This is a genomic window from Chitinophagaceae bacterium, assembly GCA_016717285.1.
GTDB lineage: Bacteria > Bacteroidota > Bacteroidia > Chitinophagales > UBA10324 > JACCZZ01.
This window is the reverse complement of record JADKFU010000002.1, coordinates 288,356-403,698: the sequence shown is the minus strand read 5'-3', so window position 1 is coordinate 403,698 and position 115,343 is coordinate 288,356. Positions and strand designations below refer to the sequence as shown.

Genomic DNA, 115,343 nt, shown 5'->3' with positions numbered 1-115,343 from the left:
CAATAAAATTAACAACTAAGCGGCTGTCATTCCATCAAACTTTACAGCAGCTACTTTCATCCTGTTGAGTGATTCTTCTTTGCCAAGCAATGAAACGATTTCAAAAACGGCGGGGCCGTTCTTTGTTCCAATCAACATCACTCTCAGCACTGGTAAAATATCTCCTGCTTTAAAATTATGCTGCTTCAAAAAGTCGTGCAAAAAAGTATCTGCCGAATGCATTGAAAAATCATCATGCGCCTGCAATTCACTGGCTAACATTTCAAAATTTTTTCCTGCCTGATTGTTCCATTTACTTTTTACAACAGTCGTGTCAAATTCAACAGGTGCAATAAAAAAACAGCAGCGTTCTGCCAGAGCTCATTGATAAACGTGCACCGCAATTTGATTACTTCGCAAACGCGTTCGATATAATCCTGCGATGCTTCCTCCCGATTTCCATTAATTCCAACTTTACAAAAGCAGATAGTTCATTCCCTGATTTCTGCTTCATGTATTCATGATTGAACCATTTCGCCTTTTCAAAATCAAACTTTGCGCCTGCCTTGTGAATACGTTCGATATTGAAATCCTTTATCAATGCCGACATTGGAAGCACTTCCTTACTTTCTGACGGCGCCCATCCAATGAGTGCCAGCATGTTTGCAAATGCTTCCGGAAAAAAATCCACGTTCGCGAAATCCCAACGATTGTTCGCCGGTTGCCGGATCTTTCCAGTTAAGTGGAAATACCGGAAATCCCAATCTGTCGCCATCCCGCTTGCTGAGCTTTCCATTTCCATCGGGACGAAGGATCAGCGGTAAGTGAGCAAACTTCGGGCGTTCTTCTTCCCATCCGAAAAACCGGTACAGCAAATAATATTCAGTCGCTCGCGCATAGTATTCAGTTCTTCTGCAGTATCAAAGCATAATACGCATTACCGGCAGTTACCAGTTGTAATGCGAAGGGATAATACAATTGCTTACGTTCCGATTGTTTGTAAGGTCCATATGGTCCGCCTGATCCAGGACCTTCGTCGGCAACAATGCCACACCATTCCAACGCTTGCAACATGTATTCTTCGGCTCCATTCACTAAACGGTTCTGATCGGTATCTTCCACTCTTATGATAAATGTGCCGTTGTGTTGCTTCGCGAAGAGGTAATTGTACAAAGCAGTGCGAACGCCACCAATATGCAGGGGGCCTGTTGGACTTGGAGCAAACCTTACTCTGACGGACATTTCATGAAGTTGATTCGGACAAAAATAGTTGAATTATGATAAAATTAGCCTGTATAAAATGGCTCTTCGAAGGACTAATCTTCAGTTCTGCCAAACATTCATCAGTTCATTCTTATGCTCCAACTCAGATCAGAAGTTTCTCCAGAACCCGACCAAAGATTGCAGATGGCTTACCGTGTCAATATTAATTCTAGTCCGTCTGCAACCAATACAATCCACATACCATCTTGAATTAAGTTTTTCTGAAATAAAATAAGATGCTTCACCTTTCGTCAGAACGCATATTAAAGAACCGAATCCAAATTGGGAATGTATTTTATAAAAACCCTGAAATTTTAAAACGCCTTTATCCGCGTCAGGTATGGAGTTTTCCTGAAGTACAAAAAAAGCTTTATCTCACCTTCGATGACGGACCTACTCCTTCTATTACAGAATGGACATTAAAGGAATTGAAAAAATTTAGTGCCAAGGCCACCTTTTTCCTGGTAGGACAAAATGCGGAGCGTTACCCGGAAATTATTTCTACGATTAAGAAAGAGGGTCATGCTATAGGCAACCATACCTACAAACATTTAAATGGCTGGTCTACCAGCACAAATGCTTACATTAAAGACATATTAAAATGTGATGAGATTGTATCGAGCAAACTTTTCCGTCCACCATATGGACGTATTACGAAATCGCAAACCAGCATCATGCTCAACCGCTATAAAGTGGTAATGTGGGATGTGCTGAGCGGTGACTTCGACCGTACCATAACTAAAGAACGCTGCCTTAAAAACGTTTTGGAAAATACACAACCCGGCTCCATCATTGTTTTTCACGATAGTGTGAAAGCTGCCGACCGCATGCAATATGCATTGCCACGTGTTCTGGAATATTATTCAGAAAGGAATTTCTCTTTTGCACCGCTAACCGTAAACTAATTACTTAAGCAGTATTCCAATATCAAAACCTGCAGAAAAAGTCAAAGGAACTTCAGGCACTTCAAAATGACTGTATTTGTAACTTTCGTCAAATGAATCAGGATATCCATAACCAGGTGCTGTAGAATTGTAGTGGAAAAAAAGATGTTCCATATCCAATTCCGCCGTGCAAATCAAGCGAAATAATCTTTGCCAATACCCACTGTTTTCCAAAATTCAGCATGAGTGCAATAGAATTATTTGTTCCTCTTTCAGTAGTGTAAATACCATTAGTGGAATTGTAAGATTCATAATCAAATCCGAATCCGCTGTAAATAAATTCCGGCTTAAAATATCCTCCCTGAAAATCATTATACCTTTTCATTCCGTCCAGTAAATAATCAGGCGTAAAATAGAGTTTCGGACCTGCCTTTATAAAGATACCCTTTCCATTATAGCCGTCATCAATAAAGCTCAGTCCAATAATGCCAATATTGCCTTCCAATGTAATATTGTTGGTAAGAACCTGCTCATATCCAAACGTAAGATTTCCGGTGAGCGGAGAGAAGAAATCCATTTTAATAATCCTGTTTTTCATCACAGGCGCGGGAGCCATTTCATTTTGTGAAAGTGCCATTTGAGTGCTGCACAACAGGGCAAAGAAAAATAAGAGATTTATCGTTTTCATAGTTTTCAATTGATCATTAAAGATAATAAATAATGTGTAACCGTTGCTTTTTGCAGCTAACACAATCTCAACAAATCCACCGTACATGAATACCTTTGCACAATAATAAGTCTGCCGTGAAGCTGATTGATACCCATTGCCATCTTTACCTGCCGGAATTTGATGCGGATCGTGATGCCATGATGCAAAGGGCGATGCAGGCCGGAGTTGATGGCTTTTTCCTGCCAAACGTTGAATCAGGAACCATTGAAAGCATGCTGGATTTAAGAGCAACCTACCGGGAAAAATGCTTTCCAATGATGGGTTTGCATCCTTGTTCGGTGAAAGAAGACTGGAAGGAGGAGCTTAAAATTATTGAAGACTATTTATTCAGAAAACCTGAGCTACAATTCCGGGGTATTGGTGAAACAGGACTGGATTTCTATTGGGATAAAACTTTTATACCCCAACAGAAAGAAAACTTTCAATTGCATATTGATTGGGCTAAGGAATTGGAGCTACCGATTATCATTCACAGCCGCGACGCAACTGATGCTTGCATTGAAATGATCCGGGAAAACAAATCAGAAAAACTCAGTGGCATCTTCCATTGTTTTTCCGGCGATATAAACCAGGCACAACAAATAATTGAATTGGGATTTTATTTAGGCATTGGTGGGGTGGTAACTTTCAAAAACGGCGGCCTTGACAAAGTGCTGGAGCAATTGGATCTGAGTCACCTTGTACTGGAAACAGATGCGCCTTACCTCGCACCCGTTCCACACCGTGGAAAGCGAAATGAAAGCAGTTATCTTCCGTTGATTGCTGAGAAAATCGGCATTATTAAAAACCTTTCCACTGAAGAGGTCGCTTCAATTACCACTTCCAATGCGAAACAGGTATTTGCGTATTGATTTTGATTGGCAAGCAAATTTTATGACCTTTGCGTCCCGCTCAAAAAAAGGAGAGGTGTCCGAGTGGTTGAAGGAGCACGCCTGGAAAGTGTGTGTACTCCTAAAGGGTACCGCGGGTTCGAATCCCGCCCTCTCCGCCATCGCTCGCCGAAGTCCCTGTTTTCCTTGGGACAAAGGCGAGTTTTCTTTTTTATAAACCCTGCAATAGCCATCTACATGACAAAAATCATGTGGATCAATAATTCTCATCAGTATCAGCAACAATTATGGCAACTACTTTCGGCGAAACTTTTTAATCAAAAGTTTCCGCAAGGAACCGTAATGATCAATTCTTCCTGATAATATAATTACCATGACAAAAACTATTATCGAGCCTTTTAGGATCAAAACAGTCGAACCCATTTCACTCACTACCAAATCGCAGCGGCAGCGCTTGCTCAAGAGTGCCTGTTACAATCCGTTTTTGCTGCATTCAAAAGATATAATCATCGACCTGCTTACCGACAGCGGCACTTCAGCTATGAGCATCCATCAATGGGCGGGAATTATGCTGGGCGATGAATCTTATGCCGGTGCAGGCAGTTGGCTGAAGCTGGAAAAAACCATCCACGAACTGACAGGCATGCCACACATTCTTCCTACACATCAGGGAAGGGCGGCAGAACGGATTTTGTACGGTCAGCTTGGCGGCAAAGGAAAAATCTTTATTGCCAATACCCACTTTGATACCACACGCGCCAACATTGAGTTTACCGGAGCAACAGCTATTGATTGTCTTACCTCCGAAGCAATGGATCTCAATTCCGAATTTCATTTTAAAGGTGATATGGATACCGATGAACTGAAAAAGCTGATCAAAAAGCATGGAAGAAAAAATATAGCTGCCATTATTCTCACCGTCACCAACAATACAGGCGGTGGGCAACCCGTATCGATGCGCAATGCAATTGAGGTGAGAAAGATTTGTGACGAACATGGGTTGATGCTTGTACTCGACATGTGCCGTATTGCAGAAAACAGCTATTTCATTCATCATTTTGAAAAAGGATTTTCTTCCAAGAGCTACTATGAAATCGCTCAGCAAATGTGCCGTCTGGCAGATGCCTGTGTAATGAGCGCGAAGAAAGACGGGCTTGCAAACATGGGCGGTTTTCTATCGCTAAAAGATGATGCGGTAGCTATGGCCTGTACGAACCTGCTGATCATTACGGAAGGTTTTACTACTTATGGCGGACTTGCTGGCCGCGATATGGAAGCAATCGCGGTTGGTCTGAAAGAAGTTTTTGAACCTGATTACCTTAAGTATCGGATTGAAAGCACAAAATATTTCGGTAATCATTTGTACGAAAAGGGAATCCCGCTCATGCATCCAATCGGAGGTCATGCTGTATACATTGATGCCAAAGAGTTTTATCATCACATTCCTGTTGAGCAATATCCCGGACAGGCACTTGTTTGTGAATTGTACCTCGCCGGTGGAATTCGTTGCGTTGAAATTGGCAGCGTAATGTTTGGGAAGTATAACGCGAAAGGAAAATTAATTCCGGCAGCACAGGAATTAGTCCGGCTCGCTATTCCAAGAAGGGTGTACACACAAAGTCATATTGATTATGTAATCGAAGTATTTGATGAAGTCTACAAAAACAGGAATCGGGCGAAGGGGCTTCGCATTATCTACGAACCAAAATTTCTCCGCCACTTTACTGCGAAGTTTGAAAGAATGTAAAGACAGTAATGCAACTCACAAAATGAACGTGGAAATCTAAATTTCCCGAAGCCGCAACTTGGATTTATTTTCGCCAGTGAAAATTTTTTTCATGAAAAAAATACTTTTTGCATTTATCATTTTGTGTGCTGCCTTCCGGATTTCATTTGCCCAGGATATTATTAAAGGCGCGACCAATACCGTTTCACTCGTAAAGAAAAGCGCGAAGCTTCCTTCCATAAAAAACAAAGACGGTTCAACCATCGTGCTCTCTTACAAAGAACCGGATGGCTTAAAAGTAATGATGGGCAAGAACGGAAAGAATTTTCCAGTGTGCGATCCTTATCCCAATGCGCTGATGGTGCAGGTGGCTGAAGCGGATATTGATAAAGACGGCAAGTTAGAAATCTTAGTGGGTGCGCGTACATCAACGGAATCAGTAGAAATAAAAATTTATAAAAGCCGGAATTTGAAACACTGTATAAACTCTGGACGTCATTCACCGGTGTGCAGTCCTTTGAATTTCCCGGAGATGGAAGCGTGAAATTGTATGATATGAATGGCAAATTCGGTTTGTTTAAACTGACGGATGACGGGAAGTTGAATGAATTGTAACAGGTATTTGCTAAATCATCAACTTATTGTATTTGAATTTTTATCCTAACAACCACCCGGCAGCTAAAGGAATTATTTGATACTTTCGCCCCCGGAGAGATGCCAGAGTGGTTGAATGGGACGGTCTCGAAAACCGTTTACCGACTTGTCGGTACGAGGGTTCGAATCCCTCTCTCTCCGCCTGATCATTCGCCAAAACGGTAATGTTATCATTCCGTAAGCATGAGCACTTTATCACGATTATGAAAGTCTCTCCCGAAAAAATTCCACAACTCGCTTTATTGCATAATGGCAAGCCGGTAAATTTTTTATGTAAAACCATGCAGAAGGTAGAAGCGGAAGAAAATAATCTGCTTCAATTTCCGCATCGCCATCAGTATTACACCATCATCTGGATCGAAAAAGCAACCGGTACACATCAGATTGATTTCAAGTCGTATGCTGTAAGCAGTCAAACCATTTTTTTCATCGGGCCCGAACAAGTGCATCACCTTCTGTTGAAGGGGAAACCAAAAGGAAGGGTATTTCTTTTCACCAATGATTTTCTCGAAGCCAATGGTATTCCGCAACAGTTTTTATCTGGACTGGAATTGTTTTTTGCCTGCGATGAAATCAAGCCAATCCGTTTAAAAAGCTCGCAAATTCCTGAAATGAAAAGCTACGCAGATCACATCTTCAAAGAATTTGCAAATGATCAATACCTGAAACAGGAATCCATTGCTGCCTGGCTCAAATTATTTTTAATTGCCTGCAAGCGCCTAAAAGCAGAAAATGCTGATCTGAATTCGCCATTGCAAAATCCAAGGTCAAGGACAGTTAAGGAATTCAAGAACCTGTTGGAAAAAAACTATGCACGACAGCATAAAGTAAGTGACTATGCAAAAGCATTGCACCTTTCCGCCAATTATCTTAATGAAGTGATTAAAGAAGAAACCGGTCAGTCCATCAAAGACCTGATTCAAAACCGCATCATTTTAGAAGCTAAGCGGCTGGCCACTTATTCAGATTATTCAATGAAGGAAACGTCCTTTCAATTAGGCTTCGATGATCCTTCTCATTTCAGCAAATTTTTCAGGAATTGCACCGCTACTGATTACACCACTTTCAGAAATGAAATCCGTAAAATGTACCTGTAAGTCGATGTTTTTTACAAGGCCATTAAAATTAACTGGCTGATCTTTGCCTCGTTGGAATTTTCCAGCAGCAAAAAAGATCGAATATGTCAGTAACCATTTTTCACAAAGCCGATAGCCGTGGTCACGCTAATCATGGCTGGCTCGATTCCCACCACAGTTTCAGTTTTGCGGGTTATCACAATCCGGAAAGAGTTCACTTTGGCGCCTTGCGCGTGCTGAACGATGATAGCGTAACCGGCGGCATGGGTTTTGGAAAACATCCACACGACAACATGGAGATTGTTTCCATTCCGCTGAAAGGTGCTTTAGAACACAACGACACAACAGGCAGGAAAGCTATTATTAAAACAGGTGATGTACAAATTATGAGTGCCGGCTCGGGCATCTCACATTCAGAAGTTAATGCATCAAAAACAGATGCCGTGAACTTCTTGCAGATTTGGGTGTTTCCTAAACTTCGTAACATTCCACCGCGGTATGAACAAAAGACATTTGAAACAGCAGATCGGAAAAATAAGTGGCAGTTAGTGGTTTCACCGGAAAAGGAAACCGCGGCATTGTGGATCAACCAGGATGCATGGTTTTCAATGGGAGATTTTAATGAAGAAATTGAAACCACATATACTATTCATCAAAAAGGAAATGGCATTTATGCTTTTATAATTGAAGGCAGCGCAACAATTAATGGCCAGGAGATGAATGAAAGGGATGGTGCCGGCATCACCGGCGTGGAATCAATAATCATTAAAACAACCAACGATTCTAAAATACTTTTGATTGAAGTTCCGATGGACATTTAGATTCATAATAGCAGCGGCACATTCAATCACGCCTGATATTTATTCATCACTAAACCAAAAACAAATTAAAAATGTCAACTGTAAAATGGACGCTGGATACTGCACATTCGCAGATGCAGTTTAAAGTAAGACACATGATGCTCACCACTGTAACGGGTGAGTTTAAAGAATTTGAAGTGAACGCGGAAACAGAAGGAATTGATTTTTCTACCGCAAAAATCAGTGCATCGGCAAATATTGCTTCCGTTACTTCCGGCAGCGAACAGCGCGATACACACCTGAAATCAGATGATTTTTTTAATGCTGAAAAATTCCCCAAGCTCTCTTTTGAAAGCACATCTCTCGTGCATGCAGGTGATGACCATTGGATTCTGCAAGGCGATCTTACGATCCGCGATATTACCAAACCGGTTTCTTTCGATGTGCTCTACATGGGAATGATTGATGATCCATGGGGAAATAAGAAAGTGGGATTTGAAGTGAACGGAAAAGTAAAACGCAAAGAATTCGGATTGATGTGGGATGTGGTTACGGAAGCCGGTGGTGTAGTGGTAAGTGAAGATGTTCGCATCCATTGCAATATGCAGTTTACGAAACCGAAGTAGTAATATTATTTGCTGCATTGTTAGATTGTTGAATTGTTATTGCACCTTACACTGAAATATCAATTCAACAATTTGATAACGTAGCAGTATAACCCTCAACCGATGCATCTCACAACAGCTCACATCAAAAAAGATCATTTTAAAACACATGTACAGGCAGGTGAAAATTCAATTATTGCGGACGAGCCTGCAGATGAAGGTGGAGCAGAAATGGGTTTTTCTCCTGATGAATTGTTACTCGCAGCTTTGGGCTCCTGCACTACCATTACTTTGCGAATGTATGCCGACAGAAAGGGTTGGGCACTCGACGAAGTAAAAGTTCACATGACGTTTGAAAGAGATAAAGTCAAAAACACAACACACATTCTCAGGACTGTTGAGTTAAAAGGTGCGCTTTCTGAAGAACAAAAGAAAAGACTCATGGTGATTGCAGATAAATGTCCAACGCATCAGATTCTTACCCATGAGATTACTATTGAAAGCAAAATTGTTTAGCATTCAAATAGAATATTTACAAAGTTGTCATTCTTCCCGTCCATAAATTTTACCATCGCGCCAGGCTCTGTCCATTGCTTCAATTTCCAATTGTTCTTCAGGTGAAACAGTACCATCATTGAGTTCACTCAAATCAGGCTTGCCTGCATTTACCCAGGCTGTGTACCAAAAACTTCCCACCGCAATAATGGCCGCTCTCATTTTCCGCTCCTCCATATTATTCAGTTTTTGCTGATAGGCTGCAGAATACTCTTTTGAATACGTTCGAACGACGGTCTCGCCCCTTTGTTCAAAAGCATATTTGCGATCTGGGGTAAACTGCTCCGACAATTCCTTTTCCATTGACAGAACAGAATCCACTTCCAAACTGCTTTTCAAAACTACGTTCCAAATATATTCAGATGGATGCGAAATGTATTCCGCTTTCCCCACAAAAAAATCATAGTTTTCACCAAACAACTCAGGAATACGCGATTCCCAGAATCCATGAATACCTGTCTGATTGGTAAGTTGTCCATTGTAATTATGAGTGCAATGCAGCGGCACATGCGCATCCGCAATGTAATGTCCGATATCGGCTGAATAATGAAGGATTCTGTATTTGTCTTTCTCCTTAAAAGCATCTGTCAAACGATAAAGCATTAACGGAACATACCATGGAACAATGCCATGTTTCTTAAGCGAATCCTCGCTGTATTTAGCTACTGCATCGTCCCATCGACGCGGCAAACTGTCGTGAGGATAACTTCCATACCTGTCAAGGTCAATATAATGTCTTGGTGCTTCATCCGGATTGCTGTAACGTCTCTTATCAGGATCAACAGCATGGCTGGTGATGTATTCAATATTCGCTTTGTAAAGTGCAAGCATTTGCGGAGGTAACGTAAACACAGCAATACGGTTGATGCGTTGATGCCCCCAAAATCCCCAGGAATAGACAATAGAAGTGGTGGTTGCCAAAACCAGGAAAACAAGTAGTGATATTGCGGTAGGCTTTCTCAAATAAATCCGGATTGAAAAATTAAAAGTATGACTGTTTAACCTGTTTGTTTATTATTGCCTGAACAGTAAAAGTTATCCTATTCATTTTGAGCACTGATATATTTAAATCAGGCCGGCCGGGTCGTCATTCATGATTTCCTTTGGTTCAGTTTTTTTTATGCTTTCAATTCCGGTAATCCCGCCGGAGACAATAAACTTAAGCGCGTTGGTAGCTTCAAATGATTTCAGCACGGTAATATTTTCTTTCGGAACAAGGTACAGGTTTCCGGAAAAATTATACGAGTGTGGAAAATATACAGCCGACAATCCGCTGATTCCTATTTCCGAAAGATCTTCCTTAGTAATAAATCCCAACTTCTGAATGCCTGCGTCTTTAAATAAAGTTACCATTACAGGTTGGGTGAAGGTTCTGTTGTTTCCTGCAAAGGCATTAAACAAATCCTTTATTGAAGTATAAATCACTTTTGCAAAAGGTGCTTTAGAAAAAATACTTTCAATGAAAGCCATCACCGGATTGAATAAAAAGAAAGAGGAAAACAATCCAACAACGGTTATTGATGATAGTACAATCAAAAAGCTGAGTCCCGGGAACAAACCCGGGATCAATCCATCTAACCACCTGATCAGGTAAACAATCGTATAAACCGTTATAAAAATGGGTGAAACAAAAATTAACCCGCGAAAAAAATAGTTCGTGATCTGGCGAATCCAACGTGGATAAGTGTTTTTCATAAGCGTTTGATTTAAGTTGCGAAGGTAGGTTGTTGCTGTGGATGTTGTTCGATGTTTGCATGTCATAGAATGCCCAATGACTCATGCCCAAGGACTACTGTCTAAAATGACCAATCACAAAAGATTTCTATTTTTACCAACCTCAAAAAAAATTATACCCGATGAATTTCCAATTGACTGAAGAACATCTCATGATTCAGAAAGCAGCACGTGATTTTGCACAACAGGAATTGTTGCCCGGCGTGATAGAGCGCGACGAGAAACAAAAATTTCCGGTGGAACAGGTGAAGAAATTGGCTGAACTTGGATTTATGGGCATGATGGTTTCAACGGATTATGGCGGCAGTGGATTGGATACGATTTCCTATGTAACTGCCATGGAAGAAATTTCTAAAGTAGATGCGTCTGCATCAGTATGCATGTCGGTAAATAATTCATTGGTATGCTGGGGATTGGAAACGTATGCATCCGAAGCACAAAAGCAGAAATACCTCACTCCTCTTGCCCGTGGAATGAAAGATGGTGAACTCTATTTAGGTGCTTTTTGCCTTTCAGAACCGGAAGCGGGAAGTGATGCTACTTCGCAACGCACTACAGCAATTGATAACGGTGATCATTATTTGCTGAATGGCACAAAGAATTGGATTACTAACGGAAACACGGCTTCTGTTTATCTCGTGATTGCACAAACTGATGTTGCAAAGGGAAGTCGCGGCATCAATGTTTTTATTGTTGAAAAAAACTGGTCAGGAGTAACGGTAGGAGGAAAAGAAAACAAGCTCGGTATTCGCGGTAGTGATACACATTCGATTATGTTTCAGGATGTGAAAGTTCCCAAAGAAAACAGGATTGGCGAAGATGGTTTCGGCTTCAAGTTCGCGATGAAAACACTGGCCGGCGGAAGAATAGGAATTGCTTCGCAAGCATTGGGCATTGCTTCCGGCGCTTATGAACTGGCGCTTGCTTACTCTAAGCAGCGTAAAGCATTTGGTAAAGAAATCTCACAACACCAGGCCATTCAGTTTAAGCTGGCCGATATGGCAACTGAAATTGAAGCAGCACGACTCCTGATTATGAAAGCAGCATGGGAAAAAGATCAGCATCTTGATTATACCTTATCAGGAAGTATTGCGAAAGTGTTTGCTTCAGAAGTGGCGATGAAAACAACAGTAGAAGCAGTGCAGATTCACGGTGGATACGGTTATGTAAAAGAATACCATGTGGAGCGATTGATGCGCGATGCCAAGATCACCCAGATTTATGAAGGAACAAGCGAAGTACAGCGGATTGTAATATCACGTTCCATTCTAAAATAACGGAACACTTTTCTTTATTGGCACATCGGCACTTCAAATTATCGCACATCGATTCACATCATAACATCATTTCAATGGCACATCGGCACTTCCCTTACATCATCCCTTCGTCGGCAAAACTATAGTACTTAGCATCGCCGATAATCAAGTGATCAAACACTAAAATTTCCAATACTTTACCCGCTTCCTTCATTTTTTTAGTCAGCTCAATATCGGCCTGACTGGGATGCAGGTTGCCTGAAGGATGATTGTGGCAGAGTATCACCGAAGTAGCGTCGGCTTTAATCGCAACATTGAAAATCTTTCTTGGGTCCGCTACTGTTCCCGTTAAACCTCCTTCGCTGATACGTTCTACACCAATTACCTTATTGGCCCGGTTCAACAGCAAAATCCAAAATTCTTCATACCTGAAATCCGCCATTTTCGGATAGAGGATATCAAACGCATCGCGGCTGGAAGTGATTTTATCTTTTTCCTTAACAGCCGACAATTGTCGACGCCGTCCCAGTTCGAGTGCAGCTACAATCGTAATCGCTTTTGTTTCTCCAATACCGGAAATTCCCAAATTGAGAAAATCGTGCACTGTAAGTTTTCCAAGTGCAGCAAGGTCGTTGTTGGTGCGTTTGAGCAGTTCCATGGAAATATCCACTGCGGTTTTTTCACGCGTTCCCGTTCGAAGCAGAATGGCAATCAGCTCCGATTCGGTGAGCGTATGTTTTCCTTTCAGCAGTAACTTTTCACGCGGACGATCTTCTTCAGCCCAACTCTTGATACCAGAGGGTTCGGGATAAATGCCCGAAGGGTTGTGGTTATTGTTTGACATAGTAAATAGGATATAATAATCGAAAAGGTAGCAAATTATTCAAACTTGTTACTGATTATATGGTTTTCAAGATTCCAGCTTTATTTACTAATATTTTCTCGCAAAGGCACAAGGCTCGCAAAGAAAAAATGGGTTCCTTCCTTTGCGAGCTTTGCGAAGAAGTACATTTCCAGATCATTATCCTTTAGCTTGAATATTCCCGAAACTCAGAGGAGCCATTTACGGTTTTCTTTCTTTTTCGTTCAGAAATAAAACAGCGTGATCCACAGCTGATTTTATTACGATCCGACACCTTTAAAAACAACAGAGGTGCAACTTTTCAGCTGCACCTCTGCATGTTACGAAAACAGTTTTTACTTCAGGCCATTCAACTTCTTCATCAGACCTGATTTCAGGTTGTCGGCTTTCTTTTTATGGATGATGTTGCGTTTTGCGAGTTTATCAATCATTGCAACTGTATCAGGAAGTAGTTTTTTTGCCTCTTCCTTGGTATCCACTGCACGCAGATCTCTTACAGCATTACGGGTAGTTTTACCGAAATAACGGTTGTGTTCCCGTCTTTTCTTTGCCTGGCGATCGGCTTTCTGAGCATTTTTGGTATTGGCCATTGAACTTCTTTTAATTTTTTGAGGACGCAAAGATAACCCAATCCGCTTATTTACAAAATCAATTCCTGCATAATTTCAATTGCCGGACGCGGTTTTATCATTACTTTTGGCGCTCTAAAAATCAATACTTCATGGAGTTTAAAGACATTATGTCCATCAGCGGCCTTCCGGGATTATTCTCATTGGTTTCCACAAAAGGGAACGGCATCGTCGTAAAATCGATGGAAGATGGAAAAACACAATTTGTTTCTTCGCGCATTCACGGCATTTCCTCGCTGGATAACATTTCTGTTTACCTGAATCAGGAGGAAACCATCAGCTTGCGTAATGTATTAGCTGAAATGAACAAGCAGGAAACTAACATTCCATTGGCTGACCCAAAATCAGATCCGGCAACCTTAAAAAGCTATTTCAAGAAAATTGTACCTGATTATGATGAAGAAAAAGTTCATGTGAGTGACATGAAAAAGATGATCAAATGGTATCATTTACTGAAACAGCACGATTCCATTCCAACAACGGAAGTGGTTGAAGACAACGAATCAACTGAAGAATCTGTAGACGAGAAAAAAGAAGTATAACCGTCTTTTAACCTTCAAGCAATGTTTTTTAACAGCAATCCAGTACTGCAAAAAAGCGAAAGCCCTTTTAAATATCAGAGGGCTTTCGCTTTTAATTATTACTTATTAAAATGCAGGTCAGGTATTCACCATAATCGGCATCACGAGCATAAGTAAATCTTCATTTTCCTTCTTATTTACAGGAGTCATGATGCAGGCACGCGAAGGTGTAGAAAATTCAAACTGTACTTCTTCTTCATTCATTGATGCAATCATATCAATCACGAATTTTGCATTGAAGGCAATCTCAAGATCTTCACCATCATATTGACAGGTAAGGGTTTCATTTCCTTCATTCGAAAAATCAAGGTCACGCGTATTAATACTCAATTCGCTGCCGCTCATTTTTAAAGTAGCCTGGTGTGTTGTCTTGCTACTCAATACTACAAGACGGCGCAATGAACTCAGCAAATCACTGGACTGGATGGTGAGCTTATTCGGGTTTTCCGTTGGAATAACCGCTGTATAATCAGGATATCGTGCATCAATTAATCTGCAGATCAACTTCACATAACCGAAATTAAAAAACGCATTGGAACTGTTATAAGAAATTTTCACTTGCGTTTCTTCTGCAGGTAGGGCATTTCCTAACAATTGCAACGCCTTTTTGGGGACAATAAAAGAAGTGGCCTTCCCGGCTTTTGCATCGAGCCTTTTATACCTGACTAAACGATGTGCATCCGTTGCCACAAAAGTGATTCCGTCCGGTGTGAGCTCAAAGTTTACACCTGTCATGGCAGGGCGCATATCATCAGAACCTACCGCGAAAAGTGTTTTGTTGATGGCATTGGCAATAACGGAGGAAGGCAGTTTAATTTCTTTGGTTTCTTCAGGAACAGGAATTCTTGGAAAGTCATCGCCATTTTCACCGGTAAGACGGTATTTTCCCTTATCAGAAGTGATTTCGATCGCTAAATTCTGGTCGTTAATGGAAAAGGTAAGTGGTTGTTCAGGAAGCGTTTTCAGAATGTCCATCAATAATTTGGCAGGAATGGCAATTTTACCTTCTTCATTAGCTTCCACATCCAGCGATGAACTCATTGATGTTTCCAGGTCTGTTGAAAACACCGTCAGCTTTCCGTCTTTAATATCAAAAAGAAAGTCTTCGAGAATCGGGAGCACTGTATTTGAACTCACAACACCTGCAATCAATTGCAATTGTTTCAACAATGAACCTGACGACACTATAAATTTCATACGAGGCTGTTTTTTTTAAAGATGCGCAAGATAATGATTTTTAAAAATAAGGCAATTTAGTAGTTAACATAGAGTGATGGATTTGATTACATGTTTTTTGCACCGCTGTGGCCATGCATGCACAAGTATTTGCAACGGAGGCACGGATTTACACGGAGAAAAGTTGTTGATTGATTTGGGTATCGGTACATGATCGACAACTCTTCGACAACTTCCTTGAATGCTGTGGCCATGCATGCAAAAATATTTGCCACGGATGCACGGATTTACACGGAGAAAAGATGTTGATTGATTTGGGTATCGGTACATGATCGACAACTTGCCCACGACTTCCTTAAATGCTGTGGCCATGCATGCACAAGTATTTGCCACGGAGGCACGGATTTACACGGAGAAAAGTTGTTGATTGATTTGGGTATCGGTACATAATCGACAACTCGTCGACAACTTCCTTGAATTCTGTGGCCATGCATGCACAAGTATTTGCCACGGAGGCACGGATTTACACGGAGAAAAGATGTTGATTGATTTGGGTATCGGTACATAATCGACAACTTGCCCACGACTTCCTTGAATGCTGTGGCCATGCATGCACAAGTATTTGCAACGGAGGCACGGATTTACGCGGAAAAAAGTTGTTGAATGATTTGGGTATCGGTACATGATCGACAACTTGCCCACGACTTCCTTGAATGGTGTGGCCATGCATGCACAAGTATTTGCCACGGAGGCACGGATTTACACGGAGAAAAGATGTTGATTGATTTGTTCGTATTCAATTACTATGCAGTAGATATGCATTAAAACTCTTTTTCTAAATGCACTTATAATTTGTGCGCATGATTTTTTTTCCCATTTTGTACTCCATAAATTCTCCATTATGAATATTAACCAACTCTTCCGGCGGAAATCTGTCGATTATATCTTGAAACAAGTGAAACTGGGAGAGAGCGATGTTGATCATGTTTCATTATCTAAACATCTTGGACTGCGCGACCTTACTGCTTTTGGCATTGCAGCAATTATCGGTGCCGGTGTTTTCAGCACCATTGGCAATGCAAGTTTCAATGGCGGACCCGGCGTTGTATTACTTTTCATCTTCACAGCTTTTGCCTGCGGATTTGCCGCTTTTGCCTATGCGGAATTTGCTTCCCTTGTGCCCGTATCCGGAAGTGCCTACACATACTCTTATGTAGCTTTTGGGGAATTGGTGGCCTGGTTTATCGGCTGGGCTTTGATTATGGAATATGCAGTCGGCAATGTGGTGGTGGCAGTTTCCTGGTCTGATTATTTTACCGGACTACTCGATAAAGTCAACATTCCATTTCTCGGCATTAATGGCATTCATATACCTGAATGGGCGAGCATCGACTATTTTTCAGCACAGAATGGCTTTAATGATGCTGCTGCAAGAATTACTGCAGGAACTGCTTTGAGTGACCTGAGTCATGCAGAGCAAACTGCCTATCTCGCATGGACGAACGCACCGTTATTGGGTAGTTTTCACCTGATTGCAGATATTCCTGCAGTAGTCATTGTCCTGATCATCACAGCACTTATTTACAGAGGCATTAAAGAAACACGCAATGCCAGTAACATTATGGTGGCCATAAAACTTACCATCGTTTTACTCGTGATTGCAATTGGTGTTTTTTACGTAAACACTGAAAACTGGAATCCTTTTTTACCCAATGGAATTGGTGGTGTGCTCTCCGGTGTATCTGCCGTATTCTTTGCTTACATCGGCTTCGATGCCATCTCCACTACTGCTGAAGAATGTGTTAATCCGGAACGTGACCTACCGAAAAGCATCATGTACTCCATCGTCATTTGTACTATACTTTATGTTGCGATTGCATTGGTACTTACCGGCATGGTGAGCTACGATCAATTAGCAGTGGGCGATCCGCTGGCTTTTGTTTTTGAAAAAGTAAATCTCAACTGGATTTCCGGTGTCATAGCCATCAGTGCGGTAGTAGCGATGGCGAGTGTATTGCTCGTTTTTCAAATGGGACAACCCAGAATCTGGATGAGCATGAGCCGCGATGGATTGCTTCCGAAAAAATTCGCAACAGTTCACCGTAAATTCAAGACGCCATCTTTTTCAACCATCGTAACCATGTTTGTGGTGGTAATTCCTATTCTCGTAATTCCAACCAATATTGTTTTAGACCTTACTTCCATGGGAACACTGTTCGCGTTTGTACTGGTTTGCGGTGGTGTATTAAAAATGCAAATTGATCCGAATGCACCTAGAGGAAAATTCAAAACGCCTTATGTAAATGCAAAATACCTGTTACCTTTTTTTCTGGTGCTCGCCATTTTCCTGGTGTTCACACAAGCGCAGGGATGGAAAAATCAAATGCTTGATTTTTCAGGCTGGAATACCATCGCCTCCAATTTTCCAATGTGGTTGTTTGTGATTCTTTGTTTCGCACTCAGCTATTATTCCTTTACCAAAAATCTTTCTCTCATTCCCGTTCTTGGATTGATCTTCTGCTTTTACATGATGGCTCAAATTCATTATACCAGTTGGATCGGTTTTGTGATCTGGCTCGTTGTAGGATTGGTCATTTATTTCTCTTACGGATTTCACAACAGCAAGCTCCATCACCTGAAAAAAGAGGGCTGATTTTTCTTGTCAAGTTGACAAATAGATTTATTTTTGAAGTATGAAGACCTATTCCGTTGGTGATCTGAAAGCTCATTTCTCTGAAGTGCTTGATATGGTACAGGAAGGAGAAGAAATCGCCATTTCTTATGGTAAAAAGAAAGAAGTAATTGCACGTATAGTACCGGAGAAAAAAATCGATAAAACAAAGAAGAGAAAGCTCGGTGCTTTGAAAGGAAAAGCTACTGTTACGTTTATGTCTGACTGGGAAATGACAGATAAAGAATTAATTGGCTTATGAATTTTCTGTTAGATTCGCATACACTTGTTTGGGCTGTAGTTTATCCTGAAAAGTTGTCGGTATCCGCACGGGAATCTATTGAATTGCAAGGCAATGATCTTTTTGTAAGCACAGTAAGTTTCTGGGAATTATCTATTAAATTCAATTTGAAAAAGTTGGAAATGAAAGGCATATCTCCCCTCGATTTGCTATCTGCTGCAAAAGATATTGGGATAAAAATGATTTCACTTCACGAAATGGAGTCAGCTTCCTTCTTTAAGCTTCCAATGCAGTATCACCGTGATCCGTTTGACAGGATGCTTGCATGGCAATGTATTAAAAGGAACTATACTCTTATTTCCAAAGATAAAAGAATGAATTCTTATGAACCTCTTGGGCTCAAGGTTGTCTGGTAGTGAATGATTGATGCTGTTGTGGTCCGCACCTACAACCTTGAATATTGAAGAATTATAAAATGTAAAAATCTATTTCATTTTGAATTTGGATGTTCTTTTCCGAGTGAATCCTGTTCTCCGGCAACCATTTAACCTTGTAGCAATTTAACAATCAGCGATTGGGAACTTGCTACAACACACCCTTAATAAGATTTATTTATTCGCCAACTGCCCACAGGCCGCATCAATATCTTTTCCCCGGCTGCGGCGAATAGTTGCAATCACTCCATGGTTGTTGAGGTAATCACAAAAGTGTTTGGCGCGATCATCGGATGCGCGATTATAAGTCACACCTTCCACCTTGTTGTATTCTATCAGGTTTATTCTTGCCGGAATGCGTTCACAGATCTGCACTAATTGACGTGCATCTTCTACATAATCGTTGAAATGATCGAGCAGGATGTATTCAAAAGAAATACGGTTGCCGGTTTTTTCCGCGAAGTAATGAAGCGCTTCAATCAGTGATTCAAGATCATTCGTTTCATTAATCGGCATGATCTCATTTCGCTTCACATCATTGGCAGCATGCAGTGAAAGCGCCAACCGGAAACGCACTTCATCATCGCCCAGCTTCTTAATCATCTTGGCAATGCCGGCAGTTGAAACAGTAATTCTTCTTGGCGACATCCCCAATCCTTCCGGTGATGAAATTTTTTCTACCGCTTTCATTATCTCCGCATAGTTCAACAACGGTTCTCCCATACCCATAAAAACGATATTCGTTAAACCACGACCGTGCACTGCAATAGCTTCCTTATTGATGAGCACCACCTGGTCAAATATTTCATCAAAATTCAAATTGCGTTTGCGACCCATTCTGCCGGTTGCACAAAACTTACACGTAAGTGAGCAACCCACCTGCGAAGAAACACAGGCAGTGAGCCGGTCTGTAGCAGGTATCAAAACACCTTCAATAAAATGCCCGTCATAAGTTTTGAAACGCATCTTAACTGTTCCATCTTTGCTCACTTGTTTTTCGTCGGACGAAAGGGAGTTGATTACAAAATCTTCTTTCAGCTTATTGCGAAGATCTTTTGAAAGATTCGTCATCTCCTCAAAAGAACCCACTCCCTTCTGCCACAGCCATTCATAAATTTGTTTGGCGCGAAAAGTCTTCTCTCCGGCACTTTCCAGATATGACGTAATATCCTCTAAACTCAGGCTGCGGAAATCATTTTGGGTGGAGGTAATCATTGGGCGAAGATAAGGAAATCACGACTGGTTTCTTTTGAGTGAATTGGTTGCAATAAATTTATGATTTCTATAGATGTGAAAAACGAATGATGCATCAATTATAACCTGCCGTTATTGATTGGGATTGGATTAGTTAAAAAAGTGAGAATCATAAACATCAATTAATTTCCTCCAAACCCTTCAATCCTTAATTTCCTTTTCTAATTTGCATAAAATGTAAAATTGAATGGCTGATCAACAAAAATTCACTGAAGAGCTGGATGCTTCCTATAATTTTCCCGGTACAGCAATTACGTTAGGTGCAGGAATTATTGATGGTGATTGTACAACCAATCACCTGGTGAAGATTCCATTGAAAACCCTTAATCGCCATGGCTTGATTGCAGGAGCAACCGGAACAGGCAAAACAAAATCGTTGCAGTTGCTCGCCGAAGGTCTTTCCGCCAATGGTGTTCCCACTTTACTCATGGACATTAAAGGTGATCTCAGCGGAATTGCCATGGCAGGCACCATGAATCCAAAAATTGACGAGCGTTTAAAAAAGATAGGAACAAACTGGACACCATCAATTTTCCCGGTTGAATTGCTGAGCCTTTCATCGCAAGAAGGTGTGAGATTACGTGCCACTGCTTCAGAGTTCGGACCAGTGCTATTGTCAAAAATATTGGACCTGAATGAAACACAGCAAGGTGTCTTGTCAATGATCTTCAAGTATTGCGATGACAAAAAACTTCCGTTGCTTGATCTGGAGGATCTTAAAAAAGTGATTCAATATATTTCCGATGAAGGCAAGTCAGAAATTGAAAAAGATTATGGCGCCATTTCAACAGTATCTGCAGGAACCATTTTACGCAAAGTGATTGAACTGGAACAACAAGGTGCAGGAAATTTTTTCGGTGAACCTTCCTTTGATCCACACGACTTGTTACGAACCGATAGTAATGGTAAAGCCTTCATAAACGTGATCCGTTTGACGGATATTCAGGATCGACCTAAGTTGTTCTCCACTTTCATGTTGTCGTTGCTTGCTGAAGTATATAGTTCCTTTCCTGAAATTGGCGATGCCGATAAACCCAAGCTGGTATTATTTATTGATGAAGCGCACCTGATATTTAACGATGCTTCCAAACAATTGCTGGATCAATTGGAAACCACTATTAAACTGATTCGTTCAAAAGGTGTAGGCGTAATTTTCTGCACACAAAACCCGCAGGATATTCCGGCAGCCATTCTCAGTCAGTTGGGATTGAAGATTCAACATGCATTGCGTGCCTTTACAGCAGCAGATCGCAAAACAATAAAAACCGCTGCGGAAAATTTTCCCGAATCTAAGTACTACAAAACAGACGAACTCCTCACACAATTAGGCATCGGTGAAGCGCTCGTTACTGCCTTGAATGAGAAAGGAATTCCTACCATGCTCACTGCTACTTTGATGTGTTCACCTGCTTCAAGGATGGACATTTTGAATGATGAAGAAATAAAAAAACTGATTCAGCAATCACAATTGGTGCGCGTCTACAACCAGGTGCTCGATCGTGATAGCGCATTTGAAATACTTAACCGTCGGATGCAGGATGCAAGTGAAGAACGGAATGAAGACAACGGAACAAAAGACGAAAAGAAAAAAACTGTTAAAGCAGAGCCCGGAGCTTTTGATAAATTATTAAAGAGTCCTGTCATCAGATCAGTTGGTGTGGCCGTAGCCGGAATGGTGACCCGGAGCTTACTGGGAGCCCTTGGATTGAAAGGAAAATCGAGGAGCACCAGGAGATAAAAAAATTGAGTAGCGACTTCCATTCTTTACTGCAAAAAGCAAATTAACAATCCGAAACCTTTCCTTTTTATTTTTCGGATTTACTTTCTATATTGGGCTGTCATTTATCTTATATCAACAAATTCTTTATCCGTTTATAAACAACTCATCCATCTTACTTTTCTTTTCATCACTTTTTTATTTAAGGCAACAATAAAAATGCCTTGTACACTTATCCAATAGAAAATCATTAACCTGACCTGATTCTGTTTTTATAAGTCCGTCTATTTTTTATCATCTATTATAAATCCTCTAAACGCTTATGTTAAACAATTTACATTTCGAGCAATTAATCTGTCTCGATATCGAGACTGCACCCGGATATTCAGTTTTTGATCAGCTACCGGAAGCGTTAAAAGAACTTTACCTGAAAAAATCAGAACGATTGAAATCGGAAGGGGAAACTCCCGAGGAACAGTATTTCAATCATGCAGGTATCTATGCAGAATTCGGGAAAGTAATTTGTATTTCACTCGGCATGTTCAGAAAAGAAAAAGAAACCGGGGAATGGCATTTCAGGTTAAAATCCATTTATGGTGATGATGAAAAACAATTACTGCTGGAGTTTGCCGGATTGTTGCAGCATTATCACCAATCGAAGCACTTTCAGTTTTGCGGACATAACATCCGAGAATTTGATGTCCCCTATCTCTGCCGCAGAATGCTGATTCATGGAATTCCACTACCTGCCCTACTGGATATTTCCGGCAAAAAACCATATGAAGTAATAATGGTTGACACCATGCAACTCTGGCGTTTCGGTGACTATAAACATTTTACATCATTAAAATTGCTTGCCACACTCTTCGGCATTCCATCTCCAAAAGATGACATTGAAGGAAAGGACGTTGGCCGGGTTTACTGGGTTGAAAGGGATTTGCAACGCATCGTGAATTACTGTCAGAAAGATGTGGTGACTGTCGCGCAACTGGTGCTTCGTTTTAAAGGACTTCCACTGATGAATACTGAAAATATCCATTTGAGTGAGTAAAAAATATTGAACCATTTTTTTATCCATCGTCTACCTGATCTTTATTTATATGGTGCAGGTTGATAGCTGCATTTTAAGAGGTGTGAAATAATGTGAAGCATCTTTTAATCCCTGGAGAAGATGCAATAGATTTGATTTTATAACTTTAACCTGATCACAGAATCAAAATGCTAAATGAAAAAATTATTCACGGGTTATTGTTTGCTATTACTATTGCTCGTTAATTCATCATTCGCCACTAATTATTATTTTTCAAACAACGGCAACGACAGCAATATTGGCACTTCCACTACTGAACCCTGGCAAACGATCAATCAATTGAATACAGTACAATTGCAACCAGGTGATAGTGTACTTTTTCTCACTGCAAATACTTTCCGCGGTCAAATCACTGTTTATAACGGTGGTGATGAATCCAATCCTGTTTACTTCGGAACCTATGGAGGAATTGTTCCGGCCATCATTACAGGTGCAGAGATAGTAGCAAACTGGAGCCCTTTTTCGGATACTGTTTATACAACTCCTTTTTACAACACGCCTGCTCAACTATTCGCAAACAGTAGCCGTATGGTGATTGCCCGGTATCCTAACAGCGGTTATTTGATTCATCAGATGGGAATTGGTGATACAGGGTTTGTTGATACCACTCTTACTCAGGCAGCACATTATTGGGATAGTGCCGGCATCCGGATGCGGACAACCAACAGGCTTTATGAATACAATCGCGTAAGCCGATTTTCCGGTGACTCCATCTATTTTGTAAACAACTCATTTGTTGCCATCGAAAACGGTTACGGCTATTACCTCGATAATGTTTTCCTTGAACTGGATACTGCCGGAGAATGGTATTACGATACTAACACGCAACTGCTATATTTTTATCCGCCTGCGGGGACTGATCCGAACCAACTAGTGGTGGAAGCATCGATATATGAATATGGAATTCTATTTGAAAATGGTGCGGGCTACTGTACCATTGAAAATCTGCAGTTCGAAAAATGTTCAAAGTCAGGAATTGCTTCACCGGGATCAGTTACGCAACTCATTGTGAGAAACTGCCAGTTCATTTCACAAGGTGAGGATGGCATTGCTCTGATGAATGGTGCATCTGAAAGTGAAGTAACAGGCTCGCTGTTCAAAAATATTGCAGGTGCCGCTTTTACTGCAACTCAACTTTCTGCCACATTGATTGCTCACAATGAAATAAGCAACATCGGACTTTATGCCGGATATGGAATCAATACCCTGCAGCAGGGCATTGGAATTTCGATTGATGAAGGGAATGAGGTTACCGTGTCTGAAAACAACATCGACAGCACTGGTAATTCTTCGGTGAATGTAAATGGACTGAAGATGGTTATTGAAAAAAATAATTGCACGTATTCCTTGCTTCATTTTAATAACCAGGGAAGCATTTACAGCTATGGAAGCAATTCTGATTCTGTAATTATAAGAAGCAACATCGTTCAATATGTTATCGGAAGCAATGAAGCCACTTCGAATGCACCTATAAACGCGAGCGGAATTTTTCTTGATGAGCAAACGAATCATTACCAGGTAGAAAATAACACGGTTGCTTTCGCCAATTCTTATGGTGTATGTTTATTTCACGGTGGTACCGATCATATGATAAATGGAAACGTAATTTTTGGCTGCAATAATGGAGCGCTACGATTTGAAGAAGGTATTATTGGATCGAACAACAACCATATTGTTACAGGAAATACTTTCTACTCATTGAACGAATATGCTGATATCGTTTCCATGATTTCGACAGTGGAAAGCTTTGCGCCTGCATCCTTCGACAGCAATTACTATTTCAATCCGTATAATTATTTTTCTGTAAGAAAACAGTTGCTCACTTCACCGGAACCTCAGGACCATTATTACACACTTTCGCAGTGGAAAAGTATCTATGGTGGCGACAGCGGGTCAAAGGAGACTTTCTTTTTTCGCAACCGGTTCATTGCAACAGATTCTATTGGAGCTAATCTCATAGATAATGGCGCATTTACTAATAATACCGATGGTTGGAACAATGGAACTCCAGACAACCTGTGGTTACTACTCGACAATACAACTCTTCTTGATTATGGATGCATGAAATTAATAACGTTCGACGATCAGCCTTATAATTATGGTGAAGCATATTACGGAGGCGTCACGCTTGAAAGTAATGGATTCTATCAACTACGTTTTAGTTGTTATTCAATGAAAGAAGGAAATATAGGATTGTTTCAGAAGCAATCAGAATTTCCTTATCTCACAATTGCTCTTGCAAGATATTTCCCATTTTCTACCGTGCGCAAAGATTATCAAACCGTTTTCTCATATGATGGGAATGGCGAAATAAGTCGTCTTGTTACGCATCTTTTGTATGAAGACTCAATAATATGGCTGGATAACTTTTCTATTATTAAGACTGATGCACTTTATGAAGACCCACTAAAAAAGTCGAGACTGTTTGTTAATAGCAGCGCAACGACTATAGTGTACGATTTGTCGGATTCTGTTTTTTACGACCTTGATCAAAATACCGTGACTGGCCAATTATTAGTGCCACCCTATTCATCGACGATTCTTATTTTTGACAGTTCATTGATTACAACGAGCCATGAACCTGTTGCACCTTCGCCCAATCATTCCACTTTGTTTATTTATCCTTCACTAACTACCGTGAATGACGGAATTAATATTGCATGCGATAATTTATCAGATCAGAATTGTGTTATCAGCATAACAGATTTGCAAGGGAGACAGGTTTTCACAAAAATATTTCAGAAACCTTTGCAACTAAACCATATTCAATTGCCTGCTACTCTGTTGCCCGGCGCCTATTTCGCAACTATGGTTGCTGGAAAATATAATGCTACGGGAAAATTCATTCTGAAATAATTCGAATTGAAATTTCAAATAACTTCGATTGGAAACAGCTTTTTATTATAAGAAAGCTCTGTTTATTAATCCTGATACGCCAAAATTTAGATATACTTGTTGTAAATTATTACCTTCTTAAAGTCGGTGAAAAAAAGTTTTCAATCAATATCATTTCTGTCCTGCTGGTTGATGGCAGTGGTCTTTGTCTGGACCACCCTAAACCTTGGGAATTTTCGTGGATGGCGCTCACCCATCAGTTACGATGTAACAAATTATTATTGCTACCTACCGGCGATTTTCATAGAGAAAGATCTATCGCTAAAGTTTTATGATGCACATCCTGAATGGTACGTCCAAAAATATTTGCCGAACAAAGCACCGAATGGCAACAATGTGATAAAGATGACCATGGGTGTGGCATTATATTATGCTCCGTTTTTTTTTATAGCTCATACTTATGCTTTACTGTTTGGCACACCAGATGGATTTTCCACTCCTTACAGGTTAATGTTGCTCTTCAGCAGCATTTTTTTTACCACGCTGGGAATGTTCTATCTCCGCAAAATACTGCTGAACTATTTTAAGGAAGGAGTAACAGCGCTTGTATTGCTAAGCATTGGAATTGGCACCAATCTTTTTTATTATACTGTTCACGAACCGATGAGCCATGCTTACCTGTTTTTTACTTTCATCCTCATCATGTATTTCACTATCAAATGGCACAAGTCTCAGGAATGGGCAACTGCTGCTAAACTTGGTTTCTTTATCGGCTTAGCCATTCTTATCCGTCCGACAGATGGAATAATTATATTAATTCCCCTGCTTTATGGAGTAACCACCTGGGACGCCTTCAAAAATAAAATCATCCTTTTGACCAGGCACTGGCATCAACTTATTTTACTGACCTTATTTCTCTTCTTACCCTTGTTTTTCCAAATGCTTTATTGGAAAAATATGACCGGGCAATGGATTTTCTTTTCGTATGTAGGTGAAGGTTTCCTCTGGAAAGAACCGATGATACTCGATGGTTTATTTAGCTATAGAAAAGGATGGTTTATATATACACCAATGATGCTATTCGGATTCTTCGGATTGGTATTCCTGTGGAAATATTGCCGTGTGTTTTTCCTTCCAGTTTTACTGTTTACCATCATAAATATTTATGTAGTGCTAAGTTGGTGGTCGTGGTGGTATGGCGGCAGTTATGGATTGCGCGCCTTCATTGAAAGTTATGCTTTACTTGCTTTGCCGATGGGTGCATTCTATCAACAAATGTTCAAAGTAAAATGGAGCAAATACGCTCTCCTTCTTATCACCTTACTACTTTGCACAATCAGTCAAATTCAAACTTTTGAATACCGGCATGCCATCATTCACTACGATTCCATGTCAAAAGATGCTTATTGGTTTGCATTTCTACGGATCAAACTGAATGAGTCGGAAGAGAAAAAATTGGAATCGCTTCTAGTGGCACCTGATATGGAGCGCTTTGAAAAGGTCAGAACCAAAAACGAAGTAGCTCCACCCGAAAAGTAGCTATGGTGAATGAGGAATCAGAAAGTTATTCATCACAAATGCCCCATCTTTTCCAAATTCATAATATACGTCCGTGTCAAGTGGTCTTATCAGGAAACGACAAGCGGCGATCTTATCTTCACAGGTAAGCGCGATTTCTATCCTGCTACATTCTTTAGCAAGCACAATTTGAATATTCACCCTCGCCCATCCTTCCAAAATATGGGGGTACTTTTCGCTTGCGCATATTGATTGCTGATGATGTTGCCTGCTGTATTATACTGCAGCACATGCAAATCAGGACTTGCATAATTATTCATAAATAGTTTAAGCCATACTGAAGCATCATAAACCGAATCCTTATTTTCTGACTTCAGCATTCCGTCAAAGAGATTTATGCTTCCGGAATCAGCAGACAGAACTTCACTTAAAAATGATTGCTGATCAGCACTGTATTTAATTACCACAGATGAATCAGGTTTCGATGTGTAATAATTTCCCTCCTGCCTGTTCAGCAACTGATCTCTATTTGAAAAGATATTTCTGACAGTCGTCAATTCTGTTTTGAATGCACTCAATGGTAGAAGATACATCGAATAGGGTCCACGCTGATTGATGAAAGAAGCTTTGCTCAGCAGAAATTTTTCATACGGAGTACGTTCTTCATTCGAAGTAACTATTAAAAATGGTTTGTCACTTTTTAAATCCTTCAGTATTTCCTTTTCCATCAGCGAGTCAGCAGTTAACTGAACCAGTTTTGATGCCTGCGAAACCGATGTTCTGCCAAGATAGCTTGCAACAATTGGAAGTCCCGTATTCAGTGACGCCCAGGAAGACACATACATACTGACCGGATGATCAATCCAAAGTTTTTCTGATCCGATGTGATAAAAAGGCAATGGAAAGATGGCCTGGAAATCATTAACTGTATAACCCTTCTCCGAAAGCCAGTTTGTAAAATTGTCGTCAGAAAAATATTCACGCGCATAACTATTTCCCGGATAGGCATCTTTCAGTGTTTTCAGATTCGACCAGCCATCTGCAAACCAAAACACAAATACAACTACTATAACAATCCATCCGGCCGCTTTAAAACTCCATTGAAAGAATGCATTGATGAAATTAAATAAAACGAACGCAGCGAAAACCGAAATCACATAATAAAAACATAGGCAAACCTGTCGAGTGCCCTGAATTGCCTGATAAACGAAAATTGATTTAACAGCTCCATCATGTTCCACCGCCAGGGCAGGCACATCGAGAATAGCAATACAGGAATGGAGGCTATAACAGCGATAATCAGGAAACCGGGAATGCCGGGAATAATCTTTCTGAAAGTTGGCCGGTGAAAAATAAACAACAAGAGCAGCAAAGAGCATAAAGAAATCGCGATATCTACTGTAATTCCTACATAAGCATATCCTTGTGAAGTCTGACTGATGATTTTAGTAAATCCCAGGTTCTTTAAATAACTCCAGGAAGGCGGATTAAAAACACTTTCGGATGTTGCATAGCTTTGAAAAAATCCATACGGAATCTTTATCCGGTCGGTGACAGGATCAGTTAAAAATATAATTCCTTCAATAAAAACAAATGCAATGAGGACGGTTGCCAACGGCCAGATAGACTGATCACTGATTTTTTTGTTCGAAAAAAATTCAAAGTTCACCGATACCATCACATAACATAAAATAAATGCGCCTGCCATCGCGAGGTAATAAAGATGAGTGAGGCCAAAAAAAATAATGACCGCTGAAAGAACCAATGTCCACTTCACCTTTCTTTTGGATTGCTGAAGATGAAAAAGCAGGTAAAGCAACAGTGGCGTAAAAAAAACATACGCCAAACTGTAATGGCCACCCATCCGCTGCAATTGTGGTGAAACAATAGTGATGGCAATTGCAGCAGGAATTGCAAACCACGATTTCACTTTCAATTCATAAAGAAGCAGGTATAAAAAAACAGCAGATAGTATCAATGAAATAAACATAACATAGTTGATGATGCCAACTGTATAAGCTGAAATATTAAAAAGAGTTGATTGTATGATGCTCATAGCAAATGCCAGCGGAAATTGATTGTCAGTGTACATCACATGTTCACCATACGGATAATTCATCCCGGTAAAATGCAGGCCACCATCATACTTTGCATAGTAAGCCACGGCATAATAATTCCTGATGCCATCTCCGCCGGCTGATAAATAATAATCATTGGGATGCAATACCATCGGACCGAAACACCAGGCAATAACCATTATCATCAGCAAAATCAGGAGCACAAGACTGGATGATTTATGCTGAAGTGAAAATTGCATTCGGTTGGTCATTCGGTTAATAATTGATGATTCCTTTTATGGTGAGATTTTCTGCTCTTACAATGCTGCATGAAGTATACCTTGAAGTCAATTCAGCCCTGACAAGGCTTGGCTTTATGCTTCAATATTTATCATTGGAAAAAAAATAATAAACAGTCACCCTCGCACTGCAGCCATATCAATCATGTTCTTTCAGGTATTCTTTATATCCTGAATGCTCCAGTTCCTGCGCCTTGTCTTCTACGCTATTTTTTAGTTTGTTTTTGTAGGCAATCAATTTTTCCGAGAGGATACCACCATCAGTAAGTGCCAGGATCTGCAGCGCAAGTAAACCAGCATTAAATGCCCCGTTAATTGCAACAGTAGCTACTGGAACCCCTTGCGGCATTTGTACAATCGAATACAATGAATCAATTCCACTCATGGCTTTCGATTGCACCGGCACGCCGATAACAGGAAGGTGTGTTAAGGATGCAACCATTCCGGGTAAATGTGCCGCGCCGCCGGCTCCCGCAATAATTACTTTAATTCCCAGGCCGGCAGCAGATTTCGCAAAGCTCATCATTCGTTCCGGTGTGCGGTGCGCGGAAACAATGGTTAGCTGGTAATTTACCTTGAATTCTTCCAGTATGGAAGCTGCTTCTTTCATTACCTGCAAATCACTGTCGGAACCCATGATAATGGCTACCTGCGGTTGTTCATTATTTGTCATATTCAGTTACTTGGTGTGAAGAAAATCTGAAAAATTAAAATCCCACATGCAAACCGGGTCGCTTGATTTATGATTCAGTTGCACCTGATTTTCTTATGCTGCAGTGGCGCTGCACCCACTTCGCTTTTTTCCTTGCTTCTTTTACTGTGCCAGCAAGAATAGTAATGTGTCCTAGTTTTCGCATGGGCCTTGATTCCTTTTTTCCATACAGATGAACGTACACACCCTCCATTTTTAAAATGGCATCATATCCATCCAGATAATACGGTCCTGAAAAATCCATTGGGCCGAGCAGGTTAATCATCACCGCAGGTTTAATAAGGGCAGTGCTTCCCAATGGAAGACCTAAGAGTATCCGCAATAGCTGTTCGTACTGCGAGGTATAACAGGCTTCAATAGTATGATGGCCACTGTTGTGGGGACGCGGTGCCATTTCATTTACATACCAACGGTCAGCGTGATCCAAAAACAATTCGATAGCAAAAAGTCCTACACCGCTCATGGATTCTACTACATGGGTTGCAATCTCAGTCGCTTTCTTTAGCAAATTTTTTTTCAGTGAAGCAGGACAGACCAGCATCGTAACTAAATTGGCAACAGGATCAAATTCCATTTCCACTGGCGGGAAACAAGTAATTGCGCCTTGTTTATCTCTTGCAACGATTATGGAAATCTCTTTTTTACAATCAATAAATGCCTCAAGCACTGCCGGAGTTTTAAAAGGAATATTTCCGAGCTTTAAAACATCATCGGCATTCATTACCTGCACGCCTTTGCCATCATATCCTTCTTTTCGCGATTTCGCCACAAATTTTTTCCAGCGAAAAGATTTAATTACCGCTGCCCATTCTGTTTCATTATTTACCAATTGAAATTTTGCAGTCGGTATATTATGATCAGCGTAAAATTGTTTCTGCAATCCTTTGTCCTGAACAATTTGAAGAATTTGCGGAGATGGAATCAGCGTCTTGCCTTCCTTCTGCAATTGAAACAAAGGTGCTGTATAGATATGTTCGATCTCGTAGGTAAGCACATCTGCTACCTCGCCCAAGCGCCTGATTGGGCCGGCTTCGGCAATGCTTCCAACAATGTGATCGTGGGCAATTACTGATGCGGGACAATCTTTATCTGCATCCACAATGATGCAATCAATATTATAACGCAACGCTTCTTCAATAAACATACGGCCAAGCTGTCCACCGCCAATCACTCCTATCACCGGTTTATTTTTCATAAGGTCAGCAGCGCTTCTGCGCCAATGCAAAGGACGCAAAGGATTCGCAAAGACACAAAGAATACTGTTTAAAATTCCAAACCGGCTTGTTTGAAATGAAAACATCCCGACGTGGCCGGGATGTCTTCTTACTCATTGAAATTCTAATCGTTTCTTATTGATGGTTTACTTCAATGGATACCTACATTAATTACTGCTACCATACTTTACCACGAACAGAATCCGGACGATACATTTTGTCGCCTTCTTTCACACCAAATGCCTGGTAGAATTCGGGCATATTGGACAGTGTACCGATTACGCGATATTTACCAGGTGAATGAGGATCCATCACTAACCTGCGCTTTTGTTCTTCCGGACGAAATGATCCTGCCCAGACTTTTGCAAAGCTGATAAAGAAACGCTGATCAGGTGTAAGCCCTTTTATGATCATGGTATCCTGTGAATTTTTCGGAGCAGCATTCTTAAACGCGTTATAGGAAATAGTCAGTCCGCCCAAATCCGCAATATTTTCTCCTTGAGTTAATGCGCCATTGATGAAGAAGCTATCAATCGGAGAATAAGTGTTGAATTGTTCAGTGATAAGTTTTGTACGGGCATCATATTGTTCTCCATCTGCTTTTGTCCACCAGTCTCTCAGGTTACCTTCCGCATCATAACGTCTTCCCTGGTCATCAAAACCATGTGTAACTTCATGACCAATCACAGCACCGATGCCACCGTAGTTTACAGCATCATCACCATCAGCATAAAAGAAAGGAGGTTGAAGAATAGCAGCAGGAAATACGATTTCATTATTTACCGGGTTATAATAAGCATTCACCGTTTGTGGTGTCATTCCCCATTCAGTGCGGTCAACTGTAGTTCCCAGTTTATTGAGGTTTCTATGGCTTTCAAATTCAATGGCACGGGCTACATTCAGGATAAAAGGGCCCTTGTCAATTTCCACCGTTGAATAGTCGCGCCACTTATCAGGATACCCTACTTTGATTGTAATCTGACTCAATTTCTTTTGTGCATACAGCTTGGTGCTGTCTTGCATCCAATCCAGTTTTGCTATTCGTTCACTGTATGCATCTAAGAGATTGTGTATCATCTCGAGCATTCTTGTTTTAGACTCAGGTGCGAAGTTGGTTTTCACATATTCCTGTCCAACCAATTCCCCGAGGCAATAATTTTCAAGATCCTGTATGCGCTTCCATCTTGGATCGATCTGTTCTATTCCACGAATGGTTTTGCTGTAAAAATTAAAATCTTCCGCTGCATAAGCGGCGCTCAGATTTGATGCTGCTCCATTTATTAAATGGAAAGTAAAGTAGGTCTTCCAATCCTCAATGCTCACTGATTTCAATGCTTCATTTGCTTGCTTCAAATACAATGGCTGACTTACAATCAGCGAGTCAAAGTTTTTCAGCGAGAGAGATTTGAAATAGACATCCCAGTTAATAACCGGATAATTTTTATACAAATCTGCTACTGACATTTTATTGTAAGTCGCATATGGATCACGCTGCTGAACTCTCGTCATCGAAGCTTTTGCCAGACCTGTTTCAATGCCAATAATTGCAGCCGCATTTTTTTCTGCCATGGCCTGGTCAACATTCATCATCGTAAAGTATTTGGCAATATGCTTTACGTATTCATCCCTGATCTGCCTGGACTTCGCATCCGTTAGAAAATAATAATCCCTGTCGGGAAGACCAATACCTGTCTGAGTCATATAGAGTATATATTTCTTACTGTCTTTCTGATCCTGCTCTACATAACATGCCAGCAATGCTGTTGAATTTACAAGGTTCGATTGAGCCGTAAACCTGATTACATCGTCAGTGGTTTTAAACGCTGCGATGGAATCAAACCAGGGTTTAAGTGGGGTAATGCCGGCCTGTTCAATGGCCACGGAGTCCATGCCCGTTGAAAAGAAATCTCCCACTTTCTGGGCACTGCTTCCTTTTGCGGCATTCTTATCTGAAGCCGCAGCTTCCAACACCTTCCTTACTTTGCTTTTTACAGAATCATCCACTACCTCAAAAGCTCTCCATGAACTTTCAGTGGCAGGTATGGGATTGTTTTTCACCCATTTTGCATTGATGTACTCATAAAAATCCTGTACCGGACTGTATGATGAATCAAAAGCCGAAACATCAATCGCCGTGTATTCTTTAGGCATCTCTTTTTTAGCAGGTGTGCACGAAATAACGAACAACATCCCTGCGAGGGGAGCAAGCAGTAATTTCTTCATGTAGTAAAGGGAAATGGTTTAGTTGGCAAAGAGTTTGAAAATTAATTCAAAGGAAATGTTTGCGATTAAAAATATCCTATGTCTTATTTTTGGCGCGCAAAGATAACAGGGTTTACAGGAAATACCTGCCATTAGTCAACATTTCGGCAAAAGAGCGGGATTGTTCGACAAATAATTGTCTTCAAGCGACTTGTTTTAATAAAGAGCCCCAAAGGTCAGTTTTAAAGACTGTGTACGGGGAAACACTGTTCGTATAAGAAAGACACTAAACAATGTTGATTTTGAAAAAAACAAATTCGTATTTTTAAATTCGTGAGCATAAATAAGCAATTTGTAATAACCTGCTTCAAAAAAATTAGCTATGAAATTTACGGTTACCCTCCTCTCCTGCTGCCTCTTTTCGAAGATACTATTTGCGCAATTTAATTACGTTAATCCTTTGCCCGGCTCGTCCTCGCATCATCCTCAGACTACTATCCTGCTGAAAAATGGCAATGCAATGGATCGTGAATCAATAAACAATCAGCAATTTGTGGAAATAACAGGATCAAAAAGTGGCAAACACAATTGGACGGCACTGTTGTCTGATGACGATAAAACCATCATTGTAAAACCTGAAGTGCCATTTTTCTTTGAGGAAACTGTAACGGTAAATGTGCACTCAACACTATTAAAGGAGAATGGAGAGAAAATCAATGGCATCACTTTCAGCTTTGGAATACGTGCAAAAACTTCGGGTGAACAGGAGAAACTGATCAGGCTCGCTAAGCTTCAAAATTTTATTGATGAATATGGTTATGATCCCTCCAAGAAGGATGCTCAAAAGATTACCTATCCTTTAGATTCAATGCCCACATACACAATCAGCATCAATAATAATCCGGCGCCGGGCCGTATTTTTTATTCTAATCATGAAGATCAAACGGGCCCAGATCCGGCAACCAATTCCTTCACTACCATTATTGAGAACAACGGCGACATGGTTTGGGCAAAAGATGTGGGGCAGAATGGCCGGGATTTTAAATTAAATGCAAGCGGATACCTTTCCTATTTCTCAAGAGATAAGGCAATGTGGATGATCCTGGATTCAAATTACAATCTTATAGATTCTGCGCAGTGTAAAAACGGATATGAATTATCAACCAATGATCATGATGTAATGATGTATCCTGATGGTCACATTTTGCTTCAGGCCTATGAAAATACAGTTACCGATATGACGGCATATGGTGGATTGACAAATGCAGTGGTTCAATACCTGGTATTGCAGGAATTGGATCAAAACAAGGAGGTTGTATTTGAATGGCGCAGTGAAGATCATTTTCAGTTTACGGATGCTAATCAATATACACCGCTTACTAATCTGAATGTTGATTATGTACATGGAAATTCAGTGGAGCGTGACTTTGACGGGAATATCCTGATCTCCTGCAGAAACATGGATGAACTGACGAAGATCAACCGTGAAACCGGCGAAATCATTTGGCGGATGGGTGGAGAGAATAATCAATTTACATTCATAAATGATAACAATGTTAAACATTTTGCTTCCCAGCACGATCTGCGCAGAATTGAAAATGGCAATATCACCATTTTCAACAATGGGAATAAAATGACGCCACAAGTTTCCAGCGCAAAAGAATATCAACTGGATGAAATAAATAAAACGGCAACACTCGTCTGGTACTACGAGCATCCGGATGTAAACGGAATTAAAGTTTACGGCACTGCTACCGGTAATGCCCAACGATTGCCCAATGGAAATACAATGATTGACTGGGGCCTGGTTGCCAATGGTGTGCCCAACCAGACAGAGGTGGACTACAATAAAAACATAGTTTGGGAAATGAGCTTCGATTCGATTGGTCAAAAAAGTTACAGGGTACATAAATACGATTGGGACCCATGCAGCAGGATTACCGGATATACCATGACTGCAAATCCAAAACCTTCCAAAACCACGCTTTCATGGGCACCGGCAACGGGCGTTAAAAAATATAAGTTAAGATACCGTCCGCTGGGACCTTCCAACTGGACTACTGTAACGGGTATAACAAAAAATAAGGTTCAATTGACGGGATTATTACCTTCGACTGCTTACGAATGGCAGGTTCAGACAATATGCGCTTCTTCTCCTTTAAAAAAGTCACCCTATTCTGAACTGGATACATTTACAACGCCACCTCAAAAAATAGCTTACGAACAAAACCAGTTGCAGCATCAGGTTAGCATTTTCCCGGTTCCATCCGTTGATGTGTTGAATATTTCTTTTGAGGAGCCGTTGGTTGCAAACATTACCATAGTAAATATGGTCGGCAACGTAATGTTTGAAACTGAATTTGACAGTGAAGAAAAAGATCTGTTTACGGTAAATACTGCGTCATGGCCTGCCGGAATCTACCTTCTTAAAATAGATGATGGAATTCATCATCCTGATGTGAAGAAGTTCATTAAGGAATAATTTTTTCTCAGGTTGTTGAAGTTGCAATACAACGCAGGAATTAACAGGATTCAAGTAGAACTACAGCATATGCGGCAACGCCTTCTTCGCGGCCAATAAATCCCATGCGTTCATTAGTGGTTGCTTTGATTGAAATATCATCTTGCTGAATGGCAAGTGCTTCAGCCAACACTTTTTTCATGTCGGGAATGTGTGGATTTATTTTAGGTTGTTCAAGGCAAAGGGTAACATCGATATTCCCCACTTTATATTTTTTTATTGCAACCTGAATCATCACCTCTTTCAACAATAATTTGCTGTCTATATTTTTATACGAACTGTCCGTATCGGGAAAATGAAATCCAATATCACGTAGTCCGGCTGCACCCAGCAACGCATCACAGATAGCATGAATCAACACATCGGCATCCGAATGACCGTCAGGTCCTTTTGAAAACGGAATCACGACTCCGCCAAGTACCATGGGTCTTCCGGCAACTAAGCGGTGCACATCGAATCCAAATCCAACTCTAACTGACAAGGAAGGAACTATTTAAACTGAGAAAGAGAGAACATGAACCTGATCATGCCTTTATTCGCTATCTGAAGGTGCTTCTTCAGGTGCTTTTTTCATTGCATCAAAATCAAACAATAAAGAGAAACGCAATGTATTATCAAGCGGTGTTTTCTGACTGGAAGTAGGAATCAGGTAAGAAAAATTCAAACCGAACACATTGTATTTGATACCGAATCCGGCCGTAATATATTGACGGGCACCTTTGGTTTTATCTTCATAGAAAAATCCTGCACGAACGGAGAATAACTCACGGTACCAGTATTCCGCTCCTGTTGAAATCATAATTTCTCTCATTTCTTCAGAAAATCCACCTGGTGCATCAGTAAAGGAGGTAAATATTCCTTCTACTGTAGAAAGGCTTCGGTAATCGCCTGCAGAGTCAGGAGTTGGCACAAGTAATTTGTTAAAGTCAAGATTAAAGGAGAGTTTATTATAGTCATCAAACTGGAAGGTGATGCCACTACCAAGCCCAAGATTACAAGGAAGAAAATCTTTATTCTCAGCAGATTCGGTATAAGTGATCTTATTTCCGATGTTGGCAACCGTTAATCCGATGTTGTAGGAACCCTTGGTTTTACTTCCAAATTTTGCAGGATGCGTATAAAATGTAGAAAGATCTGCTTTCACAGCTTTACCGGCTTTAATCGGAACATTATTCACTACATAAGATGCAGCAAGATTTGAATAAACAAAACCAAGATTGAGACCGACACTTAAATGTGTGGCAAGCTTCCTTGAATATCCAAGATCAATGGCAAATTCCTGTGGATTAAAATCTCCTATCACCTGCCCGGTAGTACTTGTAAAAGTGATGCTTCCCAAAGAAAAATAACGAAGTCCGAATGCAAGTGCCGAGTTATCATCCACTTTGTAATAGCCTCCGAGCGATGCCAGGTAGATATCACTTACCAGCGCTCTTAGCCAGGGCGTGTAGGTTACGCCCATAGCAAGTTTATTTTCTGCGAAAGTGATTTTTGCTGTATTCCAGAAAATCGCATTGGCATCTGCAGATAGCCCCAATCCAACATCGCCCATGGCACCCGATCTGGCATCAGGAGCAATTCGCAAAAATGGTACAGCGGTATTTATCACATTTACACGGCCATCTAATGAATCAGCAGCAGTTTGTGCTTTTGCAGTAACACCAATAAATGTTGTTGCCAGTAATATAAAAACCGTTGCTGTTCGTAATTGATAAGTCCTTTTCATCAAAAATTCTACTTGTTTTTTGGTTGATTAAAAAGCGGGCAAAGTTAAGTTTTATTTGAGAATGACCAATTTTTCAAAGGTATCGGCCTTCATTCCATTGTCTGCCTGAACAGTCAGCTTGTATACGTAAACTCCTTTACCTATCACATCTCCATAGTCATCTTTTCCATCCCAGAAAATACCGTTAACCCTGTAGCCTCCTGCGGTTCCTGCATCGCTGCATCCGGTACCGTTGAAAGCAACCATTTCCGGCATCACAGATTGCTGAATAGTTTTCACCAGTTTACCGGAAATAGTATAAACCTGCACCATCACATCGAGCATTTGACCGGGCATATTGTGCTCAAACATGAATTCAGTGCGTGTTGTGAATGGATTCGGATAATTCAGCACATGCGCCAGTGCCAATTCTGCAGAGGTGGAAACAATAAACTCCGTACTGCCTTCCGATGAATTGTTGTAAACGTCCCAGGCTTTTACAACTATGGTATGTAATCCTTCACTCATGCTGCTCAAAGGATATCTTGCTTCACCGGATTGATAGCTATCAAGGTCGGCACTGTAAAAATCATTCATCACAAGCGTATTTTTGAATCGTTGTCCAAGGTGCCTGCAATATCGTGGCCAATTCCGGTGCCTACTGTATTCACCCCATTGGCATCATTTAGCTTTACCAGTACGCTCGGACTTTCATCCGTTATTCCACCACGCACAAATTTTTCATCATTCATATACACTTTCACTTCTGGTCCTTTATCATCAAAACTTGCTGAATCACTCACTCCGCCGATTACCACATCATTTTTATAGCCGTTCGCATCCACAGTGCCATCTTCAGCATAATAACTCAGCTTACCAAAACCATACTGATAGGAAATATCTTTAGGTACCACAAACGAAAAAGAAAAAATGCCGCTTTTCACACTGGCTTTTCCATTGTAAATAATGTTTTTCTGAAGGGTGAAATTACGAACCTGACTGGCCGGATCGTTGGAAAGTGTCTGATACGTAATGGGCTTATCGTAGACAGTCGGGTAGAGTGTTCCATTGAATGCTGACATCACGTTACCGTTCAAGTCATTTACTTTTCCTTCAATAGTAACCAGTTGAAGAGCTTTGATGGTGTCGTTCACTGTTCCTACAGGATGCGAATTGATAGCAGTTGTAACCACATTAAAGGTTGGATAATTAAGCGTTAACGCAGGATCTCCGAGCAACGTGAATTTCCGGTTATTGGTATCACCGCCAATACTGTTTTTGCCTTTTCTGAAAACTTCTCCCAGTGGTGGTATCACTCCATCAACAGGAAGAAAGACGTTATCCATAAAACCCTGATTCATCAACCGGTTAGCGGAAGAATACACAAGCCGTACTGTTGTAACTAGTGCAATGGCGCCGCCCTTTGTATTGGAGAGCAGCATCTCACCGGCAGATTCTATAGCAGGATCGTCATATTTACTGAACTCACAGGTTGCTGTAACAAAAAGCGTAAGCTTATACAGATTGGTATAACTTTCTATATCGCTGATCTGTAGCACTCGCTCATGTGCCCAGCCACCAACTCCCCCATGCCCGACGTAATTCATGAGTAATGTACCATTGCAAATCCTGTTATTGATGGCAGTATTCGCATCCGGGTAACGTGTTCCGCCGGGAATAGATATCTGTTGGTATGAATCAAAATAAATCTTATCGAAATTATAAACCGGATATTTTGCTGCCACTTCCACTGCTACTTCATCAGCATCTTTGATGTGTGTATTGTTATCCTCATCATCAGCAACAAATGTGACAACGTTGCGCCAGTTTCCAAAGGACTGTGAAGAACCATAAATATTTATTTTGTTCAGGATTGCTGCAGACTGATCTTCGTTATTCACCGGTAAACGTCCGATTGCAATATCCAGTTTAGCATTGGGGTCAAGTACATTGCCACCTTCATTGTCGTCCAGCAATCCATAAAAATCATCACTCACAAAAGAACTGGTGGCGCTCACCGAGTTAGCGCTTTGAAAAGTAGGAATCAACCCCTTATTACCGTCTATGTTTCCTTTATTGTCGTAAGAGCCATCACCAAAAAGGCAGATATATTTGGGCAACAACTGTGGGTCAGTTCCTGCTCTTTTGTAAAACATGCGTGTAAAATCGCGGATGGCAACAATATCCTGCGTTCCGCTGGAATACTCATTGTAAATCTGATCAACTGTGACCACATTTACCGTTAGGCCGGATTTTGACCGGTGAAAATCTGCCAGTTGATTAGCAAACGACAATAAGCTTCCCGGAGTCACAATCAGGTAGCTCGCCTGCGGTAAACCATGTAAATCCTGGTTTGAAATTTTTCCGATAGCAGTTGGAGTAATTCCTTCATTGTCAGAGAAGATAACATATTCATGAAGCGTATCACCCAACGCCGTGAACTGGAGTTGATTACCATTAGCTACCGTAGCCTGCCGGCGACAATTAATCGGATCTGTTACATCTAGAATCAGCAGTGAAGAATTTGTATTGCTCACGGAATATTGAACAATATTACCAGGCAACCACGAAGCAACATTTCTAAAGCTCATTTGAGATCCTGTCCAGGATAAATTTCGTTGCAGGTTCACTTCCATATAATTAAGCCATCCAACGGCGTCCTGTGCATTTCTTGTGTATACGAGGTTCACGTCAAAATTTCCGGACGCGGTCACAAACTCACCTTCCAGCTTTGTCACATTTGCAAATGGACAAGTATAGTCACTACAGACTTTAGAAATACTTTCGGCATCGATGGTTTGACCCAATGCAGACATTGTGAAGGTATTGGAAGCGTAAATGCTTTTGGACGCTACTGTTGCTGTTACCTTAACCGGAGTGGTAGTTACCACGTTGCTGAAACTGAACGAGAATGGTTGCGAAGTTTCAAACTCAAAAGATTCGCCATACCAATCTCTGCCACTTTCGAGAAAATTTTCCAGTTCCACCTCATGAAAAGCGCGATCATCAAAAGTGGTAACCTGCAGAGTAGGTGATTCAACAGCGGAAGCGAGTTCTGTAATTCTCTTCCCTGCTCCTAAATCGGTAGTAATAAAATAGCAAGCTTCATTTGCATAGATATTCAACTGGTGAACAAATTTTTTCGCGGTAGCATCATACACCCAACGATGTGGTCCCCTTGCATAAAACTGAACATAATCAGCAGCATCAAATCGCCCGTCTTCTTCTCCACTCACTTTTATGGCATTCTCTTGCAGATCATCATACCTGAAGGTGGCATTGGGTTCCGGAAGCATGCCTCCGCCATTTCCATAGATCCGGATATTTCTTGGATCTATAGAAGTGGTATTGATTCCCAATGCATCAAGAAAATTCTTATCCAGCTTGAAAACACCATCATTCTTTACGGAAATTTTATACCAGGTACCATTGGCAAGCACAGAATGCGAAGCAAATTCTTCACCTCCGCGAACATTTGAAACCGTATTTGAAGGTGTCATGGTTATGCTGTATCGAAAAGAAATCAATTTTTCCACTACTCCTGTGGATTGATTTTTCCGGAAGGGAACAATTGAAAGTTGAAGAACCGGCTTCTTCATTTCATAACCCACACCTGCTTTAACGACTGGTACATTTTCTACTGATTTAAAGAAATCCACGGGAAACGAACCTCTTTTAAGAATTGCAGGTGCATATACTTCATCAGTCAACTCCACGACAGGTATTCCATCCGACGGAACGGCGACTGATTCAAAATAAAATGGCAGGTACCCATAATTTTGATCATCATAAGAAGCTCCGTTAAAATATAGTACATCATGAAGCTTATAATCTGAAAATTCAAGGCTTTGCAATGTATCAGACCAGTTAAGCGTTTGAACCGGCGAAATAATCTGAGCCCACGAGGTGGAATGAATAATAAGAAACAAAATAAGTACGGAAAAATTTCTCATGATTAGCGGCAAACAATTGGGGATTTCAAAGGTGATTCCTGAAAAATGTCTTTCTTTAACGGCAGGTTATGATTATTATTTCAGGCTAATTTAAAGTTACAATAAAACTTCTGAATTGAATTTTGGTTCTGAAACGCGCAATATTAGGCATTATTTTATTCCGTTGCTTTCTGGCAAATACGCTTGCACAGGATGTGGAATTCAGCCAGTTTTTTAATTCACCACTTTACCTGAACCCCGCCTATGCAGGTGTGGGAGAAGGTCCGCGTTTTTGTATGAATTATAGAAATCAGTGGGCAGCACTTAATGATGCTTATGTTACTTATACGGCATCTTATGATCAGAACATTGATGCATTAAATGGCGGCATTGGTGTTTTGGTCGCAACTGACAGGCAGGCCAACGGATTGTTAACTGCAACAGGCGCTTCCGGCATTTATTCTTACCAGCTTAACCTCAGTAAAAATTTTGGCATTAAAGCAGCAGCACAAATATCATTTGTCCAAAAAAGAATTGATGCCAGTCAATTGATATTTGCCGAAAATATCAATCCGTATAACGGTTCTACGACTGGTGGTATATCCGCTGATATGCCTGATGTTACCTCGAAAGGTATTGCTGATATTGGTGGTGGAATCGTTTTTTATACAAGGAGTTTCTACGCAGGATTATCTGCCAAACATGTTACTTCCCCCAACGAATCTTTCATTTCATCACAAGTAAGTCCATGGCCAGTGCGAATAGGCGCAAATATCGGCATTGAACTGCACTCGAAAAAAGGAGCCAAGACGCCCGTATATTTTTCACCCAACCTTTTATTTGCTCAGCAGGAAACCTTTAAACAGTTAAACATTGGTGCTATTCTCGGTATTGGATTGATATATGGCGGCATTTACTTCAGATCGGCTTTTGGAAACAATGATGCAATGATATTTATGACAGGTTTGCGAAAGGGTATTTTTAAATTTGGATATAGTTATGACGCTACTATTTCCAATCTGGAAAGTACAGGTGGCACTCACGAATTGTCGGTGGTAATGAACTTACACGATTCCAGAAAAGTGCAATTCAAGAGGAATGCAAAGAAATTCAGTGATTGCCCGGAAGTATTTTAGCGAACTAAACAATCAACCATCGGTCAGTTTATAGCTTTAGCATTTTTACTCCTGTTAAAACCCTTACTTATCGTAACATTCCTTTTAGCAGCGAATGCTGATAATTTTGAAATAAATAATTTACATTTGCGTTTACCTCTCTCTTCACGTAATTATAACTTAGCATGCTGAAGCGGTCACTTAACACTACCGGTTCGCTGATAATGATATCAGCAGCCCTTCTTTTTTCACTGAGCTCTTGTAAAAAAGAGAAATCAGCAACCACAGGCTGGAACTACAACGACAGCAAGTGGGGTGGTTTTGAAGTCAGGGATTTTGATGGCCAGGAAACCGGCCCGGGTTTAACACTTGTGGAAGGTGGTTCCTTCGTAATGGGTAACACAGAACAAAACCTCACCTACGATTTCGATAACATTCCTAAAAAGATAACCGTTTCTTCTTTTTATATGGATGAAACTGAAGTGGCGAATGTTCATTACAGGGAATATCTGTACTGGCTCAATCGCACTTTCGGCTCTGACTTTCCTGAAGTGGTAAAGCGTGCATTACCGGATTCCCTGGTATGGCGTGATGAACTTGCTTACAATGAGCCTTACGTTGAGTATTATTTCCGTCATCCTGCTTTTAACAATTACCCTGTGGTGGGAGTAACCTGGGTTCAGGCAAATGACTATTGTGCATGGAGAACCGATCGCGTAAATGAGGCAATCATGATTCGGGAAGGTATTTTGGATAAGAATCCAAGTCAGATAGACGAAGATAACTTTAACACCCGTTCTTACCTCGTTGGACAATATGAGGGGGCCATAAAGAAAAACCTGAAAGATCTTAATCCAAATGGCACCGGAGAAAGAAAAGTAAGAATGGAAGATGGTATCATGCTTCCCGAATACCGTTTACCGACTGAGGCTGAATGGGAATATGCAGCATTAGCATTGATTGGGAACAATCCTTACAAAGACGAAGAACTTTACACGGACCGTCGTATTTATCCCTGGAACCGTGATCAGATGCGCGATCCTACACATGGTGGATGGCAGGGTGATTTCCTTGCGAATTTCAAACGCGGCAATGGTGATATGATGGGTGTAGCCGGTGGTTTAAATGACAATGCAGATATCACTGCCCAGGTAACTTCCTTTCTGCCTAATGATTTCGGTCTGTATAATATGGCCGGCAACGTTAGTGAATGGGTATCTGATGTTTATCGTGCCAATACCTTTTATGATGCTAACGACTTTAACGGCTATCGTGGTAACGTCTTTATGAAAGATAGTTTGGACGAAGAGGGATATCACGTTGATAAAGACTCGCTCGGAAGGGTAATAAAAGTGCCTGTTTCTGATGCCGAAAGCGCCAACAGGTTGAATTATCGCAGAAGTGATGTGATTAATTTCCTGGACGGTGATTCTCTGTCTGAAGTGCAATACAACTATTCCGTTTCTTCACTTATCAACGATAAGGCGCGCGTTTATAAAGGTGGTTCATGGGCTGACAGGGCTTATTATCTTTCACCTGGAACCCGCAGGTATCTTGACGAAAACCTTGCACTCTCTACACTTGGTTTCCGGTGTGCTATGGTCAGATTAGGAAGTCCGACCGGTAACGATTTCCCTTCCGGAAAAGAATTTGAAACTCCTAAAAAGAAGAAGTAACCAACCTTTTTTCAATTTAAGAAAAACCCTTTCGAAAAAACGAGAGGGTTTTTTTATGGAATAAATTTAAAACCAATCATTTGATTTATAACCGTTGTTCAGGGATTACATAAGAACGATGAGGATGATTCATTCCATTACCAATTCTTGTAGAAAGCTGCAAGTTTGAATATAAGCACCCGCCGCCACCTCGTTAATTTCCTCTTCCTGACAAAAGTGATTAAAGTCAGCCCGTTACCTGTTTAAAGTCAGCAATTAAAAACTGGGGTTGTTGCTCCTTTGCACTGTATATTTTAGTAAATACTGATTGAAAACAATAACCCATCCACTTATGAAACGCATATTGATTTTGGGCGCCGGAACTTCCGGCACAATGATGGCCAATCACCTGAAACATGAACTGGATCATGCCGAATGGGAAATTGCCATAATTGATGAGAGTGACACGCATTACTATCAACCCGGTTACCTGTTTCTTCCATTCGATATTTATGAACCAGAAGATATTCAAAAACCGATCAGGAATTTCATACCCCATGGCGTTAATTTCATGCAGGAAAAAATCGCCAAAATTTTACCTGTTGAAAAAAAAGTGCTCACTGAAAATGGTGACACTATTCATTACGACCTGCTTATTATTGCCACAGGAACCAAACCAGCTCCTGAAGAAACAGAAGGCATGACAGGAGCAGAATGGAAGAAAAGCGTTTTTGATTTTTATACGTATGAAGGTGCGTTGGATCTCCGTAACAAACTGCGGGAGTGGGAAGGTGGAAAATTAGTGGTGCACATCACGGAAATGCCCATCAAATGTCCTGTTGCTCCTTTGGAATTCGCTTTTCTCGCTGATTCCTATTTCAAACATAAATCCATGCGTCAAAAAGTAGATATCACTTTTGTAACGCCGATGAGTGGAGCCTTCACCAAACCTAAAGCAACTGAAGCACTGGATCATTTACTGGCAGAAAAAAACATTCATATCATACCCGATTTTGCTATAGAAAAAGTGGACAATGAAAACAAAAAAATAATCGACTATGGTGGTGCCGAGGTGATGTTTGATTTGCTTGTTACTGTTCCTGTGAACAAGGGTGATGAATTAATAGGCAGATCTGAACTAGGCGATGATTTGAATTATGTACCTACCCATAAAGGAACATTACAATCAAAGGCTTATCCTGACATTTTTGTGTTGGGTGATGCAAGCAATCTTCCGGCATCCAAAGCAGGCTCTGTTGCACATTTTGAAGCGGAAATTTTAACAGAGAATATCAAGCGGTTTATCAACGGCGAACCTTTAAGAGAAGATTTTGATGGTCATGCAAACTGCTTCGTGGAAACAGGTAATGGAAAAGCCTTGCTACTCGATTTCAACTATACCCACGAACCGGTGGAAGGTGAATTCCCGATTCCGGGAATAGGTCCATTGAGATTATTGAAAGAAAGCAGGATGAATCACATGGGAAAAATGGCATTCAGGTGGATTTACTGGAACATGTTGCTGAAAGGCACGCATATTCCTTTCATTTCCACCAGCATGTCCGAAGCAGGAAAACATTATGAAAAAGACTAAAATCAACAGATCATGGAAAAAATTATTGCAGGCAAGAAAATCAATGTAAATGAAGAAGGATACCTCACCGACTTCTTTCAATGGGATAAAGAGATAGCTGAAGAAATTGCCAAAGAAGCAAACATCACACTTGCACCCAGGCACTGGCAGGTATTAAGTTACCTGCAACAGGAGTTTAAAAATGAAATTCCGCTGAGCATCCGGAAAATAGGTAAAAGTGGTGTCGTGGATATCAAAGAGTTCTACCAGCTCTTTCCTCAAGGCCCATTAAAAACAGCTACCAGGATAGCAGGCATTCCAAAACCGGTAAGCTGCATCTGATTCACAGAATTCAAAATCTTCAAACAATGAACACAACTAACGGTATTATCAAAAAGATGATGATCATTCTCTCTAAAGCTACGCTCGAGAGTGTATATGCTGCTTTCATACTTGCCAATGGAGCAAGATCAGAAGGCATTGAAGCTGAAATGTTCTTTACGTTTTTTGGACTTGAAGCGGTACATAAGAAAAGACTTGACCACCTCCATATTGCAACGGTTGGTAATCCTGCCATGCATCTTCCAACACTTTTAGGTGGACTACCTGGAATGGAAGCAGTAGCCACCACGATGATGAAACGCGAGATGGAGAAAATTGACATTCCCGGAGTTGGCGAATTCCTCGACATACTGAAGGCATCAGGTGTAAAATTGTGGGCCTGTAAGCTGGCGATGGATATGTTCCACTTTACCAAAGAAGATCTCAGCGAAAATGTTGATGGCGTTTTAACAGTTGGTGGCTTTTACAATCGCTCAAACGGCGAAGGCACGCAAATGCTGTTTATCTGAGTGATCCCTTCTATAATAGAACGGGCAATGATTTAATAAATCATTGCCCGTTCTTATTTTAAAAAAAGTTATTTCTGAATGGTCAATTTCCGGTAGGTTGTTTTTCCATCTATTGCAACCTGCACATAATAAGAACCGGCAGCCCACTCGCTGAAATCAAATGACTTCTTCAATTCATCCGCAGCACTTCCAAAGCTGTTCTCATAAACCGGTTGACCCACCATATTAAATACCCTGATGGTTACCTCCTCTGCGGGATCACTCAAACGAATATCCAACGTAAATACTCCGTTACCCGGATTCGGATACAACATCAATTCATTCTGATCTTGCACGCCGGCAATGCCTGATATAAGCACAACGTGGACATTCTGAGTAACAACACCAGTACAACCATGGTCATCGGTATAAGTGTATGTTATCGTATATGTACCTAAGCCGACAGTCGAAGGACTAAATGTATTTCCCGTAACACCTGGTCCGGAAAATATACCACCTGCAGGAATACCTTCCATTAAAACATCAGGATCACTAATGGAATACTCAGCTTCGAGATTGGCAATTAATACACCGGGGGTGGGATGTACAATTATATTTACCGCTACCACTGTATCACAATCAGCGGTAGGATCATTTACTGTAACTGTAAATGTCATGGAGGCCGGTGGTACAACAACTACCGTTTGCGACATTCCGTTTTGCGGTTCCATTCCCGATATTGCAGGTGACCATTCAAAATTAAAATTTCCGGTAGTAGAACTTTCTGCATTCAGTTCAATCGTCTCCCCTTCACAGATATCATAATCTGATGCTGTAGCCACTACTTGTGGAGAATAAATAGTTGCAACAACCGGCACACGATCACTGGCACAGCCAGGGGCAACATAATGAACGGTCCCATTCCATTTATAAGGATAACTCGGATATCCAAAAGGATAGTAGTTAGATGCTCCCTCCTTAATCTGGATATTTCCATCCGAAGCGACCTCATTTCCAACGCCTGTTCCAATGTCGTAATAGATGTAACTATAATTGGTGGTGGCGATATAAAATGCATAGGTTGCTCCGGGATCCATGTGAATGCTGAAGTTTGAAGGTATGAGGGTAGGCACACCATAACCTGCAGCAGGAACTCCGGTAGCCGTTCCTGCAAGGGTCCATGCCGATCCATTCGTTTCAAAACCAACATAAGATCCTTCCTTATAATAAATTTCAAAGTCTGCTGTACCGTATTGCAGGTGCGCGTCAAACCCTGTTATAAACACTTCGTTGGTTGCTGTGATATCGAACATAGAACCGGTATTGGAATAGAAACCCGTATAAGGAGTTGCCAAAGGAGCAGGCGCGGGTAAACCCTCTTCCACCCAAAAAGTGGTTGTATTATTTATGATAGGAGTGTTGAAAGGAGAACCGCTTCCCAAAAATAAATTTCCGGTTTCAGAATAATACCAGTTGAGACTACCTGAGCCCGTTCCTGTTGCGCCTAACACAACTGACCCCGGACCACAATGCCCGCCTTCAATTCCAACCGGACTTACCGGAGGGAAATTAATAACAACAGGCTCCTCGGGAGAGGTTACAGAATTCTGGCAAGTAACTTTCACGACATAATAAGTTGTAGTGTTGAGTAATGGCGTGGAATATTCATTGGTAGTAGCACCAGGTATATTCGTGTAAGGTCCGCCACTGTTAGTTGACTGCTGCCATTTAAGTGAGGCACCAGGCGAATAATCGTTAAGTGTCAGTTCTGCCTGACCACTTTGACAAAACTCATCCTGTATGGCTGTAATTGTTCCTGCTACAGGAGTGGTAAGCACGTTAACTGTAGCATTTCCGGAGCTGACGCACAACGACGCGACATCAGTAACAGTGACCGTGTAAGTTGTAGTGGACGAAGGACTCGCTTCAGGATTTACGATGGCAGGATTATTCAGCGAAGACGCCGGCGACCAACTATATGTTAATTCAGGAAGGCTGAATTTCCAGGCATCATTGGTAGCTGTCCAGGTTGGATCTGCATTTCTTCCGGGAACGGTTACAGCAATGGTACCATCCGGACTTTCAATTCCTTCCGTATGCGGATTCCAGGTGGTATTGGGGTTACCGGGCATTGAAGTAGTATGCACTTCAATTTTGTTGGAGGTCTCATATAGAATTACCTGTGAAGTAATAGCATCACCGCCAAGATAGTGTTGAATGTTATCGAAGGTCATAACGAGTTTCCTTGAAGGAGCCACACCTGTAGTATAATAGGTAACACTTCCGCCGAGAGACGGATTCAGATCTTCCCATGCAAACGCGATCAGGTTCTTAACAAAATTGTAATTAGGTAAAAACTGACCGGCGCAACAGCCTGCACCTGTAAACGGATCAAAGGTTATAAAGCCGTTGGCTGAAATATAGAATTCAGAATAGCTGGTGCCATAAAACGTGAAGTCAAATCCAATAGGTAAAGCACCACTCACAGATTCATCTGCAAGAGAAACAGTGATACCTGTTGTCGTTGGCAATGGAGCGAAGGTTATGGGAGAAACTACATATTCGTCTGGCGGGGATGATACGAGCAGATCCGCCACGCCTCCTGCGCAAACAGCATCCGGGCTGGCCGTAACTGTAATCGAAGGTGGATTCACCACGCTTACAACAATTGTATCAGCATTTGTACAAGTGGCATTTGAAGCAGTTACAGTATAGCTTGTTGAAACTCCAGGATTTGCAGAAACAGCAGTACCGGAAGTAGTACTTAATCCATCCGCAGGAGACCAGATAAACGAAGTGTAAGGACCTGCTGCAACCAGACCTACAGATAGCCCTGAGCCATTACAAATGGTTGAACTTCCGGGATTAGGAGTAACCGTAATTTCAGGTGAAGGTGTTACGTTGGCCGTTACCGGTATTCTGGGAGATTCGCACAATGTGCTGTAATCTATTTGCCAGTCGTAGAAATAAAAGTAAAATGTACCGCCATAGGAGCTTCCGGTAATGGAAACTACATCAGGAATCTGGTAAGGATAAACAGCACCATAATCATTACTGTAAAGGTTAACACTTCCAAAACTCCATGCCAAATGAAAATTAGTACCGGGATACAATTCAAAATCCAGTGGAATAAAAGTTTTTTGATTTACCTGTGCCGAACTTACGGGATAGGTTGCACTCTGAATCAGGTTATAGTTTTGATCGGTCCATTGGATAATTACATTCCCTGCAGTTGCCGGATAGACATACACTCCGTTCAAGGTGCAATTTTTATACACATCGAAGTAATCAAATGCATATGAGTAATATTGATTGGTAGATCCGATATTATAGTCAGGTGGACCAACAGTACCAGTATTCAATGTGCCGGATGCAGCAGCAGCATAATAAGTAGTAGGAGCTGTAACAAACGATGTGTAAGTGGAAGGACTTGAGCTCGAATATAAAGGAGCGCCTCCGGTTTCATTTGCATACCATAACACATAATCTGAATTACCGGAAGCTTGCAAAGCAGCATTTCCCTGACCGCAAATTGTGCTACCGGTGGATGCAGTGATCTGTTCGCTACCTCCAACTTCTACTTCTGCAGAAGTTGAGCTGGCAGATTGTCCGGAATTGGTACAGGTAACTGTTGTACGATAAAATGTAGATGATGATACGCTTGCGCTATAATACGCATTGGTGGCGCCGGGGATATCTGACCAACCGGCTCCGTCAGGTGATTGCTGCCATTGAAAAGTAATATCTGCAGCAGCACTAAAACCACTCAGCGTTAATTCGGAGGTTCCTCCGGTCCCACATAAAATAGAAGGCTCTGCAACAGAAACTCCGGCAACAGGAGTACTTGTGCAAGTTGGTGGGGCAATAATGTTGATCTGATAATCTTCAACTTCTCCATAACTGAAGTTGCTATTACAATAATCAGCAGCAGTAAGTGTGGAAGCGTAAACGCAACGCACTCTCATTCGCCGGTCGCCATAAAATGCCGGATCAACCGGCAAGGTAATAGCACCGGTAAACAATTGTATTCCGGAAGACGGAGAAGCATAGACAAATTCGCCCGGATCACCGAAAAAAGCATTATTGTTATAATCTATCCAGATACCAAATCCCTGACCGTAAGTTTGGCCGGACTGAATGGTTAAGTCGTACGTTGCTCCTCCCTGAAGAGTTGTAGTGAATGTTCCGGGATCATAATAGATGTAGTTATTAATATTCCCATTGCATCCGGAATAAAGATTTGACAATGTGTTTAAGGTAAAATTATCAATATAGTCACCTGATGAACACAGGTAAGTATAGGTCGGAACGCAAAGGTTTATTTCGCGGCTTCCTGTAGGAGCGGCAAGATATGGAGTTTGTGTGCCACCAGCGCCGTCCATCACAATTTGAGTGCATTGCGCATCGATAAAGTTACCAAGACTTGCAGCGGAAGAAACATCGTAAGCCACCCAGAAATAATTGGTGCCCGCACTTAAAACCTGGTTACCTGTGATAGGTGATGACAAGGAGGTGGCAGATCCAAACAAAGTTCCGGTAGAAAATACGGAGGAATTGCCGGTGTAATAAATTTTTACGTTGGAAACATCGTTGCCAAAATTGGAAGTTCCGGTTGAATTAACTGTAAAAGAAGTGGCGGCAAATGAATTCAACGCGCCGGAGGTAACAATCTGAATCCCGAGAATTTCTGCGTCAGGTGTACCGGGAAGGACGGTGGAGATATTATTTTGCGTTGTTGTGCTTGAAACATAACTCATATTTGTAACCGCCGGAGTAAGTGTGATGGTATAATCTTCTGATTCACCTGCATACACACTGCCGCACGATTGGGATGAATACAACAGATTATAATCATTTGACCTTACACGCATACGACGTTCTCCAACAAAAGCAGGGTCACTCGGCATCGTGATCGTACCTGTCTGACTACCATAAGTAACATAAGGAGAACTAAATACGAATTCTCCGTTATCCTCAAAATCACCGTCATTGTTAAAGTCTATCCAGACACCAAATCCAACGCCCTCATAATATGGACCTCCATCCAGTTGAATATCATATGCTTCACCAAGGGCGAGCGATGTGGTAGCACTTCCGGTTGGCGGATAAAAAATATAGCTTCCGGTATTACCATTACATCCCGTTAAAACATTAGAGAGCGTGTTGAATGTTACACCATCAATATAGCCATAGTAGCAACCATAGGTAGAAGATGGGGAACAGTAGTCGATCACCCTGTATCCTGAAGGCGCTGTTATAAGCGGAGTCTGTATTCCACCTGCACCCGTCATTCCTATTTGCGTGCATTCAGCATCAATAAAATCACCCATTGAACCCGACGCTGAAAGATCATAAGCCACCCAGAAATAATTGGTACCTGTTGACAATGCCTGACTGCCTGTAATAGGGCCACTTAAATTGGCAGATGAACCAAATAACGTTGCTGTTGAAAAAGACGGACTGGTGCCTGAATAATACACTTTCACATTTGTAACATCTCCGGAAAAGTCGGAGCTGCCATTTGAATTTATGGTGAGTGAGTTAACGGCAAACGGTGAGAGACTGCCTGACACAGAAACCTGCACAGCCATAATCTCCACATCGGGTTGACCAAGTGAAACATTGTCGACATTTTCCTGAGTTGTAGTAGCAGAAAGGAATGCCATTGGCCCGGGTGTAGATAATGTAATGGTGTAATCTTCTGATTCTCCGTTATTAAATATTAAGCCGCAGGCCTGACCCGATGTGAATGTTCCGAATGCCTGAGACCGGATTCTCATACGATGATCACCGATGTAAGCGGCATTATTAGGGATGGTAATCAACCCCGTTTGAGGACCTGTTGTATAGAATGGCGATCCAAATGCAAATTCACCGTTGTCGTCAAAATCACCATCGTTATTATAGTCTATCCACACACCAAATCCAATATAGTCATAGTCGTAACCTCCCAGGCTGATAGTGGTAACCGATCCGATTTCAAGACTGGTGGTAAGGTTACCTGAAGGATCATAATTAATATAAGAACCTGGATTTGCATTGCATCCCGTATTCGTATTCGAAAGTGTGTTAAAAATAACATCGTCAATGTAAGCATAGCCGCAACCATAATAAGTTGAAGGGGTGCAATAATTCACCAACCTGTTTCCGGCAGGCGCCGTAACATCCGGCACCTTCGTTCCGCCTGCTCCTGACATCACCAACTGAGTGCACTCTGCATCCACATAATCTCCTATGTTTGCTGTGCTGCTGATATCATAACTCACCCAAAAATAATTGCTACCGGAATTTAACAATTGATTACCGGAAAAAACAGCCGGTAATGTAGTGGAAGTACCAAAAAGACCGGTAGCTGAAAAGTTAGGATTAGAACCTGTATAATAAATTTTTGCATTGGTAACATCTCCTGCGAAATCAGTGGAACCGTTGGCGTTGATGGATAAAGAAGTCAGATTAAATGGTGTAAGACTTCCTTGAGTAATCACCTTCACACCTATTATTTCAGTAGTAAGATCACCGGGTTCAAGGGGATCAATGTTATTCTGAGTGGTGGTTGCTGAAACAAAAACCATTGGCGTTGCACTGATGAGTGTAATCGTATAATCTTCTGCTTCTCCATAATAAAATGTCTCACACGATTCAAACGAAGCAACTGTTCCGTAATCCTTAGCTCTGATCCTTATGCGGTGCTGGCCCAAAGTGGCAGTAGCTGGAATGCTTATGGTACCATTTACAGCGCCGTAATTATACGTGGGCGTCGAAAAAACAAATTCACCGGCATCTGAAAAATCAGCATCGTTATTAAAGTCAATCCAGACACCAAAGCCGACCGGTTCGCTTGGAGGTCCTTCCAATGTCAACGAATAGGTACTTCCAAGTTCAAGGTTGGTGGTGAAACTGCCGCTGGGAGCGTAATAAATATATCCATCCGTGCTGCCGTTGCAATAACTGTCTAAGTTAGACAGGCTGTTCAGCACCACATCATCTATGTATGCAAAATTACATCCGTTGGTATTATTTGGTAAACAATAGTTGATTTGCCTGGTGCCATAAGGATTTGTAACAGTTGGCACCTGGTTGCCAGCACCTGTGACATTAATTTGGGTGCATTGAGCATCCAAGTAATTTCCAATGGTAGCAGTGGGGGCAACATCATAAGTCACCCAAAAGTAGTTTGTACCCAAAGCCAATGTCTGATTACCCGTAACCGGAAGCGCGAGGTTGGTGGATGACCCAAACAGAGTGGTAGTTGCAAAAACAGAACTGTTGCCGGTGTAATAAACTTTCACATTCGTAACATCGGAAGCAAAATTGGTGGTGCCTGTAGAATTGAGCGTGATTGAAGTTGCGCTTAACGGATTAAGACTTCCTGAAGTTACCACCTGAACACCTATCAGTTCTACATCATTGCTGCCAGTAGAAGTAGTGGTCGTATTATTCTGAGTGGTGGTGCTTGATAAAAAACTCATGTTTACAGGAGGTGTGATGTGCGCTGTGTAATCATGTGTTTCACCATAATAATATTGCAGGCAGGGATCAAGCGGAGGATATCCATAAGTGACACTTCTTATCCTCATGCGGTGATCACCCGGAGTTGCGAATGCGGGAATAAGAAAAGTTGCGGTGTAATTTGTGAATGATGTCGGGCAATAGAGGTAGGACACCAGTTTTTCAGATATTTCAAAATTTTGATCATTATCAAGATCAATCCACATCGAAACATATTGACCACCTGTACCTGTAGAAACAGTCAGCGTATAACTTGAACCTTGTTCAAGATCGGTTGAAAGTGCGGTGAAGTCACTGTATCCTGCATTGCCGCTTGTACAGCCAGTTGCAGTTTGATTAAGGGACCCGAAGGCCACATTATCGATATAGTCACCGTAAGTACATCCGTAGGTGTATAAATTGCTTGTGCAATATTGAGCAACCGCAATATTAGTTTCCGCTAGAAGGATAAGGAGCGAAAAAGGCAATAGGAGTTTGTAGAGATGTGCTTTCATTGTACAGTTTAAATTTTCGTTAAAAAATGGACTTGAAGAAGCAAATTAACAGTCAACTAATTACCTATAAGCACCTGAATAAAAAAATAAGTGGTAACAGTTTTCCGGTATCAGTTTCTTTTCAGTAAACCTACACGATTGCTTCCAAATTTGCAAGAAAAATACATGTTAAATCTAAAGTGCTATAAATTGATGTTTGATAGTGTCTGATTCATTTATCAGACTTAACGCAAGATGAATATTTCTATAGTGCTGCAAAATTCAATCCCACTGGTTTGATAAAAAAAGGGCAACAAAAAATTGTTGCCCTTTATAAATCAAATCAAAATATTACTGAATCACCAACTTCTTCCTGGTAACCTGCCCATCTCCAGTCAACTCCATATAATACGTTCCTTTTGGCCACCGCGAAAAGTCAAATGATTGAGTGAAGTTCTTTGAATTCAGATTCATTGATTGATCATACAATACTTGTCCAACAACATTCGTCACTTTACAATTGATGTGATTGATGCTTACGGATGCATACATATCGAGTATAAAAATTCCATCACCAGGGTTTGGATAAATGCTGAACCTTGGAGCAGAAAGCGGTTCATTAATTCCTATCGGGAAAGTGACGGTAACATGTTCTGTATCCACACCAATGCATCCATTCAGATCAGTATATGAATAAGTGATCACATATGGCCCTCCTACTCCTGCAGATGCCGGACTGAAAGTATTTCCGCTAACGCCGGCACCATTAAATATTCCACCTGCAGGTGTACCAACAAGTGTTACAGCAGGTGCAACAACTTCATAAGAATTATTCAAGCCTGACAATTGAACAACAGGTAAGGGATTTACACTTACGCTAACCGATATTGCGGTATCGCACTGGCCACTCGTTTCACTGGCCGTTACAGTAAAAGTTGTATTTGTTGCCGGTGGAACCGTAACTGATGCGGCCTGTCCATTGGATGGTATCATGCCCGGTAATAGCGGCGTCCATTGATAATTGAAGTTTCCATCACCATTATTCTGCGCATTGAGGTTCACCGTTTGCCCGGCACAAATCGTATTTGCACTAACGTTGGCGGCAATATCAGCATGGTAAATGATGGCTTTAACAGGAGTTCGCAGACTTGAACAACCTGTTGAGTCTGCTCCAATAAATTCTTCCACATAATAAGTGGTAGTAGTCGTAATGTATGGAGTGGTAAAAGGTGAACCTGATCCAAGGAAGTTCCCTCCTGTCATCTGATCATACCAATTAAGATCACCTCCTCCCCCGTTTGCAGTTAACACCACTGCTCCTGGTCCGCAATGTTGCACATCTGTTGCTGTAGGTGCAGTTGGAGCAGAGACCAAACTGATAATTACAGTATTTGAATTGCTAAATCCTCCGCTATTGGTGCAGGTTAGCTTTGCACGATAATAAGTAGTTGCAAACAATGGTGATGTCAGATAAATATAACTGTCAGCACCGGAAATAATATTCCACGACGATCCATTAGAAGACTCTTCCCACTGAATCACAATATCAGATGCCAGCGGATAATTTGACAAAGTAAGTGTTGCAACAGTACCTCCTGTACAAAACTCCACAGGTGAAATTGTTGCGGTTCCAGGTTCAGGCGTCCCGGTACATGGCAGTTGAGGATCAATTGTAATAGTATAGTCCTCAATTTCTCCATAGGTAAATTCACTACAATATTCAGCCGCTGTTACGGTGCTGTTATAAAAACATCGCACCCTCATTCGGTGTTGTCCTACATACGAGGGATTATTTGGAATTAAAACAGTGCCGGAGAAGACAGTGATTGCAAAACCCGGTGAGGCATATACGAATTCATCGGTACCGCCAAAAGATCCATCATTATTATAATCAATCCAGACACCAAAACCCTGGGGCCATTGCTGACCCGATTGCACAGTAAGATCATAAGTTCCACCTACCAATACCGTGGTAGTTAACTCTCCGGCAGGAACATAATTAATATAATTATCAACGTTACCATTGCATCCTGTGGCAAGATTAGAAAGTGTATTGAATGTAAAATTGTCAATGAAATCATTTGAGGTACAGAGGTTGACATAAGTGCCGATGCAATAGTTGATTTCCCTGTTACCATCAGGTGCTGTTACAAGCGGAACGTGTGTGCCTCCCGAGCCACTCAAAGTGATGGATAGACACGCTGCATCTAAAAAATTACCCAAGGTAGCTGTTGCAGAAATGTCGTAAGCGAGCCAGAAATAGTTTGCACCTCCGCTTAATAAAACAGAACCTGTGATTGGGGAAGAAAGATTTGCAGCAGACCCAAACAAAGTAGCTGTGGAAAAATCAGGATTACTACCTGAATAATACACGTTGATGCCTGATACATCATTTGCAAAATCTGTAGTTCCATTCGCATTAAAAGTAATTGAAGTAAGTGCATACGGATTGAGACTTCCGATTGTAATAATATTTACGCCTACGATCTCTGCATCAGGTTCTCCCAATTGAACAGGAGACAAATTATTTTGAAAAGCCGTAACTGAACTGAACGACATAGAAGAAGCGGGCACGATTGTAATGATATAATCTTCTGTTTCCCCGTTAGAAAATGTTGTACAGGATTCTGTACTGCCCATCACTGCATAAGCTTCTGAACGAATACGCATTCTACGTTCACCGAGGTAAGCTGTATTAGCGGGAATATTGATGTTACCAGTTTGCGTTCCAGTCACATAATCAGTAGAGCCAAATACAAATTCATCCGCATCGGCAAAATCACCATCGTTATTTAAATCTATCCAAACACCAAAGCCAACAGGGTTGTACAACGATAATGGTCCGTCAAGACTGATTGCATAACTACTGCCAATCTCCAGGGATGTGGTGGTGTTTCCACTTGGTGGATATTTTATGTAGCCATTATCACTGCCATTACAATCGGTAAGAAGGTTGGACAAAGTATTAAGTGTTACGCCATCAATAAAATAACCAAAGCAACCAGAAGTATTTGACGCTGTACAATATCCAACCTGACGGCTTCCGGTTGGAGAAGTTACAGTAGGAATCTGCGTTCCGGCGCTTCCGGTAAACTGTATTTGGCTACAGGTTACATCCACATAATTACCAAGCGTGGCATCAGTGGAAATATCGTAGGTAACCCAGAAATAGTTAATGCCGGTGTTAAGTGTCAGCGCTCCGGAAATCGGCGAAGAAAGATCTGTCGCAGTGCCAAACAAATTTGTTGCAGAAAAAACCGGACTTGAACCGGTAGCATAGACTTTCACATTGTTAACGTCTGCAGAAAAATTGGTAGACCCGGTTGATGCAAGGCTAAAAGAAAAGACATCAATCGGATTGATCGTTCCCTGCACTACCACCTGGATGCCCATTATTTCGGCATCCGTTTCACCTATCAGTACGTCATTCAGATTATTTTGAAAAGTAGTGCTTGACTGATAAACCATATTCGTGGGAACTGAAATAGTGATTGTATAATCTTCAGTTTCACCAAAATAAAATTGAGTACAGTATTCTGAAGCAACCACTGTATTGTAATCCTTTTCACGCACACGCATTCTTCGTTCACCCAGATATGCTGTGTTATCGGGAATCGTAATCTCTGCACTCTGAATTCCTGTTGCATAAAACGGTGAAGTATAGACAAACTCATCTGCATCTTCAAAATCACCATCGTTATTATAATCAATCCAGACACCAAAACCTTCCGGTGCAAACTCAGGTGCTTCAAGCGTCAGCAGGTACGTACTTCCTGTCTCAACTGTTGTTGTAAGGTTTCCTGTTGCAGGGTATTTGATATATCCATCTGATGCACCATTGCAACTGGTATTTAAATTAGACAAGGTGTTCAACGTAACGCCATTAATATAGTAAAAGCCGCAGCCATAAATGCTGGATGCTGTGCAATAACCAACCTGCCGGTTTCCCACAGGTGCAGTTGGAGCAGGCACGTGTGTTCCTCCGGCTCCGGTCAATACTACTTGTGTGCATTCCGCATCCAGGTAATCACCAATGGTGGCTCCGGTAGTGATATCATAAGTAACCCAAAAATGATTAAAGCCTGAAATAAGTGTGATGTTCCCTGTAACCGGATTTGAAAGGTTGTTTGATGAACCGAATAAAGTTGCGGTAGAAAATCCCGGATCAGGACCTGTGTAATACACTTTTACATTTGACACATCATTTCCAAAGTTGGTGCTTCCGTTTGAATTGATGGTTAGTGATGTGATATCAAATGGGCTGATACTACCCGAAGTAACTACCTGAACGCCGATAATTTCCTGGTCAACTACACCGGTAAGAACGTCATTATTATTGTTTTGGCTTGTAGTTGCTGACAGAAATGTCATGGTAGTAGATGGCGTGAGGGTGATGGTATAATCTTCCGTCTCTCCATAATTCTGATTGTCGCAATAGTCACCGGCAAACAGCACCGTATTATAAGAACAACGAATTCGCATGCGATGATCACCGAGATAAGCTGAGTTATTAGGAATGCTGATGTTGCCAAGGAATAACTCTATGCCTGCATCTGGCGATGAATAAACAAACTCATCCGCATCAGCAAAATCAAGATCGTTGTTAAAATCAATCCATACACCGAAACCCTGGTTAAATTCTTGTCCGGCTTGCAATGCAATCGTGTAATTACTTCCCAATTCCAGAGAAGTAGTCAGGTTTCCTGCCGGCGGATAATAAATGTAGTTGTTCAGATTACCATTACAACCTGACATCAGGTTGCTAAGTGTGTTGAGCGTTACATTATCAATATAATCATCAGAACTACACAAATTGACATAGGTTGGAAAGCAATAATTCACTTCCCTGAAACCGGCAGGTGCAATAACAGAAGGAACCTGTGCACCTGTTGAACCAGTCATCAGGATCTGTGTACATTCTGCATCCAGTAAATCACCCGCGACTGCATCAGGGGAAATATCATAAGCCACCCAGAAATAATTTACACCGGAAGAAAGAGTTGCATTCACAATCACCGGTGATGAAAGGTCGGTTGTTATAGCATATAACTGATCAGTATTAAAGACAGGATTTGTTCCTGTATAGTAAATTTTTACAGCAGCCACATCATTGGCAAAATTGGTAGAACCATTTGCGTTAATAGTGAAGGAGGTAAGGTCAATGGGGTTTAATCCGCCGATGGTTACTACCTGAATGCCTGCTATTTCTGCATCTGTCTGACCAAGAGCCAGAGCATCAAAATTTGTTTGCGTAATAATGCTGGACACATAGCTCATGCTGGTGGTTGCCGCTCCAATTGAAATAGTATAATCCTCTGTTTCACCATAACTAAATGTTGTACAGGCTTCCGAGGCAAGAAGAGTAGTGTTGTATTCACAACGAACACGCATACGTCTTTCACCAATATATCCGGGATCGGATGGAATCGTAATACTTCCAATAAACTGGTTAATGCTGGCAGTTGGAGATGCATACAAAAATTCATCTGCATCATCAAAATCAAAATCATTGTTTAAATCAATCCAGACACCAAAACCCTGTGGCCATTGATTGCCCGATTGCAAACTAATACTATAAGTAGCGCCGGATTCAACTGAAGTGGTTAATGTTCCTGATGGCTGATAATTTATGTAATTATCTACATTGCCATTGCATCCTGTGCCATTGTTCGAAAGACTGTTGAAGGTGATGTTATTAATAAAATCATTTGATGCAGAACACAGATTAAGGTATGACGGGGTACAATACTGCGCCACCGAAGGTTTTGCGATGGTGAGCAGGAGGCAATTCATTAAAAAGCCTACGATGGAGTAAAAATTTCTTTTCATGTGTTGAAGTTTTTTAAATGGTTGGTGGCAAAGTCAATTTCCAATACTTCTTTCCGACAATAATTCAATTCATGCTTGACAATAATGACCTCTTTTATTGCAGGAATGTATTTAACAGTAAACTTAGTATATATCTACAGAATTTTGCGCTCAAATTTTGGAATAAACAATGCCGGCCAGCAGTGCAAGCAACACCAGTAAAGGTGCTTTGATTTTAGTAAATTCAAGGAGTAAAAAAGTAAGCACGACCACAGCCATGTTAATCCATAGAAACTGAAGATTGGAATATAGAATTACGGCCGCGGCTAAGACCAGGCCCACCGATGCGGCATTTATACCTATCAGCGATTTCCTTACGAACACAAAGCTCTTTGCATATTGCCAGAAAGGATAAACAATAAATGCAATCAATGTACCCGGTAAAAAGATGGCAACAATACCAATTACACAACCGGCAAATTGCGAGGTGGCTCCCATGCCTTTCAACGCCATACCTCCTGTAAATGCAGCTAACGCGAAGGAAGGCCCGGGCAACGCCTGGTTGATTGCAAGTCCTGAAAGAAAATCTGTTGCAGAAATATAATGATGGTGCTTTACAAATTGCTCAAACATCATGGGCACCAGCACACTTCCACCACCAAATGTGAGTGCGCCAAACCGGAAGAAATTTTCAAACAGCACAAACGGCTTTCCTTTAGTGACAAGGGCAAGTGTACCTGCCAAAATAAATACAGCAAAAAAAATCGCTACACCACGATAAGCATGCTTCCATTTTACCATTTCTAAATCACTTGTCAGAGGTGATTGCTGTTGAAATAAAAACGGATAAACATCTCCTTCTTTCTCTTTATGCGTGATGTTGGTTACTATAGCTGCTCCAAGTAAAACAAGTGGAAAGGTCCATGGCGTGGTGATGGAAAGCGCCGCGGCAATAGCAAGGAGCATGATAGAAAAACCTGTTCTGTTACCAATTACATTCAGGCCCATTTTAAATCCGGAATGAGCAATTACGCCAATAGCCATCGGTTGAATGAACATCAGAAAATCAGTTGGCATATTGCGTGTTTCAAAAGTTGAAAACACCGCAACGAGCAACGACATTAATAGGGAAGCCGGAAGAATCCACACCAATAAAGCCAGGATCGCCATCAGCACATTCCATTTCTTCTGTGTAAGAACAATTATTGTTTGCGTGGAAGCCGGGCCGGGCAACATCTGGCAAAGCGCATTTACTTCGAGCAATTCATCATGCGTAAAATAGCGGCGTTTATCCACTAAAATATTATTCATCACCGCCAAATGACCTTGCGGACCACCAAAAGAAGTGATCGCAACCAGGAATATGTCTTTAAGATAGATCAGGGCCCTGGGCCTCATATGCTGATCATTTGCTTTTTTTCAAACCAATTTCAATCAATCGTTCATCAAGGTATTCGCCGGCGGAAATAGGATCGTACTTGCGCGAATTTTCGAGCGAGATACAGGAACCGAGGCAGTCCAAACGCATTTCAGAACGCGGGTGCAGAAAAAACGGAATGGAATAACGGGAGGTGCCAAATAATTCCCTGGGTGGATTTACAACACGATGCGTGGTTGACTTCAACCGGTCGTTGGTTAGCCGTTGCAGCATATCACCAACATTCACTACAATCTGTCCGGGCATTGCTGTTACAGGCATCCATTCATCCTGGCGTGTAAAAATTTCAAGTCCTTCTGCTGAAGCACCTACCAGCAACGTGATGAGGTTGATGTCTTCATGCTGTTCAGCACGTAAAGCGGATTTCGGATCGCCGGTTATTGGCGGATAATGAATTGCACGCAGGATACTGTTGCCATTGTGAATTTTTTTATCAAAATAAATTTCCGGCAATTCAAGGTAGATGGCAATGGCGCGCATCAGATGTGCACCTGCTATTTCAAAACTTCTGTAAGCATTAATGTTCACTTCATTGAAACCAGGCAATTCTGAAACCCAAACATTGTCAGGATATTCCTTGCGGATCGGATCTTCATCCGTCACCATCTGTCCAAACTGAAAGAATTCTTTGAGGTCAGCAACCTTGCTTCCTTTCGCATGTTCCCTTCCAAAAGATGTATAACCACGCTGACCTGCCAACTCCGGCTTCTCATACTTAAATTTAATTTCATCAGGCATTGAAAAAAATGCTTTCACCTCGCGATACAATTCTTCAATCATCTTATCGCTGATACCATGATTTTTTACAGTAACAAATCCAACTTCGTGATATGCATCGCCAAGTTCCTTTACGAAATTCCTTTTCTTTTCCGGTGTGCCGGAAAGAAAATCTGACAAGTCAACAACAGGTACGTGCTCCATAAAATGATAATTATTTTTTCGGTAAATGTAAAACTAAGAGAAGAAATTGGAAAATGAAGGTAACTATTTGAGAATGGTTAAATTGTTAAATGATTAAATGGTTTAATGGTTTAATGGTTCCGGCGACGCCTGTAATGGTTTTCTGTTAGCAGCATGATTGACTTTCTAAAGTGTTTCAATAGAAGCATTGTGCACTAAAATCATCTCGTGGGTTTATATTTTGAAGCGGTTAATATTTTCTGTGCATCCTGTTCCTCCATCAATTGCTGTAACGTGACCGAAGGATTTTTTTTCATGTAAGCCTCAACAATTCTCCACCCAACCCAGCTTCCAATATTTCCAGGAGATGCCTGAGGCATGCCGGATGTGGAAGGTCCTTCTGTAACATACTTTGAAAATTCAAGCGGATCAGGATTGTACAGCAATTTTTTTTCGATAAAAAATTTCCAGATCTCGGGTTCATTGTCCACACACCATTCTAAATCAATTGCCTGAAAGCCGTTGATAACAGAGTCCGCCGAAAGAGGCAACACTTGTTGTTTGAGAAAAAGAATTTTTCCATTGTAGATCATAGCATCCAACAATTTTTTTCCAGACATGCTGAATTCAAAATTTGCGGTTGCCATCACATGCATACAGTTGGAAACCATGAATTCAGGTTTGAATCGTCGCAGCAAGTAGTTGGGAATGGGTTCAGTTTCATACAAATAAAATGCGGAAGACGGACCTAAGTATTTATCCAGACTGATACAAAGAACTTCATTGCCGACCGTAAAAGCAGGTGGTGCATTAATAAGCGTATTCACTTCCGGAATAAGAGCTTGAGGAAAATAGAATTTATAATACCGAAATGCCTGCTGCAGCTCTTTTTCAAAATCTGAAAGATCATTAAAACGCAGCAATGTGGAATCATACAACGCCTGTGAATAAGATGACTGTACATAATTCCAAATGCTGTCTTTCCATGCTGTACCGGAATCCGCAGCAATGTTCCACCCTCCTATTTCCCTGAAATAAAAAGGAAACAGAATTGGGTATTTTTTCAAGAGTGAATCAATCTGAACATTGTATCCGGAATCAGTAAGGGAAAACAAATCTTTGTCAAAACGATTCAATTTCAATTCAACCTGTATGTTTGAAATGTCAGGCGTATGGGTTGTATTACAGGACGCGATGAAAAACAGCAACGCAAAAAATAAAATGCTACAGGAAAAAAAATCTGATTTTTTTTTCGATGCCTTCAACTTTTCTAATTTGATTACAATGAAATGATCCATCAGACTTGTTTTTAATCCCGCGCCGCTTCGACTCCGCTCAGCGTGCGCTCACGCAGTACGAGAATTTTTAGCGAAGCTGAAGGGTATCTACCTATTGGAATTTGAATGGAAGGCAAATTAAGATTTAATAATAGCCTCAAAGTGTATTTCATTCTCCTTTAAATTGTGGTTTACGCTTTTGCAGAAAAGCGGTAATACCTTCTTTACTATCCGCAGTAGCCGCGGCAATATCCTGGCAATACGCTTCATAATCAAGCATTCCATCCAAATCATTTTGCATTGATTTGTTCAGCATTTTTTTCATCAGTCCGATTGCTTTGGTAGGTGCGTTGGCAAAATAATTTGTTACTTCTTCCAGTGCAGCATCCAGTTGATCCATAGGAACTGCTTTATTGATCAACCCAATGGCAGCGGCTTCCTTAGCTGGAATTTTTCTTCCTGTTGTGGCAAGTTCAAATGCCAATGCCGAACCAACAAGCCGGGGAAGAAAATAAGCCGACCCGGAATCGAGCACCAATCCGATATTGATAAAAATTTCTGAAAGTGAAGCCTCTTCCGAAGCAATGATGAGATCGCAGGCCAGCGCCAGCGAACATCCTGCTCCTGCTGCAACACCATTCAATCTGCAGATGATGGGTTTCGGCATATTCCGCATTTGTTTGATGATGGGATTATAACCTTTGTGCAGTGATTCAGAAATATTGCGATTAGGATTTGCCATTACTTCCTTTAAATCCTGGCCGGAACAAAAAGCTTTGCCGGCACCGGTGATCATCACAACGCGCACTGCTGCATTTTTTTCAGCCTCCTTCAATGCATCGAGTAACTCTTTTCTCAATTGATCATTGAAAGCGTTGTAGACCTCGGGACGATTGAGCGTAATGATTGCTTTGCCATCCTTAATTTCAAAGAGAATAGTTTCGTACATGAGCTTAATTTTTTTAAGACAACAAAAAAATGAGTGTATAATGGATAACTGCAGCAGAAGTCATTGCATGCTTATTTCAGAAAACCTTTTATGCAGCCGTAAATATAATCAAGGTCGCTGTGAGTGATACAATTGCATGCGATGCGGCAAAAGATATTTCCAGGCATTCAATTTCAGACATTAATGTTCAATAAAAAGTCAAAGCGCATATAATGTACTGAATTTGTGAAAGCAATCAGTTGCTTACGGAACACACCTTTTTCTCAAAAGAAAAACGGAATCCGGCCATCCTTGAATTTTTAGCGTAAAAATTGTAAAGAGATTTAATCTATCTCTTCAACCAAAAATAATTTTATGAAAAACTTCTTTAAGCACACCTGTCTTTTGCTATTGATAACAGCCACCGTTTTAAAGGCGCAACCAAAACCGGGAAACTATACTCCCTCCGGAGGATTTCTGGTCGGTGGCACTTATTCCTGGATTCAACTGAAAGATTATCCTGATTATTCGGGATCAAAAGGTCGCCCTTCGTTTACAGGTGGCGCATTTGTAAATTACCCGTTTACCACCAGACTTTTTCTGCAACCTCAATTGATGTATTCTATCATGGGAGGAACGATTACCAATGATCTCAACAGTGATTTTGACCGTCGTCAACTTTTATATTACGCTTCGCTACCAGTCTTATTAAAATATGATATCAATGAAAAATTTGCTGTCTTTGCGGGTCCGCAACTGGATTATTTATTAACTGCAAGACAAAAAATCGGAAATGAAATTGAAGGAGATAATAGTGGTGATCTCAACAACATTGATTATGCCGCAACTGCAGGTGTGGAAATTTTCCCACGAAATGAGATTTCCTTGCAAGCACGATACATGCATGGATTTAACAAACTGGATAAAAATCTTACAGGCTCACAAGGCAATTATAACCAGGGAGTGCAATTAACTATTTCAGTCAGAATTTTTGGCAAAGGTGAAAAGTATATCCCACCTCCTCCACCTCCTCCGGCCGATTCCGACAGCGATGGAGTGATTGATCCCTCCGATAAGTGTCCTTATGTTGCTGGTGTGGTTGCCTATGAAGGTTGTCCGATACCTGATTCTGATAGCGACGGCGTATTGGATCCGGATGATGAATGCCCTTCAGTGGCAGGACTTGAAAAATACAAGGGTTGTCCCATTCCGGATTCGGATGGAGATAGTTTCAACGATGAACAAGACCAGTGCCCAACTGTGCCTGGCGTAGCTGCTTATAACGGTTGCCCGATACCGGATTCCGATACTGATGGCATTCTTGATCCGGATGACGCATGTCCAACAATTGCAGGTGTGGTTGAAAACGGTGGTTGCCCTGCTGTAGAAAAATTCAGCGCGTCGAATATTCAGTTTGTAAGCGGAAGTGCTCAATTGACTTCTAAGGCCATTGGTTCATTGGTTCCGTTAATTGATTATTTGAACAAGTATCCTGATCTTAAAATGGAGATTAACGGACATACCGATGATGCCGGAAAAGATGAAGCAAATCAAAAGCTATCGGAAGATCGCGCTGCAGCAGTAAAAAATCAATTGATAAAGAAAGGAATTGATGCAGCCCGACTCACTTCGCAGGGTTTTGGTGAAACACAACCCGTTGCTGACAATACTACGCCTGCAGGAAGGGCAGCAAACAGAAGGGTGGAACTTAAATTCAGGCAATAACTGTCTGCATAAAAAATTGTATAAAAATGACAGCGCAGCTTAATTTGTGCTGTCATTTTTATTTGAAAGAGAGAATTAATTTTTAAAGAATTTGGGGTTCATAGAACTTCATGGTAACTGTGCGTTTCAGTAATTTCAGCACAATTTATTTAAACTATGCTACAGAATATAGAAGAGGTGAAATAATGCAAACGCATTATTCCTTAACAAACTTTGCCTGCTTTATTCCTTCTACATTTTTCAATTGAATTACATAAATGCCTCTTGAAAATTGCGAAACATCAAGTAGCATGGTTGGTGAATCAAAAGATTTTAACATTACAAGTTGTCCCAACATATTGTAAATCCGAAGCTCACCATCCGGCGTAAAGTTTTGATTTATCTGCAGCATGCCACTTACCGGATTCGGATAAACCTGTAAGAAATCTGCAGGTGCATTATCAACCGATGTTTTACAGGAAGATGAAACCTTCAGCTTCTTTGAAATCTTTGAACAGCCTGCTGCATTTGTCACATTCGCTTTATAGGATCCTGTTGCCGTTGCATGATACAGTGATTGTGTAGCTCCTGAAAGCAGCGCATTGTTACGATACCATTCATATGAGGCACCGTCAATATCATTCAATTTAAGATCGACAAAACCCGCAAGGCAAATATCAGGATTGCCCAATGGCGTTATTACCGCTTCAGGATTCGCAATGCGGTTTATGTGCGTGGTTGCAGATGCTGCATGGCATCCTGTTAAGCTATTCACACTTACCTGAAAATTACCGGCCTGGCTGGTGATATAAATTGCATCTGTTGCACCATTAATATCACTCCCGTTTTTCATCCACTGATAGCTAAGTGTGTTACCGGATTCAGTAGAAAGTGTTACCGGAACTGATTTACATTCACTCACTGTTCCCGAAGGGTCAATTATTGCAACGGGATTATCATCTGGAATTCCATTACAATCATCATCAAAGCCATTACAAATTTCGAGATAAGGGATTGTTGAGGTTTTATACTTCCAAAGCTCCTGGCCATATTGAGATGAAGTAAGACTGAGGAACAACGTTGTATTATCAGCTAATAAGATTTTCGTTTCATCACTTCCACCTTCAAAAAAATCCAGCATTTGGGTATGACAGGCTGAACCATCGGTGCGCCACAATTCAACAGTGGAACCATTGTAAAAATCATAATACAGGTCACCATCAACGTTTGTGAAATCAGCATACTCCACTCCTCCTGACGTCTGACTGATTTTAACTGTACCGGTTTCAGATCCATCGGATTTCCACAATGCAATTCCACTTTCATCATAAGCAGAAAAAAACAGGGTTCCATTTATGCCTGTAAAGTCTTCAGCCATAGAAGGTTCCGCTCCCGGAAAAATATCTTTCACCAGCGATAAATGGGTGCCGTCCGTTTTCCAGAGCTCAAGTCCTTTTCCCGGAGAAAGTGCATCGAAAAAAAGATCGCTTCCTGAAACATAAAGAAATGACGGAAGTGTAATGCCAGGACTTTCATTATCGAGCACTAAAGCTGTTCCTGCAGCAGTGCCATCGGTTACCCATAACCGCGTTACTGTTCCCTGGTACGCGCTGAAATAAATCTTTCCATTATAAGCGGTTATGTATTCAGGAGAAGAGTCACCACCGGGATTGAGGTCCTTCACAATCATGGTTCCTGCAGTTGTGCCATTGCTTTTCCAAAGTTCCCGTCCATGAGAATTTTCATAGGCCCGGAAATAAATATTTCCATTGTTCACGGCAAACCAGTTTAATTCACTGGCTCCGGCTGTAAATGATGATACCTGCCACGTTCCTGCTGCTGTACCATCGCTTCTCCATAGCTGCTGCGTGTTGGATGATAATTCTGCCGGAAAATAAAGTACACCATTCATTTCAGCATATGTTCGCAAGTTCGATGGATTATTATAAAATACAGGATCTGCAATTGATAGCAACACAGTGCCGTCTGTTGTGCCATCAGTAGCCCACAAACCGGTTTGTGCATGATTGTTTTCATCCAGGTAATCAGCGCTGAATAAAGCCTTTCCACCGATGACATCTTTTGCAAATAAAATATAACCATCCTTTGAACCTGTGTTCATGTCCTTAACCAGCATGGTTCCGGAAGGAGTACCATCTGTAACCCAGAGCTCTTTACCGTGAACTTCATCATCAGCTATGAATACATATTTACCATCGCTGATTTTTACCATCTGGTCGGGATAGGAGCTTTTTGTGCTTCCCGGATTTATGTCAGCAATCAATGATGGATTTTGTGAGAAAGCAGCAGTGAAGATCAGTAAGCATGCTGAAAGAGAAAAAAACTTTTTCATATGCACTCATTTAAGAGTTAAAAAAGAATATCAAATTTAATAAAATAATTCATCTGTATATATTAAGCTTGTCAAAAAAAATGCTGCTACAAAAAATGCATCGTCGTTTTTTAAATGACAAAAAAGGTGATCATGACTTTTTCATGTAAATGAACCGCTGATTGTTCGGAGACGTCAGCAGATAATTTCTTAAATAAAAAAAACACGCCGAAATGCTTTTTACATTTCAGCGCGTTTGATGCGACTGGTGCTCAGTTCAGATCAATTGCGAATGTACTTGAAAATGCCTGTTTGTGAGCCATCTACTTTCACTTGCAAAAAATAGATTCCCGCATGTTCTTCCACCAACGAAACCTGCAGTTGGTTCTCTCCTGCATTTTGAAAAGCAGCTACTAAGGTTTTTAATACCTGGCCATTTAAGTTCAACAAATCAATTTGAACAAAGCCCGCGTGCTGCACAGTGTATTGAAGCGTGGAATTTCCATCGGAAGGATTTGGATAAACTGAAAGTTGCGCCGTCATATTTATTTCGCTGGCAAGTTTCAGTGTCTGATCTACTTCATAACAACCCATATCAGGATTGGTATTGGAAGGTATGGGACGTGGATTATTTTCCAGATCAATGCTGGAACCCAAACCTGATGCAATGCCTGCACCTGCACATGGAGATATGGGAAGTAAATGCTTGTCGTCAGAATTGTTAGTAACGAATTCGGGCTTTAAACTAATGTTACCAGTTCCGGGATAGCCACCTTTTACATCAGAGTAAGTAACATCAATGGTGCTTCCGCTTTCCACAAATATTTCCGGGCTGCTCTTGTTGTTCCACAGAATGGAATTCTGAACGGTACAGCCTGTCGTATTCACCGCATAAATACATTTGCCGGTTCTGCCATCTACAATTCCATCATTGTTGGCAATGGTAACGAAATACAGATCAGCACCGGATGCATTAAGATACAATACATTACCCTTGGCATATAATTCAGATGCACCAAAATGGATATTGTCTGTAATGAGTGTATTAACAATTACCACATTGCTGTTATTAACGGCACAAATAGTACCTGCCGGAAAAATATCTGAATTATTGTGGATTTCGTTGTAAGTGATTTTACATTGATCAAAATGAATTCCGCGGTGTGCCTCATCATTCAAAGTACCACCGCCGTCACAATAGATAACGCCTGTAGGTAAATTCTCACCGCTATTTGTTTTATTTCCCGTGATCTCACAATGATTTAAAGTTATATCAGAGAAAATACCACAGAGGGCACTGCCATACATATTGGAGATCAACTTAGAACGATTCGACTTAAAGAGACAGTTTTCAAAAAGTAAAGCACTTGCATTTTCAGCATATACACCTGCTCCGTAACCTGTCAGCACAGGATTATCTGCGCCCAGCACAATATGATTTTTATTGATGTTGCAGTTTACAAACTTAGGACTTGCATTGAAACAATAGATACCTGCTCCTTTTCCAACCGGCAACGATGCACTCAGGTCTAACTGTCCATGTTGAATGGTGAATCCTTTAATTTGTGTTTTATTATCGATGATGGCATCATCAGGCATGTCCATGGTTATTACCCGGCCACTCTTGCTGCCATCAATAGCTGTATTTCCTTTGTTGCCGGTGCTGAGCAATTTTATTTTTTTTACCTGCGGCCAAACAATGTGCTCGAAGTAAGTTCCGGGACTGACCCAAACGGTGTCGCCTGCAGCACAGGCATTCAGCGCTGCCTGTATGGTGCTGAATTGTGACGGTACAGCATGCGTTGTTGCATAACTATTTGTAATTGCAAATGTAAAAATGCAAAACAGGGTTGTGAAATAGTTTTTCATGTTAAAGATGGGTTTAATGAATGAAGTATACTTTCAATTAAATATACTTATTTCAGCGCAAAGCTGAAATGGTCTCTGAGAGAATTACATTTTATGAAGATAAATCCATGAAGAAAACAAGCAATTCCAGAATACTTGAATGGGTTAAATACACCAAATGTTTTTATCTTCACAAGAAATAAAATTCTTATGAAGAGTTTACTACTTGTTCTTTCATGTTTTGCCATCTTCTTGTGTTCCTGCAAAAAGGAATACACCTGCCAGTGTACCGATATTGCAACTGGCGTTGGAACAACCAGCTTCACCATTAAAGAGAGCAACGAAGATGCTGCCGATGCAGAATGCCGGGGAAGATCGACTGCTACTGAAAACTGTTTTTTGAGTTTTTAGAAAGGTGATCCAATAATGGATTCTTCGATTTGCTCAGCACCTAAATCCTTCCGGGAAAAATCAGGATCAACTGTTTTTCTTCAAAGCCAATATTGAAAAATCACTTTCATCTTTCACTATTGTATTTGATAAACGTCCCAGACCGGTGATCTCCATTTCCACGACATCACCTTCCTGCAACCACTGCTCTTCATAAGCAGGATTTTCTAATTTACCCGTGCCATTCAATTCAAGAAAACAACCTGTTCCTACAGTACCACTTCCAATCACATCACCCGGCAGCAGGTCAACTCCATAAGATGCGCGTTCGATAATTTCCGCGAAGGTCCAATCCATATCGCGCATATTACCGCTGGAAACGAGTTTGTTATTGACCCAGCACTTCATGTCAAGATTATAATTGTTACCGGTGTGGCCTTCCTTGCAAGGCACCTTAAAAGATTCCAATTCTTCCGGGGTAACCAGCCACGGCCCAATTACGGTAGAGAAATCTTTTCCTTTGGCAGGTCCGAGATTCAGCTTCATCTCTTCCATCTGTAAAATTCTGGCGCTCATGTCATTCATAATCATGTAACCGCCAATGTAACTATCGGCTTCTTCAGCGCGGATGTTTCTTCCCTTCCTGTTGATCACAATAGCAACTTCCAGTTCAAAATCCAGCTTTTGAAAATGATCCGGCATGCAAACAATTTCACCCGGACCTTGTATCGAGTTGTGATTGGTAAAATAAAAAATGGGGTACTCATCAAATTCAGGAATCATTTCCACTTTTCGGTTTCTGCGCGCTGCGGCTACGTGTTGACGAAAAGCGTAACCATCCCGGCAGGAGGTAGGTTGTGGAACAGGTGCCATCAACTTTGCATCGGCTAATGGCCTGGGTCTGGCACGGATTGACTTTCCTTCTTTCAGCAGGTGATCATATTCTAACGCTACTTCAAATGATTCGTCACCACCATACAAAAACAATTGCATGTTTCCTGGTAAACGCCAGTCCATGTCCTGCAGGTCATAATAATTTTCTTCATGCACCATGGCAAGGTGATCCTGTTCATCCGTAGGATTATAATAGCTGATGAGTTTCATTTTGATCTTTTTGAATTTTAATAAATACGATTGCGGTAAAGATAGTATCTCCTCTGATTAATTGCCGACACTGTTGCTGATGCCGCTTTTAAAATGGCTGAACTTTTTAAAGTGGCTGCCGTACTACTTAATGCTTCAAAAAACTACTGTGTATGAAAAAAACGTTCCGCTCAAGAATCATGGTGTTAGCCTTCGTATTGATCAACTGTTACGTATTTGCATCTTATGCAGGGCCAATCAAAGTAAACTACCATATTCATGTTGACCAGTTCGGATACCGGTGCGATGCAGTTAAGATTGCAGTGATCAGTAATCCACAAACCGGCTACAATTCGAACGATCATTTTCTTCCGGGTACGGGAAACAATAAATATGAGGTACGCAGGTGGAGTGATGATGTAGCTGTTTTCACAGGCACCATCAAACCATGGAGCAGTGGAGCAACGCATCTTCAATCCGGAGACAAGGTTTGGTGGTTTACCTTTTCTTCTGTGAGCACGCCGGGAGATTATTACATCTATGATAAAACCAACAAGGTTGGTTCGTGTAAATTTCACATCGGCGATAACACCTATAATGAAGCGATGAATGCCGCGATGCGGACTTTTTATTATCAGCGTTGCGGCGTTGCGAAATCAACTCCGTTTGCAGGCACCGGATGGACGGACAATGCCTGTCATCTCGGAGCACAGCAGGATCTTGATTGCAGATTAGTGACGAATCCCAATATTTCAACCACGCGAGACCTGCATGGCGGATGGCATGATGCGGGTGATTACAACAAGTATGTAAACTTCACATGGAGCACGATGATTTCCATGCTGCTGGCCTATGAAGAAAATCCAACTGTATGGAGTGATGATTATGCAATTCCGGAATCGGGTAATGCCATTCCTGATTTGTTGGATGAACTGCGGTATGAGCTGCAATGGTTGCTCCGGATGCAGGAAGACAATGGTTCGCTGCTGAGTGTGGTGGGAACACAAAATTTTGCCTCAGCCTCACCACCTTCTGCTGATGCAGCATTCAGAAGATATGGACCGGCCACTACTTCTGCTTCTCTGACAGCTTCCGCCATTTTCGCATTGGCTGCCATTCAGTTCAATGGATTGAACACTCCTGCAATGACTGCATTTGCAGACACATTGGAAACAGCAGCAGTGAATGCATACAACTGGGCCATTGCAAATCCAAACATTACCTTTTATAATTCAGGCACAGTAGCCGCCGGCGAACAGGAAGTAGATGATTATGGAAGACTGGTTCGGAAAATTGCTTCGGCCTGTTTTCTATATAAGCTTACAGGAAACACTGTTTACCGTGATGTGTTCGATAACAATTATAACAGTGTTCATTTGATGCAATGGCAATATGCTTATCCGTTTGAGGGAACGGAGCAGGATGTCCTTTTATATTATACCAAGGTGAATGGAAAAACTTCAGCGATAGCTTCTGCTATAAAAAGCGCTTTCAGCAATTCAGTGAAAACAAATAATCCGGATAATTATCCTGCTTATAAAAACAAGACAGACGCTTATATTGCTTTTATGGCAGATCAAAATTATACGTGGGGCAATAATGAATTCAAATGTGTGCAGGGTTCGATGTTCATGAATATGGTACGTTACAATTTAAATGGCACCAATGCCACCAACTATAAATCCGCAGCAGCAGGATTTATTCATTATCTGCATGGAATTAATCCTGTCAGCATTACCTACCTGAGCAATATGTATGCAGCAGGCGGAGATACCTGCGCGAATGAATTTTATAACAGTTGGTTTACCGATGGCAGTGCGCTTTGGGATCGTGTTGGCGTGTCAACTTATGGGCCTCCGCCCGGATTTATTCCCGGCGGCGCCAATCCATCTTACAGCCTTGATCCGTGCTGTCCGAATGGATGTGGTGGATCGAATAGCTTGTGCAATGCCTCGGCAGTAACCCCGCCTTTAAATCAGCCAATTCAAAAATCATATCGTGACTGGAATGCGAACTGGCCGCAGGATTCCTGGTCAATTACGGAAAATGCGATCTATACACAAGCAGCTTATGTGAAATTACTGTCGTGGTTCTTAGGTGGCACCTGCAATGCATTCAGCGGGAAGGAAGAAGTTTCGTTGCAAAAAATTTCGTTATTGCTGTATCCAAATCCAGCCGGCGATATCATTACTATTGATGCAGATGATTACAATGACGAGTCAGTTAAAATCAGCATCTATTCTATGGATGGAAGAATTGTTCTGGAAGAAAATAATGCACGGTTGCCGTTGCAACTTTCTGTTCATAGTTTGTTGCCGGGAAACTATATACTGATGATGCAATCGGATCAGCAAATGCTGACGGGAAAGTTTTCGAAACAGTAGTTGCTGTTTAATCTATCAGGTCGTCATTTGGAGTTGTTGGATGGCTGGCTCTTGATTTTGCTTTTTCAATCAAACGTTCAATAATCATATCTGTTAAAACTTCTGCCGGCGGTTGATCCGGTTTTGAAGCAAGCGTTGCTTTTGCTTTTTCTTCGTCAACATCTATTCTGTACAGCAGCCAGAGGAGTTTTTCATAATCATGATTCAGGAGGAAATCGAGTTTGTCAACTAACGCTTCGCGAATTTTGATGAATGCATTTTCGTCCATTTCCATTTTTGGAAAATCGAAATAAGTGGTGAGGAGTTGAAGGAGTTGTGATTGCGTGGAGGTTGGAACCGGAGTGTTCATTTTCATCTTTTGATAAGTTCATAAAATTAGTCATTCAAAAAACTACCTAACAATTAACCACTCACTCTCAACAAGACGTCATTCAGCAGGAACCTCCTTACAATTAACCACTGACTCACAATAAAACGTCATTCAGCACGAACCTCTACAATTAACCACTCCTTACAATTAACCACTCACAATAAAACGTCATTCAGCAGGAACCTCCTTACAATTAACCAAGCACTCTCATCAAGACGTCATTCAGCACGAACCTCCTTACAATTAACCACTAACTACAACAAGACATCATTCAGCACGAACCTCCTTACAATTAACCACTGACTCACAATAAAACGTCATTCAGCGTCATTCAGAACCTCCTTACAATTAACCACTGACTCACAATAAAACGTCATTCAGCAGGAACCTCCTTACAATTAACCACGCCCTCTCAACAAGACGTCATTCAGCAGGAACCTCCTTACAATTAACCACTGACTCTCAACAAGGCAAGCCACCAAAGAGGAAGATTTTTCATTTATGCTGTCAATGTTTATCTAGCCAATCAACAGCTTCTTCATTTTGGGATTCATTGTCTTTATCAGCTCAACTTTCTTCTCCCGACTCAAATCCTTAATCTCGTCTTCCCGTTTGATCGCCATTTGCATATTAGGATAACATTCATAGTAAACGAGTTCGTAACAAAAATATCTACCGGCAAATGTTTTCTTGTTACCACGATTCTGCTGATGTTCATATACTCTGCGTTCAAGATCATTAGTAACACCAGTATAAAAGACTGTCCTGTTAGGATTTGATGTGATATATGCACAATAGGGATTGATTGCTCCTGTTTTCATGATAAGTTATATTGAATCTGATATTTATAGTTACGATCTCAAAATACGAATTGAAAAATATAATGTATGATAACTTTGAAGGAGGTTCCTCCTGAATAACTGCAATGATTTTACTCCTATTCTTGCTTGTCAGGAGTTTCCTCCTGAATGACTCTTAATTTTGTGATTTATTGCATTTCACAAACATTACAAACATTACAAACATTACAAACATTATAAACATTATAAACATTATAAACATCAAAAACATCGCAATCACCAAAGGCGAATCAAAATTTCTCCACCACCCCCAAACCAAACAATGCAAAATCGTATTTCACCGGATCAGTCGGATCAAATGTTTTGAGTTTTGCAGTTAGCTCCAACGCAGTTTTCCAATTGGTTTGCTTGCTTGTAATAAGTCCTAATTTTCTGGCGACACGATCAACATGCACATCACACGGACAAATTAATTGCGACGGTTTTATTTTTTTCCAAAGTCCGAAATCAACTCCGCAATTATCCTTTCTCACCATCCAGCGCAGAAACATGTTCATTCGTTTGCAAGCGGAATTCCGGACAGGTGTTGCAATATGTTTCCGGGTTCGCTTGGGTGCATTTTCATCTGCAAAAAAGAAATCGTGAAAACCGGCGAGTGCAGGTCCTATATTTTCTGACTTAGCAGGAAGAAATTTTACGAAAACTTCTTCCAGTGATTGATGGTTTTGATAAAACTGTTTGAAGAAATGAATGAAGTACAATACGTCCGTTGCATTGAAAGTGCGGTGTTTGAAATGTAGAAAAGGCTGGAGATCTTTTTCCTGATGATGTAATACAAATTCATATGGCGCATGATCCATGTATTCCATTAAACGTGCACAGCTGTTTAAAATCGAGGTCCGGTTTCCCCATGCAAGCGTTGCAGCAAAGAATCCGGAGATTTCAATATCCTGCAATTTTGAAAAGCGATGTGGAATGCTGACGGGATCGGATAAAATGAATTCAGGCCTGTTGAAATAGCATGCTTTTTCATCCAGAAATAGCTTTAATTTTAAGAATTCATTCATCTGTAAATTATTGGCATATGTGGCAAAAATACATCCTCACTATCTCAGTTTTATTTAGTATCAACAATGTACAGGGACAACAATTGTATTTGGATCTTTATCAAACGATCGGGGAAGATACCTCCATTCAATGTATGGATGCAACTGATGCATACTCTATTTGGGGAACTGAATTGTGGGTTGGTACAGACAAAGGTTTGTTTAACATCAGCAACTCCGGCAAGGTGCTTTTTGATTCATTTAACTCACCATTGCCTGATAATGATATTACTGCGGTAGATGAAAGCAATGATGTTTGGGTAGGTACGAACCATGGGATTTGCCGAATCGACATGCCAAGTGTTTCCTGGAATTGTTACAATACATCCAATTCATCCCTGACTTCTGATTCTATTACTTCAATATTAGCAATAGGTTACGACTCCGTTTGGATTGGTACAAGAAATGGACTGGTTTTGTACACCAGTCTGAATGATACTTTTGAATCATTTACCGCACTCAACTCACTGTTACCAGGAAATAATATACAATGCCTGGAACGGTATTACTTTAATCCTGACCAAAATTATCAAAAGCCTCTGTATGTGGGGACCGATTCCGGTATGGTAATTATCAATGGTAACAACTGGAAAGTTTACACCACCATTAACTCACCACTTACCAGTAATGATATCAGATCACTGGCAATCGATGATTTTCATTTTCCCGATCTCTCTCTTTGGATCGGTTCCTATGGCGGTGGAATTATTCATTTGGATGATACAGCCTGGACTTCTTATTGTACAAATAATCAATTGATAAAGACAGACAGTCTGGATTTTACTGCATTTATCTGGTTTGGAGAAATAACGGGATCGAAAAGTGATTCGCTTTATCTAAGAGCTGAAGGTTATGAAGATGAATTTCAAACCTTTCAATCCGATATCTCAAATCCCTTAACAGCAGTTTCCATCAATAGAGGAAATGGTTCATGGCTTTGGGTTGCAACAGCAAATGAGATATATCGTGGTGACTTTACCGGAAGTATTAATTCTATTTCTTCAGCAATTCCAAAATGGAAGGCATCAATTGAAGGCAATAAACTAATTCTTTCCGAAATCCCGGTTTCGACTGAAAAATTGATTTTGAAAATTTATGATTTGACTGGGAAATGTTATTTCCAACAGCAATTCGTCAACTATTCGCACTCTTCCAATATGTTTGATATTCCCGAACTTTCCACATCTACATATATTGTTCAGTTGCAGCAATCAAACAAGATCGAAACGGTAAAAGTGATAAAAGCAAAGTAAGGTCTTATAAAAAAACTCAGCGCCTCAGGACTATCATGTTTTGGGATAAAACGTGAGAGTACTGAGGCGCTGAGCCGTAAAAAAATCTCTTATGCGTTTACCGCCAACGGTTTCAGCCGGATGATGTGCATCCAATGAAACATTTTGATGAACGGATACACCGGATCAATTTCATACCACTTAATACCGAAGTTCGCGCGGCCCGGATGACTGTGATGATTGTTGTGATAGCTTTCTCCCAGCATCAGGAAATCTACAGGAAGCAGGTTTTTGCTGGTATCACTCATTTTAAATCTCACAGTTCCAATCGTGTGCGCAAACCAATTGATGACTGCGCCATGAAATGGGCCCATCAAAAAGTGAATCGGCAGCAACAGGAACATCCACCAATGTGTAGCAAACATCATGTAAAAAATAACATAGAAGGCGCCCCAGGCTATGCGGCTGTACCAGCTATCTGCAAACTTTTCAAAAGCAGGCCAGTAAGGAAGGTCTTTTTTAAATTTCTCTTCCACAGGATAAGTATCATGTAAAATTTCCATGTAGATGATCTTCGTACGCCACATCATCGCCCAAATATTCTTATCATATTTAGGTGAATGCGGATCTTTTTCCGTGTCAGCATAAGCATGGTGTAAACGGTGAAGAATTCCGTATGAATAAGGACTCAGGTAAGAAGAGCCTTGGGTAAGCCATGAAAGAAAAATAAACACCTTTTCCATTGGTTTCGACATCGTGAACATCTGGTGTGCAGAATAGCGATGGTGAAAAAAAGTCTGGAAGAAAAGGGAGAAGTACCAGTGACATGCAAAGAAAATGAGAATGACCATTGTTGTTGTTAATTATTTTTTATTGTTAAGTATTTAATGGCCGGTTCCTGTTGAGTGCAGGATATGCCGGAAATTTGAATAAAATCTGGCTGAAGTTTCTGTTGAAAAACAGCGCAAACTTACGATAAAACGGTGACTTAAACAAGAATCAATAATCATTCCTTTGCCACTGGTAGGAAGCTAAAAAGTCCCTGCTCTTTTTTATGTCGTCGCTCAGTATTCTGTCTGCCTGGTTAAAAGAAACTATTTCGCGGTAAGCATTAAAAAAAGACTCTATCCTTTCACTGCTCTTCACCGGATGCCTGAATTCAAGCGCCTGCGCTGCATTCAACAATTCTATTGCCAGAATGTTTTCAAGATTTTTCAGTACCCTGAAACATTTCGTAGCACCATTTGCTCCCATGCTCACGTGATCTTCCTGTCCGTTTGATGACATGATCGAATCCACTGAAGACGGAGAGCAGAGCTGTTTATTTTCGCTCACCAATGCGGCCGCTGTATATTGCGGAATCATCATTCCTGAATTCACTCCGGGAGTTGCAATCAAATACGGTGGTAAATTTCTCTGGCCGCTAACAAGTAAATAAGTTCTTCGTTCACTTATACTTCCTAATTCCGCAAGTGCAATTGCTAAAAAATCTAACGCAAGCGCAAGTGGTTGTCCGTGAAAATTACCACCGCTCACAATCGTATCAGCGTCCGGAAACACATTCGGATTATCAGTCACTGAATTGACTTCAATAGTAAAAACTGATTCGCAATAGCCAATAGCATCTTTTGACGCTCCATGTACTTGTGGAATGCAACGGAAGGAATAAGGATCCTGGATATCTGTTTTTTCTTCTTTTACAATTTCACTGCCGTCCAAAATTTTTAAAACATTTGCAGCCGTTTCTTTTTGTCCGGGATGTGGCCTTACATGATGTATCAATTCATTGAACGGATCAAGCCGGCAATGAAATGCATCCAGCGACATGCAGGCAATCAAATCAGCTTGCCTGCTCAATTTTTTTGATTGCAATAAAATCCATGTTGCATAAGCGCTCATGAATTGTGTTCCGTTCAGCAACGCCAATCCTTCTTTAGATTGAAGTTCGATGGGCTTCCAGTTGAATGCTTTCAGTATTTCCGAAGCAGGTATTTTTTGGTTTTGAAAATTCACCTCTCCCTTTCCTAAAAGTGGCAGACTTAAATGTGCCAAAGGAGCAAGATCGCCTGATGCGCCGAGCGATCCTTTCTGAAAAATGACAGGAAGAATATCATGATTGTAAAAATCAATGAGTCGCCAAACAGTGCTGATATCAACAGCAGAATTACCATACGACAGTGATTGAATCTTCAGCAGCAACATAAGTTTCACAATTTGCTGCGGCACTTCCTCTCCCACTCCGCACGCATGACTCATCACAAGGTTTTCCTGCAATTCTTCAATCTGATGGTTGGAAATACGGATGTTTCTCAATGAACCAAAACCTGTGTTAATACCATAAAACGGGTGATCAGAATTTTTTAATTTTTGATCCAGGTAATTGCGACAGACAATAATTTTTTGCTGCGCGCTTTCTGAAAGCGCCAGTTTATAGTTGCCTGCGATAATCTCATTTATCTTTTCAAGTGAGAGATGATCAGCACTAATTTGATGGGTTGGAGACATCGGGAATTGAGAATTGATAATTGAGAATTAGGAATTACGAATCAGGAATTAGGAATTAAACGGCTTCGCCGCAACAATTTAACAATTTAACAATTTGACAATTTAGCAATTTGACAATTTGACAATTTAAACTGATTTCAATTTCAGAATAACGCCATTGATCGTCAAAGATTCCTGTTCGCCACTAGTCATGTTTTTGAAAGTAAGCAGACCTGTTTGCGTTTCATTCTCACCGATCAGCACTACGAAAGGAATATTTTTATCATCCGCGTACTTCATTTGCTTTTTTATTTTTTCTATCGAAGGATAAATCTCCGCAGCAATTCCTTCGTCCCGCAATTGCTGCACCAATGGCATTGCGTATTTCAAAGATTCGTCATCAAAATGAACGAATAAAACTTTTGTTCCCTGTTGCATGCTTTCAGGGAAAAGGTTCAATTCTTCCATCACATCAAAAATCCTGTCGGCTCCAAAGGAAATGCCGACACCTGAAACACCTTTCAAACCAAACACACCCGTCAGATCATCATAACGTCCGCCGCCGCCGATGCTGCCCATTTTAATATTATTCGGTTTTACTTCGAGAATTGCGCCGGTATAATAATTCAATCCGCGGGCAAGTGTGAAATCAACTTCCACATCTGCTTTGGTAGTGCCCGTTAATTCCAGGTATTCATAAATTTTTTCTAATTCTGTTATTCCTTTTGTGCCTGTTTCCGAATTCTTCAGCAAATCTTTCGCAGCATTTAATTTTGCAGCAGCATTTCCATGGATGCTGAAGAATTTTTCAATCAGTTGAATCTGGCTTTCACTCAATCCTTTGTTGGTGAGTTCTTGCCGTACTCCCTGCAAACCGACTTTGTCGAGTTTATCTATCGCGATGGTGATTTCAATGAATTTATCAGCAGCACCGATAGATTCCGCCATGCCTTCGAGCACTTTGCGATTGTTGAGTTTGATGGTAACATTGATTCCCAATTTATCAAACACTTCATCATACATGCGGATCAGTTCCATTTCATTGATAAGTGAATTACTGCCAACCACATCGGCATCGCACTGGTAAAATTCGCGGTAGCGGCCACGTTGCGGACGATCGGCACGAAAGACCGGTTGAATCTGGTAGCGTTTGAAAGGAAAGGTGATTTCGTTTTGGTGCATTACAACGTAACGTGCAAAGGGAACTGTGAGATCGTAACGAAGGCCTTTTTCAGAAAAATTTGAAATTTGAAATTTGAAATTTGAAATAGTTTCCGCGCCATTTTCCGTTTTTATTTTTTGAAATGGATCACCGGAGTTGATGATTCTAAACAACAACCGGTCTCCTTCCTCTCCGTATTTTCCTTCCAGCGTAGAAAGATTTTCCATCGTCGGTGTTTCAATCGGCTGATAGCCATATTTTTCAAACACACTTCTAATCGTGTTGAAAATATATTGCCTCCGAAAGACTTCTTTCGGTGATAAATCCCGTGTGCCGCCTGGTATGGATGGTTTACTCATTGTAGTACTGAACTTTTAAAATCAATCATTCCACTAATTTCTAAGCTCCGGTTTTTTCTGATTCCGTTGCATGATAAATGACATTACCAATGTGATCAGCAAGCCCGTCATCATCGTAGATCCTATGCCATAGGTAAACTGTCCGAACGGTGAATACATCGCTTTTACGCCAGCAATTCCTTTATCAATTTGCTCCTGTGAAGCTTTTTCTGTTTTGTAATAATCAGTGGCAGTAGTAATCATTTGATTCAGATAATCCGTGTTAACATATTTTACATACACGAAGAGGTACGCTCCCACCATCAATCCAACCACAAAACTCACCACCATGCCTGCAGTGGTCGCGTCCTTAAAAGTGATCAGGCCGCCTTTTTCGCGATCGCGTTTTTGCAGAATAGTTATGTAAATAGCCGCAGCGAGGATGAATAAGCTGAGATAAGGAGCGTAAATTCCCATCACCGTACTTTCCCAATGTAAAAAATAGCCAAGCGACATCCATCCTAATGTGATGAAGCCTGCTATCATTCCGTATTGCAATTCGCGCGTCATGTGGTAAAAATGAAGGGCGAAGGTAGTGAGGAGAAAGTAAAGGTGGGTGAATTCTATATTTAGAATCTAAAGACCTTCGGAATGGGATTTTTAATAACTGCCTTCTCCCCTGCTGTCATTCAGTAGGAACCTCCTTACTATTTGCTAACACTTTTCATTTATCTCAGGAGTTTCTCCTGAATGATTTAAATGTAGGAAACAAACTAATGATTCGTATAAGAACTGCTTTCTCCCCCGCCGTCATTCAGGAGGAACCTCCTTACTATTAACCGACACTTTTCATTTATCTCAGAAGTTACTCCTGAATGATTTAAACGTAGGAAACAAACTAATGATTCGTATGAGAACTGCTTTCTCCCCCGCCGTCATTCAGGAGGAACCTCCTTACTATTAACGGACACTTTTCATTTATCTCAGAAGTTTCTCCTGAATGATTAAAATGTAGGAAACAAACTAATGATTCGTATGAGAACTGCTTTCTCCCCCGCCGTCATTCAGGAGGAACCTCCTTACTATTAACGGACTCTTTCCTTTTATGTAAGAAGGTTCCTCCTGAATGACTTACATTGATGAAACAGTGTTGCGAAACATTTTCTTTTTAAAATAAAAATGACCAAACCCTTAGTAGTTATCAGTCGTAGCGCAGCGGGATTTTCAATTGAAAAATACAGATAAAAAAATGCTTTGCTAAGGGAACTGCTTCTCCCCTGCTGTCATTCAGTAGGAACCTCCTGACTATTAACGGATACATTTCTTTTATGTAAGAAGGTTCCTCCTGAATGACTTACATTGATGAAACAGTATTGCGAAACATTTTCTTTTTAAAATAAAAATGACTAACCCTTAGCAGTTATCACTCGTAGCGTACCGGGATTTTTCAATTGAAATATCCCAAAAAAACAAAAGCGCAGCTTGATGAAGTCTGCGCCTTTGTTGCACTTACTTATTGAAATAAACCAAACTAAATACTGATCTTATTTTCAAATTTGCTGCTTAGTAATTCCATCCTTCTCCATCCACTGCTTCAGTTCATTCATGCCGATGTTGCAACGCAACCGGAGAAACACAAATGAAGATGCTCCATCATCAACCAATACAACCACCTGGCGGATTTTATCTTTTTTATTTTGCCGCAATTGCACGGAAACATTTTCTTCTTCCGTATTCACAGACACCAGCTCTTCAAAATTCTGGTGACTGATTTTTTTCATTTTCTTATCGTATTTGTGCGAAGCATTATAGTCAACATAAGCGCATCCTTCACGAACTACAATGCTGGTGCTCCGCATTTTTTGAAGTGCAGTTTTCAGTTCGGGTTCTTTTTCCCGGGGCACAAACCATGATCCCATCTGCAGGAGGAAACCGGGAATATAGAGCGACAGCTTAGTGGATTCATTATCGCTTGCCGATTCATTGTTTTGTTGGGGATCAGCAGCAAACATCACAAAAGGGAAGCAACACAGGAGAAAGGAAAAGACGATTTTCATTTTGAAGCAATTTGAAAGTGCAGGTTTAGAAAACTTATTTTTTTGAAAGGGAAAAAGCGGCAGGCAGCTCATTGAACCAAACCATGAGAAAAGCCAGCCTGCACGCTTCTTCGGGGAAGGGGATCTTCCGCTTCTATTGAGTCAGCTCATTATTATCATGGATGAATGAGCTGACGTCCGTTTATTTTTTATCCTCGTTATCGATGTCTTTCAGATGATCGAGACCTTTGATGTCCGTATCATTCGCCAGTGAACTCAATTTTTTAATATCCATCTTACCGGCAATGTTCACATAGATGAATTCACCATCATCTTTACCAACAATCAGCAAGTCGCTCACAATACCTTCGCCGGCTGATTTTGCAAGAATCCTGATGTCAGTACCTTCTTCTACCACACTCAGCAATTCTTCGTATCCGGAAAACCCTGTCGCTTTGGCTTCAGTGTACAGTTTATCTGTCAGGTCAGTGGTTTTACCTTCTTCAGGTTCATACACTAAAACATTGATGCCGGTAATGTCTTTCACTACCGAGAGGTCAGCATCTTCCACATCCACGGATGCGATGAGGTCAAACATTTTCGGGGAAATTTTCACGGTAGTAAATCCTGTGTGACCGGCATATTTGTCAAAGAAACCGGGCAATGAATTTTGGGCGAAAAGGGAAAGCGGTAAAACCGCCAATGCAAGAAGAAATACTTTTTTCATGGTTGGAAAATTTTGGAGTTATTGATTTTTGTTGTTTCAGCAGTTTGGCGGTGAGGTGTGTCGAAAAGTTACAGGGCGAACAAAAATAATTTGCATTTTTAGCCACATGGAAATGTCAGCCGCCGGTTTTGCTGTGGCATGCTTTCCGGTTTCACAGGTTTCTTTCTGAGCAATTGACTTTAACAGTATGAGATTAAGGTTATCCGTTTTACTTTTTTTCCTGGTTTGTTTCAGTAGCAATTCCGTGCTCGCCGAACCACCTGTGGAAGGAATGTGGTTGCCAATGTTGCTTGATCAGCTTACGCTGAGTGATATGCAGGCAAACGGAATGAAATTTTCAGCAGATGAAATATACAGCGAGAATCATGCTTCCATGAAAGATGCGGTTTGCTTATTCGCAAACAATTGCACAGGAACGGTGATTTCAGATGAAGGATTGCTGCTCACCAATCATCATTGCGCCGGTGGAAGGATCAACTCACTCCGGACCGATTCACAGGATTATCTCACCAATGGTTTTTGGGCCATGAACCATGCGGAAGAAAAGCCTTGTGCCGGATTAACCGTTACGTTCATTATCAGCATGGAAGATATTACATCAAAGATTCTTTCCGTGCTGAATAATCAAATGGAAGAATGGCAGAGGAATTTGAAAATCGACAGCATGTCGGTGGTTGTTGCAAGAGAAAAAATAAGTGGGACTCATTACGGTGCACAAGTGAAACCATTTTACAGCGGCAATCAATTCATTTTGTTTGTTACTGAAACTTTCAGGGATGTGCGGCTCGTTGGAACGCCGCCACTTTCCATCGGTAATTTTGGGGGCGAAACAGATGACTGGAGCTGGCCAAGACAAACCGGTGATTTCGCAGTGTTCCGGATCTATGCAGACAAAAACAATGCGCCCGCTGATTACTCAGTTGATAACGCGCCATTCAAACCCAGGTATTCATTTCCTGTTTCACTCAGCGGTGTGAAAGAAGGTGATTTCACCATGGTGCTTGGTTTTCCCGGTAGGTCAAATGAATATGCAAGTTCATATGCAATCGAATTCACACAAAATGTGTTCAATGAAAACCGGAATAATGTAAATGAAAAAATAATGGAAGTGTGGTCAGATGAGATGGAAAGCAATGACACCTTTCGTAAACAATATTTACCGAAATATAATGGTGTGGCCTCCGCGTTGAAAAAATCATCCGGAGAAGTTTACGGGCTGAAGAAAGCGGACGTTATAACATGGAAAGAACGTTATGAGCAGGATTTTTCGAATCGTCTTGCAACCAATGTGTCCTGGAATAAAAAATACAATACACTACTGCCGGATTTAAAAGCATCCTACGATTCATTAGGAAAATTGCAGCCTTACATCACTTATAATGATGCGCTGTTGAATACAGAGCTACTGACTTTTGCTTCCACATTTGAAAAACTTGAAACGGCAGCACAAAGCAAAGATGCAACGGAAGCATCCATACAAACTGCAGTTGACGACGAAAGAAATAGTGCGATCAAATTTTTCAAAGGATATGCACGTGAAGCTGATCTTGATTTATTTGCAGCGATGACTACGCTGTATGGAAATGAAATTGGTTTTGAAAAAGCACCATTAGCATTGCAGGAAGCTATGGCAACATTTCCCGGTGACGGACAAGCATTCGCGCAAAAATTATTTGAAGCTTCTTTCCTGGATGATGAAAAGAAGGTGATGTCCTTTCTTGAAAAATTCAAAAAGGGAAGCTTGAAGAAACTTGCTAAGGATCCTGTTTATCAGTTGGTGCAAGGTATCAATGCATACAATGAACGTTTCATTGATCTGCCATTTGAAGGGCTTCGTAACAACATCTCCATCCTTAACCGGAAATACATGGCTGCTCAACTGGAAGTGATGAATGATCATCGATTTTATCCGGATGCTAATCTTTCTTTCCGTATTGCGTATGGTAAAGTAGAAAGTTACCAGCCGCGCAATGGCGTTACTTACAACTATTTTACAACGCTTGATGGCGTTATTGAAAAAAGCGAAACTGCCAACAGAGAATATAAAATTCCTGACCGCTTACATTTACTTTACCACACCAAAGATTTCGGGAACTATGCAGACAGTTCTGGAAAGTTGCGCACCTGTTTCATCGCTTCCAATCATACATCCGGTGGTAACAGCGGCAGTCCTGTTGTGAATGCAAGCGGAAATTTAACAGGTCTTAATTTTGATCGTGTCTGGGAAGGCACGATGAGTGATCTTTATTTTGATCCTGAGCAATGCAGGAACATCTCACTGGATATCAGGTACGCATTGTTCATCATCGACAAATATGCAGGGGCAGGTTATTTGCTGCAGGAGTTAAATATCATACACTAAGAATGTTCGGCTTTGCCAGAAGCGCACCCTGAGCAGCCGAAGGACGCCGAAGGACGCAAAAAAAAGAACCAATCCCCTTCCGAAATTCGGGCACTTCGGCTGCGCTCAGTGACCGAATTTTTTTGACTTCGATCGGTGACCGATTTTGTCGACTTCGTTCAGCAGCCGGGATTTTTTTGCTCCCTGAGCGTAGCCGAAGGGCGCAAAAAAATACACGATCAATCAACTTCCAAAATTCGGGCACTTCGGCTGCGCTCAGTGACCGAATTTTTTTGACTTCGATCGGATCGGTGACCGATTTTGTCGACTTCGTTCAGCAGCCGGGATTTTTTTGCTCCCTGAGCGTAGCCGAAGGGCGCAAAAAAATACGATCAATCACCCGCACTGCTGCGCCAGTGACCGAATTTTTGCTCCCGCACCCTGAGCGTAGCCAAAGGGTAAGCGATGTCGAGTCACCCTGAGCGAAGTCGAAGGGTGACACAGAGCTGCCACTGAAAAAATTAAATTAACAATTCAAAATAGCATCTGTAATATTTTGTAGAAATGGCAATAGGTGAGTTTCAATATCATCTCACCACATTCATCCTGCTTCCATTTACTTTTTCATCAATCATCATGATCAACTGATTGCAGATCAGGAAAAGATAATTAGCTTCTTCATCTTCAAAATCCTCATCAAAATTTTCATCGCTAACGTCACCAAAAAAAACAGCGAGCAGGTAAGTGATCAGGAATGGTTGCCGCATTTTTTCAAACTGTTTCTTTATCGTTTCAGGGTCTCCGTCTTCTGTGAGCTCCAGCATTTTTTGCATTTCAATCATGGAAGCATCCGATTGCTCTTCAATCTCCTGCTCAGTGATCAACGGAATTTTTCCCGCCTCCAGCTCAAATGCCTTCCAGATCAGCATGGCATAAAAACTCAGCTCTTCCGTTAATGGATTGTCCGTTAATTCATCTGAAGTATCTTCTATTTCATCATCTTCCTCAATCGTATCATCCTCTTCCAGCACCGACATGGTTTGCAGGTAAATCAAAAGATAAGGTTGCTCAACGGCAAACCGGATACTGATTTCAGCTGCTTCTTTTTCTTCAATGGCATCAAAATATGCTTCTGCTGCATCAATACTTTTTTCACTGACTATGATCATGTTCGTTTGGTTTCAGGATTTGATGCAAGTAATGCAATAATTGTTCGAAAAAAAAATGAGATTTCAACCTGGTCAATGGGCATTGGTTTATTGGTTATTGCGCATTCGGCATTGGGCATTACAGCAGTCTTATGTTAGCCGGTGGTTGCATCAATCGGGTTCTTTAATAGCGACATGTTTTTGCAACACTGCTTTGCATCCATTTTGGATTAATTGAAACACAGGCTCAAAGCCTTCTTCCTTTCCATAATAAGGATCAGGAACGGATTGGTGTTCTCCGGGAAATGCTTCATCGAGCAGCAGCATGAGTTTTTTATTATTGAAGGCATCTTTATGGTCGCGCCGGATTTCCAACAACACTTCATCGGCCATTGCATACAGGACGTCGAAATTTTCGAAATCATTTTTGGTTAGTTTTCTTGCACGCTGAGCTGAGATGTCAATTCCATGTTTTTTGCAGGTATTGATGGCTCTCTGATCCGGCATTTTCCCAATGTGGTACGACTCCGTTGCAGCACTGTCGATGTACCAGTCAAGCTGATGCTGTTGCACCAGTTGTTTCATAATTCCTTCTGCCATTGGTGAGCGGCAGATGTTGCCAAGACAAACAAAAAGTATCTTCATGCCATTAAATGTTGCGCCGGCAAATATCCATCATTCTAAAACAAACCCTCTATATTTGAATGGATAGCGCTTCATTGGCGGTACATTAAATCATTTAACAGAAAAAATCCTGCCTTTCAATTCAGGCATACAATACATGTTTGTTGAAGATACCATTGTTGCTCTTTCCACACCGCCCGGCGTAGGTGCCATTGCAGTCATTCGCCTGTCGGGAAAAGATGGTATCACCATTTGTGATACCATCTTCAAAGGAAAAGTGCTGAATGATCAGCCAACACATACACTTCACTTCGGTCATATTATGGAGGCTGATGAAATTATTGATGAAGTAGTGGTTGGAATTTTCAAAGCACCTCATTCCTACACAAAAGAAAATGTAGTAGAAATATCGTGTCATGGTGCACCCTATATTCAACAACGAATCATTCAATTACTTATCAGGAAAGGCGCACGTCCTGCCAAAGCGGGAGAATTTACACTGCGCGCTTTCTTAAACGGGCGACTCGATCTTTCGCAGGCAGAAGCCGTAGCTGATCTGATTGCATCAGATTCTGAAAGTTCGCGCAAGGCAGCTATCAACCAGATGCGTGGTGGATTTTCTACCGAGATAAAACGGTTGCGTGATGAACTGATTCACTTTGCTTCGCTGATTGAACTGGAGCTCGATTTTGCGGAAGAAGATGTGGTGTTCGCCAACAGGCAACAATTAAAAACATTGTTGCTGCGATTGAAGGAAGCCATTGACCGCTTGCATGCTTCCTTTCAGTTAGGCAACGTAATCCGGAACGGCGTTACCACAGTGATTGCCGGCAGACCGAATGCAGGCAAATCAACTTTATTAAATGCCTTGCTGAATGAAGAGCGTGCTATCGTGTCGGAAATTCCGGGCACAACGCGTGATACCATTGAGGAGGTGATTAACATTCATGGCATTTTATTCCGATTGATTGATACAGCCGGCATCCGTGATGCTACAGATGTACTGGAGAAAATAGGTGTGGAAAGAACCATGGAAAAAATACGGCAGTCTGCTATGTTGCTGTATGTATTTGATGTGAAAGACATGAACCGCGAGGATCTGCTGTATGACTTGTCGAGGCTGCCTGTTGCGGAAATTCCGGTATTGGTGGTGGGCAATAAAATGGATGGTGAAGCATCCCGCAACCTGCCGGAAGAATTTCATGACGTGCCCAACATTTTATTTATCTCCGCAGCAAAACACCAGCACCTTGAAGATTTAAAACAGCAACTTGCAGAACAGGTATTGAACAATGAACAACTGAATGACCGGACAATTGTGACGAATGTTCGCCATTATGAAGCACTCAGTAATACAAGCAATGCCTTAAAGGATGTGTTGTATGCATTAGAGGCAGGCACTTCACAGGAACTTTTCGTTGCTGACATCCGGCGTGCATTAAATCACCTCGGAGAGATCACCGGGGAGATTACGAATGATGATATTTTGGCGAGTATTTTTTCGAAGTTTTGTATTGGAAAGTAACTCACCCCATTCCTCCATCTTCCATTTTGAATAAAATGAGCAACAACTTCGTAATGCCATGTCGCAGCGAAGCGGGGTTTTTTCTATTGAAAAATCCGGGTTATATGGCTCATCATTTTAACTTGTTTTCAGTCTTCTCTATGTTTCAGTTAGTAGTCAGGCAATACCCTTACTTTGAACTCAATAAAGTCATATCATAGACTTACTTTACTATTGCATTTGTCATGTTATAGCCGTACATTTGCCTTCATTAAGTCATAGCATAATATTACTAACATGAGCAAGATGTCATTACAGATACAACAGTTGAACGGCAAAATGCTGGCTTTTGCCAGTTTGCAAAAGGTAGCTCCGCCTCCTACAGGCTGGATAAAAGCCATTCGCAATGCCATTGGTATGAGCATGTTGCAGTTGGGCAACCGCCTTTCCATTACCAAACAAAGTGTGCAGGATATGGAAAATAGGGAAAAGGACGGCTCCATAAGCATTAAGGCATTGAGGGAAGCAGCAAGGGCATTGGACATGCAGTTGGTGTACGGCTTTGTGCCCAACGATGGCAGTTTAGAGGCATTGATAGAACGGAAGGCCAAAGAACTGGCTACACAAATAGTTATGCGTACCAACAACAGCATGAAACTGGAAGACCAGGAAAACAGCAAACAACGCATTGAAAAAGCGATACAGGAAAGGGCATTCGCCATTAAAACCGAAATGCTCAAAACTTTATGGGATTAGATTTAGATTACATAGATGGGCAAACACCGCTGGATGAGGACGAGAAAGATGGCCTGCTCATTCCAACCATTGCCACCCGTGGCGAGTTGGATGAGTTTGAACAACAGAATATCGAACAGGCGGTGCAATGGACATTAGGGCGTTCCTTTAAGCCAGAGGTGATTTTTACCGAAGACTTTATACGCACAGTACATAAGCGGATGTATGCTGATGTATGGGCATGGGCAGGTGAGTTCCGGAAAACCAACAAGAATATTGGGGTTGACAAATGGCAAATACCAACCGACCTTAAATACCTGCTCGATGATGCTAAGTATTGGCACGAAAAACACACCTACCCACCTGATGAAATTGCTGTAAGGTTCAAGCACCGCATTGTAAGTATTCATTGCTTTCCAAACGGTAACGGGCGGCATAGTCGGTTAATGGCCGATATTATCATCGAAAAGATATACAAGCAGCCTGTTTTTAGTTGGGGCGCTGCCAATCTTTCCAGCGAAGGCGATACCCGAACAGCCTACCTCCAAGCCGTTAAAACTGCCGATAAAGGCGATTACAGTTTGCTGCTGGCTTTTGCAAGGTCATAAGGTACAGCAACAATTCATTTCAAATACATTTAAAAGCTTCCTTCGGGAGGCTTTTTTGTTGCCACAGTCTTTGCAACCATTACACCCGTTGGTCCGGATATGATACTACGCTGGTCGGGATTTTTAATCCAATCCGGTTGAGTATTTGGATTTTCAATCCAATCATATGATCCATTATTCCAGGAATTTAATGTTCATCAATCTTTTGCCACCTATATGATATCCAACGGAACTCAATCCTGGATTAAAAATCCCTCAACTCAGTAGACACGGATTACAAATCCGTGTCTAATGGGGGCATCAACATTATATTTTTAAAAAGGGTAGAGGGGGCCCCCCCCCCCCCCCCCCCCCCTTCCCTTTTGGGGGGGGGGGGGGGGGGGAGGGGGGGGGGAAAAAAAAAACCCCCCCTAAGGTTTTTTTTTCCCCCCCCCCCCCCCCCCCGGGGGTGTTTTTTTTTTTTCCCGCGGGGGGGGGCGGGAAAAATTCGGGGGCGCGGGGGGTGGGGAGGGGGCCCCCCCCCCCCCCCCCCCCCGGCAGGTTTTTTCCTTTTTGGTTTTTTTTTTTTTTTTTCCTTCCCCCGTTTTTTCCCCGTGGATACGTCTTCTTACACGATTATAGTTTTGGGACGGACTGCTTTGAATACAATATTTGTATAAATAAAATCACTTTCACAAATCCGCATTATTTGCTCAATCATAAATGAATCGCTGGGCGGCATAAACAAACGAAATTTCCTTAGTTTGTTGGTTGTAGTTAATTCCAATATACAAGTCAGCGTCTAACGAAAAATTTTCAGTCACCGTGGTTCCGTTATTTACAATCACTTTTATTTTATGATTCCCTTTATTTTTGGAAGTGATGATCTGTCCGTCTCCATAACAAACTCCAAGCACCTCAAAGGTTTGAAGTTCTTTATCAATCAGTTTTTTTCCATCAATAAATATTTTCACCTCGTCATGGTTGAAAGATGATTGTACATCTACGCCAACGAGAAAATCATTGGAATCTTTCCGACAGGAGTTGAGTATCACAATTGTGAGAAGAAAAAAAGCAATATTTTTCATAATGATGATTTTATCCTGAATATTTTATGGAACATATTTAATGACAACTTAGAGGTAGCATTGCTGCTTTATAACAAAAGCAATGTCACGCTGAGCGCAAACTATTTTCAAATCGGGTTCTTTAAGAATGACATTGCTATTTCCACTTGTAATAAAGATTTTCTGTTTCACTTTCTCAACCGGGAAATTACAATAGCGCAAAGAATTTCAGTGTGTGAGGTCTTCCTGAGCTTGTCGAAGGGCGGCGGAGGAATTGAAGCTAATTTAATGCGAGCCTGGCGCGGCACTGTTTCGACAGGCTCACCATGACCTCACGCACCGTACCATTATTGCGTTGATTTTGCTTTTACGGAAACGTTTACTTAAGGGAAAATGACCCATTCCAGATCTATTGAAAATCGGTTAATTAGGAAGTGTGTCATTAGCAGCAGAGCCGAAATGCGACATTGCTTTTGTTGAAGTGTTCCGCAAATAAAAATGTCGTTCTTCGACTCCGATCAGCATGACATTTTTTTTGCTCCTTGTCAATACAGACACTCAATCATTAGCATAAATTTAATTGCTCAAGGTTTCGAACACTTATGATTAAAAAAAATCCCGGCCAGCGCAGTAGCATATCCGGACCAATTAGATGCAACGGAGAAGACGTTTTTATTTTCGGAGATTAATTTTAATCGTGTGCACCCGATCGCCAATGGTCACTTTCGCTAAATACATTCCGCCTGCTGTTGAAGGACTCAATTGAATTTCTTTTTGCAGTTTCCCTTTTTCAACCATTGCTTTTTCCGCATATACTATTTGACCAAGCAAACCGATCACTTCGATTTTTGCAACTGAATTTTCTTCATCACCCAATTCAAGAGACAACATGAACGAACCACCAGTAGGATTTGGAAAAACAAAAAACGCAGGAACACCATCCGACATTGAAGGGATACCTACACCAAATACTTCGTCAATCTCTCCATCGCAATCGTCATCCATGTAATTTTCGGGAATTTCAATGGAGCCGGGATAGGTGTAAGGATCGGTATCATTACAATCAGTACTGTCCATTGTATATCCTTCAGGATATGAAGAGGCAATTGCTACCTGGCTTACACCTGCATTTCCGTAACCATCACTATCGGCATCAGCATAAAAAAGCACGGAATCATTGCACGTGTAAAGTTTTACAATCCAGTAATCCTCAAGCCCGTGATTTCCTGAAATATCGCCATCATCAGATACTGCTTCTCCGGCAACGATCAATCCACCATCAGCTGTTTGCTGAATTGAATACGCGATCTCATAATTGCCTCCGCCCAAACACTTTTTCCATTGGATATTCCCGCTGCCGCTAAGTTTTATAATCCAGTAATCATCGTCACCGTGACCTCCTGAAATATCACCATCATTGGGTGGGTAGGTATACAAATCTCCGGTATATCCTGCTCCGGCAACAATAAATCCGGCATCGGAGGTTTGCTGAATTGAATATGCCTCATCCCAAATGCTTCCCCCTAAACATTTTTGCCAGTCAATTTCACCGGAGTCATTGAGTTTTACCACCCAGTAATCGGGATAGTTCGGGTTATAATAGTCGTAGTACCCACTATTGTTTCCTGAAACATCGCCATCGTTGGACTGGGTGTAACCGGCAACGATATATCCGCCTTCAATGGTTTGTTGAATAGATAATGCATTCTCATCATAACTTCCACCCAAACACTTCTGCCATTGAATGTTGCCGGAGCCATCAAGTTTTACGACCCAGTAATCGGAATAATACCCTTCATAATAGTCACTGTACACGCTATTGTTTCCTGAAACATCGCCATCGTTGGACTTTGTGAAACCGGCAACGATAAATCCACCGTCTGACGTTTGCTGAATAGATGATGCTTCATCGAAACTACTTCCTCCCAAACATTTTTGCCAAGCGACAACTCCAGTGCTGCCCAGCTTTACAATCCAATAATCTACACTACCGTGATTTCCTGAAACATCACCATCAAATGAATTGGTAGCTCCCGCAATGATAAACCCACCATCTGTGGTTTGCTGAACTGAATTAGTAACATCATAGTCGCTTCCTCCCAAAGATTTCTGCCACTCGATTGTTCCGATGCTGTCAAGCTTTACGATCCAACAATCATAAAAACCATGATTTCCTGAAACATCGCCGTTATTCGAAACAGAATATCCTGCAACAATAAATCCTTTGTCAGTAGTTTGTTGAATGGAGTTGGCAAAATCATAACTGCTTCCACCTAAACATTTTTGCCAATCCATGTCTCCGTAGCTATCAAGTTTTACAACCCAGTAATCAGATCCACCATGGTTTCCGGAAACATCTCCATCCGTAGACTCCGTATGACCCGCAACGATAAATCCACCATCAGTCGTTTGTTGAATTGACTTTGCTATATCATGCCAGGTACCACCCAAACATTTTTGCCATTCAATGGAAGAAGGACCTTGCGCACGAAGACAACAGTTGAAAAAAATGATGAAGAAACATATCAGTCCGGTGCTTTTTATCAGTGCATTTGCAGGTGATAAATAAGAGGAGTGCAGTCCTGTAGAGCAATTTTTATTCATAGTACCAGCATTATAAAGTGAAATTTTCATAATAAAAAGATGAAGGAAATGAAAGGTTTTTTATTTCGTGAGATGAATTTTAGTAGTATGCACTTCATCGCCGGTTGTCACTTTCACTAAATACATTCCTCTTGCTGTTGAAGGACTCAATTGAATTTCTTTTTGCAGTTTCCCTTTTTCAACCGCTGCTTTTTCTGTATACACTATTTGACCAAGTAAGCCGATCACTTCGATCTTTGCATCTGCATTGTCTTCCTCATTCAATTGAAGCGTCAGCTTAAACAAACCACCGGTAGGATTTGGAAAAACAAAAAATACAGGAACATCATCAGCAATGGAAGAAATACCTACACCAAATACTTCGTCAATCACTCCATCGCAATCATCATCCATGTAATTTTCGGGAATTTCAATTGAGCCAGGAAAGGTGTAAGGATCGGTATCATTACAATCAGTACTGTCCATAGTATATCCTTCAGGATATGAACAGGCAATTGTTACCTGGCTTACACCTGCATTTCCATAACCATCACCATCGGCATCAGCGTAAAACAACACGGAATCATTGCATGTGTAGAGTTTTACGATCCAGTAATGCGTGGGACCGTCATTTCCCGAAACATCACCATCTTCAGACGCTGTTTCTCCGGCAATGATCAATCCACCGTCAGCGGTCTGCTGAATTGAATAAGCATACTCATAAAGGCCTCCACCCAAACATTGTTTCCATTGGATATTTCCGGTGCCGCTAAGTTTTACAATCCAATAATCATCATCACCCTTACCTCCTGAAATATCGCCATCGTTGGGGGGATTGGTAAATGCATTTCCGGTATACGCTGTTCCGGCAACGATGTATCCGCCTTCCATGGTTTGCTGAATAGAAAATGCATAATCATCATAGCTTCCACCTAAACATTTTTGCCACTCAATGTCTCCGGAGTCATTGAGTTTTACTACCCAGTAGTCACTATACATGTAATAAAAGTCGTAGTAGGTGTACCCGCTATTGTTTCCCGAAACTTCGCCATCGTTTGACCCGGTGGAACCGGCAACGATGTATCCCCCTTCCATGGTTTGCTGAATAGAAAATGCATACTCATCATAGCTTCCACCCAAACATTTCTGCCATTCAATGTTTCCGGCGCTATCAAGTTTTACGATCCAGTAATCGGAATAATATCCATCATAATAGTCGCTGTATGCACTATTGTTTCCCGAAACATTACCATCATTTGAACTGGTGTAACCGGCAACGATAAAGCCACCGTCTGAGGTTTGTTGAACTGATTGTGCGACATCATAGTCGCTTCCACCCAAACACTTCTGCCATTCAATATTTCCGGACCCATCAAGTTTTACGACCCAATAATCACCAGAACCATGATTTCCTGAAACATCACCAATCGTGGACCCTGTCTCTCCGGCAACGATAAACCCACCATCCGAGGTTTGCTGAATTGAATGAGCGGCATCATACTTACTTCCACCCAAACATTTCTGCCACTCCATTGTTCCAGTGCTGTCAAGCTTTACGATCCAATAATCATAATCTCCATGATTTCCTGAAACGTCACCGTCATTCGAACTTGAATATCCCGCAACAATAAATCCTTTATCCGTGGTTTGCTGAACAGAATGGGCAAATTCATAATAGCTTCCTCCCAAACATTTTTGCCACTCCATAACTCCATAGCTGTCTAGTTTTACAACCCAGTAATCAGATCCACCATGGTTCCCGGAAATATCTCCATCGGTAGACTCAGTATAGCCTGCAACGATAAACCCACCATCAGAAGTTTGTTGAACTGATTTCGCTATTTCATACCAGCTGCCTCCCAAACATTTTTGCCATTCAATGGAAGAAGGGCTTTGCGCGCGAAGACAACAGTTGAAAAAAATGATGATAAAGCAGATTAGCCCGGTGCTTTTTATCAGCACACTTTTATTTGATACGTAAGAAAGACGGAATTCCAAAGCACGATTATTATTCATGATGAAGGCAGTAAAGTAATTCAAAAGTTATTTGCTTCCATGTTGTGTTCTGCATTTGAGGCACATATTTCAAACAGGGATCAATTTTTATAGCATATTCTAAGTTTTTTCAGTTTCTGTTTGCAATGATTCATCTGCGGAATTTTTAAAAGTAAAAAAATTAAAAAGCATTTGGCGGTTATGCACTATCCAAATTATGAAAACCACCATTGCAAGCACGAGGGATACGACACAGCTCACTAATAGCAACTCGCTCTCAGCTAAAAAAAAGGATTGGAATTTTAAAGTATTTAAAGAAAGATAATAAAAAAAAGCAATAATTTTTAAATTGTGTGAAATTCATGTCGCTTTTCTTTTCGGCATAGGCATGTTGAGAAACCTGAAAGGTCAATAATCGCAATGCATTTTTCTTAGCAAACCTTTAATCCAATTCTTCAAAAAAGTAATAGGGAATTCGTATTATTATAGTTTCAAATACCGCTCCCAATGAGTCCCAACCTCCTCAAATGGATCAAAAGAATTTCAATTGCTGCTCTAGTGCTGATCATCGCTTTCCTGGTGACAGGATATATTTTATTGGTCACTCATAAAAAAGAAATACATGCCCTGATCACCAACACTTTTGATGATAAAATGAGTGGCCATTTGGTGATGCAGGATATGGACTATACCGTCTTTGAGCGCTTTCCCCATTTTACCATTTGCATCGGGCATATTTTTGTTACTGATTCAGCTTCAGCAATAAGAGGAGATACGGTGTTCACCGCAGGAAAAATTTCCATCGGCGTAAACCTGTTGCGCCTTTTTACAGGAGCCATCCAATTCAATTCGATCAGGATTTCCGATGCTTCCATCTATATGGTAAAAGATTCCAGCGGACAAATGAATATACCGAAAGCCCGTCAAGCTCCACCCGCAACACAGGAGAAGAAAGAGGTGAATATTCCGGGAATCACAACCATCATCCTGGAAAACGTTTCCTTTCATATGACCGATTCACTTAAAGGAAAGAAGTTCGGACTCACATTCAAAAAAGCAGAATTTAAAACAGTGGCCGGGAATGCTCCTATGTCATACCAACTGGATGCTTCCATTCATTTCGATGGACTCGTATTCAATCCTTTAAAGGGCGGTTATCTCACTGACCAGGATATCAAACTGAATACTTATGTCGGGTTTGATCCGGACAATGCTTTGTTATCGGTAAAAGATGGGTTGCTGAATCTTAAGAATGAAATTTTGCTCATCAACATCAATATGAATTTTAAGGAGAAGACCATGCACATGACCTTTAGTGCAAGCAGCATAATCCCTGCAGTAGCATTTGGTGCTTTAACACCGGCCATCCAGGAGAAGCTTAAACCATTCCAGTTGGAAAAGCCTGTGATTGCTTATGTAGTGGTTGATGGATTTATCACACCCGGAAGCAAGCCCGCAGTCGATGTCTATTTCAAGTCTACGGGGAATAAACTCAATGCCGGGATACGATCATTCGACAACCTCTACTTGTTGGGTTGGTTCACCTCTCACATGGACAGCACACAAATCAATGATGACCATAATTCAAGGGTCAGGATTCCTGCTTTCAACGGCACCTATTTCGGATTACCAATCAAGGCGTCAGTTACGGTCACTGATCTCAAGGAGCCGGTGATGGGGATGCAGGCACATCTCAGTTATGATAAAGCAAAACAGGGGGAAGTGACTACACCCAACCTGAAGTTTCTTGATGGTGCGTTTGATGTCCGATATACATTTAACGGGCCCCTTACCAATTTTATTGACTCGGTGAATAAGGTTACGATAGGCGATCTCTATGGCTCTGCGGTATTCAGGAATACTGATTTCAACAGCATAACAAGCGGGTATGAATTCAGAGACGTAGACGGCAATATTAACTTCAAAAAACCGGACCTTTGGATTGAATCCCTCAGCATGCGGATGAATGGAAATAAGATGACGATGACAGGATCCACGAAATATTTTATCGCATTTCTTTTGATACCGGGAGTGAAAGCTTACGCTACCCTCGACCTGACTGCCGATACCATAGACTTTAATGCATTCCAACAACCTCCTTCAGCGCGCAAGGAGCAGAAAGAGGTTGCCACCGAATCGAAGAAGGCCGACATTCCCGACCTGGTGAACTGGATCTCCACAAGTGTTGAATTGAACATGAATGTATCGGCGAAGAAAGTGATTGTGAATCGTTTTTCCGGAACAGCGATCAAAGCAAACCTGGTGCTCGCCAATAACAGCCTGCAGGTAAATGAAGCGGCGATGAACACCAGCGGAGGTAATTTCCTGCTTAACCTGTCCATCGACAATCTCTCAGGCAGTCAACATGCCCTCAACGCGAAAACAACTATCAAAGATGTGAGCATGAGCGATCTCCTGTATTCCTTCAACAATTTCAATCAATCCACCATTACAGATCAAAACATTTCAGGAACCCTCTCTACGAATGCTTCGTTTGCGGCAACTATTGATCAAAATTACCAGGTCATCGGCTCGTCCATGAAAGGCTCAGTAAGAACAAGGGTGAAGAACGGTCAACTGAAAAATGTAGATGGGCTTGACAAAGTCAGCAATTATATTTTTAAGAACCGTGATTTCAACAACATTGATTTTGCTGACATTGATAACCGTTCAAGACTCGAAGGAACTGTATTTGATATTGATACACTCAACATCTTTTCTTCTGTACTCACGCTGTTCATCACGGGCATTTATGATTTCAATAAAACAACTACAGACATGCTCATCACCGTTCCACTCATCAACCTGAAAAAAATGGATGCAACAGAACGCCTTGCACTCACTGATTCGGCGGCAAAAAAAGGAGGAAGTTTAGTGTTGCGCGCCACACATTCAAATGATGGGGATCTGAAAGTGATGCCGGTGATTCTCGGGAAAGACAAGAAAAAAGAAGAAGAACCGAAACCCACCAAGAAATAAACTCGAGTAAAAAAACAAAAATCAATTGCACTAAAACAAGGAGCAGGAGGTCATGGTGAGTGGTTGAGAAGACCTCACAGAGGCCTTTCACTGACCTTATGGTGACCTTATAGAGACTGTACTTCACACCAAAGACATGCTAACCTCAGGTTGATCCTGTATTTAATCTATGCCATAGCTGGGGTTTCAGCATCCGGGTTTCCTTTGTCATGTAACTTCCCAGGAAGGTAAGATGGAGCCGGTATCAATGAGCATCCATACTATGGAGTCTTCACGAAAAGCTTCCAGGAAAATTAACACGGTCATCATTCATTGGATCACCGTTAGTTCATGCAAATAATAACATCCTAAATTTGCCAAAACTCCACAAAACAACAATGACCAAACAGGTGCTCAACCGAAGAAAATTCCTGGGCTTTGCAACTGCCGCAGGCTCGCTGTTTTTTCCTTTTAGTATTCCTGTTTTTGGTGATGCCATTCTTCCACAGGATCCCGTTTTGGATTACATCAGGGATTCGATCGGGAAAACATTGCGGCCATCCTCTGAGGTGGATTCATTGGGGAAAAGCATTCCACTTCCGCATGCCTTCAATGTGCCGTGCATCAGTGTTCATTTTCAAAATTTGTTTTACTACGATACTTACTTCCTGAATCGAGGGTTGATTGCACTTGGTGATATTACACAAGCAGAAAACAATGTGAACAATGTGCTTTTCCTTGTCGATCGGCTTGGATTCGTGCCCAACAGCAATCGTATCGATATGACCAACCGCTCACAGCCTCCCTATCTGTGCATGATGGTGAAAGACATTTATGATGCTACCGGAAATAAGGAATGGCTGAAAACTGCCTACCCGCTTATCAGCAAAGAATATGATTTCTGGATAACAAAAAGAAGCACGACTTACGGATTATCACGTCATCACCATGATGCTACACCTGCGTACCTGGCTGATTTTTATGAGCACCTGAAAAAAGTCCGGTTACCATTGAATGCAACAGATGCTGAAGAAAAAATTTCTATTGCAGGTCATCGCCTGGCGGAGGCTGAAGCAGGTTATGATTTTACGCCGAGGTTCGACGGCCGTTGTTCTGATTTTATTCCTGTTGATCTGAACAGTAATCTTTATTTGTACGAAGTAACGATGTCCGGTTTTGCTACAATACTGGAAAATGGGGAAAGCAAATTATGGATGGACAGAGCGGCGAAAAGAAAGCAACTGATGGATGATCTCTTATGGAATGAAGAGCGTGGATTATATCTTGATTACGATATGAAAAATGAACGGCCTTCGGAAATGACTTCGTTTGCAACTTTTCAACCGTTATGGGTTGGATGCGCTTCAACTGCTCAGGCTAAGCAAGTGAAAGAACATTTAAAACAATATGAATTCGCACACGGTGTGGTGCCTTGTGAAGCAGCCATCCATGATTTCATCTACCAGTGGGATTATCCGAATACCTGGCCGCCTCATTCATTGATCCTTTCCGAAGCACTCTCCAACTACAACTTTAAAGAAGATGCAAAACGCATTCGTTCGAAATATGTGAACACTGTGTATGCTGCGTTTAAATCAACAGGCACTTTGTGGGAGAAATATAATGCTGTGGAAGGAAATGTAAATGTGAAAGAGGAATATAAAACGCCGCCTATGATCGGATGGACAGCGGGGATTTATGCGCAAATGCGGATTGTAAAGAAGACGAGGTTAGGGTAGTACGCCATTTAATTGATACTCATTTTCATAAAATAGTTTCAGACTTTCTGCCTGACTAATTTGAAAGTGGTTGCAAGAAATTAACTTTGAAAAAATGAAAGGATTACTTCTAATATGCATATCGTTTCTGTTTTTCTGCAATTGCAATTCCCGGAACAGTAACAGTGGCATTAAAACATTAACTGATTCAACTTTTGAAAAAGTTCACTCCGAATTTGTAACCAATATCAATTTTCCGGAAGGTTATAAATTTATCACTGGTGTTGACTCTGATTTTATCAGAATAACAATTCTCGACCTCGACAAAAAAAATTGCTCGAAGTTTTATAAGGACAATAACTTTAAGCTAATTCATGATACATTTCCTCAGAAACTTGCGTGTATGAATTATCTTGACAGCGCTTACAGACATCTTCCAGACAACAAAAATCTGGTAATAAGAAGTGATACAAATAATAGAACATACTGGACATATTTGCTTGACACAACCACATGCAGGCTTTATTGTCATATTAGTTTTCCAGATTATGATGGATACACTAAATGAATTATGAGAAATGAATTCAAACGAGAGGAGCGTCTACCGCGAACCTCACAGATGCTGTACCAAAGAATCGCTGCACTTCTAAATCAATTTTTGCTGTTGTCTGTGTTTTCGCCGACAATAGATTAATATAGCGCTGGCAGGTGAAAACGCTACTAACAAAGTTTAACGCTGCCATTGCTCTTTCGTTTTTTGTAAATATTTAATTTGACAGCCTCGATTAAAGCGTGGATAAAACTTAAACAAAAAAAGCAGAATGTTATGGAAGCCAGGAACATCAAAGCATTTGGAACGGAGGCGGCAGACGCTCTTCTACAACCATTAAGAATTAATCGCAGAAAACCTACCGCACACGATGTGGAGATCGACATCTTGTTTTGTGGTGTTTGTCATTCCGATCTTCATACCGCACGAAATGAATGGCATGGCACGATCTATCCATGTGTTCCCGGTCATGAAATAGTGGGCAGAATTGTAAAGGTTGGCGAAGATGTTAAGAAATTTAAAGTGGGAGATGCTGTTGCAGTGGGTTGTCTCGTTGATAGCTGCCGTGAATGTGAGTATTGCAAAGATGGATTGGAACAATATTGTGAAAACGGTAATACAGGAACCTACAATTCACCTGATAAATATTTGAATACGCAAACCTATGGCGGGTATTCCGAAAGCATTGTGGTGGATGAAAATTTTGTGTTACGGATACCGGAAAATCTTGATCTCGCCGCCACAGCTCCATTGCTGTGTGCAGGCATCACTACTTATTCTCCACTGAAACATTGGAACATTGGCCCCGGCAAAATAGTAGGTGTTGTTGGTATTGGTGGCCTGGGTCACATGGGTGTTAAGCTTGCTAAAGCGATGGGTGCACATGTTATAGTATTCACTACTTCACCTTCAAAAGTTGAAGATGCAAAACGGCTGGGGGCTGATGAAGTAGTGCTTTCAAAAGATAAAGCACAAATGAAGCGATACACACGCAAGCTTCATTTTGTGCTCGATGCAGTTTCCGCTGAGCACAACATAGATATGTATCTCAAACTCTTAAGAGTAGATGGAACCCTGGCATTGGTGGGGGCGCCGGAAAATCCTCTTTCGGTAGCTGCATTCAGTCTTATCCCCTACCGCAGAAACTTCGCAGGATCAACTATTGGCGGCATTGCTGAAACGCAGGAGATGCTCGACTTCTGTGGCAAGCACAATATCGTATCAGACATAGAGATGATCAACATCCGGGAAATCAATACAGCATATGAACGTTTGCTGAAAGGCGATGTCAAATATCGTTTTGTGATTGATATGGCATCTTTAAAAAAAGCAAATGCTGGTTAAAGTATCTTACAATAAATAAGACGGCAATGAACAATTCAGAAAATGAAAATGCAATATTCCCAAAAGGTGAACACGCTCCAACAGCCTATTTTACCGGCACTACCTGGTTGAATATTTTAGTTCCGAAAGATGAAACAGGAAGTTACACCATCGGTAACGTGGTCTTTGAAGCAGGCAGCAGAAACAACTGGCATACGCATCCGGCAGGTCAAATTTTATTGATCATTGAGGGTAACGGATATTATCAGGAACGAGGGAAACCAGCAAGGTCACTTGTGAAAGGTGATGTTGTAGTTATTCCATCTAATGTTGAACACTGGCATGGAGCAACTAACAAAAGCAGCTTAACGCATCTTGCTATCACCAATAATTCAAAAGACGGTGGAGTTAAGTGGTTAGCTCCTGTAACCGACGAAGAATACAATAGTGTTCATGCTGATTCTTCGATGAAGTAATACTTGCTAAAACTCGTGTTGAAAATGAAGTTCCTCGTTAGTGCTTCATAACCTGATCGCAATTTTTTTCGTCACGGTTTCATTCTTTGTTTTTAAAGTGATTAAATATAAGCCGGAATGATGCGACTGATTGATGTCGTTATCAACCAGTCGCTGAGATCAATAGAGATGCACTACAAAACTTCGCGGTCACATAGGCATCGCTTGCAGGATGCTGACACGGTTTCCCTCAGAGTCCGTGAACACTACCCAATGACCGATGCCCGGAATCTCCATGGGTTCGCCTACAATCTTTCCGCCTGCATCTGTAATATTTTTCATCGCCGCATTGATGTCATCCACAGCTATAACTACCGAAGTACCTGACCCGGGCGCATCACTTTTTTTGAAGAAACCTCCGTTGATAGTGCCAGGAGTTTTTACCATCCTGTTTTCATCGGTTTCGGCCGTGCCTGCTGTAATATAATCTCCCATTTCAGGTCCAGTGGTTTGCATGTTCCAACCGAAGGCCTGTGAATAAAATTTCTGGAGACGCTCGCTGTCATCATAAGGCATTTCAAAGTGTACTACGGGATTTGATTTCATGATTTTGATTTTCGTTAGGTGAACTTTGACCAAAATTTCAATTTCCTTTTCAATTGGCAAAATAAATTTGTGTTAAGAGTGGTGATGAAAAATGAAACTGGTGGGCAATGCTTTCATCCGGCGAAGATTCTATGGATGATCACGAAGACTTGTTTGAGACAGGTGAGGATTCTTTTAACAATTTTCATCGGTGTTTCTACCGAACACTGATTCAGTTAATGCTGGTTGGTGAAAAACACCCACCACAGGTTGAGAAAGCAATAGAAAAAATTTGCAGCACAGCATCAATGGAGGAAGAACCCTGATTCGCTAATTCTTCCAAAATGATTTTACTATCCGGTTACTTCCCTGAAATAGGACCATCAGGTACATGCCGGAAGGAAAATGCGCCAGGTTTATGTTTTCATACTGCGTTGAAGTTTCAAAGGTATGGTCGTATACAACCTGGCCCATCAGGTTGATTATGGTTACAGTTGTTTGACTATTAATATCAACGGAAATATTCAAAGATTCCTTTTCCGGATCAGCGATCACCTGCATTGGTATAATATCATCTGCCGTGAAGTAATCAATAGTATTAGGGTTGCATTTCACAAGGGAGCACTCCTCAATTTTATTATCATTTTGTAATGTATCAAAGTACTGCTGCTTTAATTCGGTGAGCTTCGCACGCAAATAATTCAATGCATTCTGGTAGTCAGGTTTCATCACCAGGTTTGTGGTTTCTAACGGATCGGTATTCAGATCATACAATTCTTCGGTGAGGTGATCACACTGATTCTTCACATACTTAAAATCATTGGTAATAACACCACGAATCGAAGGCCGGAAACTATCTTCGATATCTTCGCAGGTTCCAACCGCTAGCTTAATATTCTCAAACAGGAAAGCATTACGTTGTACCTCTCCTGCTATTTGTTTTTGAAATGAAATGCCCTGCGTGGGGTATTGATCCGGGTCGATCTTGGCGGCTTCCAGAATGGTAGGCATGATATCAATATTCAGGGTAAAGAAATTATCAACGACCGTATTAGGCTGGTACCAAGCCGGATAACGGATGAACAAGGGTAAATGAATGGAAGGATCAAATGCCTTGCCTTTACCTATCAGCATATGTTCACCGTAGATGGCACCATTGTCAGAGGTAAAGATGATCATCGTGTTATTCAACAGGTTTCTTTCTTCCAGGATACTGAAGACATTTGTAACATTATCCTCCACCGCCAGGATTCCGGAAAAATAATTCTGAAGGTCTTTCTCAACCTGCATTTCGCTATCATAAATACTACTGGAGTCCGAATACAAATATGATGGATACCATGCACTGAATGGAAAGAAATTTTCTGGTACGGGCATATCAATTCCAGCAAAGATTCCTTCATATTGCGGCAAGGGCACTACCGGACGATGTGGAGATGGATGTCCTATTGTAACAAAGAAAGGAGTATCGACCTCGCTCAAGTACTTCTGAACGGTGTCGTAGATAATAGTTTCTACATGACCACTCTTAAACTGTTTGGTGTCATTGAAATAGAAGGTCGGATCCACATAGTCAATATGTCGTGAAGTAACAAACCAATAGTCCCATCCAAGCTGCTTCTTGGTATTAATGTGGTATTTACCAATCATCCCTGTATGATATCCCGCGCTGTCAAGTACCTGTGCCAGCGTCTTGATGCCCGGTTGAATAAATGTGCAATTATCCACGGCACCATTGCTATGTGGATATAAACCGGTCATCATTGCTGCTCTAGCCGGAATACAAAGCGGGTACACACAAAAATAGTTATCGAATCGTGCACCTTCATTGGCAATCTTATTAATAGATGGTGTATTCAGAAAATCCGGACCACCTGTAACATTGAATGCATCATAGCGCAGGTCATCAGCAATGATAAGGATGATATTCGGTCGTGTGGTGGGACCTTGAGCTGAAGTACAAAAGGTATAAAGCAAACACATGAAGCAAAACAAAACAGTTCCTGTTTTCATAAGCATGGCGTATCTTGAACCTAAGCAGGTCAAATGTCGCATCCAGGAAGATGTAAAACATCACAGAATTCTGGTATATAATGTTTACCGGAATTCAGGGAGCGAGAAAACTAACAATAGTTGTGAGTCGTGAGTAAATAGTCATTAGCGGATTTGCCGCTAGTTGTGTTCTCAAGCTGACCATAAATTAAAAAATAATGAGTTAGAAAGAAGATGCAGACTAAAAAAAACCAATGCTACAAGTTCAGGACAACAGTCTTCTTAAAGCTCTGCTTAAAGGATGCGAAAAATCATCACCTCCGGCAGGTTTCGAATTACTAATTTGACGGCATGAAAGCGATTATAAAACTTCTCATCGGCATCATCCTCGGCGTTGTAGTTGGATGGTTCATCGGCTTTCTTCGGCTGCCGTATATAGAAATGAATCATTCTTTTATTTTAGGTTTCATCGCTTGCGTGGTAGTCGTTTTACTGATACTCCTGCTGTTAATGGCCTGGAATAATAATTCAGCACTTCTTCGATTGATTAATAAAACTCCGTCCTATAATGCTTCAAAAACTGTAAGCCGTACGTATCGCATCATCCGGATTTTGATTGCCACCATTATTGTTGCAGGAGGGGTACTCAGCAGTTTTTTGATTTACAAGCAGAGCAATTATTTTAAAACGCAAATGCAAAACCAGGATAGAAAGATCCGGGAGCAGTCGGCGCTGATTGAATCCATACGAAAAGGCAACATGGTTTTTTTGATGAGTAACATCCTGAATAATGTGGAGGAAGAATTAAAAAATTCTCGAACACTGAGTGACGTTGTCATTGCAAGAATTGCAGCGCTCAGTTTTTCTTTCAAGCCCTATAAATATTTCCAGGGTGACAGCCTGTCAGCGAAAGAACTGAGCCCTGAAAGAGGTCAACTAATGATGGCCTTGCTGTTGATGAAAATGGATTCAGGTTCTTTTGCCCGCATTAAGCAGATGACATCCTTTGCCTCGGCAGATTTAAGAGGAGCAAGTTTGAAGCATGCTGACCTGAGTGGTGCAAATTTGAAGCATGCTGATTTGAAAGATGCAGATCTGGGTGAAGCAAATCTGAATAATGCAAATCTGTGGAGTGCAAATTTGTGGGGTGCAAATTTGGATAAGGCTAATCTAAGCGGAGCGGATTTGAAAAGATCGGACCTGCGGTGGGCGGCATTAAATGGAACCCATTTGAATTACGCAGATTTGAATGGCGCGCAATTGTCGAGTGCCCAACTGGTAAAAGCTGATGTGCTGAATGCCTTTGTTCAATATGCCGATTTGGAAGGCGCCATCTTAAGTGAAGCTAACTTAGCAGGAGTGAATTTCCTGGGGGCAGGCATGAGAAAAATAAATTTGAACAACGCTAATCTGACAAGGACTGATTTAAGAATGACCGATTTGAATGATGCTACTTTACTCGGAACGGAATTGAATAAAGCATTGGTCGATTCAAATTGGATGGACAAAATCGATGAGTGGCGATTAACCGGATCAAAAGAAATTCAGGACAATTATACTGTTGTAACCGATTCATTAGACCAGTGGAAACACAAGGTTTACCACCTGAGCAAAATTGAAAAATGAGGAATGCATTTTCAAAAATGAATATAAGCTATCTCAAAATTATGTATATCAATCCATCCCGAATGAGTCGTATCATTGTTCATTCCTTTGATAGTCACATCGACACTTTCTTCTGGTAGCTGAGTTCATTATTGAGCTATAAAATTTACAGTAACGATCAATATTTTACCGTGACGAGCGAAGAAAAAATGTCATGCTGAGCGCAAACTATTTTATATCGAGTTCTTTGAGAATGACACTTTTAACACATCTTCAAAATTAATTGATCAAACCAAATGTCATTAGCAATGCATCGTCCAATCAACGCATGTCCAATCAAAGCGTCATCCCGAATTTATTTCGGGATCTCCAATAAGTAGAAACGATGTCACTATGAATCTAAAAACTGCAACTCAAAAAAACAATCCAGGCCTTTGGATACGAAGTTCAAATTGGATGGGATGCCGAAATAAATTCGGCATGACAGCCCCGTAGCGAGAAACGCTCTATCAACCCTTCATCAAGAATCAACCATCGTCCAATGGTCGCCTCATCACAAGTACAAACTATTTTGCAAATCGATTTCTTTCAAACTCCCTCTTTTTTCACATCCAGAAAATCAAATGATTAAACTATGTGTCATTAGCAGCGGAGTCGAAGCATGATATTTTTTGGAACTGCTCAAAAAAATTGTCATCATTCGACTCCCCTCACGATGACAATTTTTTTCCTCTCATCACTACTGGTAATTTATCGATATAAATTTGGTTGCTCAAGGTTTTGAACACTTTTGCCGCGAAGCCACCATTTGTTGTAGAAAGAATTGTCGTATACCTTCGGCCGCAAGTCATGGTTGGGCGAAACAGGTTTCCTGATATGACAGAAAAAAGAATTGGTGAGTCGCCTCTAATAATTTTTGAACTACTTGCTATTTATCACCGCATTAATCTTCCTTGAAAATTTAATCACCTGCTCATCTTCAGGCCTGAAAGGTTTAAAGCCAATCTGAAACGCCCAGCTATAATAATCCTGCAGATCATTCAGATAGTCCGCCATTAATTCAGGTGTCCAGTATGTTTTCCTGTTGATTGAATATTTCTTCGCAAGCTGCTTACCAACTTCCTGTCCCCACTCATTATTGATGATGTCTACATAATTGTCAACCGGCCCTTCCGCCAAATCATTGATTTCTTTGGCTGAAAATTTTCCGAGTATCAATTCCGGATGATGGTATCGCTCATGTGTGTCACCGACAAAATCAGCCAGCTCTTCGGAAAAGCACGACGTGATAAATGCCTGCGCCGTCATGTGATTAAAGGTGTTGAGATAACCTTTTTCAGTGGAGTCTTTCGGATTTTTGAAAGCGATGTCCGTAGTATTAATATTCCGAACCATCGTTTGAGCGAGGTTAAAAAAAGCTACATCACCTTCTCCGAATAAATTAGGTCTCACACGTGCCAGCAGAAAAACGCTCTCGAGATCTTTTCTGTTACTCACAGCATAAGGTGAATGGAAAATAATACCAAGGCGATCGAAGAAATCGCCATCTTTTGCCTCAGCGATATCACCCTGACTTATCCCGGACTCCAATACACTGATCACCTCCATTCCATCACTACAGTGCTTTATATAGACCTTTGAATTTCCATGAATCGTACTGTCGGTGTCATCGTTATCATTTACATATTTAATTTGAATGACTGATTTCAATTCATCGAAAGAGCTAAACCTGGTACCGAGTAAAGCTCCTTTTACGGTGCTATAGATGGCGTCGGTAAGTGGAACTGAAGCATTAATATTTGTTGAAGTGTCACAGACACAACTGACTTCGTCGCCGGTGGTATGTTGTTTCATCCGGCTGCAGTTTGCACACCAAAGCGACAAAAGCAATATTAAAAGCCGATTCATATTCATTGTACGCATCTACAATCTCTGCACAGCTTGTTCATTATCAATTTTCACATCTTCTGTTTTATGCAAAATAAAATGCATGGGTTTATTATCTCCGTTTATGATCACTGACTCAATATTCAAATTACGAACATCATCAAATACCATTGCCGGCCGATAATCCGGTGCGGCAATGCTGAGCTTAATATTCTTCATCGTCAAACCATCCATGTGCCGCACGTAAAAACCCCAGGCAGGTAATTCGCCAAACATAGAAAACTCCGGATAGCCATCTATCTTCTCCGGCACAGCATCCAATCGTGAAAGGGGCATGTTGGCTAAACCATTGTTGCCTCTTCCCGGAAAACTGATTTCAATGTTCTCCAATTTTACATTTTCTACACGATGACCTGGAATTCCTGTAATGGATGAAGGTATTGTATTGTGAAAGAATGGCAAAGCGGGTCCGCGAATTTCATAAGCATCATCCGGACGACCGAATGCTATCTCCACCTTTATGTTCTTCAGCGTAACATTTTTCAAAGTCCCGGCGTTGGTTGTCGGGTTTCTGTCGCCGAGCCGGATAAAGATTGCATTCCCGGTATTCACTGCATCAATATTTTGTATCAATACATTTTCCAGTGTTCCTCCGTCAACACACTCAATGGCTATTGCAGACCTGAAGGTGTCATAGATCCTGATGTGTTCAATCGTTATATCTTTAAATCCGCCATGCGACCTTGTGCCGAATTTAATGGCGCTGGCACTTGAGCGCACTGTGCAGTTGGCGATATAAATACTGTCACAAGAATAATCCGCTGAGTGTGACTTCAGGCAAATGCCGTCATCGGAAGCATTCACATTACAATTCGTGATACGCACGTTGCGGCAATCCTGTATGTCAATGCCATCATTGTTCCAGTAGGCATCGCTGTTTACTGTAACGCTGTCAAGAATAATATTGGAGCATTGATCATAAGTCTGTACCCAACAGGCTGCATTCAGCAGCGTCACATTGCTGACTTTGATATTTTTACATCTTTCAAACTCGATGAGTTGAGGCCGCACCAAATACGATGGTCTACCTTCTTCGAAATTATAACTCGCACTGTCGAGCTTGCCGGCATAAAACAGACTGTCAATATTCAGTGCCAAACGGCGTCCCTGTCCATCGATTTGTCCTTTGCCTGTAATGGCGATATTGCTTTGACTGTCTGCCAATATCAGCGCTATCCACCGGTTTAGTTTACGATAATGATCAGGGTTGGTACTTCCAAGCAACACAGCTTTATTCAGTAAATGCAATTCAACACCTGATTTCAAAATGATGCTGCCGGTTAAAAAAATTCCTTCGGGGATTATTACCCGTCCACTTGCATTTTTTGATGCCGCATCAATGGCAGATTGAATTGCGGATGTGTTTAGTGTTTTTCCATCGGGCACTGCACCAAAATCGAGAATGTTGTAATCGTGAGCAGTAAGGACATATACGTTGAGGATAAGAAAAAAGAATAGAATTAAAATGCGCATCGATATTAGGTAGATGAATTATGGAATGATGATCAACCCTCCTGCTAATTTCTTTTTCAGTTCCCTCAAAATGTTTGGAACTAAAATCTTTATTGCAGGATAAGTATTTTGCTTTACATCAAGCAACATAACAACAATGGAATATTTTTTCAGGTTTTGTTGATGACGAAGGTTTTTATCAGAGGTAAGAAACACCCCAAATCCATTTTGTTCGAGTAGCTGCAGCAGTTCTCCATTCTTTTTTCCTTTCCAATTCATCTCACGGATGGAATATACTTCGTGCTGATGAAGGTCGGCTTTCAATTCTTCCGGAAGATTCTCATCGAGCAGTACTTTCATACCATTCTGAGATGTGTACTGAAGAAAGAACTGTTTCAGCAATGTCGAGCAATTGATGCACCTGCTCGCGTGTAACTGTGGGGAAACTTTTCAGGAAGTCTTCGATTGATAAACCGCTGTCGAGGTGATCGAATAATATTTGAATGGGAACGCGCGTGCTTTTGAATACAGGTGTTCCGCCAAGAATTTCAGGATCGCTGCTGATTACTTCTGTTTTCATAATTCAAAGATAATGAAAAAGGCACTTAAGAAATTCACTAAGCAGTTTCTTGCACCTGCAATCTGCCGAACGAAGTAAATCAGACACAATTACAACATAGGCTTTTCTTGTAAATAAATCTATCCGGTTTACGATGGGTGTAGTGGTTAAATAAATGTCAGTCGAATTCAGGAATTTCGTTAAACCTCTCATAAAAAAAATTGTCGCAGTTCGACTCCGCTCACTGTGACAATTTTTTTTTCACGCTCGTCCATTTAGAACATTGATCTTCACCATAAATTTAACAGCTCAAGGTTTCGAACATCTGTGATTACACATCTGCACCACTGTGAGATTAATTTTGTTGAGCAAACCCTGGAAAAAAATTCTGCCCGCGGTCGGTGTGACTCAGTCCACAACTAAAGGCCAGTCACGTATGAATTAGCAAAACTGCAGAATCAATGCCGGGCGTGAGGCTGCGATTCCCGGGCGGAGCCGTTCGGGAATCGCGATTTTTTTGGTTACTTTTTTTCTAAAAAAAAGTGACAAAAAAATGTTAGGAAGGTTTCGAACACTTATGATTCTAAATTCTCCATTCTAAATTAAAAATACATTTTCTGCTCCTCTCTCGGACGAACTACCGGGTCTTTCGGCACAAACGTGATATCAACCAATTCAATTTTACCATTCGGTGCGATTTTCAGTAGAAGCGATTGATATGGTTTGAACTCAAATTTATGATGAATGATTTTTCCATTTACGTTGATCGTGAGATCACGAAAGTCGGAATGCTCCATCAACGATTGACCTGAATAAACAGGATACTTCAGGTCTTTCGCAAATGGTTGTGCAAGGAACAAGTAGTACGTGCCATCTTTAGTAACCCTGCACCAATATTCGGGAATACTATCTCCCTGTATGAGCGGAGGATGCTGAACAACATTTTCAAATTTTTCGGAAACATTACTCAGGGAAGATAATTCTTCCAGCATCTTCGTATACTCCGGCGACTTCATGAAGCCCGGTTGTTTGGGTTGTCGCTTCATACAGACCGGCAATCCTTCTTTTGCAAATGCTAAAACTTTTTTCAGAGCACGGATATCCATGTAGTCAACATCAATGTAAAGAACAGAGAATGCTGCATCGCCAACTATCAATTTACCGTCTTGAAATTTTGCTTCTTCCAAAAAATGCCGGTTGATCCAAATTGGATGATAGCCTTCTGTTTCTTCCGGAGGATACACGTATCTCAATTCATATTCACCCCAAACCCAAACACGTTGCCGTTCCGGAGGATAGGCACCTTTCATCACACCGTCTTCATAAGGAATATACACAGCGACATCCGAGTATGCTTTTCCTTGTTGCATTAAGCCGGAGACTTTTTCGATATAGGAATTGAAGGCAGGTAATTCCGGTGTCAGGCTTCCGTTCGGTCCAAAATAAGTAGTGGCAAAAAAATCAATCGAATCAGAACCCTTAGGATTATACGGCATGCCATGATAAACATGATGATTGATTCCCTGGGCGAATAATGCATCGGCCACCATTTTAAGATCAGCAGTTTGTTCCTGTCGCAGATACGTTGCAGGAAATCCATACATGCAGGTGAAGGTTTCGCTGGATACTAATTTTTTTGAAGCGAGACAGGCTGCAGAACTCACGATCCTTCCATAGCGCGGGTTATTCAGCATCGCTTCCGTTTCAGGTATGTCGACGAGCGAATAGAGCGTCATCACATCGGCTGGTGCGCCGAGGCACTGCACTTTAGACCATGCGCCCAACTGTTTGCATTTTTCTACAAAGGGTTTGTAATAACCGCTTGTAACATAATCATCCAGATGCAACATGTAATCGTACCGAACATCAGGAAAAGAATCGAGACCGGATTTCATGTAAGGAATAATGTCGTAGCCAAATTTTTCACGAAATGTTTTTTCAAAACCCTGCGTCCAGATTTTATTGGTAGCATTCAGCTTGATCTCCCATGAATCGGTGAACAACGCGGACTTCGATCCTCTCAGTGCATTCTTCAGAGCAGGCACAAAGGGTTCGGCATAAAGCTTAAAGGCATTGCTGTCGAGATGATTAACTACCCATTGTGTATCAGGATACGTCCATGCATAAGTTAAAGCTTGTCTGAAAGCGGTATCACCATAGATCTGTGTACGGTGAGCTTGGTCTGTGTAAGTTGCAGCAATGATCCATGCACTGCCGAAAGTAAAATCGCAGGAGATCCCAATGGAATCAGCATACGATTTTGCATAAGCCACCATCTCCGACCATTCGGGACTGAGCCATTTCTGTGCAGACGTATCAATGGGATAATGGCGGTTGTATTTCTCCGCATACATTTTCTGATAGCGATACA

At 41.2% G+C, this 115,343-nt stretch carries 84 protein-coding genes, 2 tRNA genes and 1 pseudogene (1 of these 87 cut by a window edge); 39 read left to right on the top strand and 48 right to left on the bottom strand.

Annotation, left to right across the window (positions count from 1 at the left end):
* Positions 1 to 15: 15 nt before the first annotated feature.
* Positions 16 to 1,221, bottom strand: a pseudogene (locus tag IPO83_04835) (hypothetical protein).
* 257 nt (positions 1,222 to 1,478) lie between these two features.
* On the opposite strand from IPO83_04835, the gene IPO83_04830 reads away from it, so the two are divergent.
* On the top strand, positions 1,479 to 2,147 hold the full coding sequence (locus tag IPO83_04830) for a polysaccharide deacetylase family protein (GenBank protein MBK9730605.1): 669 nt from the start codon (positions 1,479 to 1,481) through the stop codon (positions 2,145 to 2,147).
* A gap of 97 nt (positions 2,148 to 2,244) precedes the next feature.
* Here IPO83_04830 and IPO83_04825 read toward each other — a convergent pair whose 3' ends face one another.
* Positions 2,245 to 2,814, bottom strand: coding sequence for a DUF3575 domain-containing protein (locus IPO83_04825; GenBank protein MBK9730604.1), 570 nt, complete (start codon positions 2,812 to 2,814; stop codon positions 2,245 to 2,247).
* Positions 2,815 to 2,930: 116 nt separating this feature from the next.
* On the opposite strand from IPO83_04825, the gene IPO83_04820 reads away from it, so the two are divergent.
* From IPO83_04820 to IPO83_04780, 9 genes are all read left to right on the top strand, one after another.
* Positions 2,931 to 3,707, top strand: a complete 777-nt coding sequence (locus tag IPO83_04820; GenBank protein ID MBK9730603.1) for a TatD family hydrolase — start codon at positions 2,931 to 2,933, stop codon at positions 3,705 to 3,707.
* Between the two features lie 49 nt (positions 3,708 to 3,756).
* A tRNA-Ser gene (locus tag IPO83_04815) sits at positions 3,757 to 3,847 on the top strand.
* 212 nt (positions 3,848 to 4,059) lie between these two features.
* The gene (locus IPO83_04810) at positions 4,060 to 5,433 is read left to right on the top strand and encodes a tryptophanase (protein MBK9730602.1); all 1,374 of its coding nucleotides are present in this window, start codon (positions 4,060 to 4,062) and stop codon (positions 5,431 to 5,433) included.
* 91 nt (positions 5,434 to 5,524) lie between these two features.
* Positions 5,525 to 5,956 (top strand): hypothetical protein, encoded by a 432-nt coding sequence (locus IPO83_04805; GenBank protein MBK9730601.1) that lies wholly within the window; start codon positions 5,525 to 5,527, stop codon positions 5,954 to 5,956.
* Between the two features lie 164 nt (positions 5,957 to 6,120).
* Positions 6,121 to 6,207 (top strand) — tRNA-Ser (locus IPO83_04800).
* A gap of 140 nt (positions 6,208 to 6,347) precedes the next feature.
* Entirely contained in the window at positions 6,348 to 7,163 is an 816-nt protein-coding gene (locus tag IPO83_04795; GenBank protein ID MBK9730600.1) for a helix-turn-helix domain-containing protein, read from the top strand.
* An 83-nt stretch (positions 7,164 to 7,246) separates the two neighbouring features.
* Positions 7,247 to 7,963, top strand: coding sequence for a pirin family protein (locus IPO83_04790; protein ID MBK9730599.1), 717 nt, complete (start codon positions 7,247 to 7,249; stop codon positions 7,961 to 7,963).
* Between the two features lie 71 nt (positions 7,964 to 8,034).
* Positions 8,035 to 8,568 carry a YceI family protein gene (locus IPO83_04785; GenBank protein MBK9730598.1) on the top strand — a complete coding sequence of 178 codons (534 nt, stop codon included), beginning with the start codon at positions 8,035 to 8,037 and terminating at the stop codon, positions 8,566 to 8,568.
* A gap of 102 nt (positions 8,569 to 8,670) precedes the next feature.
* Positions 8,671 to 9,063: an OsmC family protein gene (locus IPO83_04780; protein ID MBK9730597.1), complete on the top strand. Its 393-nt coding sequence runs from the start codon at positions 8,671 to 8,673 to the stop codon at positions 9,061 to 9,063.
* A 27-nt stretch (positions 9,064 to 9,090) separates the two neighbouring features.
* Here IPO83_04780 and IPO83_04775 read toward each other — a convergent pair whose 3' ends face one another.
* Positions 9,091 to 10,047 carry a S1/P1 Nuclease gene (locus tag IPO83_04775; GenBank protein ID MBK9730596.1) on the bottom strand — a complete coding sequence of 319 codons (957 nt, stop codon included), beginning with the start codon at positions 10,045 to 10,047 and terminating at the stop codon, positions 9,091 to 9,093.
* A gap of 120 nt (positions 10,048 to 10,167) precedes the next feature.
* Positions 10,168 to 10,797, bottom strand: coding sequence for a DUF502 domain-containing protein (locus IPO83_04770; GenBank protein MBK9730595.1), 630 nt, complete (start codon positions 10,795 to 10,797; stop codon positions 10,168 to 10,170).
* 161 nt (positions 10,798 to 10,958) lie between these two features.
* On the opposite strand from IPO83_04770, the gene IPO83_04765 reads away from it, so the two are divergent.
* Complete coding sequence (locus tag IPO83_04765) at positions 10,959 to 12,113, top strand: acyl-CoA dehydrogenase (GenBank protein MBK9730594.1); 1,155 nt, start codon at positions 10,959 to 10,961, stop codon at positions 12,111 to 12,113.
* Positions 12,114 to 12,207: 94 nt separating this feature from the next.
* Here IPO83_04765 and radC read toward each other — a convergent pair whose 3' ends face one another.
* Positions 12,208 to 12,936 (bottom strand): DNA repair protein RadC, encoded by a 729-nt coding sequence (gene radC / locus IPO83_04760; protein ID MBK9730593.1) that lies wholly within the window; start codon positions 12,934 to 12,936, stop codon positions 12,208 to 12,210.
* A 353-nt stretch (positions 12,937 to 13,289) separates the two neighbouring features.
* Positions 13,290 to 13,544 (bottom strand): 30S ribosomal protein S20, encoded by a 255-nt coding sequence (locus IPO83_04755; GenBank protein ID MBK9730592.1) that lies wholly within the window; start codon positions 13,542 to 13,544, stop codon positions 13,290 to 13,292.
* Positions 13,545 to 13,675: 131 nt separating this feature from the next.
* On the opposite strand from IPO83_04755, the gene IPO83_04750 reads away from it, so the two are divergent.
* On the top strand, positions 13,676 to 14,125 hold the full coding sequence (locus IPO83_04750; protein MBK9730591.1) for a DUF5606 domain-containing protein: 450 nt from the start codon (positions 13,676 to 13,678) through the stop codon (positions 14,123 to 14,125).
* 117 nt (positions 14,126 to 14,242) lie between these two features.
* Here IPO83_04750 and dnaN read toward each other — a convergent pair whose 3' ends face one another.
* The gene (gene dnaN / locus IPO83_04745) at positions 14,243 to 15,361 is read right to left on the bottom strand and encodes a DNA polymerase III subunit beta (protein MBK9730590.1); all 1,119 of its coding nucleotides are present in this window, start codon (positions 15,359 to 15,361) and stop codon (positions 14,243 to 14,245) included.
* A gap of 880 nt (positions 15,362 to 16,241) precedes the next feature.
* Here dnaN and IPO83_04740 point away from each other — a divergent pair.
* From IPO83_04740 to IPO83_04730, 3 genes are read left to right on the top strand one after another with little or no spacing between them, the layout of a single operon-like run.
* On the top strand, positions 16,242 to 17,993 hold the full coding sequence (locus tag IPO83_04740; GenBank protein MBK9730589.1) for an amino acid permease: 1,752 nt from the start codon (positions 16,242 to 16,244) through the stop codon (positions 17,991 to 17,993).
* A gap of 40 nt (positions 17,994 to 18,033) precedes the next feature.
* Positions 18,034 to 18,273 (top strand): type II toxin-antitoxin system Phd/YefM family antitoxin, encoded by a 240-nt coding sequence (locus IPO83_04735; GenBank protein MBK9730588.1) that lies wholly within the window; start codon positions 18,034 to 18,036, stop codon positions 18,271 to 18,273.
* Complete coding sequence (locus IPO83_04730) at positions 18,270 to 18,668, top strand: type II toxin-antitoxin system VapC family toxin (protein MBK9730587.1); 399 nt, start codon at positions 18,270 to 18,272, stop codon at positions 18,666 to 18,668. The genes IPO83_04735 and IPO83_04730 overlap by 4 nt, the downstream gene beginning before the upstream one ends.
* Positions 18,669 to 18,860: 192 nt before the next feature.
* Here the strand turns inward: IPO83_04730 and rlmN are convergent, their stop codons facing one another.
* Positions 18,861 to 19,901, bottom strand: coding sequence for a 23S rRNA (adenine(2503)-C(2))-methyltransferase RlmN (gene rlmN, locus IPO83_04725; GenBank protein ID MBK9730586.1), 1,041 nt, complete (start codon positions 19,899 to 19,901; stop codon positions 18,861 to 18,863).
* Between the two features lie 226 nt (positions 19,902 to 20,127).
* Between rlmN and IPO83_04720 the strand changes: the two genes are divergently transcribed.
* From IPO83_04720 to IPO83_04705, 4 genes are all read left to right on the top strand, one after another.
* On the top strand, positions 20,128 to 21,678 hold the full coding sequence (locus IPO83_04720; protein ID MBK9730585.1) for a DUF853 family protein: 1,551 nt from the start codon (positions 20,128 to 20,130) through the stop codon (positions 21,676 to 21,678).
* A 301-nt stretch (positions 21,679 to 21,979) separates the two neighbouring features.
* Positions 21,980 to 22,708, top strand: a complete 729-nt coding sequence (locus IPO83_04715; GenBank protein ID MBK9730584.1) for a 3'-5' exonuclease — start codon at positions 21,980 to 21,982, stop codon at positions 22,706 to 22,708.
* A gap of 174 nt (positions 22,709 to 22,882) precedes the next feature.
* Positions 22,883 to 25,603 carry a right-handed parallel beta-helix repeat-containing protein gene (locus tag IPO83_04710; GenBank protein MBK9730583.1) on the top strand — a complete coding sequence of 907 codons (2,721 nt, stop codon included), beginning with the start codon at positions 22,883 to 22,885 and terminating at the stop codon, positions 25,601 to 25,603.
* A gap of 126 nt (positions 25,604 to 25,729) precedes the next feature.
* Positions 25,730 to 27,121: a hypothetical protein gene (locus IPO83_04705; GenBank protein ID MBK9730582.1), complete on the top strand. Its 1,392-nt coding sequence runs from the start codon at positions 25,730 to 25,732 to the stop codon at positions 27,119 to 27,121.
* Positions 27,122 to 27,297: 176 nt separating this feature from the next.
* On the opposite strand, the gene IPO83_04700 is transcribed toward IPO83_04705, so the two are convergent.
* From IPO83_04700 to IPO83_04680, 5 genes are all read right to left on the bottom strand, one after another.
* Positions 27,298 to 28,257 (bottom strand): hypothetical protein, encoded by a 960-nt coding sequence (locus tag IPO83_04700; GenBank protein ID MBK9730581.1) that lies wholly within the window; start codon positions 28,255 to 28,257, stop codon positions 27,298 to 27,300.
* Positions 28,254 to 29,429, bottom strand: a complete 1,176-nt coding sequence (locus IPO83_04695; GenBank protein ID MBK9730580.1) for a hypothetical protein — start codon at positions 29,427 to 29,429, stop codon at positions 28,254 to 28,256. Before IPO83_04695 ends, IPO83_04700 begins: the two co-directional genes overlap by 4 nt.
* A gap of 166 nt (positions 29,430 to 29,595) precedes the next feature.
* Positions 29,596 to 30,129: a 5-(carboxyamino)imidazole ribonucleotide mutase gene (gene purE / locus IPO83_04690; protein MBK9730579.1), complete on the bottom strand. Its 534-nt coding sequence runs from the start codon at positions 30,127 to 30,129 to the stop codon at positions 29,596 to 29,598.
* Positions 30,130 to 30,196: 67 nt separating this feature from the next.
* Positions 30,197 to 31,363: a 5-(carboxyamino)imidazole ribonucleotide synthase gene (locus IPO83_04685; protein ID MBK9730578.1), complete on the bottom strand. Its 1,167-nt coding sequence runs from the start codon at positions 31,361 to 31,363 to the stop codon at positions 30,197 to 30,199.
* Positions 31,364 to 31,559: 196 nt separating this feature from the next.
* A complete protein-coding gene (locus IPO83_04680; protein ID MBK9730577.1) occupies positions 31,560 to 33,605 on the bottom strand; it encodes a M13 family metallopeptidase in 2,046 nt (681 codons plus the stop codon).
* A gap of 361 nt (positions 33,606 to 33,966) precedes the next feature.
* Here IPO83_04680 and IPO83_04675 point away from each other — a divergent pair, with 361 nt between their 5' ends.
* A complete protein-coding gene (locus tag IPO83_04675; GenBank protein MBK9730576.1) occupies positions 33,967 to 36,066 on the top strand; it encodes an aryl-sulfate sulfotransferase in 2,100 nt (699 codons plus the stop codon).
* Between the two features lie 40 nt (positions 36,067 to 36,106).
* Here the strand turns inward: IPO83_04675 and IPO83_04670 are convergent, their stop codons facing one another.
* Genes IPO83_04670 through porU form a run of 4 tightly spaced genes read right to left on the bottom strand, consistent with a single transcriptional unit; the run spans position 36,107 to position 41,763 of the window.
* Entirely contained in the window at positions 36,107 to 36,586 is a 480-nt protein-coding gene (locus IPO83_04670; protein MBK9730575.1) for a 2-C-methyl-D-erythritol 2,4-cyclodiphosphate synthase, read from the bottom strand.
* A gap of 51 nt (positions 36,587 to 36,637) precedes the next feature.
* The gene (gene porV / locus IPO83_04665; protein ID MBK9730574.1) at positions 36,638 to 37,831 is read right to left on the bottom strand and encodes a type IX secretion system outer membrane channel protein PorV; all 1,194 of its coding nucleotides are present in this window, start codon (positions 37,829 to 37,831) and stop codon (positions 36,638 to 36,640) included.
* Positions 37,832 to 37,882: 51 nt separating this feature from the next.
* Positions 37,883 to 38,407 carry a hypothetical protein gene (locus IPO83_04660; protein ID MBK9730573.1) on the bottom strand — a complete coding sequence of 175 codons (525 nt, stop codon included), beginning with the start codon at positions 38,405 to 38,407 and terminating at the stop codon, positions 37,883 to 37,885.
* The gene (gene porU / locus IPO83_04655) at positions 38,407 to 41,763 is read right to left on the bottom strand and encodes a type IX secretion system sortase PorU (protein MBK9730572.1); all 3,357 of its coding nucleotides are present in this window, start codon (positions 41,761 to 41,763) and stop codon (positions 38,407 to 38,409) included. Before porU ends, IPO83_04660 begins: the two co-directional genes overlap by 1 nt.
* 122 nt (positions 41,764 to 41,885) lie before the next feature.
* On the opposite strand from porU, the gene IPO83_04650 reads away from it, so the two are divergent.
* The 5 genes from IPO83_04650 to IPO83_04630 all read left to right on the top strand — a co-directional run bounded on the left by IPO83_04650 (position 41,886) and on the right by IPO83_04630 (position 46,936).
* Positions 41,886 to 42,878, top strand: a complete 993-nt coding sequence (locus tag IPO83_04650; protein ID MBK9730571.1) for a PorP/SprF family type IX secretion system membrane protein — start codon at positions 41,886 to 41,888, stop codon at positions 42,876 to 42,878.
* A gap of 164 nt (positions 42,879 to 43,042) precedes the next feature.
* Complete coding sequence (locus tag IPO83_04645) at positions 43,043 to 44,533, top strand: SUMF1/EgtB/PvdO family nonheme iron enzyme (protein MBK9730570.1); 1,491 nt, start codon at positions 43,043 to 43,045, stop codon at positions 44,531 to 44,533.
* A 331-nt stretch (positions 44,534 to 44,864) separates the two neighbouring features.
* Positions 44,865 to 46,106: an FAD-dependent oxidoreductase gene (locus IPO83_04640; protein ID MBK9730569.1), complete on the top strand. Its 1,242-nt coding sequence runs from the start codon at positions 44,865 to 44,867 to the stop codon at positions 46,104 to 46,106.
* 12 nt (positions 46,107 to 46,118) lie between these two features.
* Positions 46,119 to 46,427 carry a TusE/DsrC/DsvC family sulfur relay protein gene (locus IPO83_04635; GenBank protein MBK9730568.1) on the top strand — a complete coding sequence of 103 codons (309 nt, stop codon included), beginning with the start codon at positions 46,119 to 46,121 and terminating at the stop codon, positions 46,425 to 46,427.
* 26 nt (positions 46,428 to 46,453) lie between these two features.
* Positions 46,454 to 46,936 carry a DsrE/DsrF/DrsH-like family protein gene (locus IPO83_04630; protein MBK9730567.1) on the top strand — a complete coding sequence of 161 codons (483 nt, stop codon included), beginning with the start codon at positions 46,454 to 46,456 and terminating at the stop codon, positions 46,934 to 46,936.
* 68 nt (positions 46,937 to 47,004) lie between these two features.
* On the opposite strand, the gene IPO83_04625 is transcribed toward IPO83_04630, so the two are convergent.
* The 6 genes from IPO83_04625 to IPO83_04600 form a co-directional block, all read right to left on the bottom strand.
* The gene (locus IPO83_04625) at positions 47,005 to 54,918 is read right to left on the bottom strand and encodes a T9SS type A sorting domain-containing protein (GenBank protein MBK9730566.1); all 7,914 of its coding nucleotides are present in this window, start codon (positions 54,916 to 54,918) and stop codon (positions 47,005 to 47,007) included.
* Between the two features lie 330 nt (positions 54,919 to 55,248).
* Complete coding sequence (locus IPO83_04620; protein MBK9730565.1) at positions 55,249 to 60,726, bottom strand: T9SS type A sorting domain-containing protein; 5,478 nt, start codon at positions 60,724 to 60,726, stop codon at positions 55,249 to 55,251.
* A gap of 150 nt (positions 60,727 to 60,876) precedes the next feature.
* Positions 60,877 to 62,103, bottom strand: coding sequence for a chromate efflux transporter (chrA, locus tag IPO83_04615; GenBank protein ID MBK9730564.1), 1,227 nt, complete (start codon positions 62,101 to 62,103; stop codon positions 60,877 to 60,879).
* Between the two features lie 7 nt (positions 62,104 to 62,110).
* Positions 62,111 to 63,064, bottom strand: a complete 954-nt coding sequence (locus tag IPO83_04610) for an isopenicillin N synthase family oxygenase (protein ID MBK9730563.1) — start codon at positions 63,062 to 63,064, stop codon at positions 62,111 to 62,113.
* A 200-nt stretch (positions 63,065 to 63,264) separates the two neighbouring features.
* Positions 63,265 to 64,341 carry a hypothetical protein gene (locus IPO83_04605; protein ID MBK9730562.1) on the bottom strand — a complete coding sequence of 359 codons (1,077 nt, stop codon included), beginning with the start codon at positions 64,339 to 64,341 and terminating at the stop codon, positions 63,265 to 63,267.
* 148 nt (positions 64,342 to 64,489) lie between these two features.
* A complete protein-coding gene (locus IPO83_04600; GenBank protein ID MBK9730561.1) occupies positions 64,490 to 65,269 on the bottom strand; it encodes an enoyl-CoA hydratase/isomerase family protein in 780 nt (259 codons plus the stop codon).
* 354 nt (positions 65,270 to 65,623) lie between these two features.
* Here IPO83_04600 and IPO83_04595 point away from each other — a divergent pair, with 354 nt between their 5' ends.
* Positions 65,624 to 66,973, top strand: a complete 1,350-nt coding sequence (locus IPO83_04595) for an OmpA family protein (protein MBK9730560.1) — start codon at positions 65,624 to 65,626, stop codon at positions 66,971 to 66,973.
* Between the two features lie 196 nt (positions 66,974 to 67,169).
* On the opposite strand, the gene IPO83_04590 is transcribed toward IPO83_04595, so the two are convergent.
* The gene (locus IPO83_04590; GenBank protein MBK9730559.1) at positions 67,170 to 69,305 is read right to left on the bottom strand and encodes a T9SS type A sorting domain-containing protein; all 2,136 of its coding nucleotides are present in this window, start codon (positions 69,303 to 69,305) and stop codon (positions 67,170 to 67,172) included.
* 261 nt (positions 69,306 to 69,566) lie between these two features.
* A complete protein-coding gene (locus IPO83_04585; protein ID MBK9730558.1) occupies positions 69,567 to 71,153 on the bottom strand; it encodes a T9SS type A sorting domain-containing protein in 1,587 nt (528 codons plus the stop codon).
* A gap of 189 nt (positions 71,154 to 71,342) precedes the next feature.
* On the opposite strand from IPO83_04585, the gene IPO83_04580 reads away from it, so the two are divergent.
* On the top strand, positions 71,343 to 71,543 hold the full coding sequence (locus tag IPO83_04580) for a hypothetical protein (GenBank protein ID MBK9730557.1): 201 nt from the start codon (positions 71,343 to 71,345) through the stop codon (positions 71,541 to 71,543).
* 66 nt (positions 71,544 to 71,609) lie between these two features.
* Here IPO83_04580 and IPO83_04575 read toward each other — a convergent pair whose 3' ends face one another.
* Complete coding sequence (locus tag IPO83_04575) at positions 71,610 to 72,626, bottom strand: fumarylacetoacetate hydrolase family protein (protein ID MBK9730556.1); 1,017 nt, start codon at positions 72,624 to 72,626, stop codon at positions 71,610 to 71,612.
* Between the two features lie 152 nt (positions 72,627 to 72,778).
* On the opposite strand from IPO83_04575, the gene IPO83_04570 reads away from it, so the two are divergent.
* Positions 72,779 to 74,989 (top strand): glycoside hydrolase family 9 protein, encoded by a 2,211-nt coding sequence (locus IPO83_04570; GenBank protein MBK9730555.1) that lies wholly within the window; start codon positions 72,779 to 72,781, stop codon positions 74,987 to 74,989.
* Positions 74,990 to 74,996: 7 nt separating this feature from the next.
* Here the strand turns inward: IPO83_04570 and IPO83_04565 are convergent, their stop codons facing one another.
* The 3 genes from IPO83_04565 to IPO83_04555 form a co-directional block, all read right to left on the bottom strand.
* Complete coding sequence (locus IPO83_04565; GenBank protein MBK9730554.1) at positions 74,997 to 75,338, bottom strand: hypothetical protein; 342 nt, start codon at positions 75,336 to 75,338, stop codon at positions 74,997 to 74,999.
* A gap of 539 nt (positions 75,339 to 75,877) precedes the next feature.
* The gene (locus tag IPO83_04560) at positions 75,878 to 76,180 is read right to left on the bottom strand and encodes a GIY-YIG nuclease family protein (GenBank protein MBK9730553.1); all 303 of its coding nucleotides are present in this window, start codon (positions 76,178 to 76,180) and stop codon (positions 75,878 to 75,880) included.
* Between the two features lie 269 nt (positions 76,181 to 76,449).
* Positions 76,450 to 77,226 carry a TIGR02757 family protein gene (locus IPO83_04555; GenBank protein MBK9730552.1) on the bottom strand — a complete coding sequence of 259 codons (777 nt, stop codon included), beginning with the start codon at positions 77,224 to 77,226 and terminating at the stop codon, positions 76,450 to 76,452.
* A gap of 17 nt (positions 77,227 to 77,243) precedes the next feature.
* Here IPO83_04555 and IPO83_04550 point away from each other — a divergent pair, with 17 nt between their 5' ends.
* The gene (locus IPO83_04550) at positions 77,244 to 78,518 is read left to right on the top strand and encodes a T9SS type A sorting domain-containing protein (protein MBK9730551.1); all 1,275 of its coding nucleotides are present in this window, start codon (positions 77,244 to 77,246) and stop codon (positions 78,516 to 78,518) included.
* Between the two features lie 89 nt (positions 78,519 to 78,607).
* On the opposite strand, the gene IPO83_04545 is transcribed toward IPO83_04550, so the two are convergent.
* The 6 genes from IPO83_04545 to IPO83_04520 form a co-directional block, all read right to left on the bottom strand.
* Complete coding sequence (locus IPO83_04545; GenBank protein ID MBK9730550.1) at positions 78,608 to 79,348, bottom strand: acyl-CoA desaturase; 741 nt, start codon at positions 79,346 to 79,348, stop codon at positions 78,608 to 78,610.
* A 148-nt stretch (positions 79,349 to 79,496) separates the two neighbouring features.
* Complete coding sequence (hutH, locus tag IPO83_04540) at positions 79,497 to 81,002, bottom strand: histidine ammonia-lyase (protein ID MBK9730549.1); 1,506 nt, start codon at positions 81,000 to 81,002, stop codon at positions 79,497 to 79,499.
* A gap of 126 nt (positions 81,003 to 81,128) precedes the next feature.
* Positions 81,129 to 82,502, bottom strand: a complete 1,374-nt coding sequence (locus tag IPO83_04535; GenBank protein ID MBK9730548.1) for a histidine--tRNA ligase — start codon at positions 82,500 to 82,502, stop codon at positions 81,129 to 81,131.
* 33 nt (positions 82,503 to 82,535) lie between these two features.
* Positions 82,536 to 83,051: a DUF4199 domain-containing protein gene (locus IPO83_04530; GenBank protein ID MBK9730547.1), complete on the bottom strand. Its 516-nt coding sequence runs from the start codon at positions 83,049 to 83,051 to the stop codon at positions 82,536 to 82,538.
* A 980-nt stretch (positions 83,052 to 84,031) separates the two neighbouring features.
* The gene (locus tag IPO83_04525) at positions 84,032 to 84,538 is read right to left on the bottom strand and encodes a DUF4252 domain-containing protein (GenBank protein MBK9730546.1); all 507 of its coding nucleotides are present in this window, start codon (positions 84,536 to 84,538) and stop codon (positions 84,032 to 84,034) included.
* Positions 84,539 to 84,719: 181 nt separating this feature from the next.
* Positions 84,720 to 85,244 (bottom strand): DUF4252 domain-containing protein, encoded by a 525-nt coding sequence (locus IPO83_04520; GenBank protein MBK9730545.1) that lies wholly within the window; start codon positions 85,242 to 85,244, stop codon positions 84,720 to 84,722.
* 187 nt (positions 85,245 to 85,431) lie between these two features.
* On the opposite strand from IPO83_04520, the gene IPO83_04515 reads away from it, so the two are divergent.
* Entirely contained in the window at positions 85,432 to 87,606 is a 2,175-nt protein-coding gene (locus tag IPO83_04515) for a S46 family peptidase (protein ID MBK9730544.1), read from the top strand.
* 566 nt (positions 87,607 to 88,172) lie between these two features.
* Here the strand turns inward: IPO83_04515 and IPO83_04510 are convergent.
* Positions 88,173 to 88,754: a hypothetical protein gene (locus IPO83_04510; protein ID MBK9730543.1), complete on the bottom strand. Its 582-nt coding sequence runs from the start codon at positions 88,752 to 88,754 to the stop codon at positions 88,173 to 88,175.
* Positions 88,755 to 88,904: 150 nt separating this feature from the next.
* A complete protein-coding gene (locus IPO83_04505) occupies positions 88,905 to 89,378 on the bottom strand; it encodes a low molecular weight phosphotyrosine protein phosphatase (GenBank protein MBK9730542.1) in 474 nt (157 codons plus the stop codon).
* A 136-nt stretch (positions 89,379 to 89,514) separates the two neighbouring features.
* On the opposite strand from IPO83_04505, the gene mnmE reads away from it, so the two are divergent.
* The 3 genes from mnmE (at position 89,515) to IPO83_04490 (ending at position 92,204) form a co-directional block, all read left to right on the top strand.
* A complete protein-coding gene (gene mnmE / locus IPO83_04500; GenBank protein ID MBK9730541.1) occupies positions 89,515 to 90,882 on the top strand; it encodes a tRNA uridine-5-carboxymethylaminomethyl(34) synthesis GTPase MnmE in 1,368 nt (455 codons plus the stop codon).
* Positions 90,883 to 91,158: 276 nt separating this feature from the next.
* Complete coding sequence (locus IPO83_04495) at positions 91,159 to 91,617, top strand: mobile mystery protein A (protein MBK9730540.1); 459 nt, start codon at positions 91,159 to 91,161, stop codon at positions 91,615 to 91,617.
* Positions 91,608 to 92,204, top strand: a complete 597-nt coding sequence (locus IPO83_04490) for a mobile mystery protein B (GenBank protein MBK9730539.1) — start codon at positions 91,608 to 91,610, stop codon at positions 92,202 to 92,204. The genes IPO83_04495 and IPO83_04490 overlap by 10 nt, the downstream gene beginning before the upstream one ends.
* 692 nt (positions 92,205 to 92,896) lie before the next feature.
* On the opposite strand, the gene IPO83_04485 is transcribed toward IPO83_04490, so the two are convergent.
* The 3 genes from IPO83_04485 to IPO83_04475 form a co-directional block, all read right to left on the bottom strand.
* Positions 92,897 to 93,271 carry a hypothetical protein gene (locus IPO83_04485; GenBank protein ID MBK9730538.1) on the bottom strand — a complete coding sequence of 125 codons (375 nt, stop codon included), beginning with the start codon at positions 93,269 to 93,271 and terminating at the stop codon, positions 92,897 to 92,899.
* A 651-nt stretch (positions 93,272 to 93,922) separates the two neighbouring features.
* Complete coding sequence (locus tag IPO83_04480) at positions 93,923 to 95,884, bottom strand: T9SS type A sorting domain-containing protein (protein ID MBK9730537.1); 1,962 nt, start codon at positions 95,882 to 95,884, stop codon at positions 93,923 to 93,925.
* A 30-nt stretch (positions 95,885 to 95,914) separates the two neighbouring features.
* On the bottom strand, positions 95,915 to 97,849 hold the full coding sequence (locus IPO83_04475; GenBank protein MBK9730536.1) for a T9SS type A sorting domain-containing protein: 1,935 nt from the start codon (positions 97,847 to 97,849) through the stop codon (positions 95,915 to 95,917).
* A 486-nt stretch (positions 97,850 to 98,335) separates the two neighbouring features.
* Between IPO83_04475 and IPO83_04470 the strand changes: the two genes are divergently transcribed.
* The 4 genes from IPO83_04470 to IPO83_04455 all read left to right on the top strand — a co-directional run bounded on the left by IPO83_04470 (position 98,336) and on the right by IPO83_04455 (position 104,853).
* Entirely contained in the window at positions 98,336 to 100,807 is a 2,472-nt protein-coding gene (locus IPO83_04470; GenBank protein ID MBK9730535.1) for a hypothetical protein, read from the top strand.
* Positions 100,808 to 101,184: 377 nt separating this feature from the next.
* Complete coding sequence (locus IPO83_04465) at positions 101,185 to 102,525, top strand: alpha,alpha-trehalase (GenBank protein ID MBK9730534.1); 1,341 nt, start codon at positions 101,185 to 101,187, stop codon at positions 102,523 to 102,525.
* Between the two features lie 805 nt (positions 102,526 to 103,330).
* Positions 103,331 to 104,398: an NAD(P)-dependent alcohol dehydrogenase gene (locus IPO83_04460; protein MBK9730533.1), complete on the top strand. Its 1,068-nt coding sequence runs from the start codon at positions 103,331 to 103,333 to the stop codon at positions 104,396 to 104,398.
* Positions 104,399 to 104,424: 26 nt separating this feature from the next.
* Entirely contained in the window at positions 104,425 to 104,853 is a 429-nt protein-coding gene (locus tag IPO83_04455; protein MBK9730532.1) for a cupin domain-containing protein, read from the top strand.
* A gap of 45 nt (positions 104,854 to 104,898) precedes the next feature.
* On the opposite strand, the gene IPO83_04450 is transcribed toward IPO83_04455, so the two are convergent.
* Both IPO83_04450 and IPO83_04445 read right to left on the bottom strand, forming a co-directional pair.
* A complete protein-coding gene (locus tag IPO83_04450) occupies positions 104,899 to 105,003 on the bottom strand; it encodes a T9SS type A sorting domain-containing protein (GenBank protein ID MBK9730531.1) in 105 nt (34 codons plus the stop codon).
* A gap of 39 nt (positions 105,004 to 105,042) precedes the next feature.
* Positions 105,043 to 105,438, bottom strand: a complete 396-nt coding sequence (locus tag IPO83_04445) for a VOC family protein (GenBank protein MBK9730530.1) — start codon at positions 105,436 to 105,438, stop codon at positions 105,043 to 105,045.
* Positions 105,439 to 105,545: 107 nt separating this feature from the next.
* On the opposite strand from IPO83_04445, the gene IPO83_04440 reads away from it, so the two are divergent.
* Positions 105,546 to 105,743: a hypothetical protein gene (locus IPO83_04440; GenBank protein ID MBK9730529.1), complete on the top strand. Its 198-nt coding sequence runs from the start codon at positions 105,546 to 105,548 to the stop codon at positions 105,741 to 105,743.
* A gap of 4 nt (positions 105,744 to 105,747) precedes the next feature.
* Here IPO83_04440 and IPO83_04435 read toward each other — a convergent pair whose 3' ends face one another.
* Positions 105,748 to 107,430, bottom strand: a complete 1,683-nt coding sequence (locus IPO83_04435) for a sulfatase-like hydrolase/transferase (GenBank protein MBK9730528.1) — start codon at positions 107,428 to 107,430, stop codon at positions 105,748 to 105,750.
* A 330-nt stretch (positions 107,431 to 107,760) separates the two neighbouring features.
* Between IPO83_04435 and IPO83_04430 the strand changes: the two genes are divergently transcribed.
* A complete protein-coding gene (locus IPO83_04430) occupies positions 107,761 to 109,035 on the top strand; it encodes a pentapeptide repeat-containing protein (protein ID MBK9730527.1) in 1,275 nt (424 codons plus the stop codon).
* A gap of 900 nt (positions 109,036 to 109,935) precedes the next feature.
* Here the strand turns inward: IPO83_04430 and IPO83_04425 are convergent.
* The 5 genes from IPO83_04425 to IPO83_04405 all read right to left on the bottom strand — a co-directional run.
* Positions 109,936 to 110,868 (bottom strand): hypothetical protein, encoded by a 933-nt coding sequence (locus tag IPO83_04425; protein MBK9730526.1) that lies wholly within the window; start codon positions 110,866 to 110,868, stop codon positions 109,936 to 109,938.
* A gap of 69 nt (positions 110,869 to 110,937) precedes the next feature.
* Positions 110,938 to 112,434 carry a glycoside hydrolase family 28 protein gene (locus IPO83_04420; GenBank protein MBK9730525.1) on the bottom strand — a complete coding sequence of 499 codons (1,497 nt, stop codon included), beginning with the start codon at positions 112,432 to 112,434 and terminating at the stop codon, positions 110,938 to 110,940.
* A gap of 18 nt (positions 112,435 to 112,452) precedes the next feature.
* Positions 112,453 to 112,773, bottom strand: a complete 321-nt coding sequence (locus IPO83_04415) for a DUF5615 family PIN-like protein (GenBank protein ID MBK9730524.1) — start codon at positions 112,771 to 112,773, stop codon at positions 112,453 to 112,455.
* Positions 112,754 to 112,993, bottom strand: a complete 240-nt coding sequence (locus tag IPO83_04410; protein ID MBK9730523.1) for a DUF433 domain-containing protein — start codon at positions 112,991 to 112,993, stop codon at positions 112,754 to 112,756. Before IPO83_04410 ends, IPO83_04415 begins: the two co-directional genes overlap by 20 nt.
* A gap of 581 nt (positions 112,994 to 113,574) precedes the next feature.
* A protein-coding gene (locus IPO83_04405) for a hypothetical protein (protein ID MBK9730522.1) crosses the window boundary here: on the bottom strand, positions 113,575 to 115,343 show its 3' portion. Its footprint extends 235 nt past the window's final position; only the last 1,769 of its 2,004 coding nucleotides appear in the window; its start codon lies beyond the right edge, outside the window; the stop codon is at positions 113,575 to 113,577.

Excerpts from the sequence above, each read along its gene's own strand:
- IPO83_04830 (MBK9730605.1), top strand. The coding sequence starts at position 1,479 with ATGCTTCACCTTTCGTCAGAACGCATATTAAAGAACCGAATCCAAATT.
- IPO83_04825 (MBK9730604.1), bottom strand. The coding sequence starts at position 2,814 with ATGAAAACGATAAATCTCTTATTTTTCTTTGCCCTGTTGTGCAGCACT.
- IPO83_04810 (MBK9730602.1), top strand. The coding sequence starts at position 4,060 with ATGACAAAAACTATTATCGAGCCTTTTAGGATCAAAACAGTCGAACCC.
- IPO83_04805 (MBK9730601.1), top strand. The coding sequence starts at position 5,525 with ATGAAAAAAATACTTTTTGCATTTATCATTTTGTGTGCTGCCTTCCGG.
- IPO83_04795 (MBK9730600.1), top strand. The coding sequence starts at position 6,348 with ATGCAGAAGGTAGAAGCGGAAGAAAATAATCTGCTTCAATTTCCGCAT.
- IPO83_04790 (MBK9730599.1), top strand. The coding sequence starts at position 7,247 with ATGTCAGTAACCATTTTTCACAAAGCCGATAGCCGTGGTCACGCTAAT.
- IPO83_04785 (MBK9730598.1), top strand. The coding sequence starts at position 8,035 with ATGTCAACTGTAAAATGGACGCTGGATACTGCACATTCGCAGATGCAG.
- IPO83_04780 (MBK9730597.1), top strand. The coding sequence starts at position 8,671 with ATGCATCTCACAACAGCTCACATCAAAAAAGATCATTTTAAAACACAT.
- IPO83_04770 (MBK9730595.1), bottom strand. The coding sequence starts at position 10,797 with ATGAAAAACACTTATCCACGTTGGATTCGCCAGATCACGAACTATTTT.
- IPO83_04765 (MBK9730594.1), top strand. The coding sequence starts at position 10,959 with ATGAATTTCCAATTGACTGAAGAACATCTCATGATTCAGAAAGCAGCA.
- radC (MBK9730593.1), bottom strand. The coding sequence starts at position 12,936 with ATGTCAAACAATAACCACAACCCTTCGGGCATTTATCCCGAACCCTCT.
- IPO83_04755 (MBK9730592.1), bottom strand. The coding sequence starts at position 13,544 with ATGGCCAATACCAAAAATGCTCAGAAAGCCGATCGCCAGGCAAAGAAA.
- IPO83_04750 (MBK9730591.1), top strand. The coding sequence starts at position 13,676 with ATGGAGTTTAAAGACATTATGTCCATCAGCGGCCTTCCGGGATTATTC.
- dnaN (MBK9730590.1), bottom strand. The coding sequence starts at position 15,361 with ATGAAATTTATAGTGTCGTCAGGTTCATTGTTGAAACAATTGCAATTG.
- IPO83_04740 (MBK9730589.1), top strand. The coding sequence starts at position 16,242 with ATGAATATTAACCAACTCTTCCGGCGGAAATCTGTCGATTATATCTTG.
- IPO83_04735 (MBK9730588.1), top strand. The coding sequence starts at position 18,034 with ATGAAGACCTATTCCGTTGGTGATCTGAAAGCTCATTTCTCTGAAGTG.
- IPO83_04730 (MBK9730587.1), top strand. The coding sequence starts at position 18,270 with ATGAATTTTCTGTTAGATTCGCATACACTTGTTTGGGCTGTAGTTTAT.
- rlmN (MBK9730586.1), bottom strand. The coding sequence starts at position 19,901 with ATGATTACCTCCACCCAAAATGATTTCCGCAGCCTGAGTTTAGAGGAT.
- IPO83_04720 (MBK9730585.1), top strand. The coding sequence starts at position 20,128 with ATGGCTGATCAACAAAAATTCACTGAAGAGCTGGATGCTTCCTATAAT.
- IPO83_04715 (MBK9730584.1), top strand. The coding sequence starts at position 21,980 with ATGTTAAACAATTTACATTTCGAGCAATTAATCTGTCTCGATATCGAG.
- IPO83_04710 (MBK9730583.1), top strand. The coding sequence starts at position 22,883 with ATGAAAAAATTATTCACGGGTTATTGTTTGCTATTACTATTGCTCGTT.
- IPO83_04695 (MBK9730580.1), bottom strand. The coding sequence starts at position 29,429 with ATGACCAACCGAATGCAATTTTCACTTCAGCATAAATCATCCAGTCTT.
- purE (MBK9730579.1), bottom strand. The coding sequence starts at position 30,129 with ATGACAAATAATGAACAACCGCAGGTAGCCATTATCATGGGTTCCGAC.
- IPO83_04685 (MBK9730578.1), bottom strand. The coding sequence starts at position 31,363 with ATGAAAAATAAACCGGTGATAGGAGTGATTGGCGGTGGACAGCTTGGC.
- IPO83_04680 (MBK9730577.1), bottom strand. The coding sequence starts at position 33,605 with ATGAAGAAATTACTGCTTGCTCCCCTCGCAGGGATGTTGTTCGTTATT.
- IPO83_04675 (MBK9730576.1), top strand. The coding sequence starts at position 33,967 with ATGAAATTTACGGTTACCCTCCTCTCCTGCTGCCTCTTTTCGAAGATA.
- porV (MBK9730574.1), bottom strand. The coding sequence starts at position 37,831 with ATGAAAAGGACTTATCAATTACGAACAGCAACGGTTTTTATATTACTG.
- IPO83_04660 (MBK9730573.1), bottom strand. The coding sequence starts at position 38,407 with ATGAATGATTTTTACAGTGCCGACCTTGATAGCTATCAATCCGGTGAA.
- porU (MBK9730572.1), bottom strand. The coding sequence starts at position 41,763 with ATGAGAAATTTTTCCGTACTTATTTTGTTTCTTATTATTCATTCCACC.
- IPO83_04645 (MBK9730570.1), top strand. The coding sequence starts at position 43,043 with ATGCTGAAGCGGTCACTTAACACTACCGGTTCGCTGATAATGATATCA.
- IPO83_04640 (MBK9730569.1), top strand. The coding sequence starts at position 44,865 with ATGAAACGCATATTGATTTTGGGCGCCGGAACTTCCGGCACAATGATG.
- IPO83_04635 (MBK9730568.1), top strand. The coding sequence starts at position 46,119 with ATGGAAAAAATTATTGCAGGCAAGAAAATCAATGTAAATGAAGAAGGA.
- IPO83_04630 (MBK9730567.1), top strand. The coding sequence starts at position 46,454 with ATGAACACAACTAACGGTATTATCAAAAAGATGATGATCATTCTCTCT.
- IPO83_04625 (MBK9730566.1), bottom strand. The coding sequence starts at position 54,918 with ATGAAAGCACATCTCTACAAACTCCTATTGCCTTTTTCGCTCCTTATC.
- IPO83_04620 (MBK9730565.1), bottom strand. The coding sequence starts at position 60,726 with ATGAAAAGAAATTTTTACTCCATCGTAGGCTTTTTAATGAATTGCCTC.
- chrA (MBK9730564.1), bottom strand. The coding sequence starts at position 62,103 with ATGAGGCCCAGGGCCCTGATCTATCTTAAAGACATATTCCTGGTTGCG.
- IPO83_04610 (MBK9730563.1), bottom strand. The coding sequence starts at position 63,064 with ATGGAGCACGTACCTGTTGTTGACTTGTCAGATTTTCTTTCCGGCACA.
- IPO83_04605 (MBK9730562.1), bottom strand. The coding sequence starts at position 64,341 with ATGGATCATTTCATTGTAATCAAATTAGAAAAGTTGAAGGCATCGAAA.
- IPO83_04600 (MBK9730561.1), bottom strand. The coding sequence starts at position 65,269 with ATGTACGAAACTATTCTCTTTGAAATTAAGGATGGCAAAGCAATCATT.
- IPO83_04595 (MBK9730560.1), top strand. The coding sequence starts at position 65,624 with ATGAAAAACTTCTTTAAGCACACCTGTCTTTTGCTATTGATAACAGCC.
- IPO83_04590 (MBK9730559.1), bottom strand. The coding sequence starts at position 69,305 with ATGAAAAAGTTTTTTTCTCTTTCAGCATGCTTACTGATCTTCACTGCT.
- IPO83_04585 (MBK9730558.1), bottom strand. The coding sequence starts at position 71,153 with ATGAAAAACTATTTCACAACCCTGTTTTGCATTTTTACATTTGCAATT.
- IPO83_04580 (MBK9730557.1), top strand. The coding sequence starts at position 71,343 with ATGAAGAGTTTACTACTTGTTCTTTCATGTTTTGCCATCTTCTTGTGT.
- IPO83_04575 (MBK9730556.1), bottom strand. The coding sequence starts at position 72,626 with ATGAAACTCATCAGCTATTATAATCCTACGGATGAACAGGATCACCTT.
- IPO83_04570 (MBK9730555.1), top strand. The coding sequence starts at position 72,779 with ATGAAAAAAACGTTCCGCTCAAGAATCATGGTGTTAGCCTTCGTATTG.
- IPO83_04565 (MBK9730554.1), bottom strand. The coding sequence starts at position 75,338 with ATGAACACTCCGGTTCCAACCTCCACGCAATCACAACTCCTTCAACTC.
- IPO83_04560 (MBK9730553.1), bottom strand. The coding sequence starts at position 76,180 with ATGAAAACAGGAGCAATCAATCCCTATTGTGCATATATCACATCAAAT.
- IPO83_04555 (MBK9730552.1), bottom strand. The coding sequence starts at position 77,226 with ATGAATGAATTCTTAAAATTAAAGCTATTTCTGGATGAAAAAGCATGC.
- IPO83_04550 (MBK9730551.1), top strand. The coding sequence starts at position 77,244 with ATGTGGCAAAAATACATCCTCACTATCTCAGTTTTATTTAGTATCAAC.
- IPO83_04545 (MBK9730550.1), bottom strand. The coding sequence starts at position 79,348 with ATGGTCATTCTCATTTTCTTTGCATGTCACTGGTACTTCTCCCTTTTC.
- hutH (MBK9730549.1), bottom strand. The coding sequence starts at position 81,002 with ATGTCTCCAACCCATCAAATTAGTGCTGATCATCTCTCACTTGAAAAG.
- IPO83_04535 (MBK9730548.1), bottom strand. The coding sequence starts at position 82,502 with ATGAGTAAACCATCCATACCAGGCGGCACACGGGATTTATCACCGAAA.
- IPO83_04530 (MBK9730547.1), bottom strand. The coding sequence starts at position 83,051 with ATGACGCGCGAATTGCAATACGGAATGATAGCAGGCTTCATCACATTA.
- IPO83_04525 (MBK9730546.1), bottom strand. The coding sequence starts at position 84,538 with ATGAAAATCGTCTTTTCCTTTCTCCTGTGTTGCTTCCCTTTTGTGATG.
- IPO83_04520 (MBK9730545.1), bottom strand. The coding sequence starts at position 85,244 with ATGAAAAAAGTATTTCTTCTTGCATTGGCGGTTTTACCGCTTTCCCTT.
- IPO83_04515 (MBK9730544.1), top strand. The coding sequence starts at position 85,432 with ATGAGATTAAGGTTATCCGTTTTACTTTTTTTCCTGGTTTGTTTCAGT.
- IPO83_04510 (MBK9730543.1), bottom strand. The coding sequence starts at position 88,754 with ATGATCATAGTCAGTGAAAAAAGTATTGATGCAGCAGAAGCATATTTT.
- IPO83_04505 (MBK9730542.1), bottom strand. The coding sequence starts at position 89,378 with ATGAAGATACTTTTTGTTTGTCTTGGCAACATCTGCCGCTCACCAATG.
- mnmE (MBK9730541.1), top strand. The coding sequence starts at position 89,515 with ATGTTTGTTGAAGATACCATTGTTGCTCTTTCCACACCGCCCGGCGTA.
- IPO83_04495 (MBK9730540.1), top strand. The coding sequence starts at position 91,159 with ATGAGCAAGATGTCATTACAGATACAACAGTTGAACGGCAAAATGCTG.
- IPO83_04490 (MBK9730539.1), top strand. The coding sequence starts at position 91,608 with ATGGGATTAGATTTAGATTACATAGATGGGCAAACACCGCTGGATGAG.
- IPO83_04485 (MBK9730538.1), bottom strand. The coding sequence starts at position 93,271 with ATGAAAAATATTGCTTTTTTTCTTCTCACAATTGTGATACTCAACTCC.
- IPO83_04480 (MBK9730537.1), bottom strand. The coding sequence starts at position 95,884 with ATGAAAATTTCACTTTATAATGCTGGTACTATGAATAAAAATTGCTCT.
- IPO83_04475 (MBK9730536.1), bottom strand. The coding sequence starts at position 97,849 with ATGAATAATAATCGTGCTTTGGAATTCCGTCTTTCTTACGTATCAAAT.
- IPO83_04470 (MBK9730535.1), top strand. The coding sequence starts at position 98,336 with ATGAGTCCCAACCTCCTCAAATGGATCAAAAGAATTTCAATTGCTGCT.
- IPO83_04465 (MBK9730534.1), top strand. The coding sequence starts at position 101,185 with ATGACCAAACAGGTGCTCAACCGAAGAAAATTCCTGGGCTTTGCAACT.
- IPO83_04460 (MBK9730533.1), top strand. The coding sequence starts at position 103,331 with ATGGAAGCCAGGAACATCAAAGCATTTGGAACGGAGGCGGCAGACGCT.
- IPO83_04455 (MBK9730532.1), top strand. The coding sequence starts at position 104,425 with ATGAACAATTCAGAAAATGAAAATGCAATATTCCCAAAAGGTGAACAC.
- IPO83_04445 (MBK9730530.1), bottom strand. The coding sequence starts at position 105,438 with ATGAAATCAAATCCCGTAGTACACTTTGAAATGCCTTATGATGACAGC.
- IPO83_04440 (MBK9730529.1), top strand. The coding sequence starts at position 105,546 with ATGCTTTCATCCGGCGAAGATTCTATGGATGATCACGAAGACTTGTTT.
- IPO83_04435 (MBK9730528.1), bottom strand. The coding sequence starts at position 107,430 with ATGAAAACAGGAACTGTTTTGTTTTGCTTCATGTGTTTGCTTTATACC.
- IPO83_04430 (MBK9730527.1), top strand. The coding sequence starts at position 107,761 with ATGAAAGCGATTATAAAACTTCTCATCGGCATCATCCTCGGCGTTGTA.
- IPO83_04425 (MBK9730526.1), bottom strand. The coding sequence starts at position 110,868 with ATGAAACAACATACCACCGGCGACGAAGTCAGTTGTGTCTGTGACACT.
- IPO83_04420 (MBK9730525.1), bottom strand. The coding sequence starts at position 112,434 with ATGCGCATTTTAATTCTATTCTTTTTTCTTATCCTCAACGTATATGTC.
- IPO83_04415 (MBK9730524.1), bottom strand. The coding sequence starts at position 112,773 with ATGAAAGTACTGCTCGATGAGAATCTTCCGGAAGAATTGAAAGCCGAC.
- IPO83_04410 (MBK9730523.1), bottom strand. The coding sequence starts at position 112,993 with ATGAAAACAGAAGTAATCAGCAGCGATCCTGAAATTCTTGGCGGAACA.